The organism is Copranaerobaculum intestinale, from assembly GCF_009831105.1.
In the GTDB taxonomy this organism is placed as follows: domain Bacteria; phylum Bacillota_I; class Bacilli_A; order Erysipelotrichales; family Erysipelotrichaceae; genus Copranaerobaculum; species Copranaerobaculum intestinale.
Genome location: NZ_WUUQ01000001.1, coordinates 692,059 through 807,401, shown reverse-complemented (window position 1 = coordinate 807,401; position 115,343 = coordinate 692,059). Strand labels below are relative to the sequence as shown.

The following is a 115,343-nucleotide window of genomic DNA, read 5'->3' as shown; positions in this document are numbered from 1 at the left end:
CAGACGAATGGCTGCCAGCTGTGATGCCTGTAAAAGTGCATGCAGCCGCTCATCAAGCTGTGTGGAATAAAGACCGACAGCTAACTGCGCTTCGACACAATGAGGACATTGATCCACTACCGAGCGGGCTATCTCGTAACGGTGCGTACAGCTGCGAACTCGTTTGATTCCTTCCAGTTTCGTAAGAGCAGCCTGATATTCATCCACCGTATCAAATTCCAATTCCTGCTGTTCAGCCAGAAAATGATCCAGCGATAACTGATACGTCATCTCCAGATTTTTGGGAAATTGGCTCACATGACATCCCTCCAGTAAACACGTTTTTAATTATAACTTTTTTATCCGGCCGGCTCAATCATTTTTGATAAGATTTACCCTTTTCATAACATTTGTAATGGTTACTTCCTGAAGCACTGTATCGTCTATGATACTCGATGTGCGTTGCCGGGCAGCTTCATAATATTTCAAGGATACCGCGCGATAATCAATCTGTTGATGATCGTTCATCACCTCAAACCACAATAGTTTATTCGGCTCGTCAAAGTCATGATAACTGATAGATAAGAGCCGGCATCCCCGGCTTTTAAACTGGGCTAATAAACGGGCTTTCAAATCAGACATCGGCACATCATGAAAGTGATCTTCAAAGATACGGATTGTTTCTCGCAGTTGAAGCGGTGTACGTACCAGCCGTTGAATCGGCTCAACGGTTTCCACGACTATTTCTTTTTCATTTCCCTGCCGCTTTAAAATAAGCAAAAGATGACGGGCATGGTCATGATACACACAGTCATGAATACATTCTATCGCGGTTCGGCAAACCGGACAGCGGTACTGAAAAAAACTCCCGTCCAGAATTGCCTCACGGTGCTTCTGATGAAATTCGGGTATGATAAATTGTTCACTTTTGACATATGCCTCATGACCGCAATTCGGACAGGAAACCGGTACAAGTATCGTTTTCATCGTTTTATTATACCAGAAAAATAATAGTTTACGACATTTCTTAAGCATTCTTTTACAGCCTGCAAAAGCGAACCTATTTCAATTTAGATGTGACTGGTTCAATCACATTGTCTGTACTTACTGACAGACTCATATTCTGAGCAGATAGTCCTAATCGACTAAGCAGCCTTTAAGCGATATTTTGATCGCAAAAACAGCTGCTATAAAAAACACCCCTGCGGGTGTTTTTAGATTGCTCTTGTATACTCTTTCAGCCACGCCTGAATATCCTCATCAAGATATGGAGCGAGAGTATCATAGACATGTTTATGATAATCATTGAGCCATTTCTTTTCATCAGCATTCAGCTGACCTGCATCGATCGCATCCAAATCAATCGGGGCAACTGTTATTGTCTGAAAATACATGAACTGACCATATTCATTGGCTTCGCCCTTGCGGGTGATCAGCTCATTCTCAATACGGATACCGTGACTTCCCTCTACGTAAATACCCGGTTCATCCGTAGTGATCATTCCTTCTTCCAGAACACAGCTGTCATTGCGCTCCGGTACGATCTTCCAGCGGAAACCATTCGGTGATTCATGCACGTTCAGCACATGACCAACACCGTGTCCGGTTCCGCAGCGGTAATCAATGTTTAGATCCCAGATCGGGCCGCGTGCCAAGATATCCAGATTCACACCGCGGCAGCCATACAGAAAACGCGCCTTCGCGAGATTGATCATACTGCGCAGCACTGCTGTGAAATGAGTTTTCAGCTCATTACTGAGCGGTCCCAATGCCATCGTACGCGTGATATCGGTAGTCCCTTGGAAATACTGTCCGCCGCTGTCCACTAACAGCATTCCTTCCGGCTTCAGCATCGCATTGCTTTCTTCATTCGCACTGTAATGCATCATTGCCGCATGTTCCTTATAAGCAGAGATCGTGTTGAAGCTCAGATCTAAGAAACCTTCCTGTTGTCTGCGGCAGGCTTCCAGATAGTCGCTGGCACTGATTTCACTGATTTCCATATGATTGATATTCGTTTTCAGCCAGTACATGAATTTTGTAAAAGCAACACCGTCTTTAATATGTGCATCGATCGTATTATTCAATTCAGTTTCATTTTTGACAGCCTTCATCAGCTGCGTAGGATTGGCGCAGTCCAGAATCTGATCTGGGTTCAAATTTTGATAAATAGCATAATTCACACTGGCGCCATCCAGCATAATTTTGCCGGAGACTGATTTCACATCTTCATAAATAGCTGAATAATCACATATTTTCACTCCCATATCCGCAAACTGGGAACGGATGTCCGCATTCAGCTTATTGCCGTCTAAATATAGCTTGGCGCTGTCAGCGGTGATCAGAGCATATGCGAGCACGACCGGATAACACTCGATATCACTGCCGCGCAGATTAAACAGCCAAGCAATATCATCCAAGCTTGTGATGATATGCGCATCACATCCGCGGTCATTCATAATTTTGCGAACATCTGCGAGTTTTTCGGATGCAGCTTTGCCTGTATACGCAGAATCTAACAGGAACGCCGGTCCATCCGGCAGCCCCGGACGATCATTCCAAATCATATCGACTAAGTCCTCATCCGCATGAATTGTGATTCCGTGCTTGCCTAGGGTCTCTTTTAATTGATTGCCCAAACGGCTGTTCATGACCCTTCCGTCAAAGCCCAACACACCGTTGTCCGGAATTTGATTCAGTAAATACTGAACCATGGTTGGAGTATCCGGTTCGCCCATTTTCATCAGCGTAATTCCGCTGCCTTCCAGCTGTGCCGCTGCCTGTATGAAATAACGGCCATCCGTCCATAATGCCGCATCCTCTAGAGCGATGATCAAGGTACCGGAAGAACCGGTAAAACCGGACATATACGTACGGGCCTTGAAATGATCGCCAACATATTCTGTTTCATGAAAATCCGATGTAGGAACCATATACGCATGAATTCCTTTTTCTTTCATAAGTGAACGAAATTTTACAAGTCTTTCTTGAATCATGAATCTACCTCCTTTATTCAATGCTTCTATTTTACTCCATGTTGAAAAAAATTGATACTCACATCCTTGCTTTCTCCGTAAAAAAACCAGAAATGAATGATTCTCACTTCTGGTCTTATTCATTTGGATCCAATTCCTTATAAAATTCTTGTTTATCTATTGGCCGTGCATATAGGAAGCCTTGTACCATATCACATTCTGTATCCTTAATCATTGCGAGCTGTGCTTCATTTTCAATTCCCTCAGCCACAACCTTCATAGACAACTGCTTGGCCATCATGATCATATTGCGTAATACAATCTGATTACGCTCCATATGATCATTTTGATCGAAGAATACTTTATCCATTTTAACAACATCGACCGGAAGATCCTTTAAGGTATTCAAGGAAGAATAACCGGATCCGAAATCATCAATCGAACATGAGAATCCGTTATCTGCCAGCTTCTTCATGATCGGCAGAACCTCCTGCACATTTCGAATCAAAATATTTTCGGTCAATTCCAGCTCCAGAATGCCATCCGGTATCTGATATTTCTCTTTGATCGCGATATAGGTATCCGCGAAGTTATCCCAATAAAGGTGCGCTCGCGAAACATTCACGGAAATCGGTACGATGGGAAGCTGTCTTTGTATTCGATCCTGAATATCCTGACAGACCTTTTCAAACACATACTCATCCAGCCTGCGGATAAAGCCGTTTCGCTCAAACAGAGGTATAAATTCTCCCGGTCCAACAAAGACTCCGTTTCTCAGCCATCTGACCAGTGCTTCCCCGCCGACGATATGCTTACCGTCCAGTGTGAACTTCGGCTGAATCAGATACAGAAATTCCCCCTTCTGTAAAGCCCGGTTCATATCTTTCTCCAATTCGGCATCCTTTATGAGCGTACTGCGCAGCTGATGATTATAAAAACGGCAATTTTTCTCCGAGCGTTCATCTACACTCTTTTGAGCCATGCGTGCCCAATCGATCATACTGCTGATTTCAATTCCGGACGTTTGACCGGTATCCTTCTGCATACAAATACCGATCCGCGTATTGATGGAGCGATTTTCATCAAGGCCTTTCGCTGCCAGATCTTGGATGCGGGAAGCAAGCTCTAATATTTCATCCTTGGATTCACAGCATCCCATGAGAATAAAATCATCCCCAGATATACGGCAGGTGATATCTTCCGGCTGTGAAACCTGTCTCAGCATATCCGCCATAAACTTTAAGACTCGATCACCATAATCATAGCCTTCCATATCATTCAAAAGCTTAAAACCGATAATGTCGATGTATAAAACAAAGGCATCCTTAGAACTGCGGAGGATACGATCGCCCTCCATGAGGAATTTTTCATAACGGTAAAGCTTTGTGAGATTATCATAAAAGGCCAGGTCTTCCACTTCCTGATGATGCTTTTTATTACTGCGATAGAAAACGTAACCAACCATTGCCAGACACAGCATAATCAATACACACAAGCCAATCGCATTATAAATAATAGTATTTGCCTGACTCATTACGATATCACTTGGAATAATGGAGATCAGATACCAGCCATCGACGGATTCCATCGGTACATAACAATAGATGTACTCTTTATCCTGGTAGTGAAACTGGACAGAACCGGAAGACCGATACTTTAATTTTGATTGAAAAATGTTGATCTTCTCTTCATCATTTCCCTCTAAATCAATGATATCAAACAAATTTTGAAAAGTACGGTTACTATTGCGGTGCAAAGAACGAATCAGGACATCACCCCGGTCATTTACAATATAGGAAAAGCCGGTATTATCAAAAAAGGAAAGAGCGAAGCTATCCACAACTGTCTGCACGGTGCGGGATTTCAGGGCGATCGCCTGAGCGCCATCCGCAAAGGTAAATCGCTCATACACCGATATTGTTTTAACCCCGGTGAATGAGTCATAATACGGTTCCTGTATGCCGCTGTCACTCATGGATAAATATTGAAGCCGCTGTTCTTCGGACAATGTATACACACCGTCTGACTGATCTGAGTACGTATTGCTGTTCATCAGATTACTGCAGTAAAAAGACGTAACATCTTCATCGAACAGTTCAATGATTTTTTTAATATGATCCGTATCGTTTGATTTCAGCCGGCTGATCTCATTGACAAATAAAGAAAGCGTATCATAGTCTTTCTCAATATACGTATCCAAAGCATGACGTCCCTGGGTAGTGACCTCCAAAATATCAGTAACGGTTTTCTTCCATAACTGAGTCTGAACATTCCTGATAAAATAGAAAGAAGTTATCACAATACATAAAGCGGAAACAATCGAAACAACCGCCATGATCAATCTGAATTTAGTTCGCATGACCGTTGTCCTCCCGGAGCTGCTTCAGCTGCTCACGCAGCTGACTAGTCACCTCAGCACTGTTAGCTCCCTTTAACAGCATTTCTACACAAGTCCGCGTCAAATTCCAAATCGGATAGTCCAGATTATCATCGGATCCCAGAACACTCCTGCCGTTTTCCATATAAGGGCTCATAGGCGAAATAGCCGGATCCTCGGAATTCCGTTTCTCTTCCAGCGGACTGAACGAGCTTAAACTGTTGACAAATTCCCACATAACATCCTTTTGAGTCAGATATTCTACAAACTGTTTTGCCTCTTCTACATGCGTACTATCCGTATTTACCGCAACGCGGGTATCAATATTCATGACCATGACACTGCCATCGGCCAAAATTGGATAAGGATGAATTGAAAAACTGAACTTCAAATTCAGATCGCGAAGCCGGGGAGCTGCCCATGCCCCTGTCAGCATAAAAGGATTTTCACCTTTGGCAAAATCAACCAGATCATCTTTGGTCTTTTCAGTCTTCAGCGTTTGTTCCACATTGACGTAACCGCGTTTCAGCATGGTTTCTACCAAATCAAAACCGGGCTGCAGCGTGTCCGCAAGATCTGCTTCACCGCGATTAAACTGTTCCATCTGCTTTGCGATATCTTTTTGCTGATAAACGGAATACATTCCCCTGCCGATCGCAATCGTCTTTAAGGATATATCATTATTGGCAATGATCGGTGTAATTCCCTTTTTCACGAAGAAATCACAAACCTTCATAAACTCCTCTAAGTTGTTCGGAATGCGCTGCTTATATTTTTTCAGCAGATCTTCATTGCAGTAGAGACCAAAAGCAGAAATGGTCGTCGGCACATAATTCACCTTCCCATTTACAAGCATCTGACTCTTAACCAGATCACTGAAATTATCAAGGGTAGAAAGATCTGAAAGATCAGCCAGCTTTCCGTTTTTCGCCAATTCCAAAACCGATGCTTGGTCAACCATAAAGATATCGTCAGCATGGCCGGTTTTTATCCGTTTTTCCAAAATATCATAATAGTCGATCCCCTTGATTCCCTCATACATGATATTCGTATCCGTGTGCTTTTCCATATAGCCGTGTAATGCCTTCTCAATGGCCTGCACATTCAGTGCTTCATATTTAAACCCGAAAAAAGTGAGTCTCTTTTCGGCTGTTTGATCCTGCGTGTTTTCCGGTTCATAAAATGATGATGTCCAAGCGCTGCAGCCGCTGACGATCAATAGCGCAGCTGCTGTCAAGCAGATCATCCATGTATTCTTTCCTATCCTCATATCGTGCTCCTTTTACCGCCAGCTCTATCATTCATGATTTATATATCTTATTGATTTTTGGAAATCACAATATTTTTATAATTACAAAAAGGCATGAAATCGTTTTCTATATATCAAATTGTATCATATCTATTCTTTGAATACAATGTATATAAAGCCTTATATAAAGCGGTAAAACAGCCTTTCAGAGGCTTGTGAAAAAAGGAAAGCTCACCCTCCTGGGGCGTTAGTACAAGAATTTGAAAAGATAAAAAAAGCCGCATTTTCTGCGACTTTATTTTACTTATGGCTGGGGTACTTGGATTCGAACCAAGGAAATGCCAGATTCAGAGTCTGGTGCCTTACCGCTTGGCTATACCCCAATGTCGATAACACACATAATTTTAATTGGTATACATGCATTTGTCAACAAGAAAAATACCTTTTTTTCGGTTTTATGAAATTTTTCCAAATGAGAAATCCGCTTTCTTTTTCAGTGGTTTTGTTGAATATCGCTTTTTATTATTATATAATATGAAATTGGACGAAAGGATGACCTATATGAAAAAAGTAAGAGTACGTTATGCGCCTAGTCCAACGGGCTTTCTGCACATTGGAAACGCGAGAACGGCAATGTTTAATTATTTATTCGCAAAACACTATCAAGGAGATTTTGTATTACGTATCGAAGATACGGATATTGAGAGAAATGTGGATGGCGGGGAGCAATCCCAACTGGAATATTTGAGCTGGCTCGGTATCGAACCCGATGAATCCGCACAGAAACCGGGAGACTGCGGTCCTTATCGTCAGATGGAACGTCTTGATATCTATAAGCGCATCGTTGATGAAATGCTGGAAAAGGGATTGGCTTATAAATGTTTCTGTACGCCGGAAGAATTGGCCGAGGTCAAGGAAGCCCAGGAAGCTGCTGGTCTGGCACCGATGTATAACCGCCATTGCGCAAATCTGAGCAATGAGGAAATTGCTGCGAAGGAAGCGGCCGGACTGCCGTATGTAATCCGCGTAAAGGTACCAGAGGGCAAGACATATACATTCGATGATATGATCCGCGGCACAATATCTTTTGAATCCAAGGATATCGGAGATTGGGTGATTGTAAAAAGCAATGGCATCCCAACATATAATTTCGCAGTTGTCATCGATGATCACATGATGAATATCAGCCACGTATTCCGCGGTGAAGAGCACATTTCCAATACGCCGAAGCAGCTGATGATTTATGACATGCTGGGTTGGGAAGCTCCGACCTTTGCGCATATGACGCTGATCGTTAATGAAAATCACAAAAAATTATCAAAGCGTGATCATTCTATCATGCAGTACATATCCCAGTATAAAGAAAACGGGTATCTCCCGGAGGCAATGTTCAACTTCATGGCCCTGCTGGGCTGGTCTCCTGAGGGAGAAGAGGAAATCTTCAGCAAGGAACAGCTGATTGAAATGTTCGATGAGCACCGCTTGTCCAAATCACCATCGGTATTTGATGTTGAAAAACTAAAATGGGTTAACGCAACGTATATCCGCAATATGTCGCTGGATGATTTCCATGCCCACGCGTTGCCTTATTATTCAGATGCAATACACAGCAATGTCAATTTAAAAGAGGTAAGCCGGGTGATTCAGCCACGGGTCAATACATTCGGGGAAATCAAAGAAGCCGTTGATTTCATCGATGAGCTGCCGGAATATAACTGTGAGCTATACATCCATAAGAAAATGAAAACTACCCCGGAAATAGCTTTGAAGGCCTTAGAGCTGACATTGCCGGTCATGGATACGATTGAAGACTGGAACAATGAAGAAGAAATTCATACGAAGCTGTTAGGAATTGCCAAAGCGCAGGAAATGAAGAATGGTCAAATTTTATGGCCGATCCGCACCGCTTTATCGGGAAAAGCATTTACTCCGGGAGGTGCGATAGAATTATCCTATCTGCTGGGCAAGGAAGAAAGCATCCGCCGTGTGAAAATAGGTATTGAAAAATTAAAAGCAGAATAAAGAAGCAACGAAAAAGACTGCTGTGTGACAGTCTTTTTTAGTTATCTGCAAATTGTAATTAGGCGCGAGTTACGTTAGCTGCCTGTGGGCCACGATCACTTTCAGTGATTTCGAAGCTTACAGTTTCGCCTTCTTCTAAAGATTTGTAACCTGAACCCTGGATTGCTGAGTAATGTACGAATACATCTTTACCATCTTCTGTAGTAATAAATCCAAATCCTTTTTCTGCATTAAACCATTTTACTTTACCTGTGTTCATTAATAGGTACCTCCATTATGTGCATTCCCAGCTTCGTAAAAAAATTTTCACATTGCATAGAAAACTGTTTAACACAATTTTCGCTATGTGAAAATTCTGATACAGCTTAAATACATGTTAAGAATATCACCCTAAACTTGGAAAGTCAAGCAATTCAATGAAATATGTATAGCTGACAATTTTTTCCTATCGGCGGCTGATTATTTCAGCTTAACCAACTGTTTTAAAGCTGCTTCACTAATCGGATTTCCCCATTTCCCATCGATGTGAGTACCGCTGCCGAAATGGATTTCCGCCGGATGATTTTCTTTCACAAAGGCATCGACATTCTTTAAATTCAAACCGGCTCCGGCCATCACAATCATTTTACCTGCCATCCGCTGCTGGATCATCCGATAAGTAGAAGCTCCGGTGATGACACTTTGCTCATGCCCCGAGGTAAGCATCCGATCGATCGGCAAAGTCTCAACTGCCAGCAATGCCTCTTCCAAATCAGCAGTGCGGTCAAAGCTGCGGTTTAAAGTCATCTGTAAATGTCCCTTATTCGCAATCACCTGCTGTATATAATTCAAATTAAGAGTATCCCCTTTAAGCGCTCCAAATACAATTCCGTTCGCTTTGCTGGCACGGATGTAGGAAAGATCCTCCAGCATAATTTTCATATCATTGTCGCTGAACTGATAATCTCCGCGCGTTTTCAGCATAACGTTAACCGGAATCCGCACCTGCTCACATACCTGATTGATCATCGCATGCGATGGTGTAAGTCCTCCCTCGCTGACCGCCGTCACCAGTTCGATGCGATCGGCGCCCAGCCGCTCCAGCTCCAGTGCTTCATCAAGCGTAGATGCAATTACTTCTATTAACATTGTCAAATCCTCCCTTTTCTCTATATATAGTATAAACCTTACCTCTCCGCATACCTAGAAAAAAACACCAATTTGGTGTTTTTAGTGCGAACAGCCCAGCATCGCACATTTTACAATGTGTCCGACACCGTGTTCATCATATTGGATTTCCATATGTTTCTTTGGTTTGGAAGAAATACAGTCCTGAGCATTAAAAGCAATCTTCCAAGACTTTTCTAAGCCGGCCAGCCGTTCCATATTATGACGAGCCGGCATATAGGTATTGTCCAGCGCCCAGGCTACCCGATAGTGCTTCATTGCGCATACCCGATCACCCTGCAGCTCCATAATAATGCCGTATAAATTGTGCGGAGCCGCACAGTCAGGATACAGCATCATAAGCTCCCGCACCCTTGTCTCACTTTCCTGATAATTTCCTACTCGGATCATTTCACGAATTTCTTCACTGCTGTCATCCAGCTTCTGCATTTTAAATTCCTGTTTCATACCAGCATCTCCTTTGACAATCCTATCTTAACAAATAAGCTGTGAGAAGGGTGTGAGAGAACCGATTTCCGTGTGAGAATCCTGTGAGATTATTCATCAGCCATCCGATAACCAACTCCGATTTCGGTGAAAATATAAGACGGATCAGCAGGACTGGTTTCAATTTTCCGCCGCAATCCCGCCATCAAAGCACGCAGCGCCTGCGTATCCGTTCCATAGCTGCTGCCCCAGATTGTTTTCAACAGCATCTGGGTTGTCAAAACCTTACCGGCATTTTGAGAAAGCAGCACCAGCATACTGTATTCCATCGGTGTGACATGTATAGCCTGACCGTTAAGAGATACGATCCGTTTCACATAGTCGATCTTCAAACCGCGAACTTCAAAGCTCATTTTTTTGGTACCGGTATCCTGCTTCCGATGACGAAGCGCCGCTCGGATTCTTGCCATCAGCTCCATTGCGGAAAAGGGTTTTGTGATATAATCATCCGCCCCGCCATCTAAAGCAGCCGCCTTTTCTTTATCCTGATCGCGCGCTGATACAACAATGATCGGCAGTTGGGACCATTCACGGACATGCCGGATCATGTCCATTCCATCCATATCCGGCAGACCCAGATCTAACAGCATGAGATCGATTGGCTCACTGATCAGCATGCTCAACGCTTGTTTCCCGCACGCAGCGCATTCACATGGAAAATCTTCATTATGCAGGCAATACATCATAAAGTTACGAATCTGCGGATCATCCTCAACTACCAATATTCTTACTTTTTCATATTCCATCAGAAACCTCCATCGGAAGAGTAAAGCCAAAAATCGCACCCTTTCCTTCTTTTTTATTTTCTGCCCAGATACTCCCGCCATGTGCCTCAACGATTGATTTACATATTGTTAAACCTAGCCCGACCCCCTTAACCGCATCCGGATGCTGATATTCCTTTGTATAAAACATATCAAATAAGCGTGATCGATCCGCATCACGGATGCCGTCACCATGATCTGCCACAGTAAAACAAATATTCGGTTTTTTTACTTCAGCATGTAATTCTATGCTTCCTTGGGGTGCGTATTTTAAGGCATTATCCAAAAGATTGATCAATACCTGACGAATCAATCTAGCATCCATAGGCACCATCACCACGGCACTGGGAATGAATACTTGGATCGGACAGGCTTCTGTCCGCTGCCGAAGTGCTTCTACAGCACCGGCCACTACTTCCTCAACTGCCTCAAGCTCCTTGTGCATTTCCAGTTTTCCCTCTTGAATACGAGTAAGACTCAAAATATTTTCTACTAAAGTGTGTAGCCACTGGGAGCTGTTATAGATTCCCTGGGCCAAATCAAAGCGCTCATCCTTTTGATCACTCATATCCATGACCATTTCCGCCGTTCCCATAATCCCGGTCAGCGGCGTTCTCAAATCGTGAGAAATCGCCCTGAGCAGATTGCTTCGATAGCGCTCCTGTTCTACTTGTTCCTGTGTTTCCAAGCGTTTTTGAGTAGATTGAATACGATCTATGGCTAACGCTATACTCTCGCTCATGGAGTGAATAAGACTTGCTTCTTCCTCATTAAAATGCTTAGCGCGAATGTAGGGTATCCGCAAAATTCCAAGCAACGTATCCTGTCCTTGGATCGGCCATTCATAAAATTCTTCCCCCCGCACAAAGGTATGTGCCAACTGATCTTTGCAGCGGTTCAGCATTTGCCGCTCCCGCGCCGTCAAACTGCGATATACCAGATGATCACCGTCCAACTGCTGTACATATTCCTCCTCCCAGCAATCATCTTCATGTATCAGTAAACAAGCAGTGCTGCAGCCTAAAATCTGACTGATAACGGAAACAGCCGAAGCCGCAATTTCATGCATATCATGCGCTTGGCTGACCTGATTATTAAGACTGTATAGAGAGCGAGCCTGTGCCTCCTGTAACCGTGCCTGCTCTTCATTTCGCTTCGCCAGTGAAGTGATCGCGCTGGTGATCAGTGAAGTGATGGTCATAAATATCAGAGTAATTATATAATTGGGATTATCAACCGCAAATGTATAATACGGACTGGTGAAAAAGTAATTAAAGGCAAAGGCTGCGGCGAGGGAAGCGATCAGCCCGATCCAATAGCCGTCAGTAAAACGCGCTGTCAAAAGCACCGCCAGGATGTATAATACCACAATGTTAGCATCCTGAAAGCCAGCTGCCTTAAATATATATCCCAGCAGTGATGCCCCTGCTATTAATATCACGGCGAATAGTCCTGAAATTACTGATTTTTTCATGTTCATCCCCTCTTTATCCCCCATTATAGCATTGAAGCGAATCGGCGCGTGTTAAGATGATATTAAAAAGCTGCCCTTATGGCAGCTCCTCTCGCTTATGGAAATATGGATTTTTCCAAGACACAATTTGTTCGATTTGCTCATTTTTCAGTAATTTAGGAGTTAAGCGGAAAAGAATTGGTAATAAAACTCCCATCACCACACTATCACTGAATTTTAATACCGCAATTCCAAATAAACAGGAAAGCCAATTTGGCAGACCGGCGGTCAGCGCCAAATCATAGAAGTGATGCTCCCATGCACTGTCCGGTACGCCAGCCGTACGCCACAGCGTCAGTATGGTCGAAAGCAATGAGCTCACTGCCAAATAGCAAAGCAATGACAAAAACAGTCTTGTCCATGCGACTTTTCCCTGCTTTCGCATTAGAATACCGATGCTGAGCGCCGCACTGGCACTGACTGCATAATAGACGATCGAGCTGCTGTTATAAACAAATGCAGCCTGATAGAAATTGGTCGCGAAAGCGACCAGCAGTCCGGCAGAAGGCTCAAGTATCAAAGCTGCATATGCGGTTCCGATATTATCAATCCACGCCGGCAGATGAAAGATGTGCGCTATCTGGTACAGGCCTAGATTCAAAGCAACTCCGATCAGCATCACGATCGCATATCGCTTAACCATGCTATTTCTCATGAGATTCACGCTCCTGACGTTCTTTCAGATGCTGCTCCTCCCGACGGGCAATATCACGATGTACTTCATCCAAGAAGCCGCCGGTCACAATACCGGCTGGCATCGCAATCACAGCTACCCCGAACAGCGAAGAAATCATACTGATGAACTTTCCGACATCCGTATGCGGATATACATCACCATAACCAACCGTCGTCAATGCCGTTGTCGCCCAGTATAATGCATCAAAGAAATTATCGAAGGTAGACTTCGGCTCATAAACGAACATGATCAAAGCTGAAACCAGGATATAGAATACCGCGATCAGCAATACCGACAACAAGGTCTTACGTTCATTTTTAAAGACATTGACAACCTGCTGAAAGCTTCGTGAATAATGAATGATCTTGGTTAACCGCAGCAAACGCAGGATCATGAAGCTCTTAGGAAGCAGACCGATGGATGGCAGAATGGATAAAATATCCATGATTGCATAGGGGGTAAAAGGATACAGGATAAATGCCCATGGAGAATGCTTCTTCACTCGATAATCATGCGTCATCCACCGCAAAACATAATCCAAAAATAATAAATAGACAGTTACTGTTTCCAGGGTACTCAAATAAGGATTCATCTCACGAAACATCAGCGGTACGATACTGACAAATGCGATACCCATGATGTACCAATCATATATTTTACTGAGTTTATCGTGCTCCTGAGCCTTTTCAATCAGGACATAAATATGTTTTCTCATCATGTTACCTATTGAAACATATAAGCAGCAAGCGGCATCAGCACGTTACCTAGAATAATAAAGAATAAGATTACATAGAACAGGCGACGGCCGTAATAGCTGGCAAACGGTGTATCATTATCCTTCGTGCGGATGCGGTTGGTATTGATAACCACAAGTGCTACCGATAAAATAATCATAATACCAAAGAAGTTCACATATTCTAAAAGACCCAGATCCATGGCATCCGGAAGCAGATTCGCTCCAACCATAATATTGGTAACCGTACCAAACAGTGCTGCGGGAATCATGCCAAGCGGATCGACATGATGATAGCTGCAGATAAACAGAGCGATCATGACCCAAGTAACCGTGCCCACCAAAGCAATAAAGCATTTCACATAAAGTCCCCAATTAGCACGGTTAATTTCAATCGCCGTCATGTATTCGGACATCGTAATATCGCCGTCAATGGTCGGATCACCAGTGCCTTTCAAGGTTACACCGGTAACGCTGGAACCGAATCTGGTCAGGTCATAACCAGTGATGCTGAGGTTAGGATTACTGCCGCTCTCGGCAATATCGCCGATGAACGAAACTCGCTCAACCGGATAATTGGACATGACATACATTCGCAGCTGATGAGATTCCAAAGGAAACCGTTTGGTCCAGAAATTTTTCGTAACCGTTACATCTACCCTTACCTTTTGGTAATGAATTTGATCGTCATGATATTCCTTAATTACTTCCATTTTATTCACAGTACCCTTATAAATCTGAAAATGATTTTTCATGTCCAGCTCTGGATCTCCCTCCCACTTGAACCATATATTGTAGGAAGCGCGGAAATTGGAGCCTTTGATGTTAATTTCCTTCAAATTTTCAATATATGTACCGACATGCACTTTCGTAGCGTTTCGGCCTTTTTCCAATACAACCTTTTCAATGCTTTTCGGTGTTTCCAAATACTCGGTCCAGTAATCATTTTCCGCACAGCGATCCCGGTACAGCGTAGTTATGGCATATCCGATATACATGACCGCAATCACGATAATCAGCCAGAGTGAAACTAGAAATTTACGTTTCTGCTTCTTGTTTAACTCCTTAAATCTCATACATATCCCTCTTTCATTTATAATAAAACATTCTTATAACACTTCCTTCATATTTTACTATACTTATAAATAAAAATCTATTATGGATTTTGCGTTCATAATGCCAATACGATATAAATAAAAAGCAGCCTTCGCTGCTTTAGGGTTCGATTGTCTGTAAAATCTCTCGTAAATGATTCAAATCTGTTTCATCCGGATGGGTGGAAGCCAAATCAAAATTGTCTATCATATCCCTCATTTTCTGATTTTGGGGATCATCCTCCAAAGCCTTTTGGTAACGCTCCCGAATCCCCTGAGGCATTCTTCCCTGACACATAAATGTACCGATAATCGTATTGTCTTTGGAAATCCATGCTTCCACATTTTTTAAAATGCGGTCAAAATAATCAGAAGATCCGCCAAATCCGGCAGTTCCGAACAAGAATATCTGCTTTTGGTGAAGCTGCTTCAAATACTCCTGTAAATCGTTTGAACAAGTTCCTTTATCTGTCCAGAATCCAATGGCTATGCGACTTGCAAGATTCTGTGAAGCTTTTGGTTCTCCAAAGTATATACAATCTGCTGATCCCCAGATCTTTCTTAATTCTTCAGCCAGCAGCAATGTATTACCCGTCGCGCTTTTATAGACAATTTCATAACTCATAGAATTCACTTCTTTCTACTGTTCACTTTCATTTAACAGACGCTTCATCAGCATCGCGTCAATATTTCCGCCGGACATGACTAGTGCCACTTGCTTTCCGCCGATCCGTTCCCGCTGTTCCATGATCGCCGCGGTACAAACTGCCGCCGCCGGTTCCACCACAAACTTTTCTTTCGTCAGCATATGCACCACTGCTTTTTCAATCGTAGCTTCCTGTACCTGAATTAAATCATCGACATAATCCTTAGCCATTTCATAGCACAGCCTACCGATTCCTCCGATCAATGCGTCACAGATCGACGGCTCACTCTCACATTCTTCATAAAACACGTTTTCCTGATACGATTTAATCAGTGCCGGACACGCTGCGGTATGGACACCGATCACACGAATCGAAGGCTTCAATGCCTTCGCCGCTACCGCAACCCCGGTCAGCATACCGCCCCCGCCGATCGGCGTCAAAATGGTATCAATTTCCGGATTCTGTTTCAATATTTCAATTGCCATCGTTCCCTGTCCGGCATATACCATCGCATCTTCATAATAGGAGTCAATAAAGGTCATATCGTGAGTACGGATATACTTCATTCCTTCTATATGTGCCCCGTCATAGTTTTCTCCCATCAACAAAACCCTGCCGCCAAAATATTTGATCTTATCAATTTTACTTTGCGGTGTCGTTTTCGGAACGATGATGACCGCTTTTTCAATGCCCAGCAGCTTCGCCCCATAAGCAACACAAATTCCATGATTGCCGCTGGATACCGTTGAAACTCCCCGTGCTTTTTCTTCTGCATTCAAAGAGAGCATCTTGTTCAGACAGCCTCTAATTTTGAAGCTTTTTGCGCTTTGCAGACATTCCAACTTAAAGTAATAGCTCGTTTTTTCATCACTTAAATACATGGAATGTTCAAGCGGCGTTTCGTAAATATACGGTTTGATACGCTGATAAGCAGCTTCTACATCTTTATAGGTAAATGACTGGCTCATAAAACTCTCCTTTGTACGCATTGTTAGCTATGCTTCTTTATAAATTATAACAAAGTTCAAAGGAAAGTAACACCATCTTTTCCCTAGATCAGCCCATACTGGCGAAGCTGGGCTTCAATCTGCTGCTGATTAACTGAACAGCCGGAACCGCCCAATGAAATGGCTGGCTTTGTTTTACCATGATAGTCACTGCCACAGGTAACCAACAGATCATACTGCTTTGCCTTCTCATAGAAATACTCGCAGGTCACAGTATCGTGATAGCTGCTGAATGCTTCTACCCCATCAATGCCCAACGCAGCCAATTCATCGAATTTCTCAAAATGTTCTTTCAAATTTACACCAGGATGCGCCAATACCAGTACTCCGCCGTGCGCATGAACCAAATCAATCACTGTTTCCAGATCCGGAAAACGGGTTTCCGTATAACACGGCTTCCCCTGCGAATAGAAGTCCCAATAAAAATTTACCAAAGGATTATCACTGCGGCTTCCGCCAGGGCGATAAGGCTTCAAAAGTTCATGATCGGCATATTCCGGCCGACCTAACAGCACCTCTGCGAAAAGCTCACCCGGCCATACATCACTCAAACTGGATTCTTCCATATCCTGTTCACTGAGCTGAAAACCCATTTGATTTGTCAGCCAAACACGTTTCCGTGAATTTATGATTTCCTGCGCGGTGATATCCTCTTCAATTTTCTGAAAGTCTCGCTGATGATGATCTATGCCATATCCAACCACATGCAAATCAATGCCCTTCCATGTGCAGTCGATTTCTACGCCGGGAATAGCGATGATTCCCATTTCACGGCATAGCGCAAGCTCTTCATCAATAACCGAAACAGTATTATGATCGGTAATTGCCATGATCCGAATACCGCTTTGATGACATTTGATGACCAGCTCCTCGGCGGTATATTCTCCATCATCAGAATAACCGGAATGCATGTGCAGATCGATATAGTTTTTCATATAAAAGCCTCCCTTTTCGCAACTATATTTTAAATCGTGAGCTCTCTATGCTCAGGGTGATAAGTCCTTTGAAAATGAATTCATCCATATTATCAACAAAGATAAATTCCGGCAGATGCTGCTTCGGAATATATGCTTCGACAGCCTCTTGAAAACCATCCTCCTTCAAGCGCGGTGTATACAGCACGATACAATCAGGATTGACAATTGCGATGATACTGACTGCCTGCTGTACCAATAGCTTCATCGGATCATGATCGCGAAGCTGTTCCTGCTGTGCGGCAGTACCGATGGGAAGAAATCCCAGCTCTCCGGCAAAATGCGTTGATCCATAAACGATCGCATCATTTAGGTAGAGACCACAGCCGGTCTGGTGATTGTCCGGCATATAAATAAAAGCTAGATTTTTTTCATTGATCGTATGAAAATGCGCATATCCGAGAACAGCTGTATTCATATCATTCTCTGCTGTTACATGGATCGGGATAACACTTTGAATAGCCGTTTCGATATTCATCCCATTTAGCGAATCAATGTCACACTCGCTGATCTGTCCGTGATCGACAACACCGGGAACTGAAACTGCCACATATTCGAAGGGAAAGCAGTCCCGCATATCCCGAATAAAATCCAGCATATCCGAAAAGACAAAAGAATCAAAGCTTCGTTCTTCATTCCCAACGATCTTGTAGTCGAGATCGATTATCCGAAATCCGATCCTCGTGTGATGATTGAACATTTGCATATGGATCAGACCAAAATACATATAGCAGCCGCGTATACGGTAGCGCTTGGCCTTTCTTCCTCCCGTAGATTCACAATCCTCCACCCGCTCTATGTAGCGGCTGTCCATTAATTCTTTTAAGATATTGGTAATGGTCGCTGCGGATAGCTTGGTCGCTGACACGATTTCGCTCTTGGTCGCAATCTTATTCAGAATCAGAAAATCTTTTACTTTCTGAATACTGACATGCTTCATGCCCTTTGATTGATACACATGATCACAGCCTTTCGTCAACTCTTGATGTAAGTATATTTTTATTGTATAGGAGAATGTATGAAAAAGCAACTCTTTTTCTGCAATCTTTTTATAAGCAAAAGAAAAAGCACATTTCTGTGCTCTCGCTTGTATCATCTTAATGTTTATAAATATTTCGCTAAAAATTGAAATACAGTATGATAATACGTTTCAGGATCAACATCAGCGCTTTGACCGTGACCGGCTTTCGCTACAATCAGCAGTTCCTTTTCTCCATGGTAGCTCTTATACAGTTCTCTTCCCATAGAGGTCGGTACATAGTCGTCAGCACCGCCATGAATAAACAGAATCGGAAGGTTGCTTTTCGCAATTTGATCAATCGCACTGGCATCATAGAAATTATAGCCTGCACGAAGCTGCGATACCACCGCTGCAGCCGGAAGGAATGGAATATCCGGCAGCCCAAACCGTTCTTTCAGCTGATTTTTAAACATCGCTGATGCAGATGTATATCCACAGTCCTCGACCACTGCTTTTACATTGGCAGGCAGCTTCTCTCCGCTTGCCATCATTACCGTGGCGGCTCCCATAGATTCTCCATACAATACAATTTCAGCCTGTTTATCCATATGAACGATCTTTTCAACCCAGTTCACAACATCGTCCTTTTCCAGCCATCCCATACCAAGATAGGTTCCTTCACTTTGACCGCGTCCCCGCTGATCTGGAGTAATGACATGATATCCTGCCTTTACAAAGGGAACGATTGCCGGGGCGATATCCCGATTATCCACGGTATATCCATGAACCGCCAGTACATAACGATGTGAATCCTTGGCTCCGTGATAGTACTTCGCCCACAGCTTCAGCCCATCATCGCTCTGAATATGCAGCTCCTTTGTTTCCGCAGTTTTTACCCATGCATCATATTCCTGCTGTGCCTGTGTATCCTGCTTTCCGGTATAGACACCATCACCCATTGAACCGATTCGTCCCTGATCATCTACAGCCAAGGCATAATCCACCAAATAATTACCCGCAAAACCCAATCCGCCAACAAACAGCAGTACCACAACCGCAGCTATAATCAGCCAGAATTTCTTTTTCTTCAACATATATTTACCTCTCTCAAACTGAAGTATTTTATCAAATATTATTTTGATTGTCAAATAAATAAGATACACGCAATTTGAAAACAGTATTATTATTTCTGTCTGTGTCTGCAGTCATTGCTTGGGAAAAAGCTGTTTTAAATGGCTTTAACATATAGGGCAGTATGATCATATGAAATTATGAGAAAAAGGACTGCTGTTAATTTGCCGTCCCTTGATAAAGCTCCCATAATTTTTTTGCGACACCGTCTTGATCATTATCTGCGATTACCGCTGTCGCCGCGGCTTTTAATGCTGGTACCGCATTCGCGACCGCATATGCTTCATCTGCTATTTCAAACATCGGAAGATCATTGATCGCATCCCCAAATGCGACAATACGATCACAGCTTCCCATAGTTTTTAAATGCTGGATCGCTTCCGCTTTAGTAGCTTTGCGCGGCATAATCTCCAGCCAGTACTCCGTCCGATACAGCTCCTGCTGAAGTGTGCAGCGAAATCGTTCATCACCTTGCATGATCTGATAGACAATTTCAAGCTCTTTCGGTTCCCCAATGCAGGTAAGATAAAACATATCTCCGTCATACAGATTCCGATCATCGCTCAAAGGCCGTAGCCGGGGATCGTCAAGCCGCTGATTGATGTAATGCTTTATACCTTCGTTTTCATGGTTTTGATTCCAGGAGAGCTTCTCCTGCTGCTCTATAAAGGAATACACCAGCGGATGCATATGGTGTTTTCGCAGCAGAGATACAATATCCCCACGTTCATCGCTCGTAAATTTACGGGAATACAATATTTCTCCGTCTTCATGATTCATAATAAAAGCACCATTGTATACAATGACCGGTATGTTGGCCAGCAGTCCTTTGGTAACCTTGCGAGCAGAAACCAAAGAACGGGCAGTCGCAAAGGTAAAGTGCATGCCGGAGGCGATTAAATCGTTTATAATCTTAAGGCTTGTTTCACTGATACAGATATCTGTATTCAACAGCGTACCGTCTAAATCAGTTACATATAAGGTCTTATTCATGCTCGGGCACCACCGCATAGAAATGCAGATTCTGATTGCCGCTGTTGATCAAGCTGTGCGCATGACCTTTAGGACAATAATGACAGCTGCCCGCCGTTACAGCTTCTTCTGTATCATCATATCGAACTTTTCCGTGCCCTTCGGTAATAAAAATAATTTCACTGTTTTTCACATGAGCATGAAAACCGATGAAAGCGCCCGGTTCCAGCATTCCCTTCATGATCTTCACATGTTCATCCTGATACATATGAACATGGAACACTCCCTTACCTCCTTGAAAATTCATTCGCTCAACTTCTTTTATTGAATTAAAATCAAGTATCATATCAATCATATTCCTTTCTGATTATCACACGGCAATTTTTCAAATACAGTCAGTATGACGCCTTTCATAAGCAGTAGCTCTCATCCAATGAAACGTCCATACCAACGCTGAAACGAAGGTAACTGCGCCTATAAGGATCAATGCCCACTTTCGCTGATAGTGTATCAGCACATGCACCTCCCCAGCTGTTGAATTTGCTTTGATAAGGGCTATCAAAACAGCGGGCAGCGGTACAAATAAAATCATTCGGATATCATTCATCATCCAATGCCTTGCAGCCTCGATTTTTAATCTTGCCAGCCTTCGCATCCATGTATGGTGATAAGGGGCATACACAAAATAATCAGCATCTAATTTATGATGTTGAAGAATTTTCATGACGCGCTCATTTATTTGCTCTTGATCGAGCCGGCGCAGGCGATTCAACATTTTTGTGTACTCATCAAATCCCTGGTGAAATAAGAAATATCGCGATTCAGGCAGAAAGAACGCTTTTTGATCAACTGCCAATAAATTGCTGATATAAGGTATCCGGATGTGGCTGCCATCCAGAAATATTTTACAATGAAAAAGCGGAATCTGTTTTTGAAGTGATTCAGCCTGCATTAAAAACAATACCTTTTCCATCATATCAACGGTACGTTTTGAACGACTCTTTACCAGATAAGTACCGCAGAGGGAAGAATAAACTCTGTTCATCCGAATCAAATTCATATACACTGTCCCTCCTGCTTTCCAGTTATGCATATTCTACCTTATCGTTCATTATTTGACAAATATGTATTATAAAGCACGCTCCCTATATGCTTGAAGAAACGCATTCTCAAATTTTATGTAAAGCCTTGGTAATCAATTTCTTGCTTATCAGTCAAACCATGATCAACCATGTCAGATTGTGAGCGAAACCTAGTCAATACGTCATGATTAACCAAGCTGTCGGAAATAACATCTTCAATACAAATTTAGAAGCAATATATTCATATTACATGGATCATAAATGATAGCATTTACAAAGGCACACCGCTTTGCATCATTCCGCTCAATTACACACAAGCGGTGCTATTATTAAAATATCATTTTTTTCATTTTTATTGACATAGAAAAAAACCTCTTCAATTCCATAAATGAAGAGATTCCTTTTTTAAATCTTTAGCTGTGACAGCCTGTTATTCTTCTATGTTAATCCGCATGCGATAAAGTTAATTGCTGATCATCAAGCTCTTTATATGTGCGCAGAATCAGATAGACAGCTGCGATAAAAGTGCATAGATCAGAAACAGGCATGGAATACAGAACCCCGTCTAAGCCATAAAACAGAGGCAAGAGCAACGCAAATCCGACACCAAATACAATTTCACGGAACATCGAAAGAACCGTCGATGCCAATGCCTTACCCATTGCCTGCAGAAAGATAAAGCAAGCTTTATTGATACAGGCAAAAATAATCATGCATAAATATATGCGGAAGGCTCTAACTGCAAACATGGTATAGTAGCTGCTTTCTTGGGCTGCTCCAAAGATTGAGATAATTGAACGTGGAAACAGCTCGACTAATAAGAAGGCAGCAATCCCAACGCTTGCTTCTGCGAGCAATAACTTAGTAAAAAGCTTTTTTACCCGTGTGCGATTCTGCGCTCCCATATTGTATCCGACAATCGGAATACACCCAGCAGCCATGCCTACAACAATCGATATAACGATTTGAAAGAACTTCATTACGATACCAACGACTGCCATGGGAATCTGTGCATACTGCGGCTGTTTGAACACAGCATCGAGTGCCCCGTATTTCTGAATCATATTATTGATTGCGGCCATCGCGATCACTAAGGAAATCTGCGACAGAAAGCTGGTGATTCCCAGCAGTAAGGTTCGACCCAAAATTGAATAGTCAATATGAAAGTTTTTTATGGATGGCTTGATCACTTTCATATGCTGAAGATACCATACCGCAAAGGCTGCGGTAACAATCTGTCCAATTACGGTAGCTGTGGCTGCGCCCATCATTCCCCAACGAAAACCAAAGATAAAGATCGGATCAAGGATACAGTTGATCGCTGCTCCGGCAAGGGTTGAAAGCATCGCAAATTTTGGACTGCCATCAGCGCGGATTATGGGATTCATCGCCTGTCCAAACATATAAAACGGAATACCAAGGCTGATATAGAAAAAATACTCTTTCGCGTATCGGAAAGTTTCCATATTTACAGTACCGCCGAATAACGTGATAATCTGTTTTTGAAATATCAAAAATACAAAGGTCAACAATAAACTGCAAACAATACTCATGAGTACTGCGTTGCCAACACTTTGCTTCGCCGCTTCTACTTTCCGCTTGCCCATACTGATACTGACAAACGCGCAGCAGCCATCTCCAATCATGACCGCAATTGCCAAGGCAACCACAGTCAGCGGGAAAACTACTGTATTTGCGGCATTTCCATAAGAACCGAGATAACTCGCATTCGCAATATAAATCTGATCGACTATATTATAAAGCGCACCTACCAATAAGGATATAATACATGGCACGGCATACTTCTTCATTAATTTACCGATATGCTCGGTTCCTAAATATTGATTCGCTGTTTCCATATTGATTTCCTCCTAATAAAAAAGCGCATAGTTTAACGGTGCTGGATTTACGCCGTTGGCTACACGCTTATGTCTTTTCTTATCATCTGCTTATATATTTTATCGAAGCGATATATCGTTATTTATGAATAAAAATCACCTTACTTCCAGGACTTTTTCAAAAAGAAAACGCGCAGCCCATGCACAACTGGAATTACGCATGATCGCTACACGTTATATGTTATAGTATATCGGATTTCAAGAAAAAATTCAAAGTGAAATTTGAAAAAATTTAAAATTTTAAAGCAGATATCCTTTGAAAAACATAATGTTAAACAGGCTTGATTTTCATGAAAGACAGTGTCTGGAATAACAAAAAGCAGTTATTATAAACTTGAAAATCGAAAGGTCGCAAAAATTTAATAAATGGGTTTACATCTCTATATCTAATCAAGTATACTGCTTAGTTCTTTGATAGTGATAATGTTACATTCACTTCGCCTTTTCCAAGAATTGATTTCAGCTCATTTTCTGAACAATTTTTGATTTCTCCTAGTTTTGTAAGCTTCCATGTATTGACATCGTAATAAATAATAAATTGATTGCCTTCATATAAAATCAGATCACCTGCTTTGGTTGTAAGGGATTCATCCGTTCTTGGAAGCGTTGTACCAATCTCACCGACTTTCTCAAAGCCGTTAAAATCTCGCATCGAAATCGTCAGATCGTGTTCTTTAAGCAAGGCCAGCAAAGCTTGGGTGCTTGCGTGATCAATAAGATCTGTTTCCAGAACATGATTATTGATTTTTAAATAAAGCTTTGCTTTGGCTTTCGTTTTATCCTCAGAATGTGTTGATGTTAGAGCGGAAATCCATTTCTGCACATCTTGCGGGCTGGATTCCTTTGAGAATCGTCTGCCGCTGAGCCATTTTGTATTCGGCACAAGGGCCTTTAATACCTCGGCACTGGAGGTGATATCACTGCTTCCCGACGTACAAAACGGAATGATTTGTTTCTGTGAAAAATCATAGCTTTCGAGGAAGGTATGAATAATCTTTGGTGCGTCTCCCATCCAGATCGGATAGCCGAGAAATATCACATCAAATGCTTCCATGTGATCGATTGACTTCAAAATTTTCGGACGGATTGATGAATCAGCCTGCTCACGGCTTGATCTGCTGTCTGTATCCTGATAATTTAGGTCTTCCTCGGTATATGAATTTTCCGGTTGTATTTCATACAGAGTACCTTGGGTTTCATCTGCAATCATTTCGGCGATACCCTCAGTCGTTCCGGTGTTGGAGAAATAAGCTACCAAAACATTTGTGTCGGTTTGCTTTTCAGTTAATTGTTCTTTATGTTCATCCTTAGGTTTCTTATCGGTTTGAGTACATCCGGTAAACCCGCTTATCAGCAGCGTGATAACTGCTAACATACATATACGTTTCATTCTTTCACCTCCGTATCTAGTGCGCGGCCTCATGAGTTCAATACCGTATAATGTGCTGATGTTCGACAGTATTGATCCGCAAATAATCGAGCAGTTGTATGCAATCAATATCTACAAAATGCTTTTACAGACACATGCGATAAATTTTCTCAATATCAGCAGATGATAAGGTTTTTATACCAGATAGTGATCTGCCTCCGCAGGCATGTTTTGCCATTTCAGCGAAATGCTCGTCAGTAATACCCAGTTCGGATAAAGTAGCTGTCAAGCCTAAGGTCTGAAAACAAAAATCAGATACTGCTTCGATCGTTTGTTTCGCACCAATCATCGGGCGTATGGCTTTTTCTATACCGAATACCGCGGTCCCAAGACGATGAATTGCCGGCGCCGTTTCTTCATCTAATAGATAGGTCAGCCAGCGCGGTGTCAGGATTGCCAATCCATGACCATGGGTTATATCATAATAAGCAGACAACTCATGCTCCATGGCATGACAGGCACAATCATGCATCATTCCCGCATCAAGTATACCGTTGAGTGCCAAGGAAGATGCCCACATCAGATTCGCTCTCGCTTCATAATTCTGCGGTTCTTTCATTGCAATCGGTGCCCATTTTACAACCGCTCGCATTACTGCTTCTTGAAATTCCAAAATCATATCAAATGCAGCATCTTGGGAAAAATAGTAATTGTCCAAAACATGATTAAATATATCAAAGCTGCCGCAGGCTGTCTGATAAATGGGAAGGGAATAGCTGTATTCCGGATTTTCAAAAGCTGCCCGGGGTATCAATGCACTCCCTCCCAAGCCGATTTTTTCATTGGTATCCATATTGGATATAACTGCCCATGCATCCATTTCCGATCCCGTTGCGGCATTGGTCAAAACGGCAACGACCGGCAATGCTTTTGTGATCCAAATTTTTTGTTCAACCAGCGGCCATACATTGCCATCCGCAGTTTCCGCAGCTGCGGCAATCCCCTTGGCGCAGTCAATGGTACTCCCTCCACCGACTGCTAAGACTACATCAATATCTGCCTGCTTACAGATAGCAGCTCCTCGATTAACAGTTGTATGACGAGGATTGGGTTCCACACCGGACAATTCAGTCAAGATGAATCCTTCCTTCACCAAGCAAGAAAGTACCGTATCATAGATACCGTTTTTCTTGATTGATCCGCCTCCGTATACCAGCAGAACATTTTTTCCAAACTGCCGAAGCTCAGCCGGTAAGTGCTGTATCTGCGCTTTGCCAAAATACACCTTATCGGGATTATGATACATGAAATCATTCATAGCTAACTCTCCTTTTTATATTTGTTTCCCTAATTCATATGCTTCCAACAAGGCCGGATGATCAAGAATATCCCCGGCACCATCAACACCACCGGCAAAAACAGTCTTTTTCAGCACAGCTTTATCAAAGCAGTCGACCCATCCCTCAATCGTTTTTATCGACCCTTCCACCGTATGAATACCATCTTCCGCTGCTGATGAAAGAAAATAAATATCACGGAACTGATATTCAGAAGCATACAGAGAATTTGCCCGATCCAGCAGTGTTTTCAATTGTCCGCTGATACTGAAATAATAAACCGGAGATGCGAATACGATCACATCGGCATTCTTCATTTTTTCAGTAATTGCTCTGCTGTCATCATCAATTATGCACTGTTTGGTTTTCAGACAGGCAAGACAGCCTTGGCAAAACTGAATAGATTTATCGGTGAGTACCACCTTTTCCACAATATTACCTGCTTCTTTTGCACCACGGATACAGGCATCTGCTAAACATTCTGAATTGCTGTTTTTCCGCAGGCTGGATGATATAACCAAGACATTTTTATTCATATTAAACACCCTCTCTTTATACTTCTGCCGACTTGGCCCAAGCCTGCAGTTCTTTCTCACTCACCCTTGCTTCAAATCGTCTGCCGATCTTCAGATCTGCTCCTTTTACAGAACCGACAAGCTCATGATTCACATTATCCATTTTGCTGCCGCCGGATGTCGCAAACGGTATGATCGTTTTGCCAACCAGATCGTAACCTTCTAAAAACGTATTGATAATGGTCGGAGCGACATACCACCAAATTGGAAAGCCTATGTAGATTACATCGTAGGATTCCATATCCGTTACCGTATTCGCTATTGCCGGTCGATAGGTCTTATTCTTCATTTCCTTACTAGATCTGCTCAGCTCATTCGTCCAATCCAGATCTGCCGGTGTATACGGCTCCTTTGGAAGTATTTCATGCAGATCTCCATTTACTGCTGATGCCAGCTCCGCCGCCAGCTGTGCAGTGACACCACTTGCACTAAAGTATGCTACTAATTTTCTACTCATAATTTCTCTCCTTTTTTTTGCTTGATAACAATCTTTTAGAAACTGGTCTTCATCAAAGAACATTCACGCAGTGAAAGCTCCTCTTCCCTTGACCAAACCTTTTTGAACAATACATCGTCATTTAAGACCACAAACTGTGATACAAATTCTCCTAAGGCTTCTCTGCTTGCGCTTTGTTGAATTACCATGTAATGCCCTCCTTTTAATCATTTTCAAATACATTCGAATACTATATTGCTATCACACATTTCTAAGCTATCTTTCACATTATCAGCCAGCTTTTCTTGCTTGTTTGCATTATACATCCTGGAGTTCACTCCAAAGCAAGAGGTTTTTTCTAAAAAGTGAATTTCCCCATGTTTCTTTATTTACATGCTATAAATTACCTTATGACCTGTAATACTCTTTCAAAACAACGCAGATGATTCTCATGATGCAACTGATCATTTATAACACATAAAAAAACGCAGTTCTTTCAAGAACTGCGATGTTAATAATATCCTTCCATACTATCATTTACATTGAAAATAAATCATTCAGCGCTTCACTCATCGTCGGATGTGTAAATATTTGATCTCTCAAAACAGTATAATCTGCGTTCAGATCCATCGCCAGCTTGACAAGGTTGATCATCTCGTAAGATTCTTCACATAAAAGCATTGCACCTAAAATCTTATTTGTCTCTACATCGATGACTGCTTTCAATAATCCTGCCGGTTTCTTCAGCACTTGCGCCTTTGGAATCGCCATTGCCGGCAGTTTCATAACTTTTATTTCAAAACCGGCTTGCTTTGCCTCACGCTCATTCATACCTACTCTTGAAAACGGAATTTCCATGAATACGCTATATGGTACATGCTGTCGTGATTTTTCACTGTAAGTTTTTTTACCATCGAGATAATTTGAAACAATGCGGTAATCGTCCAGCGATACATACGTAAATTGAAGACCACCTACAACATCACCCATCGCAAATATGTTTTCAGCTGTCGTCTGCCGCCATTCATTGGTCTTGACCGCTCCTCGTTCAGTTTGTTCAACACCGGCTGCTTCCAGATGTAGTCCTTCCACGTTTGCTCTGCGCCCAACCGCAATCAATACAGCATCTGCTGACAAGGCGGTCAATGAACCTGCCACTTCTACCAAAACATTTCCATCAGAGGTGATTTCCTGAGTGTCCGCATTCAGCAGAAACTGAATTCCCTGTGCTTCCAGATTACCGCGAATTTCTGCCGCAATATCCTCATCTTCTTTGGGAAGAAATATTCCACCATGCTGCAGCACCGTAACCTTAGAACCGAAATTCGCATACATAGATGCAAATTCCAAACCGATATAACCACCGCCGATGATGATTAGATGCTTAGGCAGTTTATCGAGATTCATTAAGGTATCACTGTAAAACACATATGGATTATTATCAATTCCTTTAATTGCAGGGATTACAGATGAGGAACCGGTATTGATAAAAATATTGGGTGCCTGCAGTTCTTCGATTCCTTCTTCTTGCTTTACCGCTATTGAAGTAGAGCTTAAAAAGCTCGCTTCTCCATTAATAACCGTAATATTAGGATGATCAGACAGTTTATGATAATTCTTTTTACGCAGTTTAGCAGTAAGACTCCGCTTTTCTTCAATTGCTTTTCTATATAACACTGCCTTTTCCGTAAAGGAAACATCGTTATGCAGTTTACTTTCAGCAGCGCTGTGTACCAATGATTTGGACGGAATACATCCGACATTGATACAGGTACCGCCATACATCATATCTGATTTCTCAATCACCGCAACTTTTTTTCCCTGTTTTGCTAAATGTCCGGCTAAGGTTTTACCACCTTTTCCAAATCCAATAATAATCGAATCGAATTGTTTCATACTTCAATTCCTCTCTTTCCAAATATTTTATCATTTACATCTTTAATGGTTATTTCAGACAATTTATTCCGGCACGCTTCATCCAGTTCCAGTACGATGTCATCCATGATCGCTGCCATATTAGATGAAATCAGACATCCGATATCCATGCTTCCTGAATGCCAAGAGTTTGATATGATGCGTTCATGAAGCGCTTGATAGACCATCAGTAAAGTAACTGATTCACTTTTATGATGAAATCGATAACCGCCGTCACGGGAACCTTCGCGAGTTTCCAACAGATCAGCCTTTTTTAGTTTTGATAAGACCTTACGAACCCTGGCAGGGTTGGTACAGACATTGACAGCAATTTCATCACTGGTCATCGTTTTGTCATGATGATTCAAAAATACCAATGCATGCAGTGCAATCGTAAATTCACTTGTCATCGTTACTCCTTTCCCGCGATTTGAATATTCAAAATCGGACAGACAGTGCATCTGATTACTGTAATAGTATCAGTTACAGTTAAAGGATACAAGTCATTTGACTAAATCTTAATACTATGAAAAAGGATCAATCAAAGGCTAAGCATATAAAAAATCCTGTCTGATAACAGGATTTCCTCATGAATCAGCTTCAAAACCCATGGCATGCTTTACTTCCAGCATAGCTTCATGCGTTGTAAGCATCTCTAATAATGCAAAAGCAACATCCGGTGCCGTCTGCGGACAATAAGAGGTGATAACATTCGCATCGATAACTACCGGTTCATTCACCACACAAACATTGTATGCAGCTAGTTTTTGCTGCTCGATTCCCTGATGCAGATGATAGGTAGTTGCTTTTCTTCCCTTCAGGATACCGCTGTTTGCGAGCAGAAATGCCGCCACGCAGACAGAAGCGATGGGCTTACCCTGAGAATCAAACTCCCTGATCAACTGCTTTGTTTTCGGATCAAAACCCTCATCAAAAAAACCAAATTCACGAAATCCTCCGGGTATTGCCAATGCATCATAATCTGAAACAATAATATCATCAATCAAGATATCCATTTGAATCGGCACCTGAAAAGTGCTGATAACAGTTTTCTGAAACCCACATGTTACTACATCAATATCATGACCAAAATCATTTCTTGCCCAACCAATAACATCAATAAACACACTGAATTCCATAGTTTCAAAAGCTTTGGGACATAGTAAGAGCACCTTCATAGCACCGCCTCCTATTCTAATTTTTTTACTCTAGCTGATCTAAGCACTAATTCATAACCATATTCATAAAAAGTAATATCTTCATCGATTTTTTCCTCGTAGATTCCCTGTGCCCGAATAAAGTCATTCTTCTCATAAAGCTTGATTGCCGGCAGATTGCTGTCTACAACAAATAAGCGAAGTACTTCAGCATCCTTACTTTGTGAAAGCACCGCTGCTTCCTGTAATGCAATACTGCCGATACCCTGCCGCAAACAATCAACATTTACCCCAAATCGATCAATATAAAAAGCGTTTTTTTGAGATAATGGCCATTCTACATATTTCTCACCATCATTTGAACAGCATAGTGCAAAAGCTGCTTTGATCACAGCTTCATCCTCGAGAACATATAATTGTTCATTCTGAATATCTTCCTCAAGAAATTCAGAAGGATATACATCATCCCATATGAAAATTTGATGCTTTATCATATTTTCAACAAGCTTTTGATACATCTCTTTCAAGAACGTCAGATCTCGAATATTGGCCTTTCTTATGATCATATCAACTCTCCCATTTTATTTACTTGTCATATTCTTGAAAAAACGAAATAACAAGCGGTGTCCCAGCAATCTTACTTGAAGGTACTGCTTATTATCATAAAATTCTTAAAGCGGCATCTGTTATGCCGCTTTTTAACTCATTCGTATACATGAAACTGTAATCACTTTATCTAAAATCTTTTTTATATTTATTTTTGTGTATTCATAGAAGATCGGGTGCGAAAGTTTTCTTGAAACACATCGATGATATGAGAAATTTTTGTAAGCACCGCAATTTCATCAGCAGTCCATTTGCGCTTTCCAAAACATTCATCATATCCGATAAAGCCTTTGCATTCTTTATCTTTTCTAAACGAACATAACAAGGTGGAATGAGCATCCTCTTTAAAAAGCTGATCCATTGATTCAAACGGTATGATATTTTCGTCCCTGTTGAAAAATATATAGTCGTTATTTCTAAATTCATCATTTTCATATATTTCACGTATTGGAATGCGCTGTAATAAAGCTGTTTTAGAACATACACCTTTATTACACCATTCATATGTGTTATCGGCATATTCACTATCTTTTGTGCACTTAATAATATAAGTGCGGCTAACTCCAAAATGTTCTTCCAGTATTTCTAAAACCCCCTGCATAGATTCCTCAAAATCATAAGTTCGGTACAAATGCTGAAAGATCTTTTCTACAATTTTATCAGTATCCGCAGAGCATTTCCCTTTTGAGTCAATTTCGGTTCGCATTGACGGATAAACATTTCCAACAGTTTCCGATAACATAGCATCTGTATAAACAGCAAAGTTATTTTTGCCATACAGCTTTGCGTGATATAAAGCTTTATCAGCATGACCGTATAATTCCTCAAAATTATTGCCATCCTTCGGATAGTAAGCAATGCCGATACTGCAGCTTACATTAACGGGCTTCTTATCATGCCTGAAAAGGTTTCGAAACATCGTTAACAAATCGATTGCTTTTTGCTTAGTTGCTTCCGGATCGGTAATTGCTTTCATGAATACAATAAATTCATCACCGCCGATGCGGCCTACTATATCCTCCTGGCTCATCCATTTTTTCATGCCGTCAGCCATTTCACGCAGTACCAAATCACCTGTCATATGACCATAATTATCGTTGATATACTTAAAATTATCCGCATCGATCATCAGCAAGGCGCAGTCTTGATCACTATGCTGATTCAAGTAATCCTTAATTTGCGTTTCGATTCCTTCCCGATTATACACATCGGTAAGATCATCTTTCTCTGCCTTATGTGTTAAATGCTCTATTTTCTTACGCTCATCCGTTATATCAAGACCAAGACTGTAATAAGAAGGAATCCCATCCCAACTATCTTCTCCGCTGATATAGCAAAGGGTTACCGTCCATAGTCTTTCTTCCCGCTTACGGTTATAGCTTCTAGCTTCAAATACAACATTATCACCAGTTTTCTTTAATTCATTCACCAGACGAATTGTACGAATTTGATCATCCGGATGCAAATAAGAACATGTATTATGCAATTCATTTACAAATTGATCTTCGGTATAGCCGATCATGTCTAAAAATATACCGTTGTGCCAAAGTACGGTGTTGCAGTCTTTAGCATCAATTCGAACCATTCCCGCCGGTATCGTTTTTAAAATTGCTTCTCGCTCCTGATCTTTCTTAGCCAATTTATATTCAGGACTATACATATCATGTGACAACTCAATGCGGGAGCGATGACCTTTCCAGTTTAATAAACGATTCTTGATCATAAATGTTCGATTTAAGTTGGGATTAAAGAACTCCCATTCATATGTTTCATCTTTTTTTAGCTTTGCATTAGTACAAAAAGGACAAGGTGTCGTTCTGCCTTGAATTACTTCATAGCATTTTCTGCCGATCACCTGTTCTGGTAATGCCTGTAATACTTCACAAGCACTGCGGTTTACATACAGCAGTTCATAGGTATCCATATCACTAATGTATACATTACCGGTATACTCAGCCATCATCCATTCAAAATTATCACTTCGCTCATTCGTTATCTGGCACAATTCCGTTTGCTGCTGTATGATATCGTCAATATTTGTATATGAAAAATTCACGATCACACCATATTCCTGATTTGTAATCGTGCCGCTTATGCGAACCCAAATTTTTGTTCCATTTTTAATTGGAAATCGGATATCCGTTGTCGCATAACTCTTTCCCTGTTCCCAAGCCTTCGTAAAAACTTTATGCAGTTTTTGAAAATCTTCATTTAAATTTTTAAAATATTGCTTAAAATCTACAAAGCTTGCCGCAAATTCCTCTGCAGTATACCCGGTCAATTCATAAAAAATAGGATTACCCCAAAGCATCGTAAAGGAGCTATCCAAAATATTCATACTGATACCAGTTCCCATTATTTTTAATATTACCGCTTCTTGCTTGGTTCCTGCATTCCCCATTGTCTACCTCCAAAGCACCAAATAAATCATCCAATTGCTATACATCTTAATTATTATAATGTAATTATAACATATAACAATATATCCCATGATATGATTCATACAAATCCAACACATTATTAGGCAAAGTTCATGTCACTTCTTTTTATATAACAAAAAGTGATCATTCAACATTCATCAAACAATCACGAATAGCTTATCATTCACTGGAAGAAGCCAATCTTTAATAGATATAAAATACTTTATGAAATTGCTTTGCCGATTCTTTTATCCAGTCTCCAATGCGGAGCTATACCATCTTCTCCCCAATATTCATCGATCGACACGATTTTGTTATCTTTTACTTTAATGAAAGAAGTGACATGAAAAGACAGCGGCTGATCTATAGAGAAAACATGGACTACTGTGATTATGAAATCGTCAATCTTTTCCATTCTCTCAATCTTCCCATCCCATTGATTGGGATATTCACAGTTTGCCTGAATAAATTCATCCACTGTAAAATGTTCATTTGTGTTATGCCACCTGATCCAAGCATCGGAAGCAAAAAATTCTTTCATGCCTACAGCATCCTGCTGTAATGTTACTTTCCAAAACTGTTGAATATCCATACTATTTTCTCCTAATCCGTTATATCTATTATTTCATTTATCTCTTTTCTAACAAGTTACACCTTTCAAAAACAGGTAGCTGTCAGAAGCTGATGCTGATCCTAAACATTCCGCTCAGCTTCTCTTTGTTTTAATACAGGTAAAGGACAAGTCATGCAAATCAAGTAATTTGATATAATGATAAATTTTCATATAATTGTTTTCTTAAACACTCACTTGTAATTACACAATGAATACTCTTTTATCTGTATGAAAAATGTTCAATTCTTTTTCGCATAGTTTGTTTGATATTCGAAAAACATCATCTTCGTATATTCTCTATTCTAATTTCATTTCCAGAAAATCATCGAACGCTGATCATATGAAATTACTGCCATTGATTTATCATGCTTATATGGAAAAGCTTCAAAGAAATACATTCATTTTTAAAAAGGTTTGCGAGTCAAAAGTACGACCGTCTCGACTGTGTTTTCAGAATTCGGAAAAAATGTGTTTCCTTCATTCCCACGATAATATATCGGGAAACGAAACTGTATGCTCTTTAGAATTTGACCATTTTCCAAAGGCTGAGGATATATTTCAATCCGCTTAATAAAGCTTTGCAGAAATTCCTTTTTCTCTATTTCTGTAAACTTATCATATATTATATCAAATAATTCAAGAAATTCAAATATTCTCTCCTGTGAAATCTGTTGCTCGTGAATCCCTTGTATCTGCATTTGCACCGTTTCTAAAGACTCTTGTGCTTCTGCAATTTCATCATAAAGTGAATTCATTCGATTTTGCATATCGCTATATTTTTCTTCATAATGTTTATCGGAATAATCGAGCTGGTCTATTTGAATGCCTAATCTTTTCTTTGCTGCATTAAGTTGTTTAATATGGGTATTAATAGAGTTTTCCTCAGTCTTATATATTTCTAAATCTGTACTGACTTCTAATTTTTCTTTTATAGATTTATCAAATCGTGAGTTTTTTACTATATGTCTGATAACCTCAACAACAGCATCATTGATTATATCCTGTTGGATTTGCTTTCTATAAGTGCATTTATGCCCATCATACTCCATACGATGTTTGCAGGCGTAATACCAATAATCTCTATAGAAACTTCCGTCCTTTTTTCTTTTTCGATTTACACTTCCGTATAATCCTGCACCACATTCCGGACATCGTAAAATGCCGGAAAGCAAATGCTGATGTTCCACACTGTAAATTTTTTCGTTTTTTATTCCTGTCTTTTTTCGCTTGTCTTGAGCTAAAAGCCAGTCTTTTTCATCTATAATCCCTTGGTGAATTCCATCATAGACCATATAATCGTCCTGTTTCACAACATGAGACTGACTTCTACTGCCTTTCATTTTTTCTGTTTTTCTTCTGCCATAAGCAATTTTTCCGCAATAGATAGGATTATCCAATACAAGTTTAACAAAATGAGCTGTAAATGTATCTAAAGTGCCGTTTTGGCGCTTTTTCTTTACAAATCCTTGCTGATTTAAATATTTTGCTACAGTGTTAGCTCCCATCGTAGTATGAATAAATTTATCATATATAACACGAATAACTTCTGCTTCATCTTCTGCGACTTTTAGTTCACCATCAACCAATTTATAGCCGTAAGGAGCAAATCCACCATTCCATTTTCCTTCTCTTGCTTTTTGTTTTCTGCCCTCCATCGTTTGCACGAGAATGTTTTCTCGCTCGATTTCCGCAACGGCAGATAACACAGAAATCATCAATTCCCCGCTATCTTTTGAACTGTCTATTCCATCTTCTACGCAAATTAAATTTACGCCATAATCCTGCATTTGCTGTAAAGAATTAAGAACATCCGCAGCATTTCTTCCAAAGCGGGATAACTTAAATACCAAAACGTAATCCACACTATCTTTACCGGAAGATATATCGCTTAACATTTGTTGAAATTCTAATCTGCCTTCAATACTCTTTCCGGACTTTCCTTCGTCAGAATATTCTCCGGCTATTATAAATTCCTGAAATTCAGCATATTTTCTGAGTTTTTCTTTCTGTGCTTCAAGACTGAAGCCATCCACTTGCATTGATGTAGAGACTCGAGTATAAATATAACAGCTTTTATTTTTCATTTTTTGAACTCCTTTTTAATTTTTGTATTAATATTTTACCTTGACTTTTTGCCACTTTCCAATGTGCCGCTAAGAGGAGCCTAAGCTCCTCTCGGTGGTTTTTTATTTATTTCACACTGATGGGCAGGGAAGAGTTTTCTGACATCTTCCATGGTCAGTAATCTATATTGATTTCCGTATTTTAAATACATTTTTGTCATTAAATCGATGAATCTATCATATTCTGCATGATTCATCGTCTCATTTTTTAAATCCATTATCTTTCCTCCCTTGAGTTTCGTTCTCTTTTTCTTTGCCAATTTTCAAGGAGCTTTACAATAACTTCTGACATATCCTTAGATGTGTAATTTTTGGGGAAATACTTTTGTATATCCTCTTTTGCAAATCTTACCTGTTCCTTCTGATTAGCTTTTTCTTCACTCATAACCACATAAATTGCGTCTTTACCTAAATGACCTTGCCTTGATAACGAACGCAAACGCTGTGCTTGTGAGAGTGAAGGCGTTGCATCTGTATATTCGATTTCATCAACAAGATGTTGCTGTTGTTCCTTTGTGAGATATGACAGCTCAACAGCAGGAGTTAAAGCGATTCTGCCATCATCAACCATACCCAGCAGCTCCGGTATCAATTCGGTTAAGCGGATATATCGGTGCAGGGTGTCTTTACTTATCCCGAAACCTTCAGCTATGGTTTCACTGTTGTTTAACCTTTTCGCAACTTGCGAAAAAGTTAAATCAGAACGGTATCCTTGTTTTTTCAAAGCTTCCAATTTCATTTTGTAAGCAAAGGCTTGTTCACTCGGTAAAATACTTTCTCTGTGGATATTAGCATCAACCATCATTGAGACAGCCTGCTCATCGGTTAAGCTATGCACTATTACCGGAATATTATCTATTCCAAGTTCTTTGCAAACCGCTAATCTTCTGTGACCGCTGATTATTTCGTATTTACCCTCCGAAGAAGAACGAACGATAAGCGGTTCTATTGCTCCTTGTGTTTTAATGCTTTCAAGCAGTTGCTCCTTTTCATCACCGTCTCGCATTTTAAATGGATGGTCTTTAAAAGGAACAAGCATATCTGCTTTCATATATTCAATAAATTCTTTATCTGACATTTTTAACCTCCGTATATATTTCTCTTTTTCGGTAAGTAAATATCTAACTCTATCAGTATTAATACATTCCGTTTTCAGGACTTTAAGAAATCCGAAAATCAGAACTGAGAGAACTTTTTGAGATAGATAATGTTCGGCTTACCTTGTCCTTGTCTTTTTCGTAATATTAAATTTGACTGTTCCAATTCACGGAACAGCTTGCATATCTTTTCGTGACCGAAATGCAGTAGTTCTTCTGCCTGCTTCACAGTAAAGAACTGATACACTCTGCCGTATTTATCTACCCAAGCGTTTTTAACGGATAAGTGCATACGGTCAAGCAGAAGTCCGTAGAGCATTTTTGCGTCTGTTGATACATCCTTGTACCTGTTATCTGTAAACAATGCTTTCGGGACTTTGTAAAAGACGAAATTCTCAGCTTCGCTAACCTTAAAATATTCATTCACGGCTTCACCTCCAATCTGATGATTTTTTGTATTGATTTGGTGCTGAAATTAAGGATTTTCTTTCCTGTAAGAGCTTTAAATTTTCAAACCATATATTTTCCTTAATTGGTTTCAAGGTGCTGTTGTCCGCTTTTATTCGGTTGATAATATTTCTGCCTTTTGGATTTAAACTTAGGGCAACAAACAATATCTGCCCGAAAGCTCTGTTTGCAATCGAAAACACATTTTCTGCACTGACTGTTGTATGTTCTTCTTCCGTTTTCCGTGCTTATGAAGAACGCCCATTCCAGCTTTTGTGATTTTGTCAGTTTCGGCATATCAGAAAACCTCCTTTCACTTGTTTGGACTGAGAGATGAAAAAGTCAGGGTGTTTTTAAAAAATCTCTTCACTTGTTTGGAATTAAAACTTAAAATGACACCCTGTTTTTAAAAAATCCCCTTCACTTGTTTGAACTGGGAGCAATAAAATGCACACCCATTTTGATAATTTTTTATTTGCTTGAAAAAATATCCCCTCACTTGTTTGAACGGAGAAAGCAAAAAGTCAGGACATTTTCAGAAAATATTTACCTCTCTACTTGTTTGAACCGGGAGGAGATTTTTTGTAGTCTGTTTTGAAAAATTTCAAAAAAATCTTTCAATAAGTAGCCATTGAAAAGGTGAAAAATAGCAAAGATTTTTGAAAAAACTGAAAGGAATATTTCCAAAAATGTATATCCAAATTTTGCAATTGCTGTCGTAGCGAGCAGACCATTTGGATATCCAAACGGTACTCGTTAGGCTCAACCGCCTAAAACCGAATTGCTTAAATTTAAAATAAGCAATAAAAAAACACTTATCATTATCGATAAGTGTCGGAAGTAAGTCTTATATAAAGTTACGAATTATAAAAGTTAATTGTTAGATTCGTTTTACCAATTGTATTGAAAAAGCTCTTGATATTCTGATAAAAAAAGAGTATACTATTTTTATCAAAATGCATTGGAGGCGGATTATGGGTAATTTAAGCCTTGCTAATAAAATAAAAAGCCTTATTGAAGGTGCAAAAACGGGTACAGTTTTTGTATCGGTTGACTTTGCAGAACTTACTGAAAAGTCGAGAATCGGTGTTATATTTTCACGCCTTGAAGCAGACGGTATAATACGCCGAATTTTGCGTGGCGTTTATTATAAGCCGGAATTTAATGAATTTCTCGGTGAATATGTTGCACCATTGCCAGATAAAGTTGCCCACGCTCTTGCTCGTAATTACGGATGGACTATTGTTCCGTGCGGAGATACTGCATTAAATCTATTAGGGTTGTCAACACAAATACCGGCTGCTTGGGTTTATGTGAGCGACGGCAAATATGAAACATATACCTACGAAAATACAACAATTAAATTTAAGCATACTACCAATAAAGAAATTTCAAAGTTATCTTATAAAACCGCTTTGGTAGTTCAAGCTCTTAAAGCCCTTGGCAAAGATAATGTAAAAGATACAACAATCGCCAAATTACAAAGCACATTAACCTCCACAGAAAAAGCGGCTTGCCTCAAAGAAGCAAAAGCCGCAACCTCATGGATATATGAATATATTAAGTTGATTTGCAGGAGTTAACTATATGAGAAATATTGCAAAAATTAATGAAAAAGACCGTAAGGCTTTATTTCAAAATACGGCAGCGAAAATGGGACTTACCAATGCCATTATTGAAAAAGATTTTTGGGTGTGTTTTATGCTCGACTATCTTTTTCACCGTTCTGAATGGAAGGATAATATCGCTTTTAAGGGCGGTACAAGCCTTTCAAAATCTTATGGACTTATTGAGAGGTTTTCAGAGGACATAGATCTCATTCTTGATTGGCGTGTTATTGGATTTACCTTGAACGAGCCTTGGGAAGACCGCAGTAATACAAAGCAGGATATTTTCAACAAAGAGGCAAATCGCCGCACAGAAGAGTTTTTGAAAGAAACCTTTATGCCGAGCGTTATTGCTGATTTGCAAGCCGAACTTGATATTTCAGTTAATTGTTACATAGAAGAAAGCGATCCGCAGACAGTAGTTTTTGCATATAACCGAAGTTTTGAAGATGCATCCATTCTGCCGGTTATCCGTCTTGAAATCGGTGCTCTTGCGGCGTGGACTCCGGCTGAACTTAAGCCCATCACTCCCTATGCCGCAATTCAATATCCCAAGCTCTTTACTGAACCGACAACAAATATTTTAACGGTGCTGCCTAAAAGAACATTTTGGGAAAAAGTCACGATTTTACACCGTGAAGCATATAGACCAGAAAATAAGACATTTCCTGCAAGATATTCCCGTCACTATTACGATTTGTATTGTATGATGAACTCATCTGTGAAAGACGACGCTTTTGCAGACATTGAATTACTTGATAAAGTGGTTCAATTTAAAAAGAAATTTTATCGTTGCCCTTGGGCGAAATATGAGGAAGCGAAGGTTGGCACAATGAACCTGATGCCGCCTGAAAGAAATTTGCAAGTTCTTAAAGAAGACTATGAACATATGCAGAATATGATTTTCGGCGATAAACCCGATTTTGAGGTTATCCTTAAAGGCATCGAACAGTTAGAAAAAGAGATTAATGAAATTTAATTCTTATTATCCTGCCACTTGTTTGAACTGGGAGCATTACTGCTATGACAGATAAAGAATTGAAAAATTTAAAGGATATGCTATGGCACTCTGCCGATGTGCTTCGTGCAAGTGCCCATTTGGCTGCAAATAAATACGGTCAGCCTATCTTAGGACTTATCTTTCTTAGATATGCTGATATTCTATATAAACAACATAAGACAATTACAGAAGAGTGAGGTAAGTAATATGGCCTTGTTGCAAGATTTAATTCAACAAATAGATGATCCTGCACTTAGAGACAGGATTATGAAAGAGACAGATAAACTCGTCAAGCAAAAAAAGTTCGGGCTTGTTTTTGAGGAGCACCTTCCTGAGTGTACTCCGTTATATGATATGGAGATTCATGTAGGCTCTAAGGTGGCAAAAAAGACAGGATATGTCAATGACATATATACTGTGCTGAAAATTGATGATGACAAAGTAATCTGTGAGAGCCGTGAAACTAGAGAAGAGGCTACCTTTGATATTGAAGAAATGGTAGTAGTGGCTGAATTTGGTGAGCCTATTTATCCTACTCTTAAACCACTTGATTCCGTGGAGAATGCTCCTGATAGCGATTTATGGCATACATTGATTGAAGCTGATAATTACCATGCTCTTCAATTATTGGAATATCTCTACGCCGGAAAAGTGGACTGCATTTATATCGATCCACCATATAATAATCGAGAAAAAGACTGGAAATATAATAATGATTATGTAGATCCAGTTGATAATTGGCGTCATAGTAAATGGCTTTCTATGATGCAAAAACGATTAAGGTTAGCAAAAAAAATTCTAAACCCATCCACTGGAGTAATTATAGTAACAATAGATGAAAATGAAGTTCATCACCTTGGAATGTTGTTAGATGAAATATTCCCTGAGGCTGTGATACAAATGGTGACAATCGTAATTAACCCCAAAGGAAATACACGAGGAAGATTTTCTCGAGTGGAAGAATATGCAATTTTCTGTTTTATGCCAGATGCATATGTTATACCGAGTAATGACTCACTATTAGGAGAATCCGAACAATCAAAAAAACCAAGATGGAAAGGACTTCTTCGCTCTGGAGCTGACTCAAGAAGAGAAGACAGCAAAAATCTATTCTATCCAATTTTAATAGATGCTGAGAACAAAAAAATAATCAAAGCCTTAGGAGCATTACCATATCCAGAGAAACCAATATTAGGTGAAAAAATAGAAGGATACGAAGTTGCTTGGCCGATAAGATCTGATTTATCAGAAGGTCGCTGGATGCTAAGTACTGAAACATTTAATGAGCTGTTGCAAATGGGATATATCTCTTTGGGAAAGTATGATTCTAAACGAAAAACATGGGGTTTATCCTATTTGAGTCAAAGTTTAAGAAACCAAATACAGAATGGAGAAATAATCATAACTGAAAGAGATGAGGTCACTAATACTGTTAAGGTTGAATATGCATCTGAAAAATCTAAGCAAATTATGACTGTATGGCATAGGAGTTTACATGATGCTGGAGCTCAAGGCTCTGATATGGTATCAACTATAATTGGTGAGTCGAGAGCTTTTTCGTTCCCTAAATCTTTGTATTCTACAAAAGATGCAATCGCGTCAGTAGTTAGAAATAATAAAAAAGCTCTAATTGTAGATTTTTTTGCAGGCTCCGGAACAACATTAAATGCTGTTAATTTATTAAATGCAGAGGATACCGGAAGTCGTCGATGCATCCTAGTAACAAATAATGAAACATCAAATGAAGAAGCTGTTGAATTATCAACGAATGGATTCAAGGTGGGAGATCTAGAATGGGAAAAACATGGTATCGCGCAGTCAGTTACATGGCCTCGTACAAAATATACTATTAATGGTTTTCGTGATGATGATTCTGAATTAGAAGGCGAATATTTCACAAGCATTTTAACAGAATCAAAGAAGGAACGAAGTGTAAGTCAAATAGCCTTTATAGAAAATCCTTTGAGTATGACACTGTCTGAAAAAAAGCAATTAACAGCACTGATAGCTAAGGGCGTTATACCACAAAGCTTAATCAAACAGGACACGAAATATATTATTTCAGATAATGAAAAGCATACAATTTCAATTTTGTTTGATGACACTGTCGCAGATGAATGGATTGAAGCACTTCAAGGAATGGATCATATCACTAGCTTATACATAGTTACAAAAAACAAAAAGATCTTTTCTGCATGTAAAAAAGAAATAAAAGAAACGTTGGGCGATATTGTCATTAGTGAACCGGTAAAATTACCTATGAAAGTGGGATTCAAAACTAATGCTGCATTCTTTAAACTATCATTCTTGGACAAAACATCCGTAGCCCTTGGCCGACAGTTCAAGGAACTACTCCCAGTTCTATGGATGAAAGGCAATGCTATCGGCAAGTGTCCTACAATAGAATCAGAAGATATACCATCAATGATGATTCTGCCACAAAATAAAATGGCGATACTTAATGATGAAATTTACTATTCGGAATTTGATGAAGAACTTCAAAAACACCCGGAAATTAAAACAATATTTATAGTCACTGACTCTGAGACTGCATATAGAGAAATGATACGCCATTACGATGGTAAGGATTGCTATCAGCTGTACAGAGATTATTTGGATAATTTTAGAATCAACACAGGGAGGTAAATATGAAGGTAGAATTATTCGCATTTCAAAAAAGAGCCCTCGCTGATATCCGAATGAAAACAGCTGAGGCTATGGGAAGCTATCAGAGAACACACGCACCACAGGTAGTTTCTTTTACTGCACCAACCGGAGCAGGAAAAACAATTATTATGGCTTCTCTTATAGAGAGCATATTCTTTGGTGATGAAGCATATAGTGAGCAGCAGGATTCCATAATTGTGTGGCTTTCCGATTCGCCACAGCTTAATGAACAATCAAAGCTAAAGATTGATGCTAAGGCAGACAAGATTCGTCTTGGTCAGTGCGTGACTGTTACAGAGGATTCTTTTGACAGAGAGGTATTCGAGGATGGGCATATCTATTTCTTGAATACACAGAAGCTATCAAAGACATCCAATCTCACAAAGAATAGTGACGGCCGCACATATACGATTTGGCAGACTATTTCTAATACAGTAAGAGACAAGAGCGATAGACTATACTTTATCATTGATGAAGCACACAGAGGTATGCAAGGTCGTGAGGCTGGTAGAGCAACTACTATCATGCAAAAATTTATAAAAGGTAGCGAAGAGGATAATATCCCACCAATGCCGGTAGTTATTGGAATGTCGGCTACATCTCAAAGATTTAATGCACTTGTAGAAGGCACATCATCTACTATTCATAAGTCTGTTGTTACCGCTGATGAGGTGCGTGCGTCCGGTCTGCTTAAGGATAGAATTGTTATCACATATCCTGAAGAAGATGCAGTAAATACTGATATGGCTATTCTTCAAGCGGCAGCAGATGACTGGAAGGAAAAATGGGACCACTGGACTCAATACTGCTTTGAGCAGCACTATGCCTATGTCAATCCTATCTTGGTTATCCAAGTTCTTAATGGTTCCGGAAGTAAACTTACTGACACAGATTTAAGCGACTGCTTGAGCAAAATTGAAGAACGTATCGGATTTAAATTTGAGAACGGACAGGTTGTTCATACTTTTGGTCAGACTACATCTGCTGTAACAGTAAATGGATTAGACATCGAGTATGTGGAGCCTTCCAGAATATCTGATGACAGAAATATAAGAGTTGTTTTCTTTAAGGAGAACTTATCGACAGGCTGGGACTGCCCAAGGGCAGAAACTATGATGTCTTTTAGACATGCTACAGATGCTACTTATATCGCACAGCTTCTTGGCAGAATGGTAAGAACACCTATGCAGATGCATATCCAAGTAGATGATATCTTAAATGATGTTCATCTGTATTTGCCATACTTCAATGCCGATACTGTTAAGGATGTGGTAGATGCACTACAAAGCAGTGAGGGTGGAGAAATCCCTACCGATGTATTTGGTCAGACTATTTCCGGAAGAAAATTTGATACATTAACTGTAAAACCTAAAAAGAAAAAACAAGAAAATGTTAATCCGAATCAAATCACTATTTTTGATTTGACTAACACAGATCAAAACGATAATACGACAACAAACGAAACTTCTGAATCTGTAATACTGGATGATCCTTCTCAGGAAACTACAAGAAACAGTGATGAAACTATGTCAAATACAAGACCGTCTATTGCCGGTTCTGAAAGAGTGAATTCATCCGTTGTTTCTACAGAAGATGACCATGTGGGAGTATCTGACAACACAGATGATGCAACTCACGAAAATAATCATCAAGTACCTGAAGAGCATGTTTTAGAAACTCTTCAAGAAGAAGTTGAAGTTGAAGACTTGTTTGACAGAGAAGAAGTCATGAAATTCATTAATGACGCAGGATTATTGTCTTATAATGTCCGTTCGGTTACTGTGAATGACTATTTAGTTTCTTTATTCAAAATGGCTCATCTGCTTACAATCTCTAATCTTCACAAGGAAGCAATCCGTGAGGTACAGTCAGAGATTGCTGATATGATTCATTCATATATTGAGGAACTGAAGTCAAATGGTAAGTATGAAGATTTAGTTCTCCAAGTTAAGCAGTTCAAGCTTGCAACACAGATTTTCGATGCCTTTGGAGAAACTGTGGACAATTATTATGTCCATGATTTATTCACGACTACAGATACGGATGTAGATCGTCAGTTTAGAGTGGCAGATAGTAAGCTTAAGAATGAAGGTATAGGAAATGTGTATGGCAACAAATACATGGATATTAATGATCCTAATGGATTCAAGATTGATGTCATTTTGTTTGTTGCCGATGACGATAACTTAAAGAACTTACATAATTATGCTGAGAAGCGATTCCATGACTTGAATGATAAATATCGCAGATATATAGCGACAGTGGATTCTGACAAAATAAGAAGACTGTACGATACAATTGTTTCAGACGGCGATGTTGTAAGTAAGCACAATTTCCGTTTGCCAGAGACTATTCAGATTCCACATGATAGTGATGGAGTTGAATATAGAAATCATCTTTTTGTAGATGACGAAACAGGATTTGCAAAACTAAAGCTTAATACTTGGGAAACTGGAGTCATCGAGGAAGAAGAAAAACAGGATGATTTTATCTGCTGGATTAGAAATCCTGTTAGAGCGCCATGGGCTCTTTGTATTCCATATGAAATTGACACAATCACTAAGCCTACATATCCTGATTTTATCGTTGTACGAAGAGATGATATACTCGGATATGTAATTGATATTCTTGAACCACACAATTCTGAATTTAAGGATAACCTTGGTAAAGCTAAAGGTTTTGCAGAATATGCTCGCCAGAATCCTGGAGTTGGTCGTATTCAGCTTATTAGAATGGGAAAAGATGCTGCAGGTAAAAATAAATTCAAGCGTCTGGATATGTCGAAGAGTGCTATCAGAGATAAGGTCTCTCATGCAATGACAAACGATGAACTTGACCATATTTTTGATACAGATGGATTTTTTATGTAGAGGATAAAGCAGCCTTTGATTCAAAAGTTTCTCTGCTCATGAATCACTTTGTGGATATGGCGGTTCAGGGATATGGCTGGATTGGTGCAGCGTAAGGATGTCGGATAAATAAAACTACATTTTATTAGGTCTTAGGGTGTCCCTAACGAGGTATTTGTATATGGATATACAAATGCACTGCTCGCTGAGAACACGCAAGCGAAAGCAGTTTTACCGTTTGTGGGTATACAAATGGTCTGCTCGCTAAGATTGCACATCAATTTTATTATTTCAGCAAAAATAAATAAAGCACATTGAAAAGAGATTTATTTTCTCTCGCTCAATGTGCTTTTATTCTAACTTAGATGTATTTAATTTTAAGATTTTTCTGCTTGGCTCCTATAATTTTCGGAATGATTTCATCTACGCCATCAGTATATTTGCCTTGTTTTGATAATTGATTTTTAAGTCCGATAAGTGATTTTAAAATCAAAATTCTTTCTTCGGATGTTAAGTAGAGATGATATTTTTTCATAGACTAAGCACCTCATCCATAACAATTTCAGTCGCTTGATTACGAATATTATTCATCTCTCCGACCCATATCATCGGTGATTTTGCTTTCAAAACTTCATTGACTTTGTCCTTCTCGGCAAGTGATTTTACAATGCTATCAAACATTTCTTCTGCTCGTTTGTCAATCTCACTTAGGTGTTCATACAATGTTCCTGCTGTTAAATAGTTGTAGTAAATCACCTTATGATTTTGCTTTAAGTATCTGCGATAACGCTGACCCCACAGTCCGATTTCATAATTCGGATTGTCTTCAACTTTAATGTTGGGGATGAGATAATCGCCCTGTCGTACATAACCTATACCTATGGTTTCATAAATTGTTTGCATAATAAATCCTCCTGTAATTTGATTGTACTATCATTTTACAGAAGGATTTTTACATTTACCAATGTGCCGATTGCAGATTAGAAATTAAAATCTTTGAACTTTTATATCATTTTAAAATACCTTAATGCTTCCGCAATCAGATTTTCTTTATCCACCGGACATTTCGGTTGCTTACTATCATCACTCTTAGTTTTGTTATAATTTTCTCGTTCAATGATGCCATATTTCTGTTTTACCTGTGCAATGTACAATGAAGAAACCTTGACGTTATACTTTTCAAAAATATAATCCTTAATTTCTTGATAGGTTGCTTTTGTCTCAGAAGCCGTTAAATCAAGCTCGTCCATATCTATTGTGACGTCTACATACGCATCCGGATTTTTTCTAACCAAGGAAACAACCGTCTCCACATGATACGTCTGCGGAAACATATCTACAGGTTGAATCGCCTGCACTTCATACCCATTTTCACAAAGTACCTTCAAATCACGAGCCAACGTTGCCGGATCACAGGACACATAAACAATCTTCTGCGGTTCCATTTTTATCATGGCTTTTAAAGTTATCTCATCGCATCCCTTCCGCGGCGGATCTACAACAATTACATCGGGCTGCTGCTGCTTTTTCACAAGCTCTTTCGCATAGCTGGCTGCATCGCTGCACACAAAATTAACATTATCAATATTATTTAATGCCACATTTCGTAACGCATCGGCAATCGCTTCCGGAACAATTTCAATTCCTGTAACCAATTTAGCCTGGCCTGCTAAAAATAAAGATATCGTCCCAACCCCACAGTAAAGATCAAGCACCTTCTCCTGGCCCGTCAAATCAGCATACGCAAGAACCTGCTGATACAGCTTAACTGTCTGCACCGGATTGATCTGATAAAATGATTTGGAGGAAATATAAAATTTTAATCCCTGCAGCTCATCTACGATATAACCATCTCCATAAACGATATACTCACAATTGCCCAAGATCACGTTATCTGTACGCTGATTCAAATTCACAATTACGGTTTTCAGTTTTGGATACACTGTTTGGATGTGCGCGATCATTTCATCAAGATGAGGAATATCGCGATTTCTGCTGATAAAGACAACCATCGCTTCCCCGGTTGAGAAAGCATGCTTGATCAACAGATGACGCAGATCCTTTCCGTTCTTATAAACCTTTAAATCTTTTTTGATGACCTGCAAAATTTCATTGATTACTTCACTTTGAATCAGACATTGTTCAATATCGACAATATCATTGGAGTGGATACGGTAAAAACCGGTCTTTACTGAACCATGTTTTACATCCACCGGAATCTGGCCTTTGTTTCGATATGCAAAAGGTACCTCCATATCCAATACCGGATTTACACGAATCGGCAGCTTTGCGATGCGAGTAACCACATCCTGTACTTTTTCTCGTTTAAAATCCTGCTGGGCTTCTCGATCCATATGCTGAAGCTGACAGCCACCGCATTTCCCATAAACCAAACACTTTGGTTTTATGCGGTGTGCACTTACTTCCAGCAGTTCTGCAACTCTGCCGTATGCATACGTTTTTTTATCCTTCATGATTTGAATTTTCGCTTTTTCACCGCGGATAATTCCTTTCACAAAAATCGGATAACCGTCAATTTTCACAACGCCCTGTCCATCGTGTGTATAGTTTTCACAAGTGCCGATAACAAATTCATTTTTATTCATCATTTCTACCTCTTAAAAAAGGGCTTACGCCCTTCTATTCTCCTGTTTCGCCAGATGGCTGCTGAGGAACTTTCGATGTATCGGGATTCAGCAATGAATTCGCTACATCTTGATTCTTTGGCTGACTAACCACCTGCAGCGCCGGCTCATTCTTAGATGCCGACTTCGACTTAATTACATATATCTGCGCCGTTTGAGTCTTTTCATCCGGGATCACATTATACACATTGATTTCCAGATCATACATTTGAACCTTGTTGGTATCCGTAAAATATGTTTTAATCGGCAGAACGGAATTGACGGTATCATAAGCCTGATTAGCGATAGCCGTGATCTGCTCCTGATTCAAATCATCACTGGTATTTATATTCACCCGTAAGGTTGCTGTTTTTAAATTGACCGAAACAGATTCCACATGATCAAACGCGAGCTTACTTTTCAGTGTTTTCACCTGCTTATCTGAAATCGCCGGGTCGAGTGCATCATCAAAACGGTTGCCGTTGATCGGCACACCGGTCTTTTCCATTGAACCAAACAGAATATATATCAGTATCAATACAGGAATCAGCAAGACGATAAGACCCGCCCATAATATGTAATTATGCTGTTTTTTAGTCTTCTGGGTTGGCTGTTTATTTTCTTTTGAAGGTTTTTTACTCATATTATTCACTGAACCATAACGTTTAAAATTCATACTTATGATTCATGTACTCACACTCCTATCAATCTCTATTTTACAAGAAAAACGGTAGTAATGCTATCTTTTCTTTAATTCTTCCTGTATCAGCCTATTTGTCAAGGCCGGATTTGCCTGTCCTTTGCTGGCTTTCATAACTTGTCCGACCAGAAAACCGACAGCGCGATCCTTACCATTTTTGAAGTCTTCAATCGACTGCGGATTGTTATTGAGCACCTCATTAATGATCTTCAGCAGGGCCGATGAATCGCTCATCTGTTTCATACCTTTTTCTTCAACGACTTTCTGCGGATCCTTGCCATTCATGATTTCTTCAAATACGATTTTCGCCTGCTTGCCCGAAATCTCCTGCTTTTTGATCATATTGATCATATCGCCGAGATATTTTGGATCGCATGGATTTTCCTGAATTGTCAAATTCCGTTTATTCAGCGCCGCGTTCAGCTCGGTGATTGTCCAGTTCGCGATCAGCTTGTATTCCTTGCAGTATTTACATACTTCATCATAAAAATCAGACAGCTCTTTCACCGCTACGAGCACATCCGCATCACGCTCCATAAGACCGTATTGTTGAATATAGCGTACCTTCCGCTGCTGTGGAAGCTCACCCAAGTTTTCCTGAATGCTTTTGATCCATGCATCATCCAGCCGGATCGGGAAAATATTAGGCTCGGGGAAATACTTATAATCCACATCCCCCTCTTTTTTACGCATGGAGATGGTTCCGCGAGATGCTTCATCATAGCGGCGGGTTTCCTGTGTGATGGTTTGACCATGCAGCAGCAAATCACTTTGACGAGCCATTTCAAACTCGATTGCTTTCTGCACATTGCTGATAGAATTCAAGTTCTTGATTTCCGTTTTCGTACCATAGCTTTCATAGCCATAGGGGCGAAGGGATATATTGACATCACAACGCATTGATCCCTCTTCCATGCGGACATCACTGACGCCAAGATAATAGAGCATTGTGCGCAGTTTTTCTACGTAGGCAGCTGCTTCTTTACCGGAACGCATATCCGCTTCGCTGACGATTTCCACCAGGGGTGTCCCGGCACGGTTAAAGTCAATCATCGTTCCATTGGATAAATGGAATTGTTTTGCCGTATCCTCTTCCATATGGATACGGTTGACCCGGATCTTCTTCGGGCCATTATCCGTATCGATTTCCACAAAGCCGCCGCTTCCGATCGGGTGAAATTGCTGCGTAATTTGAAACCCTTTCGGCAAATCTGAGTAATAGTAATTCTTGCGGTCAAACTTGACTACCGGATCAATCTCACAATGCAGCGCTGTAGCTGCCCGAATTGCCAATTCAATCGCTTTTTTATTCACTGCCGGCAAAGTGCCGGGATGACCTAAATCCACTTCATTGACGCAGGTATTCGCTGCTTCCCCAAAGGCTACCGGTGCGCTGGAAAACATTTTCGTTTTGGTTTTTAATTCACAGTGGATTTCTATTCCGATTACTGTTTCAAAACTCATGCTTTCACCTCCGCAGTTTGATCTGCAAGTCCGGTTTCTTTTTCAATCGCAGCAGCAATATTCAACAGCTGCTGTTCTTCAAACGGTTTTGCCGTCAAAGAAACTCCGATCGGCATTCCTCCGACAAACCCCAGCGGTACTGTGATGCTGGGATAACCGGAGAAATTTCCCAGCAGCATATGATTCTCTGCAACCAGATAGGTTTGGGACAGTTTTTCTTCACTTGTATCTTCGGCATGGGGAGCGATCGAGCCCGCAGCACATGCGATCACCGCGTCGTAGTTTTGAAGTGCCTTTTCCAGCTCCTGTACGATTAAGCGGCGAACCTTTTGCGCTTTGCGAAACAATCGATCCTGATTTTCCACAAACAATGAATAACTGCCGGTAACAAAACGTTTGCGCACGGCTGGGCTGAATCCTTTGGTACGGGAATTGATCATGACTTCTTCAACCGAAGCACCCGGCTCGCGCATGCCGAAGCGAATACCATCCAAATTGGAGTGATTGGCGGTTGCTTCCGCATTCGCAAGTATTGAATAGGTAGGAAGCAAGGCCTGCATCAGGTCATTACGCAGGGTAATATGTTCAATGACCGCACCCTTAGCACGCAGCGATTTCATGAGCGTATCGAATTGCTTTAAGCTTTCTTCATCCTTGACCGCGTTCTGCACATTATCGAGAATTGCTATCCGTTTTCCTTCGATCCGATCATCCAAATGGTTAGAGTAATCCAAAACCGGTTCAAAAGAGCTGGTCAGGTCGCGGTCATCACGGCCGGCCAGAACCTGTAATGTTACAGCGGCATCTTCCACACAGCGAGTAAAGAAACCAACATGATCCAAACTGGATGCATACGGAATAATACCATAGCGGGAAATTCTTCCATAGGTTGGTTTCATGCCTATCACACCGCAATACGCAGCCGGTTTACGTACCGAATCACCGGTATCCGTTCCAATCGCCATCGGCACAACACCACTGGCAACCAAAGCTGCGCTGCCGCCGCTGCTGCCGCCGGAAATACGAGTTACATCCCATGGATTGTTTACCTTGCCGGTATAGGCATTCAAATTGGTTCCGCCCATCCCCAGCTCATCCATGCTTGCCTTGGCAATAAAAATTGCTCCCGCATCGCGCAGCTTTTCGGTTATCGCCGCGTCATAAACCGGTACATAGTTATCCAGGATCCGGCTGGACGCTGTGGTGCGAACATCCTTTGTCGATACATTATCCTTTAAGGCAATCGGTACGCCGCGCAGCAGTCCTTCCGCCTTAGCATCGGCCGCATCAGCTTGCTGCTTGGTATCCTCATAGAAGGTGACGACGGCATTCAACACCGGCTGAAGCGCCTTTGCCTTTGCCAGCGCATCTTTCGCATTTTCTGCCGGTTTTTGTTTCTTATAATCTGTGATTCTCATTATTTCACCACCTTCGGAACAAGGATATGTCCTTCCCGAACATCTGCCGCATTGCGCAGCGCTGCTTCAGCTGATAACACATGCGTGACTTTATCCTCGCGGATGTAAGAAGTTTCTGCTTCAAACGGATAGATCATCGGTTCTACTCCATCCGTATCGATTTTCTCCAGCAGCTCCATTTGCGATACCAGCACTTTAAACTCTTCCTGAAGCTCGTCGATCTCTTGATCACTTAAATCAAACATGATCTGATGGGCAAGCTTTTTAAAATATGCGCGATCAAATGTTTCCATATTCCCTCCTATTAAATCAACATTGTAACGGTGATCTTACTCGTACCTTCCTTACGGTTCAGTACGGCAATCGTTTCACGGTTGCTTTGAACATCTACTTTCAGTACCATATCCTGATTGCTTAAATCATTCAGAAGTGCGTTCAACCGCTGGATCACCGCAACACATTCCACGTGATCCTTGGCTTGTATACTGACGGTAATCCGCAGCTCATCCAATTTCTTATCATTAAATCGGCCCTGTCCGATAAAGCCTACGTCTTCCGGCAGGAAATCCTCGATTGATTTGGATATATTTTTAAATTGTGCCAGCGTTGCACTGTCGAGTTCCTCGGCTCGGCTGCTTGGAAACATGACCCATTCCTCATCAATATCTGAAAATTCTTTACTGCGGCTGGTAAAATAAGCATCCGCAAAATAGCTTCCCGGCAATGTTTCATCAGAGCTGTTGGCTAAGAACAGCGCGATGTAGATTGGCATATCATCCCCTACCTGAGGTTGCTTACGCAGATAACTGATTAATTTCCGGCCTGCTTCTTCTCCATATAAGCGCAGTTTTTTACTATCCATTTTTGTTTTCTTTTGATAAGGGACACCGGCCTCCGTTTTCGCATCCTCACTAAATGTATCCTGCAGTACCAAAGCAACCGACAGTCCCTTGATTTCTTTATTTTTTATAAAATCAAGCTCATAGATGTCCGTAACAATGGCCGGATTCTTTACCATGCCGTTACCGGTATCAAAGGCTTCATCCTTTTTCGGGTTTAATCCATTGCTATTATCTTCTGACTGTGAAGCCAGTAAATTTTTGGTTTTAGAATATGTCAATACCTGACCTTCCTGTACCAAGTAGGAATCGGGACTGAAATGATCCTTACTGCGTGACATAAGTCCTGCGCCGATTTCATATACATCATTCATCGAACCGGATGTTTTACGATGATTGACTCGGGAATCACTGGATTCAAACGGCAGCTGAATGTCATAATCACCCGCTTCAATGCCCTTCGCATCAGTTATTTTCGTATCGTCACTACTTCTTTTGCAGCCGCTCAATACCAAGAGTGCGCCCAGTCCGGCAATCATAATCTGTTTATATTTCATACTTTGATACCTCCTGCTGGAACGCTGCTTCATCCATCGTCGCAACCCCCAGCTTTTCTGCTTTATCAAGTTTGCTGCCGGCTGCTTCTCCATAGACGACATAATCCGTCTTTTTCGAAACTGAACCGCTGACTTTGGCTCCTAGCTTTTCTAAAACCGCTGATGCTTCATTACGGCTCATGATACTGAGCGTTCCGGTAAGCACCACCGTTTTACCGGTAAACATGCTTTGCTGAATCTGCTCCTGATCACTGTCCATGCGAAGTCCATAACCTTTCAGCTGTGCGATCAATTCCATATTGACCGGTTCTTTAAAGAATGTATAAATTGAATCAGCAGTGATTTCACCGACATCGCGAATCTGAATCAGTTCCTCTCTGGTAGCTTTCATCAAGGCATCCATCGTCTGAAATTGATGCGCCAGTATCTTGGCGGCCTTTTCCCCGACCTGATTGATGCCTAAGCCATACAGCAGCTTTTCCAATGGCTGCTGTTTGCTGTTTTCTATTGCTGACAACAGCTTATCTACAGATTTCTCTTTGAAGCCTTCGAGCTGTAAGATTTCTTCCCGACGCTCTTTTAAGGTATAAATGTCTTCGATCGTATTCAAGAATCCTTCCTTATGGAATAATTCTACTTTTTTATCTCCGAGTGTATCAATATCCATCGCATCCCGTGATGCAAAATGAATCATACTTTCTACCACGCGAGCCGGGCAGTCCGGATTGATGCAAAAATGCGCCGCCTCATCCGGATAGCGGACAAGCTCACTTCCGCAGATCGGACACGCATGGGGAAATCGATAAGGTACTTGGATCCCCGATTCCCGCCGTTTTGTAATCGGACGCACCACCTCGGGAATGATATCTCCGGCTTTGCGGACGACGACGATGTCATGAACCCTGATATCCCGCTCCTTAATCAAGTCCTCATTATGCAGCTGGGCAGCTGATACGGTCGTACCGGCAACCCGCACCGGTTCAAGTACCGCATTGGGTGTGATTCTTCCGGTTCGGCCCACCGTCAAAACAATATCCAGCAGCCGGGTTTCCACTTCTTCAGCCGGAAATTTATAAGCAATCGCCCATTTCGGAGTTTTTGCGGTATAGCCAACCTGTTCCTGAGCCGACAAATCATTCAGCTTCAGCACCATCCCGTCAATTTCGTAAGGAAGCTCATTCCGCTTTGCGGTAATCTCCTGAATAAATTCCCATGCTTCTTCAATGGTATGGCATAATCGCCGGTTGGGATTGGTACGGATATGCAGATCATCCATGGCTGCCATCGCTTCCCAATGGGTTTGATAACCGAAGCTTTGCGCATCCATAAAATAATACCAAAATGCATCCAACCCGCGGCTTGCGGCAATCGAACTATCAAGCTGTCTAATACTGCCGGCTGCCGCATTACGGGGATTCGCAAATTCCTCTTCGCCCTTTTCCTTGCGCTGCTCATTCAGCTTTTGGAAGGATGCCTTTGGCATATACACTTCTCCGCGAACCTCCACGTCCCCCATCAGATCGATTGCCATTGGGATACTTTTGATCGTCTTCACATTTGATGTTACATCCTCGCCGACTAATCCATCGCCGCGTGTCACTGCCTGCACAAAGCGGCCGTCATGATAATGAAGAGACATAGCCAAGCCATCAAGCTTCAATTCTACTACATATTGCGGATCAGCAGTAACCGCGCGTACTCGTTCATCGAATGCTCTCAAATCGTCCAAATGAAAGGCATTGCCTAAGGAAAGCATCATCCGCTTATGGGTTACTTTAGTAAAACCCTCCAGTACCGCGCCTCCGACCCGCTGAGTCGGTGAATTTTCATCCATATACTGCGGATTTTCTTCTTCCAGTTTTGTTAATTCCTGCATATAACGATCATATTCCTGATCGGTCGCACTGGGATGATCCAGTACATAATACTCATAGGATAAGCGTTCCAGAATTTCTCTAAGCTCCAATATTCTTTTTTCAATATCCACAAACAAGACCTCCTATTTTTTGGCGAGTGAAGGATGATCAGCCATGATTTTTCTGATACCGTACTTACGGTCAAATGCAATTTGAGCCAAACCTTCTTTCACATTGATGACAACCCCTTCACCAAATGCAATGTGTACCACATGATCCCCTTTTCGTATAGGTCCTCCGCGTTTTTTAGCCGGTCTTATAGATGCTTCATCCGGCATATAATCCGGCATCGGCTGATGCATCTGTGAGGAAAACGGCGTTTCCTCTTCCCGATACCCATAGGAACGAGCTGTTGCCTTCGGCGGCAATCCGACATCCTCTAAGTAATTTTCATCGATCTCACGGACAAATCGGCTGGTGCGCTTTACCCGATCCAGCACAAAGCTGTACCCCTGAGAATCTGATAAATATAAATGCTCGCGAGCACGCGTAAACGCAACGTATGCCAAGCGTCGTTCTTCCTCCAAGGCTTTTTCTCCGCCTTCACTGATGGATTTTTCACTTGGGAAGATACCCTCACACAAGCTGTATACAAATACATGATTAAATTCCAGCCCTTTCGCGGCATGCACCGTCATCAGCTGTACAAATTCACCGGTATTTTCCTGTTCCTTATCCGTGTATAATGAAATCATCTGTAAGTATTCATCCAAAGTACCCTCAGGATTATTCTGTTCAAAAAGATCAATATCATTGATCAGTTCCTTAATATTTTCAATTCTTTCTGTTTCTTTATCCTGTTCCAGAGAAAACAGATAGCCGCTGTCCTGAATTACCTTTTCCAGTAATCTGGATATTGACAGCGCCTCACGCTGGGCACGGCAATCCTCGATCACCCGAACAAATTCGTCAATTGAGGTCTGTGCTTTTCCCCGAGCGATCGGTCCCTCTTTCAAAAAGGCATACAAGGTAGATTGATGAGCTTTTGCGCCTTGTTCGATCAATTCCATCGTCTTGGCACCGATGCCGCGTTTTGGGGCATTGATGACGCGTTTTACAGCTAAATCCTGAGCCGGATTATCATCCAGCAGCAGCCGCAGATAGCTTAACGAATCCTTAATTTCCGCGCGGTCATAGAACCGAATGCCGCCATAGATGCGATAGGGAATCTGAGCATCCAAAAGAGTTCGCTCCAACGAGCGGGACAAATAGTTGCTTCGATACAGTACCGCAATATCTCGGTAGCTGATGCCCGAAACATGAAGTGCCCGAATTCTGGCACTGACCCAAACCGGTTCATTTTGTTCATCGATTGCGGAAAAATGAATGATCTTTCCGGTATCATCCTTGCGGGTAAACAAATCTTTATCGATCCGATTTTTATTGTTTTTAATCAGCGAGTTCGCACCCGCCAGAATGGATGGAGTAGAACGATAGTTCTCATTCAGCACAATGGTTTTACAATCCGGAAAATCCCGTTCAAAGTTCATGATGATATCCACCTGTGCACCCCGCCATGTATATATCGTCTGATCCGGATCACCGACTACGCAAAGCCAGCTGTGATCACCAACCAGATAACGGATAATCGCATACTGCAGCTCATCAACATCCTGAAACTCATCTACATGGATAAACTGAAAACGACGCTGCCATTTACGTCTTACTTCTTCATTATCTTTCAAAAGCTGATAAGTAAACAACAACAGATCATCAAAATCCAAGGCATACATCGCTTTCAGCCGCCGCTGATAATATGCATATACCTCAGCCTTTATCTGTTCTCCCCGCCAATCTTTGGCAAAATCCTTTGCCTGATCGGGATCGACCAAATGAGTCTTATTCTGACTGATGTAGCCGAGCACACTGTTGAAGCTATAGGTTTTCACATCGACATCGAGTTCCCGATATGCTTCTCGAAGGATCGCCTTTTGATCATCGCTGCCTACGATCGTAAAATTGCGCGGATATGCTAATTCATAAATATCCTCACGAAGCAGACGTACGCAAAATGAGTGAATCGTTGAAATCTGGATGCCGGCTGATGCATCCCCCAAAATAGCTCGCACCCGCTCTTTCATCTCATTGGCTGCCTTGTTGGTAAAGGTTATCGCCAGGATGCGGTGCGCATAAACTCCGCACGATTCCAGAAGATAAGCGATTCTGGTCGTTATGACACGTGTTTTTCCGCTCCCTGCACCTGCAATGATGCGTACGTGACTGTCTATGGTGGTGACAGCCTCTCGTTGTTGTTCATTTAAAGTAGATAATAACGACACCAAATCACCTCCGCCTTATTATACTATACTTTCAAGTGAATTGCTTCCGTAATCCTAAGCAGCAGTAAAAAATATTTGTGAATATTTTGAGAATCACATAATTCTTTTTAAAATTTTTTATCGTTTTTATGAAGCATCTATACTATAATAAGGATACTTGTGAGGTAACGGTATGAAAAAAGAAAGTAACAAGGCGCGGTCCAAAGGCATACAGCTGGATTTCCTGCTGTCCCTGATGTTTTTGATCTTTGGCATCGCACTCCTATATTCGGGATTCACCTGGAAAGTGATCCCTTCGGCATGGATGATCGTGATTGCGATTGTCTATATATTGCTGTTTCTGATTTTAACCATTGCGATCTTTGTGAGACAGCCGGTATGGGCAAGACTGCTGCGCCGCATCTTTGTCCTCATCTTGTGTGCGGTGGTCGGTATCGGCTGCATCTACATACAAAAAGCCAAGGAAGCAATTAATAAAATCTCTGCCCCGGCGACTACCGAAGAACAGGTACTCATTTTAGTGGCAAAGAGTGCTAAAATGAAAACGGATGCGGATTTAAGAGACAAGACGGTCGGCATTCAAAACGGAACAGATAAAACAAACGGCGTCTATGCCAAGAAGCAGTTAAACAAAGCTGCCTCCGGAATCGAATTTGAAGAAGACAGTGACTATACCGCCCTGCTTCAGAAGCTGATGGACGGAGGACTGGATGCGGTCGCTATCTCAAACAGCCGTTATCGCGCCGCTGCTGACAGCATACCCGATCTGAAAGCAAAGACAAAAACGCTGACTACTTATACATATAAACGGAAAAATATCGCAGGTTCATCCAAAGATATTAATAATGAAGTCTTTACCTTCTATGTTACCGGCATCGATGAAGTAGGTGACCCGAACCTGGATCTTCACAGCGACGTCAATATCCTGATGATCGTCGAGCCAAAAGCGCAAAACATCACGATGGTATCCATTCCCCGGGATGGATATATTCCCAACTATGAAGCCGATAATGCCAATGACAAGCTGACGCATACAGGCATGTACAGTCTTAACGATGTCTTAAAAAGCGCAGAAAATCTATTGGGCTTTTCAATCGATTATTATGTTAAAATCAGTTTTAGTTCGGTCATCAGTATTGTGAACAAGCTGGGCGGCATCACTGTCAATGTTCCGATATCTTTTTGCGAACAGGATGAAAACCGCAGTTTTGAACAAGATGATCTGATCTGCTTAAATGCCGGCGAACAAAAACTGAACGGCAAACAGGCGCTGGCCTTTGCCCGCCATCGGCACAGCTACGTCAACCAGGATTTAGGAAGAAACCAAGCGCAGCAGCAGGTTATGAAAGGCATGATGAAAAAAGCAATGTCGCTTTCCGGCATTTCCAAGTTGGATGACCTTTTAGATACCGTATCCAAATATGCATCTACCAATTTATCCAGTGATCAGATTTCAAATTTTGCCTCCGCACAGCTGGAAGGCAAGAAAAATTGGACGATCCGCAGTATTTATCTGGATAAGGGGGCATTCGATACCCGCATGACTGCCAGCATCGCCGATTGGCCGCAGGATGTATATCTGTTTAATAAAACCGAGATCAATCAGGTGCGTGATGCATACAAGGGTGCAGAAAATCGCGGTAAGATGAAAGCTTTCAACTTTGATTTGCAGGATCTTTATGCAAACACACCGAAATCCTCTATGGATTCCAATATTGTCTGGTCTGATCAGGCACAAAACCCGCATTAGCGGGTTTTTTTGTGTTATGGATGGAAAATAAACAGGAAATCTTTTCGTTCTCTTTGTAACGATGTTCCATCCAATCATCGGTTATTCATGTTCCTCATATTTCACCTGATTCTACCTAAAAGCAGTCCATAAGCTGACAAATAGGTATTTGCTTGAATTTGTTAAAATATGTGAAATAATTAATTATTCTTCTGTAATCAATAGATATTAGGTTATAATATATACTTGAGGTGATTATATGAAAGAAAAACACCCTGTTAAAAAGATTATTAGAAAATATATCTGGGATTTCCTATTGACCCTGATTCTGCTTGGATTCATGGGATTCTTCTACTTTCGGTTATATACATTCGCGATCCTGCCGACGAAATGGATGCTTGTATTATTGCTGATATTCGTCTTAATTTGGGCAATTTTGATGCTGTTAAATTTTATCCGCATCAAAAAATGGATCATGTGGTGTAAGCGTGTTTTTATTGTGATTTTATGCGGTCTGCTCGCTTATACCGGTTTTCTGATCGGCAAAGCCGAACAGACTACAAAAAAGGTGACCACAGCCGAGCTTTATTCACGCATTAGTATTGCGGTGATCACAAAGAATGATGCTTCCATCTCAAAGATCAGTGATTTGAGTAATTCAAAAATTGCGCTTCAAACCGGCAACGATAAAGCTGTCAGTACTTTTGCGAAGAAAAAACTGAAAGCAGAAAAAACCTTAAGCGGGGCAGAGTATACCTCCTATGAGGATTACAGCTCGATGATGACTGCATTGCTGAACGGGGAAGCCGATGCGATTATCATGCCCGAAAATAAATATACCCAATACATCGAGGATAATGAAGTCTATACAAATGGCACGAAAATTATCAAACGGTATGTGATGAAACAGAAAAATCAGGTATCCACGAGTAAAAAAGATATTCGTTATGAAACCTTCACAGTCTACTTGACCGGTATTGATGATGTAGGATCCCCTGACCAGAATACCCGCAGTGATGTCAATATGCTGCTGGTCGTATCACCGCAGTCCAATCATATTGAAATGATATCCATTCCCCGTGATTCCTTTGTGCCGAATCCAGCCCTTGGAAATGTGAATGACAAATTGACGCATACCGGAAATGACGGACCGGAAAATACCGTAGAGGCAATGGAACAGGTCCTTGGCATCGATATCGATTTCTATGTGAAAATGAGCTTCACTTCGGTCATTGATATCATCGATGCAATCGGCGGTATTGAGGTCGATGTTCCGATCTCATTCTGTGAGCAGGATGAAAACCGCAGCTTTGAAGCAAAAGATTTAATTTGTTTAAATCCCGGAAAACAAAAGCTGAATGGTAAACAGGCTTTGGCCTTAGCACGCCATCGTCATTCTTATACCGATATCCAGCGTACCGAGGCACAACAAAAAGTAATTGAGGGTGTTGTCAATAAGCTGATTTCGATTGCCAGCGTTTCTAATGCCAATAAGCTGCTTGATATATTACCGAATCTGATCAAGACAAATATGCCGATGGATCAGATTACGAATTTTATTTCTTATCAATTGGATCACCTGAAGAAATGGTCATTTGATTCCATTACCTTGTCAAATGGTTCAGATGGTATGCTGATGACAGCAAGCTATGGTGCTCAGCCACTCTACGTCTATCTGTTAAATTATGATGATATTCAGAAAGTGCTTGATAAATATGCGGAGCTGAACAGTTCCATGAACTTTAAAAAGTTTGGTTTTGATTTACAGAATCTGAATAAGAATCGCTTAACGCCGCCAAAAGGAATTACCTGGGCCGGCAGTGATACCTCCGCTTATGCCGATAATACACCGGCAGAACCGGAAACACCAACAACGCAGCCTACGACGCCAAGTGAAGAACCTTCAAATCCAGAAACCCCGAATAACGGTGATCAAAATACACCGACTGATCCGGGCAGCGGCAATACACCTGAGAATCCAGATGATGGATCTGATACACCCCCTGATAACAACGGCAGTGATGTCGGAAATAATTCCGGTACCAACTAAATAAAAAAAGGAGATTTCACATTCAATCTCCTTTTTTAATGCTTATCAGAATCCGATAAATCGCGCACCTGAATATGTCTTAAATCACGCAAATAGTCCAGAATAATCTCTTTTGTGGCCGATTCACGATAGTGGATATTCAGCTTCAAATAATCGTTTTCTCGTTCGGCAATTACCAGCATCCCTTCATAACCTTCCCCATTCTCATAAATGCCGGTAAGTGTTATATCTCCACTGAGAATTCGGAAGTCCGGATGCTCGATCACTTCCGGCTTCGAAACCGCTTGTGCCCGCAGCATCCAATTCCATGGCTCATCACTGTTTCGGTAAGGGCCGTTTAAAATCAATTCCTCCTGGCTCATAATAAACCGTTCACAAAATCCCGAAGCTGGGATCAGCCAGTCTTGAAAGGGATACTGTACGATCTCTTTGCGATATCCGATTCCCCTGTCATCATCCTTACCTCGCGGAATCCATGCTTCACATCCCAATAAATTACACAGCTGATGATACACAGATGTCGGCAGCTCCATATCAGGATCAAGACGATACGCCGCATCCAAATAGTCGATAATCTGCTGGGCTGCCTTCGTGCTTTCCTCATTCATCATAGTATAGTCATAATAACAGTCTTTCCAAAGCAAGTTTAACGCGCAATTTCGATAAAACTCGGCATCACGTTCTGGTTTATTCCAGATAAAGATGCGCTCTGCAAGTTCTTCAATATGATCATAAGAAAATGCTTCATACGATAGATACCCCATAGGTGTTACCACATGGTTCTGCTTAGATTTCGGGATGTACGCATGCATCCCCCAGGCAATACAAAGATCCTGCGGCTCTTCCCGTTCTTTGATAAATGTCGTTATTTCCTCCAGCCAGCGATGAAAATGATTTTGCTTTAAGTTTTCAAAATCACGTTTTTCATAATATTCGGTTGTGTCATATACCTCAAAAGCCAGTCCGCTGTTCATCAAAATATCATCATACAGATTTGCCACAAACGCATGAAACCCCGGACCGGCCGCATTGGTCTCTGCCTGAATGCTGATAAATTCATTTTCCAGTGAACACTCGATCATACCTTCCGGACATACTTCCATGACCGCACTGTCCTGATATTCTCGATACTGCATATTGTTCTTTTCTGCCAATGCTTTTAAATAATCGAAAAAGGCTTCCTGATCCTGCCCATCCTCCAGTTTTCCTTCTAATGCCAATTCAATTGCCATACCTAACCTCCTTGGTTAAAAAAATGCTGCTTAGCAGCATTTTACGTCATTATTCAGCCGCAATTACGCGCCAGACCCCGTTTTCATCCGGAATGACCTGAAGCGTCATCGTCGTTTTTAACTGTTTCTCTTTTAATTCACCGCTCTTATATGTAAGCTTTAGCTTTACATAATAACCGTCATAGGTCTGATCGTTATAGATCAGCTGAGTTGCTTCCACTTTGGTAACACTGTGTTTTTTCACATAGGGCAGCGAATCCTTACCATATTGATTCACGACCGTTTTGTAGTTTCCATAATAATAAGATACCGCAAACTGCTTGAACTCTTCACGGGAAGCCTCCGGGATAAAGGTAAGTCCCCCGACATCTTCATTGCCAGACTTATTAGACAAAGTAAAGAACTGATAAGCAAAATTAACACCGGCAAGCTCAGCCTTTTTCGCTTCATCACTTCCGTCTAAAGCTTTAGAAAGCTGATTGTATACTTTCTTCATTTCCTCAGTCGGCTTTTTCGGAGTTTCATACACACTATTCTCCACGATCTTTATTTTTTCTTTTGGAGCTTCATCTTTTTCATCTTTGCCGCAGCCGCCTAATGCCAGCAAACTCACAGCGCAAACGATCATGAACTTCTTGGATAATTTCATAAAATCCTCCTGCACAAATAACAGAAACAGTATATCATATTTTTTATTGAATTACGCTTCAATTAAGCTTTTAACATAATTTACGATATTTTCTTCATACTTGCCTCCGCCGCAGCACATTTGATCATTTCCTCCGCCCTTCAGTTGAAATTTATCACAGAGCTTATTAAACAAACCCTTTACATCAAACTCAACATTCTGATTTCGGGCTATGACAATGCGGCTCTCATCAAATATTTTGGCAATGAATACAATTGCTTTTTCGTAATGACCGATTGTATATTGAGCAAGCTGAGTCAGTGATTTTACATCAATATCATCAAATGCATATATGATTACCGGCTCAGTTGTTTCACAAAGCTCTTTGCTCTTACATACATAATATTTTTGTTTCCATATGACCTGATCGCGAGTTAGATTCTTCACCTCGTTCAGCAGCTTATGAATGCCGGTATTAATATACAAATGGGACAAGGCCAGCGTGGAAGATGCCTCATCCAAAACCTCGTAGCGTCGCTGCAGGCAATCCAGCAGCTGATCACCGCAAATATAAAAGATCTTATAACCCTTGGCAGTTTTCTCAAAGCGCAGAATTTTGATCAACTGAATATAACGCAGACTTGGCACATGCATGCATCCGCACAAGTTATAGTCCAGCGTACCGATTCTAACCACGCGCAGATCTTCATGATTCAAACGGTCAGCCGGTGCATACTGGCTTGCCTCAGCTCTTGAGGGATAGCTGATGGTTACCGGAAGATCATCGCGCACCAGCCCGTTGCAGAGAATTTGCAGCTCTGAAAGCTGTTTCTCAGTAAATGTTGAAAAATCAAATTCAATATCGTTTTCTTCATCGCTGACGTGATGAGAAAGCGTATGCACTTTATAGACATTGCTTAACAAAGCGGATATCAAATGCTGTGCAGTATGCACCTGACATTTGCGAAACCGCTCATGTAAATTGATCGACAAACGAACCGGCCCCTCCAGCTTACAGTCCAGAAGATGCCAGACCTTTCCGCCTTCCTCTTTTAAGGCAAGCACTTCATGGTTGTTGATTACACCGATATCACTTGTCATTCCGCCTTTTTCCACAAAGAAGATCGTTTCTTTCAGATGATGCCAGAAATAACCATTTTCAGGAACGACTTCTTCGACCACGGTTGTCAGTTCACTTAAAAAACAGTCATCAATTAAACGATTAATCATAATGTACCTCCTTGCTTATATTGCCATTATTGTAACACAGTTTGGACATGAAAGACTGAAAACTTCTTTCGATACCGTATTCTTTGATCACTATAAAAAGTACTATTCACTATTTTTTATATCTTGATACAAGTTCGTATCATCCGTTCATTATTCTATGAGATAGCTTTATCAAGCAAGTATACAGGAAGCAAGCGATATATGATATAATAGACAAACACGAGGAGGATACATATGAATCAGATAGCCGACCAATGGAAAGATTATGAATGCATCGATGCCGGAAGCGGAGAAAAATTGGAACGATGGAAGGATGTTATTTTGCGCCGTCCTGATCCGGCAGTGCTTTGGCCGATCCGTAAGGAAGATCATGAATGGATTCAGCCGCACGCACACTACCATCGTTCTAATAAAGGCGGCGGAGCGTGGGAATACAAACAGAAGGTAAAAGACAGCTGGGTGATTTCTTATAAACAGCTGCGCTTCAAAGTTTCCCCGACCGGCTTTAAGCATACCGGCCTGTTTCCGGAGCAGGCAGCTAATTGGGACTTCATGATGAAAAAAATTCAGGATTGTGACCATCCGGTTCGCGTACTAAATCTGTTTGCTTATACCGGAGGTGCAACCATGGCTTGTGCCAGTGCCGGAGCTGAGGAAGTCGTTCATGTCGATGCCAGTAAGGGTATGGTGAACTGGGCCAAAGAAAATATGGAACTTTCTCATCTGCAAGATCATAAAATTCGTTTTATTGTTGATGATGTACTGAAATTCGTAGCTAGAGAAAAACGCCGGGGCCGCACTTACCACGCTATCATTATGGATCCGCCTAGCTATGGACGCGGACCGCAGGGGGAAATCTGGAAAATCGAAGAACAGCTGTATCCGCTTATCTTTGCATGTTTGGATATTCTGGATGATGACCCGCTCTTTTTCTTAGTCAATGCATATACAACCGGATTCCCGTTGACCTCACTTTATAATATCCTCAGTGAGAGCGTTCTGCAGAAGCATCCTAAGGGACGCATTGAAACCGGCGAAATCGGTCTGCCAATCAGCCGCAGCAACCTGACGCTGCCCTGCGGTATCTACGGGCGCTGGGTATCCCAATAAAATCTGTTTTGCTTTCTGCGGTTATTTGCATATACCCTTCTCATAATTTCGCACCAATAAGCGTACTCTGATAATACTTCAAAGAATACGCTTTTTTGTTGTATTTCATTCTATTACCCTTCATTTATTCATAGCCCAACGATCCATTCTATTTTCAGAATTTTCACCGCAAGTGTGCAGATTCTTTTTCATGAACCTTAAGGAAGCATCTTTCTCACCTATATCAGTATACCTTTCATATTTTTACCAATCAATCATGATACATAAACAAATTGCTATTCTCATTGATACTAAAAAAGCCTTGCTTTCATAAGCAAAGGCTCTCTTAGTTATTCCATTTCCATAAAGGTTTTGATTTGGTGGATTTTATCTTTTGTATCGGTATAACCGAGGTCAAACCAGCTCTGCAGCTTTTCTCGATCCTGCGTATAACGAGTAATGCCGTAGTCGGCACTTGGACGAAGTACCAGAGCCTTGCCCTGCGCTTCCAGTTCCTGTACGATCCGCCATTGTTTCTGATAATTCAAATGTCTGATTTTCAAATTGTTGCGCACCTCTTTATTTCCCGGGTAAACAATACTTGCGGCTTTTAGCTGCCAGCCTGGAGCCGGTTTGCGCACGTAATTTTCTTCCTTTGTAGAAATAAAAATATGCTTTCCCATTCCCTGACGGATGCTCTGCTCGATTGGAATCATGTCAATCAATCCGGCATCCATATACGTACCGCCGTTAAACTTATAAGGACGGCACAATAAAAACAGCGCACAGGCAGCCTTCACCAATGTCTGTTCCTTAGGATCAAAATAGGATTTATCAAAATATTCGATCTGATTCGTCTTCATATTATATAAGCCTATATCCAGCTTCGTCGCATTTTTCATGAACGCATCATAATCCAACGGTGCATTCTTTTCTATGAACTCACATACAAAATTAATACCGAACAGTCCGCGCTCATGGAGGATTGGAGATAATCCCATATTCTTTTTATTCGATGCGGCATCTACTCCGGTAACCCGCAGACGTTCCCGCTGCTTAGATACAAACGGAAGCAGGTTTTCCGCTCCGGCACTAATGCCCACACAGTAAGGAAAATTGATATTTTCATCGAGGAAACACTGCAGCACACCAGATGTATAAGCTGCCTTGGTTCCTCCCCCTTCACAAATCAAACCGATTTTCTTCGTCATTTTTTTCACCTCAAGACTGATTAATTATACTATTCTTTATTATTTTCGTAAAGTTTTACCTAATGCTTTTCGCTTTATCAATAAATCGTCCAGTTTGCGATTCAACTCAGAATTTTCCTTATCAGCGCTGACTGGTTAGCTTTTAATACACTTGCTTGAACACTTCTAGTGAGACAATGCTGTAAAACAAAGCATAAAATTTTCTAACGATACAGCTTCAATATTTAGCGTCATGTATCACAAAAAAAGGAAGTTTGTATCACGCCAAACTTCCCCGGATATCGTTTCCCATATCCTTTAACAGCATGTTCCTATGATGAATAAAGTATATAAATAAAGAAATGATAAACATGAAAATCGGCAGTAAGTATTTGATTTTATCAAAGCCAATAGCAACATCATGTTTGCGGTGATCATGATCTAGTCAATGAATCATCTTTATCTCTGCCATTCAAAGTTTTCGTTACCCGCTCCGATCTCAAAATGACATTTTGCTATGCCCAGATCGACCTTTGAATAGGATCCGATCCCTGCTTTTGCCTGAACATGATTTCCATGAAGTGAAAAACGGAATTTTTGCTGATTCAGCGCAGTTGGTGCCAGCAGTGCACAGACAACCCCCTGTTGAAACCAATCAGGCTTTTGATCCCAGTTATCTGTAACCTTTTCCTTCGGCTTTGATACATGTGCTTTGCCCTGCTCGGCTCCATACCCGATCGCAATCACGAGATGCAGCTTTTCACCCTCACCGATTTCATAGGCAGATTTCACCCTTTTATAGGTCAACCCGACCCAGCATGTATTCAACCCGAGCTGTTGTGCCCTCAATACGACCTTTTCACCATAATATCCACAATCCTCATCACGGCCCTTTTTACCGATGACCGCAATGTAATTACGCACACCAGAAAATTTCCCATAATGTGCCATGCGCCCACTGAAAGCGATATCCTCATCGAGAATCAACTGCATATGCAGACCGCTTTCGCAATTACATTGATTGATATAGGATTGCAGTTCACTGCACACAGCGCCCTCAATTCGCTGATCTGTATAAGCGCGCACTGAATGACGCATCTTGACGGCTTCCATAATATTCATATTTTCTCCTCCTGTTTACTGATTGTATTTCATGATTGTTTTCTGCTGAATGATCGTTTATTCATGATAGTTTGCCGATCCGGCAGTTTCATCATAATATCCTTTGCATGGTTCAGCATTTGTATCAGATGATCAAACGATTCCATGTCCGCGTCAAAATAATAATAGTTTTTGGTCGCTTCCCTTCGCATTTTGATGATGCCCGCCTTTTTTAAAATTTGAAGATGATGCGATACCGCAGGTCGGGAAAGATTGGTATTTTCAGCGATATCATTGACCCGCAGACCAAAACAACCCTTTGTCTGCATCATTACCAGTATAATATGCTGACGGGTTTCATCTCCGATCGCCGTCAGGATTTTCTGGCAGGCTTTTATCTCCGTGGAAAGACACTCAACATCCTGATCTAAATTCATATGCATCCTCCAATCGTTTAACAATATAAACCATTGTATCACAAGCAACCGCAATCTGCTCAATGGTAAAGAAAATCGAGTCAATCGCTGTTTTTCAAATACAAAAAAGATGCAGGAAATATATTTCCTACATCATAGGTGAAAAAATATTCAATACACCCTGAAGCAGACGCCGCGGCCAGGAAACCTTCTTGCAGTCCTCCATCGTAATGCGCTGACATTTGCTGAGGGTATCCAGATAGTCTTCCTTCAGATCACAGACAACTTTACTGCGATAGAACCAAACCCCGTCTTCATAGTGCAGATAATAGCTTCGATAATCCATATTGACCGTACCGACAATCGCCATTTTATCATCGACAACAAAGGTTTTGGCATGGACAAATCCCGGTGTGTATTCATAGATTTTAACCCCGCTTTCGATCAAATCGCGATAATTGGACTGCGTGACCGCAAATACATACCATTTATCGGGAATATGCGGAACCATGATACGCACATCAATCCCATTCTTAGCCGCCAGAATTAACGAAGTCTTCATTTCCTGATCGAGCACCAGATACGGCGTTTGGATATAGACATATCGATTTGCCCCGTTGATCATATTGATATGGGTATACTCACCGACGTGTTCATCATCCGTAGGACTGTCGGAAAACGGTTGAACATATCCGTCATTTTCAATGGATTCAAATTCCTTCGGATCAATCTGATAGTCCAGAAAATTATCCTTGATTTTTTCATCGTAGTTCCAGAATTGTAAAAACATCAGGGTAAAGTTCCACACCGCAGCCCCTTCCAGCATCACGGAACAGTCCTTCCAGTGCCCGAAACGAGAACGTACATTGATGTACTCATCTGCCAGGTTGATGCCGCCGGTCATACCTACAACACCATCGATTACGAGAATCTTGCGGTGATCACGATTGTTCATCTGCATCGCCAGGCGCGGTTCGATCGGATTGAACACCTTCGCTTTAATACCGAGGGAGCGAAGCTTTAAATAATATTTATCCGGCAATTTAGAAATACAGCCGGCATCATCATATAATACCCGCACATCAACGCCTTCGCGTACTTTCTCGATCAAAATATCAAGTATTGTATTCCACATGACTCCTTCTTCAATGATGAAATATTCTAAAAATATATAATGCTTCGCTTTTCTTAGCTGTTTCACCATTTCCTCAAACTTCGCTTCACCAATCGGGAAGAAAGTCGTACGGGTATGCTGATAGATCGGGAAATCGGCATTCTTCCATATGTAATTGGCCTGCTTATGGGCGATGGGATCATGCGCTTCCAGTTCATGAAGAATATCCTCTTCTTGGGCAAATATGCCGGACAGCTCTTCTTGTGAATCATGATCACGCTTTCTCAGCGCTTTCGGTACCTTTTGTCCCCCAAACAACAGATAAATCAGTCCGCCAAAGATCGGCAAAGCGACTATGGCGATGATCCAGGCCATCTTATAAGTCGGATTATCATTCTTGTTGAGGATGTAAATACTCATAAGAACACTCAGACATAACAGAAACAGATAAACCGCAAAAAAGTGCTCGCTCAAGGTGAGAACCAGTCCCAGAATCACAGCGAGCTGAATAAATATTAAAAATCCTACGATGAATGGTTTGCTTTTAAAAAAGCTCAGTAACCTTTTCAACAAAATACCACATCCCCTTATTTTAGTGTATTGAAGTAATTTTGTAACATGGAAACAATCTGATCAATACCTTCTTCACTGATTTCCGTATCCTTTTTCGTACAAGTATGTTCGACGACCAAGCTGCCTTTGTTGTCAATATCACCTCTGGCAATCGAAATTCCTTTCGTAAAATAACCCATTGGAGACTGTACCTGCATATCGGATGTTAAAACCGATACGCTTGGTTTCTGTTCGCCTTTGTATTTCTTCATGATCTCGGCAGCGGTCTTCTTATTGCCATTGGTTGCGCCGAGCACCAGCTTTTCACCCTTGCCGATACAGTTCAGCAAAATGATCATCGGATTCTTATTCACTTCCTTTAACGCATCGGCAACCAGCTTAGAACCGAAGTGCCGTCCATCATTACGATCCGTGAATACGAATGCCACCTGGCGGCGCTGCTCCTTTGTTAAGGAACGCGCCAGCTCGATCGCGGCCAGCATGCCCGATGTATTACGGTTCGCATTATGCTTATTGGGAACCCCGCGAAACAACAGAATAAAGATCATGATGAAGATGATGACTGAAACACCGCTCAGCGTCAGGTAAGCATAGGCGTTCAAGGCCAAGGCAGGCAATACATACAGCAATCCCAAAAACAGAAAATAAAAGATGATCACCGGACCGTATTGCGGAATTGTCGCTTTTGCGGAGCTTTTGGTTCCATCCAACGGATAATAATGCAGCTTAAGCCAGAAAATACGTCCTGGTGTATCATAAGGCACCATTACCACATAGCGGGTCGATTTCAAATTTCCAAAAATCAGATTATGTGCTTTTAAAATTAAATTTCGTTTACTTTGTACCTGAGAGCTGTATCCGAGTTCTTCAAACTCTTCCACCAGCGATTCTCTTACCGCTGCTTTCTGTTTTGCATAAAAACGGCAGCCTAGGTCATCAATATAGATTTGACGCAATTTTTGATCCATAAACTTCCTCCTACTTAAGTGTCAGCTCTGACAAATGATGAATCGAGATTCCTTCAAGAATTTCATCGGCTCGATGGATTCTGCTGCTTTCTAAAAGGTCAGCCGGACTGTGAGCATCAAAGCCGTAAACCGCTTCACAGCCATAGCTGCTGGCAATTTCCCAGAAACGCCGGTATGGATATGCCGATACTTTTCCATCCTCATAATATCCGGGAGTCTTGGTAAGTCCCTTTAAATTGATTTCCAGCGGTACCTGATAGCGCAGGGATGCTTCACAGATTTTCTTTGAAGCTTCCACGCAGCTCTCATTAAAGTCACGGCGTCCCAGCATAAAATAGTCGGGATGAGCCAGATAAGAAACAAGGCCGCTGGCCATTCCGGCTTCAATCTGTGTAGCATACATCATGACATCCTCATCATCACAAAGATAATCATAGCCATATCCATAAGGATGCTTCATATGCTGTCCCAAAATCATATAATCGCATGCCTTCCGCATATCTATCAGATAGTCCTTCTGACTGTCATACCACTCAATCTCAAAGCCTTTATAAATCTGTATCTGATCCTGATATTGGTTTTTTAATTTTTCGATGCTTTCCAGATATTCAAATACCTGATCACCATCCATGCGGTCTTTTGGCATACTATATCCCGGATATCCCATATGATCGGAAAATCCAAGCTTTTGGAAACCTGCCTTAATTGCCGCTTTCACATATTGTTCATCCCAGCCATAAGCATGACCGCAACGGGATGTATGCGTATGAAAATTAAACGTCTGTTTCATAGCTGTCTCCTCATCTTATAATCCTTATTATAACGCATTCTTTTCACCTCGTGCCACCCAAATGTGTAAGTAAGCGCTTTTATTCGTAATTCTTACAAGCTTGTTTCAAATTCTTATGCAAAACAAAAAAAGATTCTGGTTATTGAAACCAGAATCCTTCATACGTATACTTATAAATTCGATAAATAAATTTTTCGGCCTGAATGGTAAATTTCGCAATCAGTTCATGATGAGCATCATATTCTGTGAACGTATCTGCCATACCGCTGTCAACAATCAAATTGCCTTCATATTCCTGTGCGCTGCTGACATAACCGGAATAATCGACCGGCATTGAATCAACTAGAGTAAAGGTACGCGCTGTTTCATCAACCAGATATCGATAATAATAAGAAGCATCGCCTTTTACTGCCGTTCCGGTACCTGGATAATAAGTTTTCCAGTCAAAATCCGGACGGGTGGCGGATATCGTATTATTGTTATTGAACATGTATACATAATACTGTCCTTCCGGCAGATCATCATCCGCCACATAGGTAACAGTATGCTGACCCGACTGCAGGACAAATTCACCCTCCTGGCTTAGTAAATTGCTGTCATAGCCGCTGGCGGTCCAGAATTCTTCATTACCGATCATATAGTCTATGGATGGGCTTGTATCGTAATCCTTTATCTTAATGATCGTTGAGGTTTCCCGAGAGGATAACAGGATCGAATGATCATCCATCAGCTGAAGGGTATTGATGTGCATCCAGTCTAAGGTATCCGCGTCCTTTGGCAGCGCCGCAGTTTTTTTATAATCGCCGAACAAATCCGCCAGATCGAGTATTTCATGAATTTCTCCGGTCTTTAGGTTCAGTCTGATCACCAAATCCTCTTCGGTTTCAGATGTGGTATCGGTTGCCAGTATCAGAATATTGCCTGTTTCATCAAATACATAGTCGTGATGTATCTCATAGCTTCCGGTCTTATAGACTTCTTCCACCCGGCCTAACCGTGACAGCTTTGCCATTTTGTATTGTGAAACACTCATATACAGATAATCCTCATCAAACAGCATCCGATGAGAACGATAGCCGTTGATTGGCATCTCCGATCGCAGCACGCCTTCATTGTCATACAAATAGACAAAGTCTTGATCGTCACTGTCATTTCCCAATACCGTATACAAGCCATTGCTTAATGCCTCCGTAGAGGTTCCTTTTTCCAATTTCAGCTGGACATCCTCCTTCCCCTTCAAAGGACCGGCATGATATGTAAAGCTCTTTTGATTCACGATATTTCCGTTTTTATCGGTCAGCTTCAGCGTAATAATGTTATCCATATCGGGAATCAGACCGATCAGCTGATACGCATGATCGGTAGTATAGCCGCTTTTATCATCATTCTTTAAGGTTCGGGTAAAATCCGAGATATTCGAGGCTTCGACATGAATCGTATAAGTGACGCTCACTGCTTCCTCGGTTTTAAAATAGATATTCAGGGCATTGGTATTCGTCTGATACGGATCAGCGATAGCCAGAATGTGATCAAACGTATAATTGCCCAGCCATAAATACTGATCAATCTGACGCTGCGCTTCATTGGAAAGTGCGGTATTATAAGGCTTGGAGGTATCATTGGTGTAGGTAAGGGTTTTGTATACTATATCTTCACTCTGGTCAAAGTCTGCGTACACTGAATACTGGGCTACAAAGAATAAAGCAGTAAAACAGACAATAGCAATAAGTATCCGTTTTCCATATGTTAAGAATCGTTTCATCTTTTCCTCCTTACGTTTCCAGAAGCTTGCCATCCTTGATTGACAACTGAACATCACAACGATCAGCAACCTCTTTCGCATGGGTCACGATGATGACACATTTATGCTGTTCATGAGCAAGCTTCAAAAATAAATCTACAATACTGGAAGCACTGCGACTGTCCAAATTCCCGGTAGGCTCATCTGCCAAAATCAGTTCCGCGTCTTTGGCGATGGCTCTGGCAATTGCTACGCGCTGCTGCTGCCCGCCGGACAGCTTTGATATATCACGGACACATTCTTCCGGCTTTAACCCAAGGCCGCTTAGAATTTCCAAGGCCCGGCCTTTTTTATCCGCTGGATTTTGCTTAGCGATATCCATCGCACAGACAACATTCTGGCAGGCATTCATATAAGAAATAAGATTATATGCCTGAAAGACAATCGATACATATTTTTGCCGATAGACAGGAAAGCCGATGGACTTTAAGCTTTGGCCCTGAAAAGTAACCTGTCCCTCCTTTGGCTTATCCAAGCCGCCGGCCAGTACAATGCTTGTCGTTTTCCCGCTGCCGCTGGCTCCAACGATCGCATAAAGCTTCCCCTTCTCAAATGTATAGGAAGCATCATCAAAGATCAAAACCTGTTGGGAACCGTCCTGATAAAAATAAGATACATGATCAAATGCTAGGATTGTTTCCATATCAGCTCTCCTTTCTGATCAAGATTTCTCTTGGAGTCAGCCGTAAAATGTAAACAGCCGGAAGCGATACCGCAATGACACAGATCAGTATGGTAATACTGGCCAGCTCCGTGATATTGACAAGATTCAAAGAAACATCAAGCTGTGTATCACTTGGCGCCTGGAAGGCATTATCCATACCCTGCGGCCTCTGTACGGAGTCTGTGTCCGCGCTGTCTGCCCCAATAGATGGCATTTCTTTATTTACGCGGCCGCCTCCATCCAGTCCCATCTGTTCAGCCGATGAAGTACCGCTTACCAGCATATTGCCAATCACATTGGATACCATTTTACCGGTTCCCAGTGATAAAACAAAAGCTGCTGCGGCAATGCATATCATCTCTATGAAATGCTGTCCGATGATTTTAAATTTGGGCTGTCCCATTGAAAGAAAAATTCCAATTTCATAGAAGCGGCCGCGAATCGTCAGAATCAAAATCAGACAGAGGATGATACTTCCGGCCAAAATAACCACCAGCAGGAAAATCGTAGCGAAGGATTCAACATTCTCCAAAGTTTGCACATTGCGCTGATATAGCTGATCATTCGCATTTAGGGTATACTTGTCAAAATCAATCGTCGTTTTCTCTTCTGCCAATTCCTTAAAAGCATCCACATGCTTTGGATCATCCAAATAGAAGGTAGCCGCGGTCAACTCTGTTTTACTGCCGTTGAGTGTTTGCGCCGTTTCATAATCAACATAAATGGTATTGTAGGGACTTTCCCGATTCATTCCCATCTGTCCCATACCATTTGCACTGGCTACCTCAAAGATTCCTACTACTTCCAGTTCTTGTTCAACCTCATCAACCGTAATGCGAATCTTATCTCCTAAACCCACATCATTATCCTCAGCCAGAGTAGCAGATATCACAGCATGATCAGTTCCGCTATCCTGCTCATTGAGGAGCCGTCCGGCAGAGAGTGTATATGTCTCATCGGTAAAATAGGACAGCTTTTCCATCGATGTGTTTCCGGATATTTTGAAGTCGGAAGTGGTTTCACTATCTTCCTGATTTCCTCCCATATCCTGCTTCGGCATGTGATCGTCCGATACTTCCACGGCGGTGAGCGATTCGCTGCTTGCGCCTACTTCCACGGTATACGTATAGGACGCTACATATTTCAAAGATTTTAGCTGATCCGCCATCTCAGTTGTGATCATGGGCATGGCTGAGCGGATTGCTTCACCCTTTTTTCGATTCTGCATCAGATTTTGCATATTGACTGAGAGCGTCACATCATTGCCTAATGACTCCCGTACCTGCTGCATCGATTTGATCGAGGCACTGTGGATGGACAGGCCGGCAATCACTAGATTTGCAATCAGAACCATCAGCAGAAACAATAAAAACGTCCTGCCTTTGTTCTTTTTAATACTGAGTATTGCATTTTTGAACATAATATTTCCTCCGTATCTATACTTTACCGAAGGAATATAGATGTAATTTCTTAAGAAATTGTGAAAATATACTTAAGAATCTTAAGAATTATGGGAATTGTGGAATGTTTTAGGATGAATATGGAAAAAGCGGATAAACACTTGCTTTATCCGCTTTTTTGTGAGCAATAACCGTCCCTTAGCGAAGCGTAAATCGCTCAATAAAGTTTCCGTCTTCATCAAACCGGCAAATAATCGGAACTCCTGTTTGTAGCTCCAGCGATAAGATATCCGCTTCATCTATTTGTTCAATATACATAAGCAGCGCTCTTAAAGAGTTACCATGAGCCGCTACCAAAACCTTACGGCCGCTGAGCATTGCCTGCTGGATGACCTGCTGATAATAAGGAACGACTCGTGCTACCGTCATCTCCAGACTCTCGCCGCGGGGCAGATCCGTTGGCTGCACCGTTTGATATTTTGCTTCCCGATTGGGACATCGGGCATCGCCCGGTTTCAACAAGGGCGGCACAACCGCATAGGAGCGGCGCCACTGCCGAACCTGCTCCTCGCCATAGTTTTTTACAGTATCCGTTTTATTGATCCCCTGCAGTGCTCCATAGTGACGCTCGTTCAGCCGCCATGTTTTCTGGATGGTGATCCAGCTTAAATCCATTTCATCCAAAACATCCCATGCGGTATGAATTGCCCGCTTCAAATACGATGTATAGCATACATCAAATTGATAGCCGTAATCCTGAAGCAGTTTTCCCGCCTGCTTCGCTTCTTCATGCCCCTTTTCACTCAGATCAACATCCGTCCATCCGGTATAACGATTTTCCCGATTCCAGACACTTTCCCCATGCCTCAGCAATACCAGTTCCATAAGTTATCCTCCTATAGACCAGTATATGTAAAAATTCCTAATCGGCGAAAAAAAGACAGACGATCGTCTGTCTCATAAATAAGCCTGCAGTTGTTTTAGGATTGCCGGGTAGTCCACCTCGGAAAAATCAGTAACATCAGCTTCAATCAGATGTCCGAGCTGAAAGGTATCATAACCGCGGGTGGTACAGCGATCGATGAATACCGAATAACTCAGCAGACCATCTGCCTGCAGGCGATCTTTCATAACATCCCCTTTATGGTAATGGGACATGATGTGTGATAAATGTCGTGTCGGATCAAGATCGCGTTTACGCTGACGCTCATATAATATATTCAAATCAGCCAGCAGCCGAATTGTGATCGGTTCATAACCATACCGTTCACATAAGGCAGCCAAGCGAGGCCGCTGTTTCTCACTGAACGGATAATCGGATATGATCCGCCGGCCTTTCTTCATATATGTTTCTATTTGTTGATAGTAGACCTCCCAGCTGCGCAGGGTCAGCTGCTCCTTCTGCTTCAGATCGTCAAAGCCTTCCTCATCAAAGATCGCCTCTTTGATCACATCCTGAGAAACAATGAGAAAGTCCGAAGCGATGCTTACGATCTGATCACATAAATAGGATTTTCCGGTGCCGGGATAACCGGCCAGCAGAACCATTGTCTTTTTCATTGTTTCCCTCCTTTATTACAATTTAAACAGAGAAGCTTTTTCCAGGATGATACGTTTGATATGCTCATTTGCCGGTGTAAACAGCTTACGCAGGGACGTCAATGGAGTTGCGCCCGGGAAAGAGGCATTGACCTCTTCAATGTAAGATTTGTTGAGTTCGGTTCCGACATTGATTTTCTTCATGCCCTCACGCACACAGCGCTTCATATCCTCATCGGATACGCCAGTCCCCCCATGAAGCACCAAACCGACGCTGCCCAGCTTTGCTTTGAGCTCATCCAGCAGCTCATAGTTGATTTTCGCTTTAGATTTGTACTGCCCGTGGGTCGTACCGATCGCAACCGCAAGCGCATCAACATCGGTCTGATCAACATAATAGAGCGCATCCTCCGGCTTTGTATACGCTGCTTCATTTTGAGCTACTACAACGCCTTCCTCAGCACCTCCGATTGCGCCAATCTCACCTTCTACAGAAACATGATGAGCACGTGCATAGGCTACGACTTCCTTCGTATTTTTAATATTTTCTTCCATAGGCAGGGAAGAACCGTCATACATAACCGAGGAATAGCCAAGGTCGATTGCTTTTTTCAATGCTTCAACACTCTTGCAGTGATCCATATGCAGACATACGCTGATGCTGGATCCTTCCGCCAGTGCCTTCACCGCCGCAATAAGCGGTTCAAAACCGATATATTCCGCCGTTCCAAGCGAAGTTTGAATAATGATCGGTACCTGTAATTCTTCAGCCGCATGAATCATGCTCGGCAGCATTTCAAAACAGTGCAGATTAAACGCTCCAACTGCTCCTTTTCCTTCATTTTCTTCAAACAGTTCCACCAGATTCTTATACATTGTTCGATAATCCTCCTTTTATAGATTCGAGCGCATGACTTCTTTTGAGATTCTCATCATGTCATCGATCTTCGTTAAATAATACTGAAGCTTCTCATCATCCTTCATAACCGCAGCTTCTTTCCGCTTGATGTTATAGAGTTTCAGAAGCGTGCGGTAGCCGTCACTGACCGCTTTTTTCTCATTCAGACTGGTTTCCAGATAGGAGATCGCCTGATCGTATTCCTTAGCATCACTGAAACATAAGCCAATCTGATCCAGACATGTGATACGTGCTTCACCGCTCTTTGATGCGAGCTCCTCGATCAGCTGCTGTGCTTTCTCTACCAGCTCATCATGATTGACAGCCGGTTCATCAGTTTTTGTTTCGGATACAGTCTTTTTTTTAAAAAACATATCTGCTCACTCCTCTTTTTAGAACAGTCCCAGCAGCGGCTTCAGCAGCCAGCCATAGAACAGCCCGCAGACGATGGTATCGACATCGGTGCAGGTCGCATTGATAAAGCCGATATCTGCCAGCATCGGTGAAAGCAGCGCTGGCAGCAGCGTAATGAATAAACCATGAATGATACCAGAAATGATCGCACCGCGCGTACCGCCGGCCGCATTTCCGAAGATACCAGCACAGCCGCCTGCAAAGAAGTTGGTCATCATGCCCGGAAGAATCATCGGCAAACCGAACATCGGGAATAAGAACATACCGATGACTGAACCGATCGTAGTGCTGACAAAACCGATAATCACAGCGTTTGGCGCATATGGGAACAGAACCGGACAGTCCAGCGCAGGTACTGCATCCGGTACGATTTTCATTGCGATACCGCGGAATGCCGGTACCAACTCAGCTAACAGCAAACGAACGCCGGCAAGCAGAACATAAACACCTACAACAAACTGAATTGCCTGTAAAAATGCATATACGATATAGTTGGTATTACCGGCATACTTTGCACAAAATTCCGGGCCGGCAAAGAACGCGGTGATAATGAATAACGGAATCATAACAACCCCGATCGATAAATACGTATCCTGTAAGAATTCCAATCCCTTCGGCAGATTCAATTCCTCGGTGGATTTTGATTTTCCGCCGAACAGCTTTGATACCAATGCGGTCAATACATATCCGACTGTACAGAAATGACCTAAGGCAATATCGTCATTCCCGGTAATCTTTCGTACAAACGGCTGAGCAATCGCCGGCATCGCTACTGCAAAGATACCGCCGACTACACCTCCAACTACGATCAGCGCTGCCCCGCGCAGACCACAATAGTAACCGAATACTGCACAAATCGTAGACATCCAAAGCAGTGCCTGACCGGTTAAGAAGATATATTTCCATTTGGTAAAGCGGGCAATGATGATATTGACAATGAAAATGGCACCCAGAGTTAAGGCAATTTCACTTCCCAGTCCCAATTCATTCATCGCCTGCCCATTGATCGCTTCAATAGACGGCACCAGTCCCTGCATCCCGTATCCTTTGGTAAAAATCGCACCAAAGAAGGTCAAGGCCTGAACGATAACTGCCGAACCTGCAGATAATACCATGAATCCTAAAATCGTTTTAAATGTTCCGGAGATCGTCTGACCTACCGATTTGCGCTGAAGCACAAGACCCAGCAGCGCAATCAATCCAATGGTGATCGGAGCCTGTGTCAGAATATTGTCAACGATAAAATTAATGACTTCCATATTTGTTCCTTCCTTTCAAATCCCTTTTAAATTAATCCTTTTTCCTTTAAAAACGGTGTGAGCTTTTCCCTGATTTCATTTTTGTCAACCAGACGATCCAGGAAAATCTGCGGTGTTTCGATGGCAAGATTTTTAAACTGCGACTCAAAATTCTTACCCGACAAAATCAGATCTGCTTTCATACTGCGGGCGCTGGACAGATCACAGTGATCCAGATCGGCCTTGACCCCCAGCTCCTTCAGTACTCCTTCCACAGTCATTTGACAAGCGAAGCTGCTTCCCAGACCATTTCCGCAAACCATTAAAATCTTCATATCGGTTCCTCCTTCCTAATAAATTCCTAATTTGCTACTCACTGTCTACTAAGGCGTGCAGTTCAGCGAGTGTATGCATGCTGCTGATCGGTTCAATATAACCCTTTTCCACAAATTCTACGATCATCTTCAAGATATCAAGATGCGTCTTCGAATCGGTTGCCGCAAAGCAGATCATCACCTTTACCGGCTCCTCATCTCCATCAAAATAGACCGGCTTATCCAGCGTAATCAGCGAAAATCCAATCTTAACCGCTCCATCCTCAGGACGGGTATGGGGAATCGCAAATCCTTTTGAGATAATAATATACGGTCCGTATTCCTTTACCGAACGGATGATACCGTCGACATAAGACGGTTTTGCACAGCCGTTATCCACCAGCAGCTGCCCTCCGATTCGTATTGCTTCTTCCCATGTTTCCGCCTTGACATTCAGGCGGACATTTTTTTCATTCAAAACAATTCCTTCCATAATTACCTCCTACTTACGGCTCTGATATTCCAGATCACGGATAAATTCATCATAGCTGCTTCCTTTCATCAGCTTGTGAACCCCAAATTCTTGGATCAGATACGTATATAAGCTTTTAAAGACATCCTCCCACATCGCATAGGCGCTTTTTGGAATATTCAGAAGCAGTACAACCTGCACCTTCTCCTGATCCCATACGATCGGCTTATCCAATACCGCTACTGCTACATTTGCTTCATCCATCTCATTTTCAAGCGCATGCGGCATCGCTACCATACTTCCCAACTCGGTCGTCGCCATTTCTTCCCGACGGAATACCGACTGTTTCGTCGCTTCATTCATATAATGAAGCTCGATCATTCGATTGGTGATCGTCTCCAGCACATCCGTTTTGGTACGGCAGTGAAGCCCCCGCATATAGAGATCCTCGCGAAAAATATTTTTGAGCTGAAAGCTGTTTGTTTCAGTACGATCCAGTACCTTTTCCACATGCTGAATATCTTCACTGTCCAGCAGCAAATTGATACGGATGATTTTATTGCTGTGAGCGCCTTCCATCGGTACGGTCGTCAAAACCAGATCACAGCTGCTGATCAATTCCTCGGTTACTTCATATAATGGACAAATTTTCAAAATATGAATGCGGTTCTGGAAATGCTGCTTGATTTTCTCTTTCAGCAGCATCGCTGTGGCCATTCCCGACGCGCATACGATGATGGCATTCACCGTTGCGCTTTTTTCATTCAGTCCCTTACGCTCCAGCGCCGCGCCGAAATGCACAGCCAGAAAACCAATTTCGTTCTCATTTGTCTTGATCGTGAAGATCCGTTCAATCATCTCACTGGCTTTCACTGCCAGTTCAAAGGCAAACGGATAGGCATTCTTCATCGAATCCAGAAATTCATTACGGATATTCATGTGGAAGCGCATCCGATGAAGCGCCACATTTAAGTGAACCGCCAAGCCGTTGATCAGCTGAGCGTCATCTCGCAGATCAACTCCGGTTTCGTTACGGATATCCTCCAGGATAGAACGAATAGAGCTTTTGAATTCGAAATCATCGCCGTCACGATTGAAATCGGTATTCAGAAATTTTTTACTTGATATCAAATGCTGGGTCAAATAGTAGACTTCATCACCAAGATCATAGCCCATGGCGGCTCGAATGGCTTTCACAATATCTCGGGCGCTGAGAAACTCATTGGATGCCTCTAAGATCTGAATGCTTTGAGCATCATAGTCAACTCGCTGTTCATCCGTAAACCGTTTCATCATGATTACAATATGAACAACCAGATTTTTAAAGGCAATATCAGTTAATCGTATCTGATATTTCTCCATCACCTCCAACAGAATTGCGCGGATTTGAGCGGTATCCTGAGAAGGAAAGATATCTTCATAGAATTCAGTATCCTCCAGTGAAGTCAAGTGACTGCGGTTAAAAATAAACTCGGAAATACAGTAACGAATCTTTGCCTCATCACCTTGAATATGCACACCGCGGGCTGCCGACAGCAAGACCTTAAGATCAAAGGGCTTCAGAATTTTATCGATCGTCTTCATATCCTTTTTTAAGGTCGACATACTGATGAAGAGTTCATCAGCCAAATCCTCAGGATCAATCGGAGCGGTTCGATTTTCTAAGCTTCGCATCAGCAGGAGGTGAATCACATACATGGCACGATCGCGTGGATCGCTTGGAACGACACGGCTATTGCTTAAGGTACTGCTTTGGTCATCATCAATGCTTTCCAGAAAGGTTTGAAATGCTTCCTCATTCTGGACGATCAGACGATATCCAAGTCCTGCCTCCGCCGCAATGGCAGCGCCGTTGGTTTTCAGCATCGCATCCAATTCCTTCAGATCTGAACGTACGGTTCTGGATGAGACCCCGACGGACAAAGCAAGCTGTTCACTGCTTAACACTTTTTTATTTTCCGCCAGCATATGCAGCAGTTTTAAAATACGTTTGTTATAGAGATCCATCCTGCTTCCTCCTTACGCCTCGATTATAATATAGCGCTTACAGTAATGAAAGTTCGCAAATTTCCACGGCCTGCGGAAATCCTTGGTAAAGAAAAAAGTGACGATTTATCATCACTCTTATCATGTCATATAACTTCCAGGTTTTCCAGCTCTTTTAGCAGTCTTTCATTGACCGTTCTTTTATCCGGAACAGACAGCTGAGAGCCATAGCTTTCCACGGATATCGCAGAGGTCATCGAACTGATTTTCAAAGCATCCGCAAATGAATAATCGTTTGCCATGCAATAGGCAAAGGCACCATGGAAGATATCACCGGCACCACATGTATCAACGGCTTTCACCCGATAAGCGTCCATTGCGTGAATGCCTGTCTCATCCTCGTACAGTAAGCCTTCTTCCCCCATCGTTACAGCAATGTGATGATGATTCAGCTCATGAAGCTTTTTAAAGAGCGGCGGCCATGCATCCGGTCGATCCTTTTTAGCATAGATGTTCGTGAACTGATATGCAAAATCCTGAGAACAGATAAGATAATCCACTCGCTTGGAAAGCTCTCTGGCAGCCTCACGCAGCGTTCCGGCATCGATGATAGATATTGCATCCGGATACTGCTTCAGCGCTTCAAAGGATGCGGCGGGTTCATGACCGTCGACTAAAATGACATCCACAGGCTGATTTGGCATATGAAAAGCAATCGGTTCTGTACTTTGCGGACAGTTGAAAATAGTCCGGTGTCCGTTTCTGCGATTCGCAATGATGCCGCTTATACTGGTTTCCAGCCGAGAATCCACATAAATACAGGAAGTATCAACATGTGCTGATTCCAAGATATTTAAAATTTTATGGCCGTAAATATCATCACCGATCCTAGCCTGCAGTACGGCATCCGCACCCCAGCGTGCGCACAGATAGGAAGCATTGCCGGCCGGCCCGCCCATGCATTCTATTTTCTCCATGATTCGATATTTCTGATTCTCCACAATCGGTTCATCGATCGGAAAGGTGATGTCATAGGCTGCCTGTCCAATACATAAAATACACATTTCCATCCCTCATTTCTGCTTTCATTATACCGAATCCCAATGAAAAAGCGAAACCGCAAATTTCCGCAGATACCGGAAATGCCGTTTCGCCTTTTATGGTTCGTAAATGCAGTAGCCATTGCGGCCTCGCCGTTTCACTTCATACAGCGCTTCGTCTCCGCGCTGATATAAAGTATGAAAATCCATGCCGTGATCGGGATACATCGCCACGCCGACACTGATGGTTGCACGTAAGGACGGATATTCAAATATCAGATTCTGACAGATTTCCGTCAGTCGCTCTTCCATGAGCGTTGGTGAACTGATTCCTTTCAGAACTGCAATAAATTCATCCCCGCCAAGCCGTCCGCATAAATCACCGTCACGGATGATCGCGCTGATTCGCTTTGCGACATCCTTCAGCACGCGATCGCCGAAATAATGGCCGCGGGTATCATTGATGTGTTTGAAGCAATCTAAATCCATAACCAATAATACATGCTGTTCATGCGGATTGCTTTTAATCAGTGCTTCAAACTGACTGATCAGCTCATGACGATTCAGCAATCCGGTTAATGGGTCTGTTTTAGACAGCCGAACAAGCTGAAGCTGCTCCTTCTTCGTCGCATCGATATCCTTGATCAAAATACTTGCTTTGATATGATTGCTGTAAGGATCCTGTACCAGCTGGACACTTGTCTTGGCCCAGTAGAGGCTGCCGTCATCCCGGTATCTTCGGTGTTCCAGCTTAAATTCCATGTTGCCTTGGTAGAACTGCACCATTAAATTTTCTCGTGAGAACATCTGCAGATAGGCTGCTTGATCATCCTCATAGACAAAATTTTCACTGATATAACGCGACGCGCTGGTAAAGGTATAATTTTTCAGCATCCGTGCCGCCGCCGGTCCGGTAATACTTTCAAAGCTGTCATCACTTAAATCATATTCATAATAAGCAACCGCTTTTTCTTTTGCTTTTTCAAACCGACAACGCCATTTCTGATACAGAATTTCCTTTTCCCGCGATGCTGTCACATTTTCATGTGAAATAATCGTTCGTTTCATCTTTGGATCATGTTCATGAAGCATCGTATAGCTCAATGAAAACCATTCGCTTGCTCCGTGCACATTATACAATTTCACGACCGCAGTACCGCTGGTATCTCCCTTGATCATACTTTCATAAAAATCAATATAACGCTTTCTACAGTCCTCATCACGAAACAGCCGTTTGGCGACGCTGTATGGTGCATCTTCACAAATCATCGGAAGTCCATATTCCTCAGCCATGGATTTCGGCAGCACCAGCATCCTTTGTTCAATATGAAATACTGTGAAATCCTTACCGCTGAGTTCAATCATTGCTTCATATTCTTCATGCAGATGTGCATATGCCTGTTTATATTCATACTCAGAGCTGATATCCTGGATAGCCCAGATAACACAGCTTTGCTGATACAGCTTTCCAATCAGCTGATAGTGCTTCTGGCTTTGAGGCACAGCTGTACCGCCGATGACTTCCGTTTGTCCCCAAGTAATAAGCTCATCGTGCACTTGATGAAGATCTGCCGAAGGCATCCATTGAGCTATATGCATCAAAGGCGTATCAGTCATGGTCAGCAGCGCATCATTTTGATATTGTACGGTAAATTTCTCATCAAGAGCAGTTATGCATATAGGCTGAGGAATCGCACATAAAACCGCTGAAAGATCGTCCAGCGGCTTTTGCTTCAAATGTAAATTTGAGAACGATGAGCGACTATCCATCACAGCCTCCCTACTTTAACTTATGAATGCTCCTTTGGTGATTATGACAGGATATTTCATAAACAAATTTCAGTATAAAGGATAGAAACCTCGAACCTTGTCGAAATACAAAGAAATGTATCAAAATTCTTTCTTCTCATAAATCCGCCAAGAGGCACACAGCGACATCACATAACAAACGGCTGCCAGCCCCATCGCCAAATAAGGCAGATAATTCTTAATATCATTCAGAACATGAAGAATAGCAAGTCCCGTATTCTCGAAGAATGCCCCGGTACTGAGAAAATACCCGCCAACCGCACAAATCACGATAATCATCATGCTTATATAACGTCCTTTCATCGCTCCGAACTTATAAATAATCGGCATGTAAACAGACAGATAGATAAAGATCACTGAAATGACGATGCTGTTTTCAAACAGCATATCGCCGACATTGCTGTCAGGATGCAGCACGAAATTTACCAACAGACCGAAGATCAGGGCAACCGTCACCAAGAGTCCTATAAAAATGTAGCGAGCCGTTACAATATCGCGGCGGCGCACCGGCAAGGTGATAGCCAACTGATCCCAATTTGAGCGGACATCAAACTCAAACATATTCACACTGACCAGCAGACCGATGAAGAATACGACAAATACCGTTACATCAATGCCCAGAAAGCTGTAAAAAAACATCATCGCCGCGCCGATCGCCAGAACTGATAAAAGTCCTTTCGAGGAAAGCAGATCCTTGATAATCAAGCCTTTCATAATGTTTCTCCTTTCACATACATCAGCATAATGTCATCTAACGTTACTCGGTCAATGACCGCATCCGGCATCTTCTTTTGAAAAGCATAACGATCCTTAATCAATACTTCATAATGATCCAGAGTTTTGCGGTAACGAATACAGCTATCATGATCAAGCTGTTCAAAAACGGCTGGCTTTATTTTTAAAAGACCGGTGTGGGAAAGCAGATCATCCTTATTTTCACAGAAAATAATCTTTCCTTTATGAATAAATGTCACATAATCCGCAATCTTTTCAATATCTGAAGTGATATGGCTGGAAAAGAGAATACTATGTGTTTCATCCTGAATAAATTCCAAAAACATATCAAGTACTTCATCCCGAATAATCGGATCCAAACCGCTGGTCGGCTCATCCAGCAAAAGCAGCTTGGGATTGTGAGCCAGGGCTATCGCAAGCTGAAGCTTCATTTTCATACCCCGGGAAAAGGCAGATATTTTCTTGTCCCCGGGCAGCTCAAAACGTTCTGTCAAAGTATTGAACTTCGCTGTGTCCCAATTTTTATAAAAGCTTTTAAACATCCGCTCCACATCTTTTATTTTAAAGAAACTGGAAATCGAACAATCATCATATACAACCGCAATATCTTCATGCATCTGCAAGCTGTCCTGTTCAATCGGCTGACCAAATAGATAGATTTCACCGCTGGTCTTTTTCACCACATCGAGGATCGTTTTGATCGTGGTAGTTTTACCAGCACCGTTTTCTCCGACAAATCCCATGATCATACCCTGGGGCAGTGCAAATGAAACATGATCCAACGTAAAATTCTTATATTCTTTTGTCACATTCCGCAACTCTAAAATGTTTTCCATCTTAATCCTCCTCGTAAAGAAGATGCAGGATATCCATTACTTCATCGGTACTGATACCGCTTGTTTTTGCCAGATCCACCGCTTTTTGCAGACATTCCTCAATTTGCCGAAGCTGCTGTTCCCGAAGCATTTCCTGATTGCCGCCTGCCACAAAGCTGCCGCGGCCGGTGGAGGTTTCAAGAAAACCCTCGCGTTCCAGCTCTTCATATGCCCGCTTGGTCGTAATGACAGATATATGCAGTTCCTTAGCCAGCTGGCGCATGGATGGAAGAGCGTCCCCTTCCTTTAAAGAACCTGTCATGATCAAATTCTTTATCTGCATGCTAATCTGTTCATACAGCGGCTTATCACTGACATTACTTAATATGATATCCATAATTCACCTCTTCCCAATATTGTATATATTGGTTATATACAATATATACCCTATACACAAACTTGTCAACTGTTTGCATGAAAAAACGGACTGTCGTCCGCTTTCAATTTTATTTTTTGTAATACAAATTACATTATTAAAAATGTCTCACAATCAGATCAATGATAAAGATAAGACCCACTCCAATCATCAGAATAGCCAAAAAGGTCAGATAAAACAACATCTTTTCAAATTTCTCACGCATACGCACACTTCCCCTCAGTTCATCATATGCCCATGCGTGGTTTTCGGTGTTATTGTGCGTTCAGAAAATCAATGACATCAAACAGTGAAGCACAGCGATGCTGAATCACCTGTTTCAGCTCCTCATCAATCGGAACCAGATCCTCAATAAAAATACGGTTCATACCTGCTTTCATAGCAGCGATGGTTCCCATCTTCGAATCCTCAAGCACTAGGCATTCACGGGGATGGCAGTGTACGCTTTCCGCTGCTTTCAAAAATATATCCGGGGCCGGTTTAGCATGTTTGACTTGATCCCCGCCGACGACGGCATCGAAAGTATAAGGCTTGCCAATGCTCGCCAACAGGGTATCGACATATGCTCGATCACTGCTGCTGGCAACTGCTTTTTGATAGTTATGCTCATCCAGATAATCCAGCAGCGCACACAAACCGGGTTTATTTAAAATGCCGTCATGCGCCTGCGCAAGGATCAGCTGACTCCTTACATTGCTCACCTCAGGTGAAATTTTCCTTATTTCCGGATATTGTGTCAGTGCATATTGAAATTGCTGCGGACCACCGCCGGTAATCATATACAGGAATTCATCAGAAACCGAAATATGATGCTTTGCACCTACTTCCCGCCATGCCTGCATCGCCAACCGTTCGGTATCAAACATAAGTCCATCAAGATCAAATATAACTGTACGCATTCCATATACCTCCTATATGTATAACAGACCGTATTCAATGAGCAGCACCGCCAGTACCGCACTGATTGCCACGCTCAGTAATCCCTTGCCCCTCCATGCCATCACCAGCGCCGCAAGCATGCCACCCAAGGCAGATAAGCGATGATCGGTGGAATAGAGAATGACCGGAAAGGTCATTGCCCCCAAAACCGCATATGGTACATAAAACAGAAAGGATTTCAAAAAAACACTTTTAATTTCCTTTTGAAACACCGCCAGCGGCAGCATGCGAATAAAATATGTAACTCCCGCCATAACGATCATATAACCTAAATATTCCATGCTCATGAAGGATCAGCCTCCTTGATCGGAAACATCCATGCCCCAAAAGCAGACGCACCGACCGCGCAAATAATAATAACAAAGCCGCTCGATATATCTTTCAGCACCGGCAGATAATAGAAAGCACAGCTGAGCAGAATGGAGAAAATGAGCACTTTTCGGATTGATGCGATTTTACGAGCCGGAGGAATGATAATCGCCAAAAACATACCATAGATGGCAATACCCAAAGCAGAACGCAGCAGATCTGGAAGCAGTGAATTGGCTACCGCACCCAGCAGTGTGCCTGAGCTCCAACAAAGAATCGGCAGGGTCATCAGTCCATACATGAACCATGAGCTAACCTTGCCTTCCTGTCCGCTTGCCAAAGCAAAGATCTCGTCAGTATTGCCAAATGCCACGATACAGCGTTGGACGGTTGTGATGCCAGGCTCCAGCTTCTGTGACAACGAAAGCGACATCAGCGCGTAACGCAGATTGATCGTCAGCTGCGTCAGTGCCATCTCAAGCAAGGAACCATGCGCGATCATCAGCGACAGACCGGCAAATTGACCGGCGCTAGTCAAATTAGTAAGTGAAATCAGCACCGCTGCCAGCGGCGGCACACCCGCAGCAGCTGCCATCATACCAAATGTAAAGGATACTGAAAGATAACCTAATCCGATCGGTATACCATCCTTCAAGCCCCTTTGATAATCCTTTTTTGCTTCCATATATACATCCTTCCCAAGTAAACATATCGTCTTATATTATACAACAAAAAATACTTCTTCACGGGCAGATGTATGTTTTTTTCAAGAGAAGCACACAATAAGAACGGTGATTTTATGATACAAGCTCTGCTCAATCTCATGGCATCGCTGTGCCATACCCATTATTTTGTATATGATCCAATGTATAGGGGTCTTTTTCTGAGCGATTCACTGCTGAAAGAATTTCATCTTAGCTCACGGGAAAATGGATGGAATGGCTGGATGAATATTACCTATCCCCAAGACCAAGCAAGCCTACAAAATTTTATTCATCTCCTTACACATCAAAAACATGCATCACTCAATATTCACTGTTATAGCCGCAGCGGCAAAATCATTCCCCTCACATTTCAGGCACAAACAATTCAGTTTCAAAAGCAAACCTGTATCGCCGGCATCATCATATCCAGCTTTAGTCGCCACATAGATCCAATCAGCGGCCTGCGTGATGCCTTTCATTGTGAAAATATCTGTAATGAATATATCGATAAACCAGAAATCGATCAATTTTTGCTCGGTATACTCGATCTCGACAATTTTCAGTCCTTTAACGATACATTGGGTTATACCGCCGGCAATCAGCTGCTTCGAAGAACTACCGGTTTCCTTCAATCGGTCCTTCCCGAAAAAGCAAAGCTGTTTCGGCTGGAAAACGATCAGTTCGCTGTGCTGTGCACAAATTGTTCTTCGTCAACTCTGCAAGGATGGGTGAATGTTTTGAATCAGCTATTCATCGCAAATGAAATGCCTACGATAAGCTGCGGCTTCGTCAGTTATCCAAAAGACGGGCAGGAATGGCATCGGCTTCGTAAGCGCGCACAGTTTGCGATGAAACAGGCCAAGCGAGACGGTAAAGCAAAATCACGTTCCTTCTCACTGCCCCTAGAGATCCAGCAACATCAAAGCGAGCAGCTAAGGGTCAGCCTGCGTCAAAGCATTCATAATCAAATGCAGGGCTTTTATCTCATGTATCAGCCGCAGCTTACCAAGGATGGCAGGATGAAAGGAATGGAAGCACTGCTGCGATGGAATCAGGAGCCTTGTGATACCTTTGTTCCCATTCTGGAAGCAAGCGGTCTGCTGTTTGAAATAACCGGTTGGCTTTTCAATCAGGCACTGCGTGACTTCGCAGTGATGAGAAAAGAAGATTCATCCCTTTCCATCAGTATTAATCTTTCTTATCCCCAGCTTTTAGAAGATCACATAACAGAAATCATCCATGCAGTGCTTTGCCGCTACCAAGTTCCGAGCACCGCCCTCATTATCGAAATAACCGAAACCCGCATCGCCGAAAATTTTCTTATCGTTAAGCCCATACTGAATAAGCTGCGGGCTATGGGTATCCGCATCGCCATGGATGATTTTGGAACCGGGTATGCCTCTTTGTCTTTTCTTCGTCAAATGCCGATTGATATCATCAAGATTGACCGTTCCTTTGTCATAAACCTGGAAACTCATCCTGCTGACAGCATGTTCATTCGACTGATTACCGATATAGGCAAGGAGCTGGGCTGCGCAATCTGTTTAGAAGGCATAGAAACCGCCGGTCAGCTCGCCCGGCTGTCCGATATTTCTATCGATACGATCCAGGGCTATTATTTCAGCCGGCCGCTTGTAAGGGATGCGATGCTGGAATATTTACACCAACAAAAAGACCGCTGATCAGCGATCTTTATTTTCCTGTAAATGAAAACCGGAAATATCATGACAAGTCAGAAGCAAGGCCGATTTACCATCCCACAAAATCAAAGAAGCGTCAGCCAGTGACCATTTATTCAAATAAGAATTATAAACCTCCAGCGTATGGTTGCATTTTCCGTTCACCAATCCTTTAAGCGGACATTTCTCACATTGTGTATCACGATTGAAGAAAGCCTTGTGACAGGTATCACCAAGTTGTACTCCCGGCACCAAGTCACGCGTTTTCTGATTGATATACAGCATTTTCAAGGTATCCGGCTCTACCACATAAATCCACGAATTCTGATTATCTAAAATCGTCCGCAGCCCGGCAGCCGATTGTTCAAGGCGATGCTTCATCCGATCCTTGATCAAAAATATGCTTAACATACCGGCAATGAAAGTAAGCGCATTGATCTGTTCTTTTGTCCAAAAACGATTTTTACGGCATTCATCAAAACCAACATAGCCTTTAAACTGTCCATTATCCCGAATTGCACACTGCAGCATAGAACGTATACCCTGGGGTGCAAGGATATCATATTGCTGCTTTGGCAGATCATCGATATTGCGGCAGTAAAAGATATCATCCTCATTAAAATTATCAAGATATTTACCGCCTAAATCGGACGTATAGGATACATGCTGAAGATTCTGCTTTTCTGGTTCAATCTGCGCGTTGCACCATTCAAAGGTATTGGAGCAGTATAAATCATCCTCAGTGTTTTCAAATATATACGCACGGCTGACATCAAAATATTCCCCGACAATCTTTAGGATGTTCTGAATTGCCGATTCTAAATCTATGGATTGATATAATATTTTAAATGTATGCTCAATCAGATTTTCCATAATGGAGCGCTGTTCAGCTTCATCAGAATCGATACGATTACTGATTGCTGTTTTATGAAAGACATTAGGAAGAGTACCCGTATCAAATAAAGACGCTTTATCACAAATGACATAACGATTCTTGCCTTCATTCTTGGCTTTATATAAGGCGAGATCAGCTCGATGATAGAGTTCATGAAAAGATGTGCCGCAATCTGGATACAGCGCGATGCCTATACTGCAGGATACTTCAAAAGGCATTGCATCATCGGCAGACAAACAATGTACCGCATGGATAATTTCCTTGGCCTTCTTTTCGGCATCGCTAGCTGAATGGATATTACAAATAAGTGCGATAAATTCATCACCGCCGATCCGTCCGACGACATCACTGCCGCGAAACAGCTGTTTCAGATTCACTGCGGCCTCTGATAAGAACGCATCTCCAAATAAATGACCCATTGTATCATTTACCTTCTTGAAATCATCAATGTCGATAATCATAACCGCATGCTGATCCTCAGACTGGTGAATCACCTCTTCGATAAAGTCCTGTGATGCTTCTTTGTTTAAAAGCTTTGTCAGGGAATCCTGCTCTGCCTTTTGTTTCAGTTTTTCCGATTGTTTTTTCATCCGGTCAATATCAATCAAAACCCCAACGGCAGAAATTGCCTTTCCCTGTTCATCAAATTGCGTCGTCATCCGAGCCTGGCACCAGATATATTTATCATGACTGTCGCGGATTCGCACATCATGAACCTCATAGGGATGTCCCTCGCGGATGCGTTTGAGCGACTCCTTTATTTTCACACCGTCTTCCGGATGCAGATGTGATCTCGCCGTAATCCGTTCCGTATTGTTTTCATTCATCGGCGGATAACCGAATTTCTTTTCCCAGTTACTCGAAAATGTAAAATGATCCTCTGCAACATTCCATTCAAAAATTATGTCATTCGTTTGATTTGTAATGATCTGATGCTTTTCCAGAGCCAGACGCAGCTCTTCCTGGGCAAGCTTGCCTTCGGTTATATCGACCAGAATACAGTGAAAACATGGTATTTCATGGTCTTTTCGGATCAGCATTCCTTTATCCAAAACCCAGATGATACTGCCATCTTTGCGTATAATACGATATTCAAGCGTTTTCGCCGGTCCCTTTGCCATCTGACTTGCTACATCATCAAGGGTTTTTTTATAATCGCGGGGATCAATCAGTTTCTTAAAGCTATTGTGCAGCTCCTGCTCGATTTCTTTACGCGTATAACCTATCATCGTTAAAAAACCATCGCTCATTTGAAGCAGTGTCAGATCATCATCATACTGACAACGAAAGATACCACCCGGTAAATTAGCGGTCAATCGCTTTAAATCCTCATTGGTTGCTTCCAGTTCACGATTTTTTTCATCGATTACCTGTTTCAATAAATCCTTACTTTCATTTTGGAACGTCCCCATGATATTTGCATGTGTACGCTCGGGATGTTCTATCAGAGATACGTGAAAGCTCTTTATGCGAAAGCCTTCCGCCATTTCTTCCAATACTGCTGAACTGTGAAGCTTCATCTGCTGCGTTCCAGCTTCAAATTCCTTATCCTGAATCTGCATTGTCATATACACCTGACATAGGACATCACTCAGCGGTACTGCCGCAGCTTCCTCACAAACGATTTCATATGGAAACCGCTGCAGCTCTTTTTCTTGTTTCAGCATGGATACAAGCTTATCATAGCTCTGATATCGCGCACCGAAACCCGGACCTATCCACATTATGTTCGGATCCAAAGCAGCTATGACAAAATCCATATCCCGATCCACGAAATATGCCGTTTCTACCTGCTTTACAAATTCAATCGCCCGTTCTTTCAGATTCATAATGATCCCTCTTTATGACTGTACTGCGAAATACATTTATTATATTCATAGGATTACAAAAATATGATCTTCTTACAGTTATTATATCGACTTACAATTCCTTAAGCAATGAAATTTGCTTAAGGTTTTCCTTTTTTTAAGGATAAAGCAAATCAGAGTATCAAAAAGCGATGCTATCATTGCTTTACAATAAGGCGGCACCTTTAATTAATATTGGCTGTTTATGTAAAGCCTAATAGAAAAGCAGTAGTTTGTTTTTATGAATAAAATGTAATTGCTTTTGATTTTTTCATATGCTTTAAAATCATATATTGACTTCATCTAATGATGTATTCATATTACTTTACCACATACACAAAATAAAGCTTCTTATCATGGATAGTGATAAAAAAACACACTTGATCAAACAAGTGTGCCTTACTATATAACTGGTGCCGACTATAGGACTTGAACCTACCACCTACGCGTTACGAGTGCGTTGCTCTACCGGATGAGCTAAGTCGGCATAAACTGCTTTCATATAATAGCATATGTTGTGAAACAATTCAATTTCTCACATATAAAATTTTAAATTTTTTTATGTTTTTTCCATGCTTTCTTCTTTACTAAAAGCGCTTCCAAGCATATACTGTAAGGTGCGGAAAGAAGTGATACCTATGTTATTAGCTGGTGCTCTCGCCAATGGGATAGCAGTATTCATCGGCAGTTTCATCGGCGTAATCATCAAAAAAGGTATTCCGGAACGCATCAACACAGCTATGATGCAGGGATTGGCGCTCGTCGTATTATACGTCGGTATCAACGGTTCCTTAAAAGGCTGTGACGTCGTCGTGATGGTAATATCCATTGTAGTCGGAGTACTAATTGGTGAATGGCTGAAATTTGATGAAAAAATTATGGAATTTGGAACCTTTATTCAGTCTCATATTCCCCATAAGGAAAGCAAGGATGATACTTCCGTAGCAAAGGCCTTTGTGAACAGTACGCTGTTTACCTGTGTCGGTGCGATGGCAATCATCGGTGCGCTGCAAAGCGGCATGACCAATGTACATGAGACGTTATATGCAAAAGCATTGATCGATGGGGTTGTCACCTTGGTCATGGCTACGACGCTTGGATGGGGTGTTGCATTAAGCGGTTTTTCCCTGATTATTTATGAGGGTACCTTAACGTTATGTGCTCATTTTGTTGCCCCATACCTATCCACGGTGATGATCAATCAGATGACCTGCATCGGATCCCTGCTTATTATTGCGTTGGCAACCAATATCAAGGTAGCAAATTTTATATTAGCGCCATTCCTTTCGATTTTCCTAACAATGCTTATGGGTTTATAAAACATCACAATGAAAAAAGAGTCAACAAGCTTGGTGCTTATCAACCCTTTTTGAGATACAAATATTTGTATCTCTTTTTTTATCCATGATTTTTCAAAATATCGGAAATTCTTGGAATGATTTGTTTCTTGCGGGAAACGATGCCATCCACAAAGTACAGTTTATCTTTGATCAAATCCTTGAATGCTTCCTCCACAACCCAGCTCTTCTGTCCGACAAAGACCAGATTGCTTCCTTTGCCCTCGGCATTGGTAAAGACCATCAGCAGAAGATCATATTTATTGGCATTGTTTATTTTCTCTACATAAGTAACAAATTCTTTTTTGATGATCTCGAGTTCCCGAATATCCAACAGATTGATCTGGCCGATTCCGATACGGTTTCCTTCAATCGAATATTCCTTAAAATCATTATACAGAATTTCGCCAAATGACTTCCAACGCAGTGTTGCCACTGCCTCAAACATCTCCTGAGCAAGATCATCCAAATTGATTTCTGCGATTTCAGCCAACTCTTTGGCAATGATTTTATCGACCCCCGTAGATGTCGGTGAATTAAAATTCATCGTATCCGAAATGATCGCACAGCACAGCAATCCGGCGATCGTCTTAGACGGTTCCAAATTATTTTCTTTATACAACAGGGCGATGATCGTACACGTACTGCCCAGAATTTGATTTCTAAAATTGATTGGATTCAATGTTTCAATATCACCGATGCGATGATGATCGACGATTTCCAGAACTTCTGCACTCTCCAGGTCATCAACGCTCTGCGACCGCTCATTATGATCCAGCAGAATAAATTTTTTCTTTTCATAATTGAATAAGTGGAAACGAGATACCGCTCCGATCACATGCTTATAGTCATCCAAAACCGGGTAGGAACGAAAACGGGTCTTGGACATCTTTGCCGATACATCATCGACAAACTCCCGTTCGTGGAAACACATTACGTCGCTTTGCATCACACATTCAATCGACGGTGTCTGATAGATTAAGCGTGCTACCTTAATTGCATCAAACGGTGTATGCAAAACCGCACAGTGCCGCTCTTTTGCCAATTTCTTGATATCCGCATCAACACTCTGTGAACATACCAGGATCATGCAGGAAGCACCCTGTTTAATCGCTTTGCTCTGAATTTCCTTGTTATCGCCGACCACGACAATACTGTCAGGAAGTACATTTTCAACGCTGCTCATATCCGGTGAAACCAAAATATGAACATACCCGCTTGATTTATATGCCTTAGTATCCACGATCACATTTGCTTCCAGCGTTTCCCGGATGTTCTCCAGCGGTGTATTAATCATATATTCACGGATATTTTTAAAGTCAGTCATTAAAACATTGGATAAGTTGGACATAGAAACAACGCCTAATAAGTGATGCTCTTCATCCACTACAAACAATGACTTGTTTTTGATCTGGATAATCATATCCCAAGCCTTCTTGATCGTCATCGCCTTATCAACGGTTACTGCCTCATCCTTGTCGATATCTTTCAGCTTGCACTTCGCATTATCTACCAGCAACGGTTCTGCGGCGTGAAATTTCTTTAAAACAAAATCAGTTTCCGTATTTAAATCTCCCAACCGGCAAGCGATAGCGGGAAATCCCAGCTGCTGCTTGAGTTCCGCATATGCAATCGAAGCACAGATAGAATCGGTATCAGGGTTCTTATGTCCTGTTACATAGATCTGATTTTCCATAGTACACTCCATTCTTTCCTTTAAATTCATGTTCATTATACCGTAAGCTTTCAAAAATTGCATCCTGCTTTCCTATAAATGAATGCGCTTACGGCTTTTCGCTTCGTTTATACAATCCTAGAAAAAGAAAATGTCTATTTCTCTTTCGGAGACTTAGACATTTGATAAAACACCGGCAAATATAATAAGAAAGACAGCGACATGAAGAAGATTGCAATGAATATCATACCGTCGCGGTATGTCGCTTTCATGAGCGGATCAGCAATCAACAGAACGCTTACAACATAGAAAACGGCTGTACTGAGCTTTCCAAACCACTTCGCTCCATCCAGCTTACGATGAGCGGTTTTCATTGCGTACAGATTTCCTATCAGCATGGAGCTCTCTTTGATCAGAAACAGTACGATCAATAATCGCATCAGCGGAAACTTTATAGCCAATACTGCAATGATCGCCAACTGCATCAGTTTATCGGCAACCGGATCGATCAGTTTTCCCAACTGGGTGATCATATTAAATTTACGGGCGATGAAGCCGTCCAGAAAGTCGGTAATTCCCCCGATCAGAATAATACCGGCAGCGAACAGATAGTCCTCACGGGTAACGGCATTTGAAAACACATAGAGGAACGCCGGAACTAACAGTATCCGAAAATAGCATAATAGATTCGGAATGGTAAACAAATCCTTTTTCACTTCATCCACCTCGCTTTTTTACATGTATGCATTTATATAAATTTTTTTGATACCAGTTTTATTTTATCATAATCAGATAAGATACCCAAGAAAATCATGTCTTTATTATACTACTAATAATCATGTTGAGGACTGAATTAAGATTTCTTTAGAAAAACTTAACGCAATAATTAAGAAAAACCTGCCACAATAATAACGTAAGGAGCGTAATAGAATGAAAAATAAAAAAGATGGGCTGATCATCGCCGGCTTGATCATCCTGACATTGATTCTGCTATATGCCATTGTCCCTGCCGGCCATCTATTCGGCTCTGAAACCGACTGGCTGAGCCAGCATATCACGATTTCTGATGATATCCGGCAGCAGTTCTATCAAACACATGATCTGTTCCCTGATTATATGCGGCAGATCGGCGGCGGACAGAATATCTATTTTCTGTCTTACTATGGTTTATTTCGTCCTGATGTGCTGATTTCCTTATGCTTGCCCTTTGTAGCGATGAAGGATATCATCATCAGCGGTATGATTATCTCCTGTCTGCTGAGTGTCGGCATCTGTTATATCTGGCTGCGGGGACATCACTGTTCAAGACTTGCCGCTGCTTCGTCATCCTTCTTACTGATCTCGAGCGGGCCGATTCTCTTTCATGCCCACCGACAGATCATGTTTGTGAATTATATGCCATGGCTGCTTTTGGGGCTGCTGGCAATCGATCGCATACACTATAAAAACAAAGGAAAGCAATTGCTGATCATATGTGTAATTTTGATGATTCTCAACAGTTACTTCTACAGTGTATCTGCTATTCTTGTACTATTTATCTACGATTTGATCCTGCGGTTTACTCAAGATCAAGCATTCGAATGGAGGTCTTGGCTTAGTTTTTGCTTGATGATCTTGATTGGAATACTAATCTGCGGTATCCTGCTGTTCCCCACCCTGGCAGCGATGCTGGAGAGTCAGCGCAGTGGAACTTATACCTCCCTCCTTCCATTACTTATTCCTGACAGTACGCTTAAAGGTCTATTTTATCAGGCATATGGTGCAGGGGTTACCGCCGCTGTATGGGTGATGCTGGTTCCCGGATGGCTGCATTCTAATCAGACGATGCGCTGGCTGAGCCGCCTATTAACGATCACTTTTCTCTTTCCGATCATCCCCTTTCTGATGAACGGAATGCTATATGCCAGAGCGAAAATCTTAATCGTTTTCCTTCCCCTGATCGTTCTCTACACCGCTCTTTATTTGAATTCGCTGAATCAAAGACCGTTGAAGCTCTGGCATGTTCCCTTTATTCTACTGCCGGCTATTGCATCACTGCTGGCAAAGGAAAAGACATATTATTTGGCTGCCGATATGATCATCTCCTTGCTTGTGCTATGGATGATGCAGCAAAGTCAGAAACAGCAGGGTATCCTTGTGATCAATCTCATCGCAGCATTCTCCTGTATCCAACTCAATCATACTGAGAACTTTGTAACCGAAAAAAAATATGAAACGATATATGATACCAGAAAGGCCAAGCTGATCGGTTCTTACCTGGACGATCACAGCCGCTTTGAGGATTTCACCAATAGTATGAATACCAGTAATTTGATTCAGCATGAAAATATGTTGAAACCGAGTTCCTACTCATCCTTGAAGAATGCCGATTACAATACATTCTTCTATGATGTATTAAAGAATCCGATCAGCATTCGTAACCGCACTGCTCATGTTTCCAGCAATAATGTCTTTATGCAAGGCATGATGGGCTGCCGGTATGTGTTCACGAAAAAAATTCTGCCCGCTGGGTACACGGAAATCGCCCGCATCAAAGCCGGTATCCTCGCAGAGAACCCTGATGTGATGCCGCTTGCCTATGCTACCAGCGAGCTGATGAGTCAAAGTCAGTTTCAACAAATTCCCTATCCGATGAATCTGGATACAATATACAACCAGGCTGTTGTTCCAATGAATGGTATCAAAAACAGCTATACTTCAAAAATAAAACCGGTCGAAGCATTGTTTCAGCTGACTTCCGGAAAGCATGTCACGATTACCCCGCGTGCTGACGGTTATCTGATTGACGCAAAGAAAGATACGAAAATAACTGTCCCGATGATTCCGCAGACAAATCAGCAAGTATTATTCATTCAATTTGATGTGGAAGCAGTAAAAGTTTCGCCGAGCCGAAATATCAGCATTACGATCAACGACATCAAAAATACGCTGTCCAGCGTAAAAGCGATGTACCCTAATGAAAATCACACCTTCCATTACACACTGTCATCCAGTGAGCCTTATCATAAAGCAGTCATACATTTCTCAAAAGGGACCTATCGCATCAGTCATATGCAATTTCACAGCATGGACCTTCAGGCGATCGAACAGCGAAGATCGCAGGTGGATGAAGTAAAGCTGTCCGCATTAGAAGGAAAAGAAGTACTGAAGGGTGATGTCAGCGTATCAAAAGACGGCTATTTGATTACCAGTCTTCCCTACCAAAAGGGATATAAAATTTTAGTAGACGGCAAATCGATAGCTCCGGTGAAAGTGAATACCGCATTTGTCGGTTTTCCGATTCAAACCGGCGATCATAATATCGTTATATCATTCCACGCCCCCGGTAAAACACTTGGTTGGGCAGCGACCGGAACCGGCATAGTATTATGGATGATCACATCTTATATAAGGAGGAAACAGCATGCGTAAACAGGAACAGCTTAAAGAAGCAATACGCTATATTTTTACCGGCGGATTGACCACCGTAGTAAACTTCATGATCTACTGGCTATGTACCCGCTTCTTTCATATATACTGGATGTCTGCCAACGTCCTGGCATGGTTGGGAGCGGTCATCTTTGCTTACTATATGAATCAGCGTTATGTCTTTCACAGTAATCCGGCTAATGCCTGGAAAGAGGCTGCCCAGTTCTTCTTCCTGCGGCTGCTCACGCTGTTAATAGAAACCGTATTATTATATATTACGATCCAGTGGCTGTTGATACCGGATATGATTTCCAAAGTCATCGTTAGTGTTATCACCGTTGCCGGGAATTATGTATTTTGTAAGTTTATGATTTTTTATCAGAAACAATAAGGAGGATATAACATGGATAAAATAAGTGTAGTTGTACCTTGTTACAACGAAGAGGAAGTATTGCCGTTATTCTATACAACAATAACGGAAACATTACATAAAATGCGCGATATCACATATGAGCTGATCTTTATCAACGACGGCAGTCAGGATGGAACCCTGCATTTGCTGAAGGGAATTGCGAAAGAGGACAGTCACTGTGTTTATTTGTCCTTCTCCCGCAATTTTGGAAAAGAAGCGGCGATGTATGCCGGGCTGCAGCAGTCTGACGGTACGTATACAGTCATCATGGATGCCGATCTTCAGCATCCGCCGGTGCTGCTGCCCCAGATGTATCATGCGGTCAGTAAAGAAGGCTATGATTGTGCAGCAGGCAAACGTATGGATCGTGAGGGCGAAGGCAAATTGCGCAGCTTCTTATCGCGCAGCTTCTATAGAGTCATCCAGAAGCTCAGCAAGCTTGATATGAGTGATGGTGCCGGGGACTTTCGTATGATGAATCGTACGATGGTAAACGCCATTCTGGATATGAAAGAATACAATCGCTATATGAAGGGCTTATACTCTTTTGTCGGATTTGATACGAAATGGATTCCCTTTCACAATATTCAGCGTCCGGCCGGAGCGACAAAATGGAACTTCCGCAGTCTGTTCTCCTATGCCTGTGAAGGAATCTTCTCTTTCTCTTCTACCCCGCTCACCATTGCTTCTACGCTGGGTGCGATGCTGTTTACCACATCCATGATCTTGGGCATGTATATCCTGATCCAAACCTTTGTATACAGCCGTCATTTAAGCGCTTGGCTGGGTATGATGTTTATTATATTGCTGCTGAGCGGTATTCAACTGTTCTTTGTTGGAATCATGGGACAATATCTGTCACGTGATTATATGGAAAACAAGAACCGTCCAATTTACATTGTAAAAGAAACTAACCGCAAATAGGGTGTCGGATTTGATGCTGTTATCAAGCCTTATTCTGTTCTGCTCTACTATCGTACAGATTCAGCTCATGCCATATAACAAAAAAACTCCAGTAAATTACTTACTGAAGTTTTTTTGTTTTGATGCCATTTTTTATAAGAAATCCAATTCTCATAAGGGAACATGTGGTACAGATGATCTTTTACTTTCATCTGTGACTGATACGGTTTAAATAAATCATTCTTTTGTTTCAACTGCTTCTTTGACAAATGCTTGCTGTCTTTGATTTTACCAATATTTTTTTTCTTGTAGTATTTACCAAAATACATAAGTCGATTTTCAAGCTTTTTATGAAGACATTCCTCTGTTACCATCTGGCTGGTCATTTTATGATGTATATGTCCGTATTCACCTTTAGGATTATGAGTAACGATCATAGCCCATTGCTTATAGTCCAGTACAGTTTTGATATCCTGTTTAACAGCATCCCGCGAGGTATTCCAGTTATCGCGCTTACCATTGGTTTTATCAGGATACTTCAGCATGATATACGGATTACCGGTTTTCTTCATCACCGCTTTGAATTCTTTCATCCGCTTTTTATTGTTGCCATTGGTAATGCAGATGATCAGATATTTATGGGTACGAATATGATTACCCGCCCAGATCGTCTCATCATCGGGATGGGCTACAAACATCACCCGATCGATTCCTGTCAGGGAAAGCTTATCAAGGTCCTTCTTATGTATCGAAGCAGCAACCTTTGTCTTGGCTTGTACGTTTGGCGCCTGTATGACGATTCCTGTGACAAGCAGTAAAGCAGTTAATGCATAAACAGCTAACTTTTTCATTTTTATCACCGTAATCATCCTAGCATAGATAAGGGTTAACATTTCAAAAAGAAATCTTAACAATTCTTAACTACGCTATTCTCTAGTATGTCACGATTTTGAAAAGGTATGATGGCGAGAAAAAAGATTACCTATTCGGTAATCTTGATTTTGAAATCATAACGACGGCTGGACTGCTTCACTTGGATTGTGTAAATACCCGGTTTTTTTGTATCCACTTTCGATAAGTCCATTTTTACTCGATCCGGGTCAGTAACACCCTTAAAGTAGTAGCCGGGATCAGTTTTCAATGTCCCACCCTGCTGATAAGTAAATACCGCTTTTCGCGGCGCTAAAGCTAAACCATTCGCACCAACATATATCATTCCTAATAATGATAAACAGATACAAGTAAGAACTGCATAAATCGTATATTTAAAACGTAATGTTTTCATATACAGCCTTTAATAAGTAATTTCTTTTAAATAACGGGAAAGAGCATCCTGCCAGGTAGGAAGACGATCAAACCCATGTTTATCCAGCTCTGTCTTATTCATGCGGCTATTGCTCGGACGTTTGGCTTTGGCTGGGAATTCATCACTGCTTACCGGGGTGACAGCCACATTCATACCAACCTGTTTAAAGATTTCACATGCAAAATCATACCAGCTGCATAAGCCTTCATTGGTCGCATGATACGTACCGTATTCCTTTGTCACAATCATATCTACAACCAGTTTCGCTAAATCATATGTGTAAGTTGGAGAACCAATTTGGTCATTCACCACTTTGACCGCACCGTTCTGCTTGCCAAGCTTCAGCATCGTCTTAATGAAATTATTTCCGTTTACACCAAATACCCATGCAATGCGAATAATGAAATGTTTTGGCAATGCTTCAACAGCCAATTCACCCTCATATTTCGTCTGCCCATATACATTCAACGGATTTCTTTCATCATACTCGTTCCATGGCTTTTCACCCATACCGTCAAAAACATAATCAGTAGAAAAATACATGATCGGAATATCAAGTTCTCTGCATACATCGGCAATATTCTGAGTACCTTCTACATTGACCTTTCGGCATACTTCTGCCATATCCTCTGCTTTATCTACCGCTGTCCAGGCAGCACAGTGAACCACCGCATCATAATTGCCGGAGCGAATCACATCATTTACCTGTTGGGAATTTGTGATATCCATTTCATTGATATCCACACCAACCGCTTGGATACCACGTTTTTCTGCTTCATTAACTACATCAAAGCCAAGTTGACCCTTATAGCCAGTTACTAAGATTTTCATATGCCTCACTCCATTTTCAAAATGAAACTCTATACTCTTCCTTTTTCTTTATACATTTTATCAAAATAATTCTGATAATCCCCACTTAATATATTCTGCCACCACTCTTTGTTATTCAGATACCATTCAATTGTCTGCTGAATACCAGTATCAAAATTGTATTTCGGCTTCCATCCAAGTTCCGTTTCCAATTTAGTTGGATCAATCGCATAGCGGCGATCATGTCCTTTCCGGTCTTCGACGAAATTGATTAAACTTTCTGGTTTATCTAATGCATGTAGAATTGTTTTTACTACTTCAAGATTTGTTCGTTCGTTATGTCCGCCGACATTATAGATTTCTCCTACTCGTCCATTGCGAATGATTAAGTCAATTGCCACACAATGATCATAAACATGGAGCCAATCTCTCACATTATCTCCTTTTCCGTAAACTGGAAGACTCTCATCCGCAAGTGCACGAGAAATCATCAAAGGTATTAATTTCTCAGGAAAATGATATGGCCCATAATTATTTGAACAGCGAGATATGGTTACCGGCATGCCATATGTACGATAATATGCTAAAACAAACAGGTCAGCGCTCGCTTTGGCACTTGAATATGGACTGGATGTATGAAGAGGAGTTGTTTCGGTAAAAAACAAATCCGGGCGATCCAGGGGCAGATCTCCGTAAACTTCATCAGTAGATACCTGGTGATAACGCTTAATACCATATTTATTACATGCGTCCAACAGCGTGGTTGTGCCCATTACGTTTGTTTTCACAAAAATTTCTGGATCTTCAATACTGCGATCAACGTGTGACTCCGCAGCAAAGTTCACAACAACATCAAATTTCTCAGTTTCAAACAAATTAAAAATGAAATCACGGTCGGCTATATCACCCTTAATAAATTTATAGTTTGGTTTATTCTCAACCGGTTTACAGGTTTCCAAATTACCTGCATACGTAAGTTTATCTAGGTTTACAATCATATCCTCAGGATACTTTTCTACCATATAATGGACAAAGTTCCCACCGATAAAGCCGGCACCACCAGTTACTAAAATTTTCATATTATTTATTATCTCCTTTATAAATAAAATTACAGTCTGCTTCCGTTAATACCAATCCGTTCTTGTCTTTATCGGATAATACAGGATCAATACCATTCAGCAGGGAACCCCAATCTACATTTACTGTTGGATCATCATATCGAATTCCGCGATCGTGTTCCTTAGAATAGAAATTATCTACTTTATAGCGAAATTCAACATTATCCGAAAGTGTTAAGAAACCATGAGCAAATCCTTGCGGAATAAAAAACTGCCGTTTATTTTCTTCACTCAATTCTACACTCACCCATTCACCATAGGTAGGACTTCCTTTACGTATATCCACTGCTACGTCAATTACTGAGCCTCTGGTACAGCTCACTAACTTCGACTGAGCCATCGGATCATTTTGCCAATGCAAGCCCCTTAGTGTCCCCTTCTGCGCCGAAAATGACATATTATCTTGTACAAATTCCACATCAATGCCAAGTTCCTTGTATTTTGCTTTATTGTATGTTTCCATAAAATATCCACGGTGATCACCATGTACGTCTGGATCAATAATCAAAACTCCAGGTATTTTTGTTTCTGTTACTTTCATCATTCACTGACTTCCTTATCTATATATTTACGATCCATAATCTTCTTTAAGTATGCGCCATATTGATTCTTTTTATAAACTTCGTAAACCGTTTCTAATTGTTTGCGATTGATCCAACCATTATCATATGCAATCTCTTCCAGACAAGCAATCTTACGATGTTGATGTTCTTCAATCGTTTTGACAAAATTAGTGGCATCCACTAAGGATTCATGAGTTCCTGTATCAAGCCAAGTAAATCCATCACCCAACAAAGTAACTGATAATTCACCCTTCTCTAAATATATGCGATTCAAATCGGTGATTTCCAATTCACCGCGAGGGCTTGGCTTCAGATTTTTCGCATATTCAACTACTTTATTATCATAAAAATACAGGCCGGTTACAGCATAATTTGATTTAGGATTTTTCGGTTTTTCTTCTAAAGAAATCGCTTGATCCTTTTCATCAAATTCTACAACACCAAAACGTTCAGGATCTTCCACATAGTATCCAAACACCGTAGCGCCTTTTTCTTTAGCAGCTGCAGCACGAAGACGCTTTGTCATGCCATGACCATGGAAAATATTATCACCAAGGATCATTGCGCAACTATCATTTCCGATAAATTCTTCGCCTAGGATAAATGCTTGCGCTAGTCCGTCTGGAGACGGCTGTACTTTATAGCTTAAAGAAACACCAAATTGACTTCCATCACCTAATAAATCTTGAAATCTCGGTGTATCATCCGGTGTAGAGATAATTAAGATATCTTTAATACCAGCATTCATTAAAACACTCATTGGATAATAAATCATCGGTTTGTCATAAATCGGCAGTAATTGTTTACTTGTTACTTTGGTAAGCGGATAGAGTCTTGTGCCACTCCCTCCAGCCAGTATAATTCCCTTCATATTGCATTACCTCCTAATACCTTATTATTATAAACTATGACGTAACGTTATAGTCAAGCTATTTCTTAGCTATAAACACTCCTGCAGATTTCGTTATTTTAAGATATCCCTTCTCATCCATTTTTTTTTGTAGAAAACGTCCAAATTTATTAACATCTTTACCAAGGATCTCATTTTGATTTCCATGGCAGCTCATAATATAATTAATTAGAGGCTTCACATCATACACTATCAACTCATCTGGATAGACATATACTTCAATATTTGAAAAATAAGGTTCCAATAAAGTTCTGCCCTGTTCTAAGCCAAACCGCTCAAACAGATCATTTTTAGATAATTGAATTCTAGGATCATATTCTTTTACTAATTCACGTATCTCCCTCATATGATTTTTGCCATAGGTACTGCAATACAAAGTACCTGCAGGGGATAAAACTCTTGCTATTTCTGCCAATCCTCGTTCCAGATCATCTACATAAAATAAGACGTGGTTAGCAATCACCGCATCAAAATATTCATTTTTAAAAGGTATACTCTCACAATCGATGGTCAGATAATTAAAATCATTCTTAAATTTTTTCTTTAATTCTTCTACCATTCCTTCAGATTTATCGGATAAAAATATTTCACGGTTTCTTGCATCTATCTGCATCTGTTCCCATAAGGCTCCATTCCCAGCGCCAATTTCGAGTAAACGATTCACCCCTTTAAAATCAATTTGCTGAAACAACCATTTAAACCAGCCAGTCTTATTCACAGAAAACAAATTATGCAGCTGAATGCGGATATTAAGATTAGCTGTGTTTTGATAATGCTCGACTAATACATTTTCTGCTTTGATCAGATTAATTAATTCGATGATTCGGTTCCATTCGAAATCTTTTTGGATTAAGGATGTTGAGATGTTTTTTAAAGCATGCCGAAAGGTATCCAGCTGCTGAATCTTCTTTGTGATAAGTTCGATCTGAAAATTTATAGAATCTTCCATATTCTTTTCTGAATCATCCAAAATCAGTGGAAATATTTCTGAAATAGAAAAACCCAGCTCACGCAAAGATAAAATTTTTTGAATGCGCAGCAAATCCATATCCGTATAAATCCGATAGCCGTTTTCAGCCACAGAAGATGGCTTTAAGAGCCCAATTTTATCATAATAACGCAATGTTCGAGGAGTAACTCCTGCTAATTTCGAAAATTTTCCAGTAGTATAAAATTGAACATTTTGTGACATATTTGCTCCTCCTTAGACTTCTATATTGTATACTCTCTTACAGTATATACTTTCTTTCAGAAAATAAAAAAAGGATTTACTGAAAATCCTTCATAAATCTCCGAAGTCCAACACTTCGGGTGCATGATTCACTCTTTTTTCAACTGGCGGCATACTCATATACTCTCCATAATGTCTTGTTAAAACATCATCATATCTATTGATAATGTTAGCCTGAATTGTTTCAAACTTAACTTTTTTAAGTGGAAAAAATTCATCTATTCTTAAATAACATTTTTCAAATGAAGATGCTTCAAAAGTAGCCAGAAGATCTGAATGCTCATCATGATTGTATTTTGTACAAATTTTCAAAGCTTTTTTATAAAGAAATCGCGGAGTTATACACAAAAATTTTAAAATATAATGTACAATAAAACATATTCCTTTAGCTGCCTTTCCCTTAATACCTGTCAATGGTATATAGGGAAAAGGGCTGCCGCAAAGGTAGAGTAATTTATATAAAATCCACATCCGTCTAAATAGCCTACGTTGTTTTTTTTCGTCAGAAGGAAGATAATCCAATGGGAATATATCGAGATCAATCATCATATCACATTTTAATTTCGTAGCAGTTGAGGGAACAAACTTCGTTCCCTTTCTCTGTAAATGGGTAACACTGCAGGCGTAATTGTTGTTGATAAGTGGTGTTAATACTTGGTAGTTTTCACCGATCTCGGCTTCATAAACCTCCAGAAATTTATCATAGTCTTCTCTTGGCATAGCTACATCAATATCATCATCCCAAGGGATAAATCCCTGATGCCGCACCGTACCAATCAAGCTGCCATAAAACATGGAGTATGATAAATGATATTTTTCGCAAACATTGATGAAATCCTGTAAAACAGAAATTTCTATTTCTTGTAAATGTTTTAAAGTATCAGGATCATATTGTTTATAATTGCTTATCATGTTTTTTCCTCCATATTCTATAAAATAGTATCATAAATAATGATAAAATAAGAATAAATTGTGTCAGCATTGTGATTAAAAAGGATAAAGCTGCGCCATTTACACCGAATTTCGCAACTAGTCCAGGAGCTATGCTTTTCATTGTCAACCAACTTCCCATATAACAAAGCAACAGAAAATAATGTTTTCTGAATATCGTAATGACATTATCTAAAAATGTTGAAAAGGCATTGATCCCGCCTGCAACTATAATGATTAGTAATGCGTCTCGATAAGGAAGCAGACCATCTCCAGTACCATATAAAATGGATAATACTGGAATTCCTATGAAATATGCTCCAATCATACATGCCAGCGTAGAAGCAATTATCACAAGCAGAATCATGCTAATTTTTTTCAATATTTCCTTAAGCTGACGGTGATAAAATAAACTTGATAATTGCGTTAAAATGGGGCGAAAGACAAATACAATCAAATTCATAACAAATGCGATCATAAAAATAATACTATAATAAGTTTGGGAGCCGGCAGTCATTGTACCGTTAGAAATATATGTATCAATCTGAAATTTCGGGGTATTAAAAATATCATTTATCAAAAAGACATTAAGAAAGAGCGGTGTACATATTAAAAATAATTCTTTCATTTCCTTATAAGGAGGCACTTTCTTTATTTCTTCAATCTCATATTTCTTCTTGAATGTCCGATATGTTCGAATATCATAAAGATAGACCATAATCCATTCTGTCATCATTAAGGTCAAACATGAAACTAACAAATTTTTAAAGAAAATCATGGACAGGACAAACGTAGTCATAGATGCCATGACTTTGAAAGCAATGGATTTACCAGACAAATCTAAACGATCTTTTTGCTGATAAAGTCCCTGATACACATCCGAAAATGCATCGCCGGCTCTAAATATACACAGTGATAAAATAATAAAATAAGTGTAAGAATCATAGTTTCGTAAAAAAATGTAAATTAAAGAAACTACTATCATCATGAAAAGAGTGAATAAGCGAAACCAAAAATAAACATTAAACGTATATTTTGATCGTATATCGGTCGCTTGATATAGACGAACCTGATAAGTTCCTACGGTTAACATTAATTGTGCTATGGCAAATCCAACACTAAATATATCACCATTTTTAACCCCCAGTATTCTATTAACAAATAAAAGAAGCATAACAGACAGTAAAGCATTTAAAAAACTCCCGGTGATATTCCAAAAATAGATTTCTTTATCTGTAGGATGGGATTTCATATATGCCTCCTTTCTGAACTAACTGATTATCGCTTATTTTTATAATCTACAATATCCAACACATGATCAGCAGTTAAATTCCAAGTAAAATTGGATATCACTTTTTGATAAGTCAATTCAACACCACGATTTCTTCTGGGAATGCTGGTTACGGCTTCAAGCAGGGCAGGATAAACATCCTCAACACGATTATTATCTATGATGGTTCCATAGTTATCATTTTCAATTAGCTCTGGAGCGCCGCCTCTTCTCGTTGTCACAATATAATTTCTGCATACGGCTGCTTCTAGTAAGGATGTTGAAAAGCCTTCTGAATCTGACGGCAAGCAAAAGATATCCGTAAATTTTAGTAAACATATTATATTTTCAAAGGATAATCTTCCCAACGGGATAATGAAATCACTTTTTTCTTGTTGGCAATAATCAAATAAATCACCATCACCAGCAATAAAAAGATAAACTTTATAACCTTCCTGATGAAGCTGTTTAACTGATTCAATCAACTGAATTATCCCTTTTTCTTTCAATACTCTGCCTGTATAAGATATTGTAACCGCATCCTCTGGTATATGAAATCTTGAAGCGAAATCAGGCTTACAGGAATCATAAATTTCTAATATGCGATTAGCGTCAATAGCATTGTAAAGTACACCCTTTGCTTCTATATGAAAATGCTTTAGCCACTGATTACTGGCTTTTGACACGCCATAAAAATCAGTATTATACATTTGGACAATTTTTGTAATAATATGCTCAAATCCATTTCCCATAAGATCAAGTAAAGGATTATGTACAGTTAAATGACTTGTTCCATGATCAATTACAATGGATGGTATATTCTTTTTTTTAGCAAATCGAACCCCATAAACGGAATGGAAATAAAACCTCGTATTTACCATAACAAAGTCAAATGAATCCTTCATTAATAAAGAATGTAATCTTTTAAATTCAGAATTTCTCTTTAAAACCGGAAATCTTCCTTTCAAAATTTTCAAGCACGGCATTCTATAAATTGTTATGCCTTCCATAACCTCACAGCTCTCCAGATCTTGAACGTTTGAGGTAACTATCGTTACTTTATGTCCACGATTCATGAGTTCTTTTGATAAATTATATGTATAGTTCTCAACCCCGCCTAAATGCGGCAGATACTGTGCTGCAAATATTAATATACTGTACATTTTATTTATCTCCGGATTTTTGTTCAACTTGACTTTTCAAGGTAGAAATTTCTTGAATCAAAAGAATTATTTTTGTGTTTTGTCCAGAAACGATGATACTAAGTGATATTGTAATAAAAAACAATGTAATAAATAAAATACCAACCAATATGTTCGAGATTGTCGTAAATCCGATCAAGTCAGCAACAAACCATAAGAATTGGGGAATGATGGCTACAGTGAAGATCGCACACGTCGGAAGCAGCCAAACAAGTGCATACTTTAAAGGTATTCTGCCTTTTCTAAGAAACGCAAAAATAATAATAAATAAAACCAGGGATGTCACTATCATCGTTATGTTTAGTTTATCCAGCATGATCATACCTCCTAATCTTAATTATAAGTATATTAAGCAAAACATTAACCATATAATATGCATTCTTCCAAGTATGAATCGAAGATTTACCACCTTCTCTTTCATACATTTCTACGGGTACTTCCCTTACTTTATATCCTTTTCGCAGCAACTCTGTCGTAGTAATCGGCTCCGGATATTCTACCGGATACGCACTTGCAAATTCTTTAATCACTTTTTTATTTGCTGCACGATATCCCGATGTAACATCATAGACCTTCTCCCCACTGACAAAGCGAACGAGGGTTGAAATCATTTTTATCCCAATTCTTCTAGCCTTACTAGATTTGAATTCACTATTGGATCCTTTCACAAATCGAGATCCGATTGAAAAATCGTAACCCTGAAAAAGTGGAGATATAAGATTTTCTAAGCAGTAAATATTATGCTGCCCATCACCATCAAATTGAACCGCAATATCATAATCATTCTCATATGCATATTTATAACCAGTTTGAACTGCTCCACCAATTCCTAAATTATGAATCAGTTTTATATGTGGTATCTCTCCATCAGTTAATATTTTTTCTGTATGATCAGTTGATCCATCATTAATTACGAGCACATCGAGACACATTTCAAAACCCTTTGAAAATTCTTTGATCTTTAAATATGTATTGAGGATATTTTCCTGTTCATTATAGGCAGGAATAATTAGTAATATTTTATTCATTTGAGGAACCTCCCTCTAGACAAATCCTAAAAATATGCAATACGCTACTAAGCAGTGGAAAATTAATATGAAGCTTGTATATTTATATTCGTATTGATGTAAATTGTATACTGACTTTCCTTTTAATAAAAGCAGAAGCAAGATAACAATTGGAATGAAATATCTTCCCTGAACACCTAAAATTATATCTCCGCCAACACCGGTCCAAGTAATATACAAAGCAAAAAATATTCCAATAACCATGATTGCTGATAAAACTAAGATCCATGCTTTTTCAAATTTCTTTAGATAATACTTTGTTTTGCCAATATAAATTGATAAGAACATCGCAATAAAATAAACAAATATGAGTGCCCAATACACATCAACATTTAACCATGAAAGAGGTCTTCCGATAAAAGAGTAGAAGTAGAATTCTCCAGACTTTAAAAGTGTGTTTAACATGACCTTTATAAAATAAATCGGATTATGTAGGACCAAATTCACTTGTGCAGGCGTATTTACTCCAGTTTCTAGGATATATCCAGCAGAAGACGAAACACCTGAGGAAGGAGCTGTAAGCAAGCGTGAATAAATAAAATATAAAATTGGTCCTAAGCATAAGAAACCCAAAACATAGAGCCATTGTTTCTTTGTAAGCTTTTTTAAGGAAGGCAATATCAATAATAAGCCAAAGACTGGCAGATAATTATATTTTCCCAATAAGATTACAACAAAGAGAGAACCCAAAATAACAATATCCTTTGTAGCTATCCGATCATTTTTAAATTTCATTTCCAATATGTAGGCAATGACAAATATGGTGACTGCATTGATCATACAGTCAATCGACATAGAAACAGCCTCTTGAATCATCATAGGACTTAACAAATAAACAAAAAATAGAAGTTTTGCATAGGGAACCTTTTTTATGGATAAGGAACCCAATCCGATAAATAAGAGTGCGTTAAAGAACCGTCCCATCAAAAAGGCGCCAGTTATTGATAAGTTTAAAACTCTGCCTATAAATATGCCCGCAGCTGGTATCATATAGTATACAGAATTATAGCTCGTTAATAATGTACTTTTTACAACTTCATCATAATTGGTGTTGGAAAATAAATTTTGATAAAATATTCCGTAGTCATAATGTGTTAAATTACTGTACGCTTCTGGTACATAAAAATGGTTTTCATTTGTAAAGCAAAAGGTAGAAGTCAAATAAGCTTTTCCGAAATGTGTAACCTCATCCGGTACTGCATTTGGTATGATCAGGAACATATAAAGCATGCAGATCGGCAGTGCTATGATAACAAAAATTTTGGATAAGTCCTTTTTTGCCATAAGTATCAAATTAACCATATAGGATATGAATAATGGTGTAACAATGATCAAGCCTATATAAATAGGGATTTTTATCATTTGATAATAAAAATAATAGTTAATAGATGACATCAACAACAAAATAACAGTTAAAAATAACATAACTTCAAGGATATATGAAAGTTTGAGCTTTTTTAATTTTTGAAATATTATATTTGTAATTTCACTTGTTGATACATTAAAGTTGAAAAGAATAAAGGTGCTTAAAACAATCAGTAATATAATAAGTAGTCCAGTAAGAATTGTTTGATGATAAATCTTATTTTGTCCAGAATATGAAAATAATATATTTGCTTGATCGTTGTCGTCATAAGAAACCAGAAATTTGATTGGCTGCTCTGAATCATTTCGCACTTCCATCTGGAACTTCTTCCGAATATCTTGGCTGCCGTAATCGATATGATTTAATTCAATATTTCCTTTTGTAATACCTAAATCGATATCTTCTTCGTACAACTTATTATGATCTTTCAAAACTGTGATATGTACATTCTGGCCTGCACGGCTGTCTGCTAATTCTAATTTCAAAGAATCCAGACGATTCATTTTAATATCAAATGGAATGTCTAAAGTTTTACCTCTCGATAAAGTCTCCTCATGTATTTCATTTTTATTAACACTGTATCCCGGTTGATCTATTTGTACGATCTCTGAACGATTCATAAAAAATAACAATCCGAGGATAACTGTAAAAGATATAAATACCAAACATGTATTTATCCCCTTCTTATAATTTAAAAATTTACTTTTATAAGCTGCCATCGTTTCCTCCCGGGTATTTCATTTTCATTTCCCTTATACTATACCAGCATTGAGATTATTATAAAACAAAAGTAAACCATCCCTTTAATGCCTACTTCTCACAGTCTTCCTTTTTTATTTCTTCTATATACTGTTTTAGACCTATTTCGATCGGACGTACAAATGATTTACATACAGACAAAATGCGTTCATTATTCAAAACAACTTTTTTAATATCTACACTTCTAGCATCCTTAAAAATAACGGATGGCTTCAAGCCATATTCTTCCAATAAAGATATCAGATAATTCTGTGACACTCCGACACCTGAACTGATATTAAAAACCTCTTCACAGCCTTCATATTTACTTAAGCAATATATCATATCACATACATCCTCAATATGAATATAATCCCTTATTGTTGTTCCATCTCCCCATATTTCAATCACTTCATCATGAAGACTTTTTTTAATCGCAGCATCGATAAACCCTACACCCTTGTGATAATCCTGACCTGGACCATACGGATTCGCAACTCTTGCAATTAATATGTTTCCATTAGACTGACGATTCATTGTTCTCATAACATTTTCGATACACAATTTCAAGCACCCATAATGATTAATTGGAACCGGATTTTGTTGTTCAGTAATCGGCTGATTTTCCTGTATTCCATAAACCGTTCCGCCGGAAGAAAGAAAAATCAAACGAAACTTATTTTTTATCGACAATTCTGCTAATTTCACGCTTTGAATAAAATCTTTTTCATATCCTCGCATATAATACTCTCCAGAGTTACCCGGATTGATCGTACTGACCGCATGAATAACCACATCCATTTTTTCAACAATGGTTTTCAACGTTTCATCATCAAAAAAGTCTCCGCATAAGTAAACAACCTGGTCCGATTCCCTTTGAGGATATCGAAGATCAAAAGAGTAAACATGCTCTTGTTTATTTACAAAATATTGTGAAAGATTTCGTCCAATAAACCCATTTCCTCCAATTATCAAGATATTTCTATCTGTCATGATTTTTTATCTCCCTCAGAATATAGTTTTTGACTTTTTTACCCTCTTCCTCCCAGCTTGTTTTCTGTGCAAATTTATATCCTTTCTCTCGAATGATAGCTAGTTCCTCTTTATGCTGAAAATAATAGGCCATTTTATCCGCAATTAACAACGGATCAAAATCAACTAGAATCGAATTTTCTTCATTAACTAGCCAAGTACTGTTTTCACCAACCGAACAAACTGCTACAGAATTTGAAGCCATTACTTCAAGCGGAAGCAAAGAGAGGTTTGTATTTGATAAAATTAAACACATATCACATTGTGAGTAGAGATCCGACAATTTATTTATCGGCATAA

Annotated in this window: 108 protein-coding genes and 2 tRNA genes (2 of these 110 only partly in view); 14 read left to right on the top strand and 96 right to left on the bottom strand. The window is 40.9% G+C overall.

Annotated features, from left to right (window positions below; genetic code table 11):
- From GSF08_RS03975 to GSF08_RS03950, 6 genes are all read right to left on the bottom strand, one after another.
- Positions 1-297 carry the start of a hypothetical protein gene (locus tag GSF08_RS03975; RefSeq protein WP_160624516.1) on the bottom strand. Its footprint begins 498 nt before the window's first position, so the window shows 297 of its 795 coding nt (coding positions 1-297); it begins with the start codon at positions 295-297; its stop codon lies beyond the left edge, outside the window.
- Between the two features lie 54 nt (positions 298-351).
- Positions 352-1,014 (bottom strand): CpXC domain-containing protein, encoded by a 663-nt coding sequence (locus tag GSF08_RS03970; protein WP_160624515.1) that lies wholly within the window; start codon positions 1,012-1,014, stop codon positions 352-354.
- 179 nt (positions 1,015-1,193) lie between these two features.
- Positions 1,194-2,975 (bottom strand): aminopeptidase P family protein, encoded by a 1,782-nt coding sequence (locus tag GSF08_RS03965; RefSeq protein WP_160624514.1) that lies wholly within the window; start codon positions 2,973-2,975, stop codon positions 1,194-1,196.
- A gap of 115 nt (positions 2,976-3,090) precedes the next feature.
- Positions 3,091-5,313, bottom strand: a complete 2,223-nt coding sequence (locus GSF08_RS03960) for a bifunctional diguanylate cyclase/phosphodiesterase (RefSeq protein ID WP_160624513.1) — start codon at positions 5,311-5,313, stop codon at positions 3,091-3,093.
- Positions 5,303-6,601, bottom strand: coding sequence for an ABC transporter substrate-binding protein (locus GSF08_RS03955; RefSeq protein WP_249805855.1), 1,299 nt, complete (start codon positions 6,599-6,601; stop codon positions 5,303-5,305). The genes GSF08_RS03960 and GSF08_RS03955 overlap by 11 nt, the downstream gene beginning before the upstream one ends.
- A 286-nt stretch (positions 6,602-6,887) precedes the next feature.
- Positions 6,888-6,963: transfer RNA gene (locus GSF08_RS03950), tRNA-Gln, on the bottom strand.
- A 178-nt stretch (positions 6,964-7,141) separates the two neighbouring features.
- Between GSF08_RS03950 and gltX the strand changes: the two genes are divergently transcribed.
- On the top strand, positions 7,142-8,602 hold the full coding sequence (gene gltX / locus GSF08_RS03945) for a glutamate--tRNA ligase (RefSeq protein ID WP_160624512.1): 1,461 nt from the start codon (positions 7,142-7,144) through the stop codon (positions 8,600-8,602).
- A 58-nt stretch (positions 8,603-8,660) separates the two neighbouring features.
- Here the strand turns inward: gltX and GSF08_RS03940 are convergent, their stop codons facing one another.
- The 33 genes from GSF08_RS03940 to GSF08_RS03780 form a co-directional block, all read right to left on the bottom strand.
- Positions 8,661-8,861 carry a cold-shock protein gene (locus GSF08_RS03940; protein ID WP_160624511.1) on the bottom strand — a complete coding sequence of 67 codons (201 nt, stop codon included), beginning with the start codon at positions 8,859-8,861 and terminating at the stop codon, positions 8,661-8,663.
- Between the two features lie 200 nt (positions 8,862-9,061).
- Positions 9,062-9,730, bottom strand: coding sequence for a copper homeostasis protein CutC (locus GSF08_RS03935; protein WP_160624510.1), 669 nt, complete (start codon positions 9,728-9,730; stop codon positions 9,062-9,064).
- 81 nt (positions 9,731-9,811) lie between these two features.
- Entirely contained in the window at positions 9,812-10,216 is a 405-nt protein-coding gene (locus GSF08_RS03930; RefSeq protein ID WP_160624509.1) for a tetratricopeptide repeat protein, read from the bottom strand.
- A gap of 89 nt (positions 10,217-10,305) precedes the next feature.
- Entirely contained in the window at positions 10,306-11,001 is a 696-nt protein-coding gene (locus GSF08_RS03925) for a response regulator transcription factor (RefSeq protein WP_160624508.1), read from the bottom strand.
- Positions 10,991-12,493 (bottom strand): DUF4118 domain-containing protein, encoded by a 1,503-nt coding sequence (locus tag GSF08_RS03920; RefSeq protein WP_160624507.1) that lies wholly within the window; start codon positions 12,491-12,493, stop codon positions 10,991-10,993. The genes GSF08_RS03925 and GSF08_RS03920 overlap by 11 nt, the downstream gene beginning before the upstream one ends.
- 76 nt (positions 12,494-12,569) lie before the next feature.
- Entirely contained in the window at positions 12,570-13,187 is a 618-nt protein-coding gene (locus tag GSF08_RS03915; RefSeq protein WP_160624506.1) for a hypothetical protein, read from the bottom strand.
- Positions 13,177-13,926: an ion transporter gene (locus GSF08_RS03910; RefSeq protein WP_249805853.1), complete on the bottom strand. Its 750-nt coding sequence runs from the start codon at positions 13,924-13,926 to the stop codon at positions 13,177-13,179. Before GSF08_RS03910 ends, GSF08_RS03915 begins: the two co-directional genes overlap by 11 nt.
- Before the next feature lie 5 nt (positions 13,927-13,931).
- Complete coding sequence (locus GSF08_RS03905) at positions 13,932-15,017, bottom strand: ligand-gated ion channel (RefSeq protein ID WP_160624505.1); 1,086 nt, start codon at positions 15,015-15,017, stop codon at positions 13,932-13,934.
- Between the two features lie 139 nt (positions 15,018-15,156).
- Complete coding sequence (gene bilS / locus GSF08_RS03900) at positions 15,157-15,660, bottom strand: flavodoxin family protein BilS (protein ID WP_160624504.1); 504 nt, start codon at positions 15,658-15,660, stop codon at positions 15,157-15,159.
- Between the two features lie 15 nt (positions 15,661-15,675).
- On the bottom strand, positions 15,676-16,650 hold the full coding sequence (locus GSF08_RS03895; RefSeq protein WP_160624503.1) for a threonine ammonia-lyase: 975 nt from the start codon (positions 16,648-16,650) through the stop codon (positions 15,676-15,678).
- An 83-nt stretch (positions 16,651-16,733) separates the two neighbouring features.
- Positions 16,734-17,624 carry a PHP domain-containing protein gene (locus GSF08_RS03890; RefSeq protein ID WP_160624502.1) on the bottom strand — a complete coding sequence of 297 codons (891 nt, stop codon included), beginning with the start codon at positions 17,622-17,624 and terminating at the stop codon, positions 16,734-16,736.
- Between the two features lie 22 nt (positions 17,625-17,646).
- A complete protein-coding gene (locus tag GSF08_RS03885; protein WP_160624501.1) occupies positions 17,647-18,621 on the bottom strand; it encodes an ROK family protein in 975 nt (324 codons plus the stop codon).
- 146 nt (positions 18,622-18,767) lie between these two features.
- Positions 18,768-19,718: an alpha/beta hydrolase gene (locus GSF08_RS03880; RefSeq protein ID WP_160624500.1), complete on the bottom strand. Its 951-nt coding sequence runs from the start codon at positions 19,716-19,718 to the stop codon at positions 18,768-18,770.
- A 196-nt stretch (positions 19,719-19,914) separates the two neighbouring features.
- Entirely contained in the window at positions 19,915-20,748 is an 834-nt protein-coding gene (locus GSF08_RS03875; RefSeq protein ID WP_160624499.1) for an HAD family hydrolase, read from the bottom strand.
- A complete protein-coding gene (locus GSF08_RS03870; RefSeq protein ID WP_249805852.1) occupies positions 20,741-21,034 on the bottom strand; it encodes a cupin domain-containing protein in 294 nt (97 codons plus the stop codon). Before GSF08_RS03870 ends, GSF08_RS03875 begins: the two co-directional genes overlap by 8 nt.
- A gap of 78 nt (positions 21,035-21,112) precedes the next feature.
- Positions 21,113-21,787, bottom strand: a complete 675-nt coding sequence (locus tag GSF08_RS03865) for a hypothetical protein (protein ID WP_160624498.1) — start codon at positions 21,785-21,787, stop codon at positions 21,113-21,115.
- A 465-nt stretch (positions 21,788-22,252) separates the two neighbouring features.
- Positions 22,253-23,668, bottom strand: coding sequence for an MATE family efflux transporter (locus tag GSF08_RS03860; RefSeq protein WP_160624497.1), 1,416 nt, complete (start codon positions 23,666-23,668; stop codon positions 22,253-22,255).
- 442 nt (positions 23,669-24,110) lie between these two features.
- Complete coding sequence (locus tag GSF08_RS03855; protein WP_160624496.1) at positions 24,111-25,097, bottom strand: flavodoxin; 987 nt, start codon at positions 25,095-25,097, stop codon at positions 24,111-24,113.
- Between the two features lie 124 nt (positions 25,098-25,221).
- Positions 25,222-26,394 carry an iron-containing alcohol dehydrogenase gene (locus tag GSF08_RS03850; RefSeq protein ID WP_160624495.1) on the bottom strand — a complete coding sequence of 391 codons (1,173 nt, stop codon included), beginning with the start codon at positions 26,392-26,394 and terminating at the stop codon, positions 25,222-25,224.
- A 15-nt stretch (positions 26,395-26,409) separates the two neighbouring features.
- A complete protein-coding gene (locus GSF08_RS03845) occupies positions 26,410-26,949 on the bottom strand; it encodes a flavodoxin family protein (protein ID WP_160624494.1) in 540 nt (179 codons plus the stop codon).
- A 16-nt stretch (positions 26,950-26,965) separates the two neighbouring features.
- Positions 26,966-27,445: a flavodoxin gene (locus tag GSF08_RS03840; RefSeq protein WP_160624493.1), complete on the bottom strand. Its 480-nt coding sequence runs from the start codon at positions 27,443-27,445 to the stop codon at positions 26,966-26,968.
- 35 nt (positions 27,446-27,480) lie between these two features.
- Complete coding sequence (locus tag GSF08_RS03835; protein ID WP_160624492.1) at positions 27,481-27,633, bottom strand: hypothetical protein; 153 nt, start codon at positions 27,631-27,633, stop codon at positions 27,481-27,483.
- A 328-nt stretch (positions 27,634-27,961) separates the two neighbouring features.
- Positions 27,962-29,320 carry an FAD-dependent oxidoreductase gene (locus GSF08_RS03830; RefSeq protein WP_160624491.1) on the bottom strand — a complete coding sequence of 453 codons (1,359 nt, stop codon included), beginning with the start codon at positions 29,318-29,320 and terminating at the stop codon, positions 27,962-27,964.
- Entirely contained in the window at positions 29,317-29,748 is a 432-nt protein-coding gene (locus tag GSF08_RS03825) for an RrF2 family transcriptional regulator (protein WP_160624490.1), read from the bottom strand. Before GSF08_RS03825 ends, GSF08_RS03830 begins: the two co-directional genes overlap by 4 nt.
- A 177-nt stretch (positions 29,749-29,925) precedes the next feature.
- Complete coding sequence (locus GSF08_RS03820) at positions 29,926-30,516, bottom strand: DJ-1/PfpI family protein (protein WP_160624489.1); 591 nt, start codon at positions 30,514-30,516, stop codon at positions 29,926-29,928.
- 11 nt (positions 30,517-30,527) lie between these two features.
- A complete protein-coding gene (locus tag GSF08_RS03815) occupies positions 30,528-31,061 on the bottom strand; it encodes a GNAT family N-acetyltransferase (RefSeq protein WP_160624488.1) in 534 nt (177 codons plus the stop codon).
- 188 nt (positions 31,062-31,249) lie between these two features.
- Positions 31,250-33,502, bottom strand: coding sequence for a diguanylate cyclase domain-containing protein (locus GSF08_RS03810; RefSeq protein WP_160624487.1), 2,253 nt, complete (start codon positions 33,500-33,502; stop codon positions 31,250-31,252).
- Positions 33,503-33,744: 242 nt separating this feature from the next.
- Positions 33,745-34,113, bottom strand: a complete 369-nt coding sequence (locus GSF08_RS03805; protein WP_160624486.1) for a nuclear transport factor 2 family protein — start codon at positions 34,111-34,113, stop codon at positions 33,745-33,747.
- Between the two features lie 425 nt (positions 34,114-34,538).
- Positions 34,539-36,218 (bottom strand): recombinase family protein, encoded by a 1,680-nt coding sequence (locus GSF08_RS03800; RefSeq protein ID WP_160624485.1) that lies wholly within the window; start codon positions 36,216-36,218, stop codon positions 34,539-34,541.
- Between the two features lie 80 nt (positions 36,219-36,298).
- On the bottom strand, positions 36,299-36,475 hold the full coding sequence (locus GSF08_RS03795) for a hypothetical protein (protein WP_160624484.1): 177 nt from the start codon (positions 36,473-36,475) through the stop codon (positions 36,299-36,301).
- Entirely contained in the window at positions 36,475-37,335 is an 861-nt protein-coding gene (locus GSF08_RS03790) for a ParB/RepB/Spo0J family partition protein (protein ID WP_160624483.1), read from the bottom strand. The genes GSF08_RS03795 and GSF08_RS03790 overlap by 1 nt, the downstream gene beginning before the upstream one ends.
- A 98-nt stretch (positions 37,336-37,433) precedes the next feature.
- A complete protein-coding gene (locus GSF08_RS03785; RefSeq protein ID WP_160624482.1) occupies positions 37,434-37,781 on the bottom strand; it encodes a replication initiator protein A in 348 nt (115 codons plus the stop codon).
- 101 nt (positions 37,782-37,882) lie between these two features.
- The gene (locus GSF08_RS03780) at positions 37,883-38,098 is read right to left on the bottom strand and encodes a hypothetical protein (protein WP_160624481.1); all 216 of its coding nucleotides are present in this window, start codon (positions 38,096-38,098) and stop codon (positions 37,883-37,885) included.
- A 677-nt stretch (positions 38,099-38,775) separates the two neighbouring features.
- Here GSF08_RS03780 and GSF08_RS03775 point away from each other — a divergent pair.
- Genes GSF08_RS03775 through GSF08_RS03755 form a run of 5 tightly spaced genes read left to right on the top strand, consistent with a single transcriptional unit; the run spans position 38,776 to position 45,945 of the window.
- Positions 38,776-39,384 (top strand): DUF6088 family protein, encoded by a 609-nt coding sequence (locus tag GSF08_RS03775; protein WP_160624480.1) that lies wholly within the window; start codon positions 38,776-38,778, stop codon positions 39,382-39,384.
- Between the two features lie 4 nt (positions 39,385-39,388).
- Complete coding sequence (locus GSF08_RS03770) at positions 39,389-40,387, top strand: nucleotidyl transferase AbiEii/AbiGii toxin family protein (RefSeq protein ID WP_160624479.1); 999 nt, start codon at positions 39,389-39,391, stop codon at positions 40,385-40,387.
- 44 nt (positions 40,388-40,431) lie between these two features.
- On the top strand, positions 40,432-40,605 hold the full coding sequence (locus GSF08_RS03765; RefSeq protein WP_249805850.1) for a type I restriction-modification system subunit M N-terminal domain-containing protein: 174 nt from the start codon (positions 40,432-40,434) through the stop codon (positions 40,603-40,605).
- A gap of 10 nt (positions 40,606-40,615) precedes the next feature.
- Positions 40,616-43,054: a site-specific DNA-methyltransferase gene (locus GSF08_RS03760; RefSeq protein ID WP_160624478.1), complete on the top strand. Its 2,439-nt coding sequence runs from the start codon at positions 40,616-40,618 to the stop codon at positions 43,052-43,054.
- Between the two features lie 2 nt (positions 43,055-43,056).
- Positions 43,057-45,945: a DEAD/DEAH box helicase gene (locus GSF08_RS03755; protein WP_160624477.1), complete on the top strand. Its 2,889-nt coding sequence runs from the start codon at positions 43,057-43,059 to the stop codon at positions 45,943-45,945.
- A 340-nt stretch (positions 45,946-46,285) separates the two neighbouring features.
- On the opposite strand, the gene GSF08_RS11505 is transcribed toward GSF08_RS03755, so the two are convergent.
- The 10 genes from GSF08_RS11505 to GSF08_RS03710 all read right to left on the bottom strand — a co-directional run bounded on the left by GSF08_RS11505 (position 46,286) and on the right by GSF08_RS03710 (position 57,721).
- Entirely contained in the window at positions 46,286-46,459 is a 174-nt protein-coding gene (locus GSF08_RS11505; protein WP_249805848.1) for a hypothetical protein, read from the bottom strand.
- The gene (locus GSF08_RS03750) at positions 46,456-46,827 is read right to left on the bottom strand and encodes a TnpV protein (RefSeq protein WP_160624476.1); all 372 of its coding nucleotides are present in this window, start codon (positions 46,825-46,827) and stop codon (positions 46,456-46,458) included. The genes GSF08_RS11505 and GSF08_RS03750 overlap by 4 nt, the downstream gene beginning before the upstream one ends.
- A gap of 101 nt (positions 46,828-46,928) precedes the next feature.
- Entirely contained in the window at positions 46,929-48,533 is a 1,605-nt protein-coding gene (gene rlmD / locus GSF08_RS03745; protein ID WP_249805846.1) for a 23S rRNA (uracil(1939)-C(5))-methyltransferase RlmD, read from the bottom strand.
- 31 nt (positions 48,534-48,564) lie between these two features.
- Positions 48,565-49,191, bottom strand: a complete 627-nt coding sequence (locus GSF08_RS03740) for a hypothetical protein (RefSeq protein ID WP_160624475.1) — start codon at positions 49,189-49,191, stop codon at positions 48,565-48,567.
- Between the two features lie 96 nt (positions 49,192-49,287).
- A complete protein-coding gene (gene gatB, locus GSF08_RS03735) occupies positions 49,288-50,712 on the bottom strand; it encodes an Asp-tRNA(Asn)/Glu-tRNA(Gln) amidotransferase subunit GatB (protein WP_160624474.1) in 1,425 nt (474 codons plus the stop codon).
- Positions 50,709-52,130: an amidase family protein gene (locus GSF08_RS03730; RefSeq protein WP_160624473.1), complete on the bottom strand. Its 1,422-nt coding sequence runs from the start codon at positions 52,128-52,130 to the stop codon at positions 50,709-50,711. The genes gatB and GSF08_RS03730 overlap by 4 nt, the downstream gene beginning before the upstream one ends.
- A complete protein-coding gene (gene gatC / locus GSF08_RS03725) occupies positions 52,130-52,423 on the bottom strand; it encodes an Asp-tRNA(Asn)/Glu-tRNA(Gln) amidotransferase subunit GatC (protein ID WP_160624472.1) in 294 nt (97 codons plus the stop codon). The genes GSF08_RS03730 and gatC overlap by 1 nt, the downstream gene beginning before the upstream one ends.
- A gap of 11 nt (positions 52,424-52,434) precedes the next feature.
- Positions 52,435-53,526, bottom strand: a complete 1,092-nt coding sequence (locus GSF08_RS03720; RefSeq protein ID WP_160624471.1) for a CamS family sex pheromone protein — start codon at positions 53,524-53,526, stop codon at positions 52,435-52,437.
- Entirely contained in the window at positions 53,516-55,513 is a 1,998-nt protein-coding gene (ligA, locus tag GSF08_RS03715; protein ID WP_160624470.1) for an NAD-dependent DNA ligase LigA, read from the bottom strand. The genes GSF08_RS03720 and ligA overlap by 11 nt, the downstream gene beginning before the upstream one ends.
- 12 nt (positions 55,514-55,525) lie before the next feature.
- Entirely contained in the window at positions 55,526-57,721 is a 2,196-nt protein-coding gene (locus tag GSF08_RS03710) for a UvrD-helicase domain-containing protein (protein ID WP_160624705.1), read from the bottom strand.
- A gap of 172 nt (positions 57,722-57,893) precedes the next feature.
- On the opposite strand from GSF08_RS03710, the gene GSF08_RS03705 reads away from it, so the two are divergent.
- On the top strand, positions 57,894-59,471 hold the full coding sequence (locus GSF08_RS03705; RefSeq protein WP_160624469.1) for an LCP family protein: 1,578 nt from the start codon (positions 57,894-57,896) through the stop codon (positions 59,469-59,471).
- Between the two features lie 238 nt (positions 59,472-59,709).
- The gene (locus tag GSF08_RS03700; protein WP_160624468.1) at positions 59,710-61,500 is read left to right on the top strand and encodes an LCP family protein; all 1,791 of its coding nucleotides are present in this window, start codon (positions 59,710-59,712) and stop codon (positions 61,498-61,500) included.
- Between the two features lie 35 nt (positions 61,501-61,535).
- Here GSF08_RS03700 and GSF08_RS03695 read toward each other — a convergent pair whose 3' ends face one another.
- The 3 genes from GSF08_RS03695 to GSF08_RS03685 are packed head-to-tail and all read right to left on the bottom strand — an operon-like array spanning position 61,536 to position 64,590.
- Entirely contained in the window at positions 61,536-62,732 is a 1,197-nt protein-coding gene (locus tag GSF08_RS03695) for a hypothetical protein (protein WP_160624467.1), read from the bottom strand.
- Between the two features lie 49 nt (positions 62,733-62,781).
- Entirely contained in the window at positions 62,782-63,381 is a 600-nt protein-coding gene (locus GSF08_RS03690; RefSeq protein WP_160624466.1) for a ferrichrome ABC transporter substrate-binding protein, read from the bottom strand.
- A 51-nt stretch (positions 63,382-63,432) separates the two neighbouring features.
- Positions 63,433-64,590, bottom strand: a complete 1,158-nt coding sequence (locus GSF08_RS03685) for an alanyl-tRNA editing protein (protein ID WP_160624465.1) — start codon at positions 64,588-64,590, stop codon at positions 63,433-63,435.
- A 234-nt stretch (positions 64,591-64,824) separates the two neighbouring features.
- Between GSF08_RS03685 and GSF08_RS03680 the strand changes: the two genes are divergently transcribed.
- The gene (locus tag GSF08_RS03680; RefSeq protein ID WP_160624464.1) at positions 64,825-65,700 is read left to right on the top strand and encodes a class I SAM-dependent methyltransferase; all 876 of its coding nucleotides are present in this window, start codon (positions 64,825-64,827) and stop codon (positions 65,698-65,700) included.
- 329 nt (positions 65,701-66,029) lie between these two features.
- On the opposite strand, the gene GSF08_RS03675 is transcribed toward GSF08_RS03680, so the two are convergent.
- From GSF08_RS03675 to GSF08_RS03555, 25 genes are all read right to left on the bottom strand, one after another.
- Entirely contained in the window at positions 66,030-66,890 is an 861-nt protein-coding gene (locus tag GSF08_RS03675; RefSeq protein WP_160624463.1) for a patatin-like phospholipase family protein, read from the bottom strand.
- A 438-nt stretch (positions 66,891-67,328) separates the two neighbouring features.
- Positions 67,329-67,991 (bottom strand): nitroreductase family protein, encoded by a 663-nt coding sequence (locus GSF08_RS03670; protein WP_160624462.1) that lies wholly within the window; start codon positions 67,989-67,991, stop codon positions 67,329-67,331.
- 29 nt (positions 67,992-68,020) lie between these two features.
- Positions 68,021-68,407, bottom strand: a complete 387-nt coding sequence (locus tag GSF08_RS03665; protein ID WP_160624461.1) for an ArsR/SmtB family transcription factor — start codon at positions 68,405-68,407, stop codon at positions 68,021-68,023.
- A gap of 127 nt (positions 68,408-68,534) precedes the next feature.
- On the bottom strand, positions 68,535-70,073 hold the full coding sequence (cls, locus tag GSF08_RS03660) for a cardiolipin synthase (RefSeq protein WP_160624460.1): 1,539 nt from the start codon (positions 70,071-70,073) through the stop codon (positions 68,535-68,537).
- A 14-nt stretch (positions 70,074-70,087) separates the two neighbouring features.
- Entirely contained in the window at positions 70,088-71,041 is a 954-nt protein-coding gene (locus tag GSF08_RS03655; protein WP_160624459.1) for a M28 family peptidase, read from the bottom strand.
- 10 nt (positions 71,042-71,051) lie between these two features.
- Entirely contained in the window at positions 71,052-71,831 is a 780-nt protein-coding gene (locus GSF08_RS03650) for a histidinol-phosphatase (protein WP_160624458.1), read from the bottom strand.
- 139 nt (positions 71,832-71,970) lie between these two features.
- Positions 71,971-73,593 (bottom strand): aryl-sulfate sulfotransferase, encoded by a 1,623-nt coding sequence (locus GSF08_RS03645; protein WP_160624457.1) that lies wholly within the window; start codon positions 73,591-73,593, stop codon positions 71,971-71,973.
- Between the two features lie 10 nt (positions 73,594-73,603).
- Entirely contained in the window at positions 73,604-74,275 is a 672-nt protein-coding gene (locus GSF08_RS03640; protein ID WP_160624456.1) for an ABC transporter ATP-binding protein, read from the bottom strand.
- Between the two features lies 1 nt (position 74,276).
- On the bottom strand, positions 74,277-75,716 hold the full coding sequence (locus GSF08_RS03635) for an ABC transporter permease (RefSeq protein WP_160624455.1): 1,440 nt from the start codon (positions 75,714-75,716) through the stop codon (positions 74,277-74,279).
- 178 nt (positions 75,717-75,894) lie between these two features.
- Positions 75,895-76,581 (bottom strand): 2,3-diphosphoglycerate-dependent phosphoglycerate mutase, encoded by a 687-nt coding sequence (gene gpmA, locus GSF08_RS03630; RefSeq protein WP_160624454.1) that lies wholly within the window; start codon positions 76,579-76,581, stop codon positions 75,895-75,897.
- A 72-nt stretch (positions 76,582-76,653) separates the two neighbouring features.
- Positions 76,654-77,256: a P-loop nucleotide/nucleoside kinase family protein gene (locus GSF08_RS03625; RefSeq protein ID WP_160624453.1), complete on the bottom strand. Its 603-nt coding sequence runs from the start codon at positions 77,254-77,256 to the stop codon at positions 76,654-76,656.
- Between the two features lie 15 nt (positions 77,257-77,271).
- Positions 77,272-78,111: a class II fructose-bisphosphate aldolase gene (locus GSF08_RS03620; RefSeq protein WP_160624452.1), complete on the bottom strand. Its 840-nt coding sequence runs from the start codon at positions 78,109-78,111 to the stop codon at positions 77,272-77,274.
- A gap of 18 nt (positions 78,112-78,129) precedes the next feature.
- Positions 78,130-78,507 (bottom strand): tetratricopeptide repeat protein, encoded by a 378-nt coding sequence (locus tag GSF08_RS03615; protein WP_160624451.1) that lies wholly within the window; start codon positions 78,505-78,507, stop codon positions 78,130-78,132.
- A gap of 18 nt (positions 78,508-78,525) precedes the next feature.
- On the bottom strand, positions 78,526-79,806 hold the full coding sequence (locus GSF08_RS03610; RefSeq protein ID WP_160624450.1) for a PTS sugar transporter subunit IIC: 1,281 nt from the start codon (positions 79,804-79,806) through the stop codon (positions 78,526-78,528).
- Between the two features lie 26 nt (positions 79,807-79,832).
- Positions 79,833-80,120 (bottom strand): PTS sugar transporter subunit IIB, encoded by a 288-nt coding sequence (locus tag GSF08_RS03605; protein WP_160624449.1) that lies wholly within the window; start codon positions 80,118-80,120, stop codon positions 79,833-79,835.
- Positions 80,121-80,154: 34 nt separating this feature from the next.
- A complete protein-coding gene (locus GSF08_RS03600; RefSeq protein WP_160624448.1) occupies positions 80,155-80,592 on the bottom strand; it encodes a PTS sugar transporter subunit IIA in 438 nt (145 codons plus the stop codon).
- 9 nt (positions 80,593-80,601) lie between these two features.
- The gene (locus GSF08_RS03595; RefSeq protein WP_160624447.1) at positions 80,602-82,578 is read right to left on the bottom strand and encodes a BglG family transcription antiterminator; all 1,977 of its coding nucleotides are present in this window, start codon (positions 82,576-82,578) and stop codon (positions 80,602-80,604) included.
- Positions 82,579-82,703: 125 nt separating this feature from the next.
- Complete coding sequence (locus tag GSF08_RS03590) at positions 82,704-83,621, bottom strand: PfkB family carbohydrate kinase (RefSeq protein ID WP_160624446.1); 918 nt, start codon at positions 83,619-83,621, stop codon at positions 82,704-82,706.
- A 93-nt stretch (positions 83,622-83,714) separates the two neighbouring features.
- Positions 83,715-85,367: a GGDEF domain-containing protein gene (locus tag GSF08_RS03585; RefSeq protein ID WP_160624445.1), complete on the bottom strand. Its 1,653-nt coding sequence runs from the start codon at positions 85,365-85,367 to the stop codon at positions 83,715-83,717.
- A gap of 120 nt (positions 85,368-85,487) precedes the next feature.
- Positions 85,488-86,120, bottom strand: coding sequence for an ABC-2 transporter permease (locus GSF08_RS03580; protein ID WP_160624444.1), 633 nt, complete (start codon positions 86,118-86,120; stop codon positions 85,488-85,490).
- A complete protein-coding gene (locus GSF08_RS03575) occupies positions 86,117-86,977 on the bottom strand; it encodes an ABC transporter ATP-binding protein (protein WP_160624443.1) in 861 nt (286 codons plus the stop codon). Before GSF08_RS03575 ends, GSF08_RS03580 begins: the two co-directional genes overlap by 4 nt.
- A gap of 1 nt (position 86,978) precedes the next feature.
- Positions 86,979-87,353 carry a GntR family transcriptional regulator gene (locus GSF08_RS03570; RefSeq protein ID WP_160624442.1) on the bottom strand — a complete coding sequence of 125 codons (375 nt, stop codon included), beginning with the start codon at positions 87,351-87,353 and terminating at the stop codon, positions 86,979-86,981.
- A gap of 293 nt (positions 87,354-87,646) precedes the next feature.
- Positions 87,647-88,291 (bottom strand): HAD family hydrolase, encoded by a 645-nt coding sequence (locus tag GSF08_RS03565; RefSeq protein WP_160624441.1) that lies wholly within the window; start codon positions 88,289-88,291, stop codon positions 87,647-87,649.
- A gap of 12 nt (positions 88,292-88,303) precedes the next feature.
- Positions 88,304-88,618, bottom strand: coding sequence for an AzlD domain-containing protein (locus GSF08_RS03560; protein ID WP_160624440.1), 315 nt, complete (start codon positions 88,616-88,618; stop codon positions 88,304-88,306).
- Complete coding sequence (locus GSF08_RS03555) at positions 88,615-89,325, bottom strand: AzlC family ABC transporter permease (protein WP_160624439.1); 711 nt, start codon at positions 89,323-89,325, stop codon at positions 88,615-88,617. The genes GSF08_RS03560 and GSF08_RS03555 overlap by 4 nt, the downstream gene beginning before the upstream one ends.
- 72 nt (positions 89,326-89,397) lie before the next feature.
- Here GSF08_RS03555 and GSF08_RS03550 point away from each other — a divergent pair, with 72 nt between their 5' ends.
- Entirely contained in the window at positions 89,398-91,026 is a 1,629-nt protein-coding gene (locus GSF08_RS03550; protein ID WP_160624438.1) for a putative bifunctional diguanylate cyclase/phosphodiesterase, read from the top strand.
- On the opposite strand, the gene GSF08_RS03545 is transcribed toward GSF08_RS03550, so the two are convergent.
- Complete coding sequence (locus GSF08_RS03545) at positions 91,027-93,747, bottom strand: sensor domain-containing diguanylate cyclase (RefSeq protein ID WP_160624437.1); 2,721 nt, start codon at positions 93,745-93,747, stop codon at positions 91,027-91,029. It abuts the gene before it with no gap.
- Positions 93,748-94,176: 429 nt separating this feature from the next.
- Positions 94,177-94,252 (bottom strand) — tRNA-Thr (locus tag GSF08_RS03540).
- 151 nt (positions 94,253-94,403) lie between these two features.
- Here GSF08_RS03540 and GSF08_RS03535 point away from each other — a divergent pair.
- The gene (locus GSF08_RS03535; protein ID WP_160624436.1) at positions 94,404-95,084 is read left to right on the top strand and encodes a DUF554 domain-containing protein; all 681 of its coding nucleotides are present in this window, start codon (positions 94,404-94,406) and stop codon (positions 95,082-95,084) included.
- Positions 95,085-95,163: 79 nt separating this feature from the next.
- Here the strand turns inward: GSF08_RS03535 and GSF08_RS03530 are convergent, their stop codons facing one another.
- Together GSF08_RS03530 and GSF08_RS03525 are read right to left on the bottom strand one after the other, a co-directional pair.
- The gene (locus tag GSF08_RS03530; RefSeq protein WP_160624435.1) at positions 95,164-96,798 is read right to left on the bottom strand and encodes a putative manganese-dependent inorganic diphosphatase; all 1,635 of its coding nucleotides are present in this window, start codon (positions 96,796-96,798) and stop codon (positions 95,164-95,166) included.
- A 134-nt stretch (positions 96,799-96,932) separates the two neighbouring features.
- Positions 96,933-97,493: a CDP-alcohol phosphatidyltransferase family protein gene (locus GSF08_RS03525; RefSeq protein WP_347337978.1), complete on the bottom strand. Its 561-nt coding sequence runs from the start codon at positions 97,491-97,493 to the stop codon at positions 96,933-96,935.
- A gap of 214 nt (positions 97,494-97,707) precedes the next feature.
- Between GSF08_RS03525 and GSF08_RS03520 the strand changes: the two genes are divergently transcribed.
- Genes GSF08_RS03520 through GSF08_RS03510 form a run of 3 tightly spaced genes read left to right on the top strand, consistent with a single transcriptional unit; the run spans position 97,708 to position 101,521 of the window.
- Entirely contained in the window at positions 97,708-100,188 is a 2,481-nt protein-coding gene (locus tag GSF08_RS03520) for a YfhO family protein (protein WP_160624433.1), read from the top strand.
- Positions 100,181-100,576, top strand: a complete 396-nt coding sequence (locus GSF08_RS03515) for a GtrA family protein (protein ID WP_160624432.1) — start codon at positions 100,181-100,183, stop codon at positions 100,574-100,576. Before GSF08_RS03520 ends, GSF08_RS03515 begins: the two co-directional genes overlap by 8 nt.
- A 12-nt stretch (positions 100,577-100,588) precedes the next feature.
- On the top strand, positions 100,589-101,521 hold the full coding sequence (locus GSF08_RS03510; RefSeq protein WP_160624431.1) for a glycosyltransferase family 2 protein: 933 nt from the start codon (positions 100,589-100,591) through the stop codon (positions 101,519-101,521).
- A 65-nt stretch (positions 101,522-101,586) separates the two neighbouring features.
- On the opposite strand, the gene GSF08_RS03505 is transcribed toward GSF08_RS03510, so the two are convergent.
- The 15 genes from GSF08_RS03505 to GSF08_RS03435 all read right to left on the bottom strand — a co-directional run.
- Entirely contained in the window at positions 101,587-102,351 is a 765-nt protein-coding gene (locus GSF08_RS03505) for a PIG-L family deacetylase (protein ID WP_160624704.1), read from the bottom strand.
- Positions 102,352-102,482: 131 nt separating this feature from the next.
- Positions 102,483-102,785, bottom strand: a complete 303-nt coding sequence (locus tag GSF08_RS03500; RefSeq protein WP_160624430.1) for a hypothetical protein — start codon at positions 102,783-102,785, stop codon at positions 102,483-102,485.
- Positions 102,786-102,794: 9 nt separating this feature from the next.
- Complete coding sequence (gene rfbD / locus GSF08_RS03495) at positions 102,795-103,637, bottom strand: dTDP-4-dehydrorhamnose reductase (RefSeq protein WP_160624429.1); 843 nt, start codon at positions 103,635-103,637, stop codon at positions 102,795-102,797.
- A gap of 29 nt (positions 103,638-103,666) precedes the next feature.
- Positions 103,667-104,695, bottom strand: coding sequence for a dTDP-glucose 4,6-dehydratase (gene rfbB, locus GSF08_RS03490; RefSeq protein WP_160624428.1), 1,029 nt, complete (start codon positions 104,693-104,695; stop codon positions 103,667-103,669).
- 1 nt (position 104,696) lies between these two features.
- The gene (gene rfbC, locus GSF08_RS03485; RefSeq protein WP_160624703.1) at positions 104,697-105,275 is read right to left on the bottom strand and encodes a dTDP-4-dehydrorhamnose 3,5-epimerase; all 579 of its coding nucleotides are present in this window, start codon (positions 105,273-105,275) and stop codon (positions 104,697-104,699) included.
- The gene (rfbA, locus tag GSF08_RS03480) at positions 105,275-106,168 is read right to left on the bottom strand and encodes a glucose-1-phosphate thymidylyltransferase RfbA (RefSeq protein ID WP_160624427.1); all 894 of its coding nucleotides are present in this window, start codon (positions 106,166-106,168) and stop codon (positions 105,275-105,277) included. Before rfbA ends, rfbC begins: the two co-directional genes overlap by 1 nt.
- 58 nt (positions 106,169-106,226) lie before the next feature.
- Positions 106,227-107,399, bottom strand: coding sequence for a MerR family transcriptional regulator (locus tag GSF08_RS03475; RefSeq protein ID WP_160624426.1), 1,173 nt, complete (start codon positions 107,397-107,399; stop codon positions 106,227-106,229).
- 90 nt (positions 107,400-107,489) lie between these two features.
- Positions 107,490-108,350: a LicD family protein gene (locus tag GSF08_RS03470; protein WP_160624425.1), complete on the bottom strand. Its 861-nt coding sequence runs from the start codon at positions 108,348-108,350 to the stop codon at positions 107,490-107,492.
- The gene (locus GSF08_RS03465; protein ID WP_160624424.1) at positions 108,334-109,620 is read right to left on the bottom strand and encodes a lipopolysaccharide biosynthesis protein; all 1,287 of its coding nucleotides are present in this window, start codon (positions 109,618-109,620) and stop codon (positions 108,334-108,336) included. Before GSF08_RS03465 ends, GSF08_RS03470 begins: the two co-directional genes overlap by 17 nt.
- Positions 109,621-109,646: 26 nt before the next feature.
- Positions 109,647-110,801, bottom strand: coding sequence for a glycosyltransferase family 4 protein (locus GSF08_RS03460; RefSeq protein WP_160624423.1), 1,155 nt, complete (start codon positions 110,799-110,801; stop codon positions 109,647-109,649).
- Between the two features lies 1 nt (position 110,802).
- The gene (locus tag GSF08_RS03455; protein ID WP_160624422.1) at positions 110,803-111,156 is read right to left on the bottom strand and encodes a DUF2304 domain-containing protein; all 354 of its coding nucleotides are present in this window, start codon (positions 111,154-111,156) and stop codon (positions 110,803-110,805) included.
- Positions 111,146-111,868: a glycosyltransferase family 2 protein gene (locus GSF08_RS03450; protein WP_160624421.1), complete on the bottom strand. Its 723-nt coding sequence runs from the start codon at positions 111,866-111,868 to the stop codon at positions 111,146-111,148. The genes GSF08_RS03455 and GSF08_RS03450 overlap by 11 nt, the downstream gene beginning before the upstream one ends.
- Before the next feature lie 15 nt (positions 111,869-111,883).
- A complete protein-coding gene (locus GSF08_RS03445; protein ID WP_160624420.1) occupies positions 111,884-113,992 on the bottom strand; it encodes a DUF2142 domain-containing protein in 2,109 nt (702 codons plus the stop codon).
- Positions 113,993-114,083: 91 nt separating this feature from the next.
- A complete protein-coding gene (locus tag GSF08_RS03440) occupies positions 114,084-115,004 on the bottom strand; it encodes an NAD-dependent epimerase/dehydratase family protein (RefSeq protein WP_160624419.1) in 921 nt (306 codons plus the stop codon).
- Positions 114,994-115,343, bottom strand: partial view of a rhamnosyltransferase WsaF family glycosyltransferase gene (locus GSF08_RS03435; protein ID WP_249805840.1) — the 3' portion only. 877 nt of this gene lie beyond the right edge of the window; the window shows 350 of its 1,227 coding nt (coding positions 878-1,227); its start codon lies beyond the right edge, outside the window — the gene reads right to left on this strand; the stop codon is at positions 114,994-114,996. The genes GSF08_RS03440 and GSF08_RS03435 overlap by 11 nt, the downstream gene beginning before the upstream one ends.

What these genes read in the sequence shown, in the direction of transcription:
- GSF08_RS03970 (WP_160624515.1), bottom strand. Translation starts at nt 1,014, where the DNA reads ATGCTTAAGAAATGTCGTAAACTATTATTTTTCTGGTATAATAAAACG.
- GSF08_RS03965 (WP_160624514.1), bottom strand. Translation starts at nt 2,975, where the DNA reads ATGATTCAAGAAAGACTTGTAAAATTTCGTTCACTTATGAAAGAAAAA.
- GSF08_RS03960 (WP_160624513.1), bottom strand. Translation starts at nt 5,313, where the DNA reads ATGCGAACTAAATTCAGATTGATCATGGCGGTTGTTTCGATTGTTTCC.
- GSF08_RS03955 (WP_249805855.1), bottom strand. Translation starts at nt 6,601, where the DNA reads ATGAGGATAGGAAAGAATACATGGATGATCTGCTTGACAGCAGCTGCG.
- gltX (WP_160624512.1), top strand. Translation starts at nt 7,142, where the DNA reads ATGAAAAAAGTAAGAGTACGTTATGCGCCTAGTCCAACGGGCTTTCTG.
- GSF08_RS03940 (WP_160624511.1), bottom strand. Translation starts at nt 8,861, where the DNA reads ATGAACACAGGTAAAGTAAAATGGTTTAATGCAGAAAAAGGATTTGGA.
- GSF08_RS03935 (WP_160624510.1), bottom strand. Translation starts at nt 9,730, where the DNA reads ATGTTAATAGAAGTAATTGCATCTACGCTTGATGAAGCACTGGAGCTG.
- GSF08_RS03930 (WP_160624509.1), bottom strand. Translation starts at nt 10,216, where the DNA reads ATGAAACAGGAATTTAAAATGCAGAAGCTGGATGACAGCAGTGAAGAA.
- GSF08_RS03925 (WP_160624508.1), bottom strand. Translation starts at nt 11,001, where the DNA reads ATGGAATATGAAAAAGTAAGAATATTGGTAGTTGAGGATGATCCGCAG.
- GSF08_RS03920 (WP_160624507.1), bottom strand. Translation starts at nt 12,493, where the DNA reads ATGAAAAAATCAGTAATTTCAGGACTATTCGCCGTGATATTAATAGCA.
- GSF08_RS03915 (WP_160624506.1), bottom strand. Translation starts at nt 13,187, where the DNA reads ATGAGAAATAGCATGGTTAAGCGATATGCGATCGTGATGCTGATCGGA.
- GSF08_RS03910 (WP_249805853.1), bottom strand. Translation starts at nt 13,926, where the DNA reads ATGATGAGAAAACATATTTATGTCCTGATTGAAAAGGCTCAGGAGCAC.
- GSF08_RS03905 (WP_160624505.1), bottom strand. Translation starts at nt 15,017, where the DNA reads ATGAGATTTAAGGAGTTAAACAAGAAGCAGAAACGTAAATTTCTAGTT.
- bilS (WP_160624504.1), bottom strand. Translation starts at nt 15,660, where the DNA reads ATGAGTTATGAAATTGTCTATAAAAGCGCGACGGGTAATACATTGCTG.
- GSF08_RS03895 (WP_160624503.1), bottom strand. Translation starts at nt 16,650, where the DNA reads ATGAGCCAGTCATTTACCTATAAAGATGTAGAAGCTGCTTATCAGCGT.
- GSF08_RS03890 (WP_160624502.1), bottom strand. Translation starts at nt 17,624, where the DNA reads ATGAAAAACTATATCGATCTGCACATGCATTCCGGTTATTCTGATGAT.
- GSF08_RS03880 (WP_160624500.1), bottom strand. Translation starts at nt 19,718, where the DNA reads ATGTTGAAGAAAAAGAAATTCTGGCTGATTATAGCTGCGGTTGTGGTA.
- GSF08_RS03875 (WP_160624499.1), bottom strand. Translation starts at nt 20,748, where the DNA reads ATGAATAAGACCTTATATGTAACTGATTTAGACGGTACGCTGTTGAAT.
- GSF08_RS03870 (WP_249805852.1), bottom strand. Translation starts at nt 21,034, where the DNA reads ATGAATTTTCAAGGAGGTAAGGGAGTGTTCCATGTTCATATGTATCAG.
- GSF08_RS03865 (WP_160624498.1), bottom strand. Translation starts at nt 21,787, where the DNA reads ATGAATTTGATTCGGATGAACAGAGTTTATTCTTCCCTCTGCGGTACT.
- GSF08_RS03860 (WP_160624497.1), bottom strand. Translation starts at nt 23,668, where the DNA reads ATGGAAACAGCGAATCAATATTTAGGAACCGAGCATATCGGTAAATTA.
- GSF08_RS03855 (WP_160624496.1), bottom strand. Translation starts at nt 25,097, where the DNA reads ATGAAACGTATATGTATGTTAGCAGTTATCACGCTGCTGATAAGCGGG.
- GSF08_RS03850 (WP_160624495.1), bottom strand. Translation starts at nt 26,394, where the DNA reads ATGAATGATTTCATGTATCATAATCCCGATAAGGTGTATTTTGGCAAA.
- GSF08_RS03845 (WP_160624494.1), bottom strand. Translation starts at nt 26,949, where the DNA reads ATGAATAAAAATGTCTTGGTTATATCATCCAGCCTGCGGAAAAACAGC.
- GSF08_RS03840 (WP_160624493.1), bottom strand. Translation starts at nt 27,445, where the DNA reads ATGAGTAGAAAATTAGTAGCATACTTTAGTGCAAGTGGTGTCACTGCA.
- GSF08_RS03835 (WP_160624492.1), bottom strand. Translation starts at nt 27,633, where the DNA reads ATGGTAATTCAACAAAGCGCAAGCAGAGAAGCCTTAGGAGAATTTGTA.
- GSF08_RS03830 (WP_160624491.1), bottom strand. Translation starts at nt 29,320, where the DNA reads ATGAAACAATTCGATTCGATTATTATTGGATTTGGAAAAGGTGGTAAA.
- GSF08_RS03825 (WP_160624490.1), bottom strand. Translation starts at nt 29,748, where the DNA reads ATGACAAGTGAATTTACGATTGCACTGCATGCATTGGTATTTTTGAAT.
- GSF08_RS03820 (WP_160624489.1), bottom strand. Translation starts at nt 30,516, where the DNA reads ATGAAGGTGCTCTTACTATGTCCCAAAGCTTTTGAAACTATGGAATTC.
- GSF08_RS03815 (WP_160624488.1), bottom strand. Translation starts at nt 31,061, where the DNA reads ATGATCATAAGAAAGGCCAATATTCGAGATCTGACGTTCTTGAAAGAG.
- GSF08_RS03810 (WP_160624487.1), bottom strand. Translation starts at nt 33,502, where the DNA reads ATGGGGAATGCAGGAACCAAGCAAGAAGCGGTAATATTAAAAATAATG.
- GSF08_RS03805 (WP_160624486.1), bottom strand. Translation starts at nt 34,113, where the DNA reads ATGGATATTCAACAGTTTTGGAAAGTAACATTACAGCAGGATGCTGTA.
- GSF08_RS03800 (WP_160624485.1), bottom strand. Translation starts at nt 36,218, where the DNA reads ATGAAAAATAAAAGCTGTTATATTTATACTCGAGTCTCTACATCAATG.
- GSF08_RS03795 (WP_160624484.1), bottom strand. Translation starts at nt 36,475, where the DNA reads ATGGATTTAAAAAATGAGACGATGAATCATGCAGAATATGATAGATTC.
- GSF08_RS03790 (WP_160624483.1), bottom strand. Translation starts at nt 37,335, where the DNA reads ATGTCAGATAAAGAATTTATTGAATATATGAAAGCAGATATGCTTGTT.
- GSF08_RS03780 (WP_160624481.1), bottom strand. Translation starts at nt 38,098, where the DNA reads ATGCCGAAACTGACAAAATCACAAAAGCTGGAATGGGCGTTCTTCATA.
- GSF08_RS03775 (WP_160624480.1), top strand. Translation starts at nt 38,776, where the DNA reads ATGGGTAATTTAAGCCTTGCTAATAAAATAAAAAGCCTTATTGAAGGT.
- GSF08_RS03770 (WP_160624479.1), top strand. Translation starts at nt 39,389, where the DNA reads ATGAGAAATATTGCAAAAATTAATGAAAAAGACCGTAAGGCTTTATTT.
- GSF08_RS03765 (WP_249805850.1), top strand. Translation starts at nt 40,432, where the DNA reads ATGACAGATAAAGAATTGAAAAATTTAAAGGATATGCTATGGCACTCT.
- GSF08_RS03760 (WP_160624478.1), top strand. Translation starts at nt 40,616, where the DNA reads ATGGCCTTGTTGCAAGATTTAATTCAACAAATAGATGATCCTGCACTT.
- GSF08_RS03755 (WP_160624477.1), top strand. Translation starts at nt 43,057, where the DNA reads ATGAAGGTAGAATTATTCGCATTTCAAAAAAGAGCCCTCGCTGATATC.
- GSF08_RS11505 (WP_249805848.1), bottom strand. Translation starts at nt 46,459, where the DNA reads ATGAAAAAATATCATCTCTACTTAACATCCGAAGAAAGAATTTTGATT.
- GSF08_RS03750 (WP_160624476.1), bottom strand. Translation starts at nt 46,827, where the DNA reads ATGCAAACAATTTATGAAACCATAGGTATAGGTTATGTACGACAGGGC.
- rlmD (WP_249805846.1), bottom strand. Translation starts at nt 48,533, where the DNA reads ATGATGAATAAAAATGAATTTGTTATCGGCACTTGTGAAAACTATACA.
- GSF08_RS03740 (WP_160624475.1), bottom strand. Translation starts at nt 49,191, where the DNA reads ATGAGTAAAAAACCTTCAAAAGAAAATAAACAGCCAACCCAGAAGACT.
- gatB (WP_160624474.1), bottom strand. Translation starts at nt 50,712, where the DNA reads ATGAGTTTTGAAACAGTAATCGGAATAGAAATCCACTGTGAATTAAAA.
- GSF08_RS03730 (WP_160624473.1), bottom strand. Translation starts at nt 52,130, where the DNA reads ATGAGAATCACAGATTATAAGAAACAAAAACCGGCAGAAAATGCGAAA.
- gatC (WP_160624472.1), bottom strand. Translation starts at nt 52,423, where the DNA reads ATGGAAACATTTGATCGCGCATATTTTAAAAAGCTTGCCCATCAGATC.
- GSF08_RS03720 (WP_160624471.1), bottom strand. Translation starts at nt 53,526, where the DNA reads ATGAAATATAAACAGATTATGATTGCCGGACTGGGCGCACTCTTGGTA.
- GSF08_RS03705 (WP_160624469.1), top strand. Translation starts at nt 57,894, where the DNA reads ATGAAAAAAGAAAGTAACAAGGCGCGGTCCAAAGGCATACAGCTGGAT.
- GSF08_RS03700 (WP_160624468.1), top strand. Translation starts at nt 59,710, where the DNA reads ATGAAAGAAAAACACCCTGTTAAAAAGATTATTAGAAAATATATCTGG.
- GSF08_RS03695 (WP_160624467.1), bottom strand. Translation starts at nt 62,732, where the DNA reads ATGGCAATTGAATTGGCATTAGAAGGAAAACTGGAGGATGGGCAGGAT.
- GSF08_RS03690 (WP_160624466.1), bottom strand. Translation starts at nt 63,381, where the DNA reads ATGAAATTATCCAAGAAGTTCATGATCGTTTGCGCTGTGAGTTTGCTG.
- GSF08_RS03685 (WP_160624465.1), bottom strand. Translation starts at nt 64,590, where the DNA reads ATGATTAATCGTTTAATTGATGACTGTTTTTTAAGTGAACTGACAACC.
- GSF08_RS03680 (WP_160624464.1), top strand. Translation starts at nt 64,825, where the DNA reads ATGAATCAGATAGCCGACCAATGGAAAGATTATGAATGCATCGATGCC.
- GSF08_RS03675 (WP_160624463.1), bottom strand. Translation starts at nt 66,890, where the DNA reads ATGACGAAGAAAATCGGTTTGATTTGTGAAGGGGGAGGAACCAAGGCA.
- GSF08_RS03670 (WP_160624462.1), bottom strand. Translation starts at nt 67,991, where the DNA reads ATGAATATTATGGAAGCCGTCAAGATGCGTCATTCAGTGCGCGCTTAT.
- GSF08_RS03665 (WP_160624461.1), bottom strand. Translation starts at nt 68,407, where the DNA reads ATGAATTTAGATCAGGATGTTGAGTGTCTTTCCACGGAGATAAAAGCC.
- GSF08_RS03655 (WP_160624459.1), bottom strand. Translation starts at nt 71,041, where the DNA reads ATGGATCAAAAATTGCGTCAAATCTATATTGATGACCTAGGCTGCCGT.
- GSF08_RS03650 (WP_160624458.1), bottom strand. Translation starts at nt 71,831, where the DNA reads ATGAAACAGACGTTTAATTTTCATACGCATACATCCCGTTGCGGTCAT.
- GSF08_RS03645 (WP_160624457.1), bottom strand. Translation starts at nt 73,593, where the DNA reads ATGAAACGATTCTTAACATATGGAAAACGGATACTTATTGCTATTGTC.
- GSF08_RS03640 (WP_160624456.1), bottom strand. Translation starts at nt 74,275, where the DNA reads ATGGAAACAATCCTAGCATTTGATCATGTATCTTATTTTTATCAGGAC.
- GSF08_RS03635 (WP_160624455.1), bottom strand. Translation starts at nt 75,716, where the DNA reads ATGTTCAAAAATGCAATACTCAGTATTAAAAAGAACAAAGGCAGGACG.
- gpmA (WP_160624454.1), bottom strand. Translation starts at nt 76,581, where the DNA reads ATGGAACTGGTATTGCTGAGGCATGGGGAAAGTGTCTGGAATCGGGAA.
- GSF08_RS03625 (WP_160624453.1), bottom strand. Translation starts at nt 77,256, where the DNA reads ATGAAAAAGACAATGGTTCTGCTGGCCGGTTATCCCGGCACCGGAAAA.
- GSF08_RS03620 (WP_160624452.1), bottom strand. Translation starts at nt 78,111, where the DNA reads ATGTATAAGAATCTGGTGGAACTGTTTGAAGAAAATGAAGGAAAAGGA.
- GSF08_RS03615 (WP_160624451.1), bottom strand. Translation starts at nt 78,507, where the DNA reads ATGTTTTTTAAAAAAAAGACTGTATCCGAAACAAAAACTGATGAACCG.
- GSF08_RS03610 (WP_160624450.1), bottom strand. Translation starts at nt 79,806, where the DNA reads ATGGAAGTCATTAATTTTATCGTTGACAATATTCTGACACAGGCTCCG.
- GSF08_RS03605 (WP_160624449.1), bottom strand. Translation starts at nt 80,120, where the DNA reads ATGAAGATTTTAATGGTTTGCGGAAATGGTCTGGGAAGCAGCTTCGCT.
- GSF08_RS03600 (WP_160624448.1), bottom strand. Translation starts at nt 80,592, where the DNA reads ATGGAAGGAATTGTTTTGAATGAAAAAAATGTCCGCCTGAATGTCAAG.
- GSF08_RS03595 (WP_160624447.1), bottom strand. Translation starts at nt 82,578, where the DNA reads ATGGATCTCTATAACAAACGTATTTTAAAACTGCTGCATATGCTGGCG.
- GSF08_RS03590 (WP_160624446.1), bottom strand. Translation starts at nt 83,621, where the DNA reads ATGTGTATTTTATGTATTGGACAGGCAGCCTATGACATCACCTTTCCG.
- GSF08_RS03585 (WP_160624445.1), bottom strand. Translation starts at nt 85,367, where the DNA reads ATGGATAGTCGCTCATCGTTCTCAAATTTACATTTGAAGCAAAAGCCG.
- GSF08_RS03580 (WP_160624444.1), bottom strand. Translation starts at nt 86,120, where the DNA reads ATGAAAGGCTTGATTATCAAGGATCTGCTTTCCTCGAAAGGACTTTTA.
- GSF08_RS03575 (WP_160624443.1), bottom strand. Translation starts at nt 86,977, where the DNA reads ATGGAAAACATTTTAGAGTTGCGGAATGTGACAAAAGAATATAAGAAT.
- GSF08_RS03570 (WP_160624442.1), bottom strand. Translation starts at nt 87,353, where the DNA reads ATGGATATCATATTAAGTAATGTCAGTGATAAGCCGCTGTATGAACAG.
- GSF08_RS03565 (WP_160624441.1), bottom strand. Translation starts at nt 88,291, where the DNA reads ATGCGTACAGTTATATTTGATCTTGATGGACTTATGTTTGATACCGAA.
- GSF08_RS03560 (WP_160624440.1), bottom strand. Translation starts at nt 88,618, where the DNA reads ATGAGCATGGAATATTTAGGTTATATGATCGTTATGGCGGGAGTTACA.
- GSF08_RS03555 (WP_160624439.1), bottom strand. Translation starts at nt 89,325, where the DNA reads ATGGAAGCAAAAAAGGATTATCAAAGGGGCTTGAAGGATGGTATACCG.
- GSF08_RS03550 (WP_160624438.1), top strand. Translation starts at nt 89,398, where the DNA reads ATGTTTTTTTCAAGAGAAGCACACAATAAGAACGGTGATTTTATGATA.
- GSF08_RS03545 (WP_160624437.1), bottom strand. Translation starts at nt 93,747, where the DNA reads ATGAATCTGAAAGAACGGGCGATTGAATTTGTAAAGCAGGTAGAAACG.
- GSF08_RS03535 (WP_160624436.1), top strand. Translation starts at nt 94,404, where the DNA reads ATGTTATTAGCTGGTGCTCTCGCCAATGGGATAGCAGTATTCATCGGC.
- GSF08_RS03530 (WP_160624435.1), bottom strand. Translation starts at nt 96,798, where the DNA reads ATGGAAAATCAGATCTATGTAACAGGACATAAGAACCCTGATACCGAT.
- GSF08_RS03520 (WP_160624433.1), top strand. Translation starts at nt 97,708, where the DNA reads ATGAAAAATAAAAAAGATGGGCTGATCATCGCCGGCTTGATCATCCTG.
- GSF08_RS03515 (WP_160624432.1), top strand. Translation starts at nt 100,181, where the DNA reads ATGCGTAAACAGGAACAGCTTAAAGAAGCAATACGCTATATTTTTACC.
- GSF08_RS03510 (WP_160624431.1), top strand. Translation starts at nt 100,589, where the DNA reads ATGGATAAAATAAGTGTAGTTGTACCTTGTTACAACGAAGAGGAAGTA.
- GSF08_RS03505 (WP_160624704.1), bottom strand. Translation starts at nt 102,351, where the DNA reads ATGAAAAAGTTAGCTGTTTATGCATTAACTGCTTTACTGCTTGTCACA.
- GSF08_RS03500 (WP_160624430.1), bottom strand. Translation starts at nt 102,785, where the DNA reads ATGAAAACATTACGTTTTAAATATACGATTTATGCAGTTCTTACTTGT.
- rfbD (WP_160624429.1), bottom strand. Translation starts at nt 103,637, where the DNA reads ATGAAAATCTTAGTAACTGGCTATAAGGGTCAACTTGGCTTTGATGTA.
- rfbB (WP_160624428.1), bottom strand. Translation starts at nt 104,695, where the DNA reads ATGAAAATTTTAGTAACTGGTGGTGCCGGCTTTATCGGTGGGAACTTT.
- rfbC (WP_160624703.1), bottom strand. Translation starts at nt 105,275, where the DNA reads ATGAAAGTAACAGAAACAAAAATACCTGGAGTTTTGATTATTGATCCA.
- rfbA (WP_160624427.1), bottom strand. Translation starts at nt 106,168, where the DNA reads ATGAAGGGAATTATACTGGCTGGAGGGAGTGGCACAAGACTCTATCCG.
- GSF08_RS03475 (WP_160624426.1), bottom strand. Translation starts at nt 107,399, where the DNA reads ATGTCACAAAATGTTCAATTTTATACTACTGGAAAATTTTCGAAATTA.
- GSF08_RS03470 (WP_160624425.1), bottom strand. Translation starts at nt 108,350, where the DNA reads ATGATAAGCAATTATAAACAATATGATCCTGATACTTTAAAACATTTA.
- GSF08_RS03465 (WP_160624424.1), bottom strand. Translation starts at nt 109,620, where the DNA reads ATGAAATCCCATCCTACAGATAAAGAAATCTATTTTTGGAATATCACC.
- GSF08_RS03460 (WP_160624423.1), bottom strand. Translation starts at nt 110,801, where the DNA reads ATGTACAGTATATTAATATTTGCAGCACAGTATCTGCCGCATTTAGGC.
- GSF08_RS03455 (WP_160624422.1), bottom strand. Translation starts at nt 111,156, where the DNA reads ATGCTGGATAAACTAAACATAACGATGATAGTGACATCCCTGGTTTTA.
- GSF08_RS03450 (WP_160624421.1), bottom strand. Translation starts at nt 111,868, where the DNA reads ATGAATAAAATATTACTAATTATTCCTGCCTATAATGAACAGGAAAAT.
- GSF08_RS03445 (WP_160624420.1), bottom strand. Translation starts at nt 113,992, where the DNA reads ATGGCAGCTTATAAAAGTAAATTTTTAAATTATAAGAAGGGGATAAAT.
- GSF08_RS03440 (WP_160624419.1), bottom strand. Translation starts at nt 115,004, where the DNA reads ATGACAGATAGAAATATCTTGATAATTGGAGGAAATGGGTTTATTGGA.